Origin of the sequence: Escherichia sp. E2661 (assembly GCF_004745185.1) — a bacterium.
GTDB lineage: Bacteria > Pseudomonadota > Gammaproteobacteria > Enterobacterales > Enterobacteriaceae > Escherichia.
Window position 1 is genome coordinate 1 of the sequence record NZ_PDIG01000028.1, and the last position, 115,343, is coordinate 115,343.

The following is a 115,343-nucleotide window of genomic DNA, read 5'->3' on the forward strand; positions in this document are numbered from 1 at the left end:
CCTGCGTGTCTCCACTCAGANGCNTATTNACNTAACCCCGGCATTTGTCGGGGTTATGACTGTTGGCAAATGCAAAATTGCCTGATGCGCTACGCTTATCAGGCCTACATCGCCTCTGCAATATATTGCATTTTCACGATTTTGTAGGCCGGATAAGGCGTTCACGCCGCATCCGGCATAAAACAGCGAGCACATTGTCAGCAATTTGTTACCTCGGCAACCGTCGGAGTTTTTTTATTTAATCTGGGTAAATGCAGATAATCGTTTTCTGGCTTCGTGATTTGCCGCCTGCATCACCATCCACGGACTAAATGCCCACGGCGTAGCATCAATAGCGCGTAAAACATCTGATAAATCACACCATTGATAATCCATCACTTCATCACCGTTGGGCTGTAACGCGCTGGTAATTCGTGCGGCAAAGACTGGACACATTTCATTTTCGACAATGCCATTCGGGTCAGTGGCGCGATAGTGGAAGTCTGGATAAACCGATTCGGGTGACGTTATTTCCACGCCCAGTTCATAGCGGCAACGGCGGATTACCGCCTCTTCATTGCTTTCGCCCAGTTGCGGATGACCGCACACCGAGTTAGTCCACACGCCTGGCCACGCTTTTTTGCTTAGTGCGCGGCGGGTAACCAGCAGTTGTCCCTTAGCATTAAATAGCCAGCAGGAGAACGCGAGATGTAATGGGGTGTCTGCCGTGTGTGCGGCATATTTTTCCAGCGTACCCGAGGGGACTCCCTGTGCATTCAGTAAAATGACGTGTTCCGTTTGCATAATTTCTCACATGTAATTCTAATCACTCGTCATTATAGATAACTGAAGAGTCAAATGATTAACCAAGTGAGTGTTTATCGGCATCCGCCCGTTTTGAGCGGATGCTGACAGAGAAAGGTCATTTAAAAAAGCAGCATCATATATTTGAAGCGACTTTCAATAGCCATTGCCACGCAGTCAGAAATGACAGGAATGGAGATCATTAAGAGTAATAACAGACTGAATATAGTGCGTATTAATAGGTTCATATCATTCACCATGCTCATTTTTCTTTAGCTTGCGCATCAAAAGCCACATACGCACTGTTCTGACTTTTAAATCTTTATCAGAGACAGATTCCTTCACCAGATCGGCATGATGCTGATAACCATTGAAAAAGACATTCAGCACCACCGCGCTGATAGTCGCCAACATAATGCCGCTATGTAACAACGGTTGCAGTACCGCCGGTAACTTAGAAAAGAAATCATGAGAAAGCGTCGGGGTTATACCCACGCCAAGGCTAATAGCCACGATATACAGGTTGTAGCGGTTGGTGGTGTAGTTACAGCGCGACAGAATGCGGATCCCCGTCGCCAGCACCATGCCGAACATCACCAGCCCAGCGCCGCCCAGCACAAATTGCGGAATGGAGGCTACCAGCACCGCCATTTTTGGCACCATGCCAAACAGGATTAATATAATTCCCGAAGAAATACACACCCAGCGGCTATGAACGCGCGTCACGCTAACCAGGCCAACGTTTTGAGAAAATGACGTGTGGGGGAAGCTGTTAAACGTGCCACCAATCATTGTCCCTATGCCATCTACGCGTAGCCCGCGAATAATGTCTTGCGAAGAAAGTTTTCTACCGACAATTTCCCCCAATGCCAGGAACATCCCCATAGACTCAATAAATACGATGATTAACACTGCGGTCATGGTCAGAATGGAAACGGGATCGAAAATCGGCATACCAAACGACATCGGCGTAACAATCGCAAACCATGAAGCATCATGTAGCCCGGATAAATTGACTTCATTCATCATCCACGAAAGTAAAAAGCCAAATACAATCCCCAGTAATACGGCGACGTTGGACATAAATCCTTTCGCATAGCGAGTAATGAGCAAGATAAAAATTAAGACGGCAAAGGAGATACCTAAATAAACGGGATTACCATATTGCGGATTCCCTTTACCTCCGGCGGCCCAGTCAATACCCACCTGAATGATGCTAAGCCCGATAGAAGTAATAACCACACCGGTAACCAACGGTGGGAATAAAGGCATTAAGCGACCAATAAGTGGTGCTAATAGCGTGGTGATAAAACCGGCCGCAATGGTCGCGCCAAAAATCCCCAGCAGGCCGATATCCGGGTTCATCCCAATGGCAATCATTGGCGTTACAGCCGCAAAGGTCACCGACATAATCACCGGCAGGCGGATCCCCATAAAGCGGCCGATACCGATACATTGCAATAATGTGACGATACCGCAGCAAAAGAGATCGGAGCTAATCAGCATTGCGATAGCTTCTTTCGAGAGTCCGAGTCTGTCACCAATCATCAGTGGGACGGCGACTGCGCCTGCGTACATAACAAGGACGTGTTGCAGACCGAGTATGATCAGCTTTCCTGGTGATAATATGCGGTCCACCTCATCCGTTGGGCGGTCTTGCCCTGAGGATGAGGGAATTTGAGAATCTATGGCGCTCATCAGTCTTTCTCCTTTCGCTCGCCAGAGTAAAAAGCAACCGTTTACGTTCACTAAAACTCTTTAATGACATGCTCGTGGGATGCCAGTTTTCACAAGGAGGGGACGTTACAAGATGGAAATGCGGGGGCAATCACATAATCGGGATTAAACCGAGAAAATGAGAATAAAAATAGACAATGAAATTATCTTTAATTTTCTCATATTGATATTTCATTAATCATTCTGGCATGTCGCACTCTCGTATTTAATACTTTTTATCCGGATGGCATTTTTTTGAACGGCGATGTTTAAATCTTGAAAACGGCACAGATTGAGGGGCGATAATTTGATATCTCTCACAAAATTATAATTAAAACTGACTCGTTTCCCCATATATGCCCGTTTATTGCATTGCGACATTGTAGAAGACATAACTCATCAAATGAAAGGGATGCAAATGAACAAGTTTATCGCTGCTGATGCTGCGGAATGTATAGGCTGTCATGCCTGTGAAATTGCCTGTGCGGTGGCTCATAATCAAGAAAACTGGCCGCAGAGTCATGGTGATTTTCGACCCCGTATCCACGTTGTTGGGAAAGGTCTGGCTGCAAATCCAGTGGCTTGCCATCATTGCAACAATGCCCCCTGCGTTACGGCTTGCCCGGTAAATGCCCTGACTTTCCAGCCCGATAGCGTGCAACTGGATGAACAAAAATGCATTGGTTGTAAAAGATGCGCAATCGCTTGCCCCTTTGGGGTAATTGAGATGGTCGATGCTATTGCGCAGAAATGTGACCTTTGTAACCAGCGCAATTCCGGCGCGCAAGCCTGTATTGAAGTCTGCCCAACCCAGGCGTTGCGGCTGATGGATGAGAACGGCTTGCAGCAGATGAAAACGCTGCGACAGCGCGGGACGGCGGAGGGAAAAGCATCGGAAAAGCCACAATCATCGCGTCGCGAGGCATTGCTCCCTGTCACTCCACGCAAAGGGGCGGATAAAGTTACAGCAAGCGAGCGGAAGACCCACTTTGGCGAAATTTATTGCGGCCTTGATCAAAAACAAGCGGCGTATGAAAGCGACCGTTGTGTCTATTGCGCCGAAAAAGCCAACTGTAACTGGCATTGCCCGCTGCATAACGCTATCCCTGATTACGTCCGACTGGTGCAGGAAGGGAAGATTATTGAAGCGGCAGAACTCTGCCACCAGACCAGTTCATTACCGGAAATTTGCGGTAGGGTGTGTCCGCAGGACCGGCTTTGTGAAGGCGCATGTACTTTAAAAGATCACTCTGGCGCAGTCTCTATCGGTAATCTGGAACGCTATATTACTGATACTGCGCTGGCGATGGGCTGGCGTCCTGATGTCAGCCAGGTTGTTCCCCGCATAGAAAAAGTGGCGGTGATTGGCGCAGGACCCGCGGGACTGGGATGTGCCGACATTCTGGCGAGGGCGGGTGTTCATGTTGATGTCTTTGATCGCCATCCAGAAATTGGCGGTATGCTGACATTTGGCATTCCTCCGTTCAAGCTCGATAAAATGGTATTAAGCCAGCGGCGGGAGATATTCACCGCAATGGGAATCGACTTTCATCTCAACTGTGAAATTGGCCGCGATATTTCTTTCAACGAATTAACGGCGGAATATGATGCTGTTTTCCTCGGCGTGGGGACTTACGGCATGATGCGTGCAGATCTGCCGCATGAAGATGCGCCAGGCGTCATTCAGGCGCTACCGTTCCTGACTGCCCATACCCGCCAGCTTATGGGACTGCCGGAGTCTGAAGAGTATCCGCTGACGGATGTTGAAGGTAAACGCGTCGTGGTTTTGGGTGGCGGCGATACGACAATGGATTGTTTGCGCACTTCCATCCGCCTCAATGCTGCCAGCGTGACCTGCGCGTATCGCCGTGATGAAGTCAGTATGCCCGGTTCGCGTAAAGAGGTAGTCAACGCGCGCGAGGAAGGCGTTGAGTTTCAGTTCAATGTTCAGCCGCAATATATTGCTTGTGACGATGATGGGCGTTTAACTGCGGTGGGCCTGATTCGTACCGCAATGGGAGAGCCGGGACCAGATGGGCGCCGTCGTCCACGTCCGGTGGCGGGCTCTGAGTTTGAACTGCCCGCCGATGTTCTGATTATGGCGTTTGGTTTTCAGGCACATGCAATGCCGTGGTTACAGGGGAGTGGAATAAAACTCGATAAATGGGGACTGATTAAAACCGGTGACGCGGGATATTTCGCTACTCAGACGCATCTGAAAAAGGTCTTTGCCGGGGGGGATGCGGTTCATGGAGCGGATCTGGTCGTCACTGCAATGGCGGCAGGACGGCAGGCGGCGCGCGATATGTTAACTCTGTTTGATACGAAGGCATCGTGATGAAATCGTTAATTATCGTTAATCCGGCTGACTGTATTGGCTGCCGTACTTGTGAAGTAGCCTGTGTGGTCGCCCATCCGTCAGAGCAGACTTTAAATGCCAGCTTCTTTTTGCCTCGCTTAAAGGTGCAGCGTTTGGATCGAATTAGCGCTCCGGTGATGTGTCACCAGTGCGAAAATGCGCCTTGCGTTGGGGCCTGCCCCGTGCAGGCGCTGACGATGGGTGAGCAGGTGGTGCAGGCAAATTCTGCCCGTTGTATCGGCTGCCAGAGTTGCGTCAGCGCGTGTCCGTTTGGGATGATCACAATTCAAATGTGGCCGGGAAATGTTCGGCCAGAAATCGTGAAATGTGACCTTTGCGAACAGCGGGAAGAGGGGCCGGCTTGCGTTGCATCTTGCCCGACGCAGGCGTTGCAGTTGTTAACCGAAGGAGAACTCAGGCGAGTCCGCCAGCAGCGTATTGCTGCCAGCGGCAAGAATCCACTCTGACAAAACTCCGTGCTGTATGGCGCGGAGGTTCTTCTAGATAGCCCAACCACCCGCGTAAAACGCGACCAGGGCGACAGTGATGATGACAGTACCAATATTGAGTTTGTTCCATTCGCGAGCAAAAACACGACCCACTACGAGAGTTACAAAGCCCAGCATAATGCCGGTGACGATATTACAGGTCAGGACGATAAAGACAGCGCAAACCAGGCCCGCCATCGCATCAATAAAGTCATTGAAGTCCAGTTTTGAGACGTTACTTAACATCAGCAGACCCACGTACATCAGTGCGGGAGCTGTGGCATAACCGGGGATCAGAAACGATAACGGTGATAAAAACAGAATCAACAGGAACAGTAAGCCAACAATCGTCGCTGTCAGACCTGTTTTGCCACCCGCTGCGGTTCCTGCGGCAGATTCGATATAGACCGCCGCAGGTGCAGCACCCACCAGCCCAGAAAATATCGAGCTGACGGAATCGCTGGTCAGGGCTTTACCACCGTTGATTATCTGGTTGTCTTTATCCAGGAGATTCGCCTGACCGGCTACTGCGCGGATGGTGCCGGTGGCATCAAATACGGCGGTCATCACCAGTGCCAGTACACTCGGGAGAACGGTTGGCTGGAGTGCACCCATAATGTCGAGGCTGAAAATTAGCGACTTACCATCTTCTCCTGTCAGGCTCGGCATCGCCACCAGACCGTGGTATTCCACCGCGGGATCAAAGATTAAGCCGATTATCGAGATGGCGATAATTACCAGTAAGATCCCTCCTGGTACGCGGCACTTCTCCAGACCAAAAATTACCGCTAATCCCAGCAAGCTCATCATCACAGGGAAAGAGGTAAATGCCCCGAGCGCTACCGGTAAACCTTCAATCGGGTTTTTGATAACCATACCAACGCCGTTAGCTGCAATCAGCAGCAGGAACAGGCCGATACCAATGCCTGTTCCGTGGGCAATACCCATCGGTAAATTGCGTAAGATCCAGGTTCGTATACCGGTTACGGAGATGGCGGTGAAGATGAGGCCCATCAGGAAGACCGCGCCCAGCACGACGGGAACGCTAATTTGTTGCCCGAGTACCAGACTGAATGCGGTAAATGCCGTCAAGGAGATGGCGCAGCCGATCGCCATTGGCAAATTGGCCCACAATCCCATCAGCAAGGAACCGAAGCCCGCAACCAGACAGGTGGCGACAAACACCGCGGCGGGAGGAAAGCCTGCTTTACCCAGCATTCCCGGTACGACAATAACGGAGTAAACCATCGCCAGAAATGTGGTTAAGCCTGCCAGAACTTCCTGGCGAACGGTACTGCCACGAGCGGTAATCTTAAAATAGCTATCCAGCGCGCCCTGTGGCTTTGGTGCGTCCGGTGTTTGTAGGATGTCTCCAGACATAATGATGTCCTCACGAGGATGTTTAAGGTTTTATTATTAGTTGCGTTCGTACACCAGACGACCATCAACGTAGGTGCGGTAGATCGAACGGTCATCGCCCAACGTCATCATCACGAACAATTTGTCGACTAAAGAAACAGAGTTGTCATAGCGCAGCTGCTGTAGCGGCGTGGCGGTGGGTTCCATCACCACGAAATCAGCCTCTTTGCCAGGTAAAAAGTTGCCAATCAAATCGTCAAGGCCCAGAGATTTCGCTCCGCCGAGCGTGGCCAGGTAAAACGCTTCATATGCCGAGAGGCGATAGCCTTGTAATTGCAACACTTTGTAGGCTTCGTTCAGCGTTTGCAGCATGTTGAAAGTTGTTCCGGCACCGATATCCGTTCCCATGCCCACTTTGACTTTCTTCTGCCATGCTTTTTTCAAGTTGAATAAGCCGCTGCCGAGGTAAAGGTTGGAGGTTGGGCAGAAAGCGATGCTGGATTTGGTTTCACTAAGACGATCCCACTCTTTTTCTTCGAGATGGACGCAGTGAGCAAAGACGCAGTTTTTTCCTGTCAGGCCGTACTGGTGGTAAACATCCAGATAACCATCATGTTCAGGATAGAGTGATTTCACCCAGGCAATTTCATCTTTGTTTTCACAGAGATGGGTATGTACCCACGTATCTGGATACTCTTCTTTCAGGCGTTGCGCCATCGCCATCTGTTCAGGTGAAGATGTTGGGGCGAAGCGTGGCGTAATGGCATATAACAGACGACCATTTTTGTGCCAGCGTTCGATCAGTTCTTTGCTTTGGTGATAGCTGCTTTCGGCAGTATCGAGCAGATAATCCGGTGCGTTGCGGTCCATCATCACCTTACCGGCAATCATGCGCATATTGATATGACTGGCGGCTTCAAACAGCGCATCAACGGATTGCGGATGGACGGTACCAAACACCAGCGCCGTGGTGGTTCCGTTACGTAAAAGCTGCTTGATAAAGAACGCCGACATTTCGCGGGCGTACTCTAAATCCTCATAACGGCGCTCAGTAGGGAAGGTGTGTTTATTCAGCCATTCCAGTAACTGCTCGCCATAGGCACCGACCATTTCACTCTGCGGATAATGGATATGCGTATCGACAAAGCCCGGTACTATCAGTTTGCCGCGATAATCACGGACGCGAATGGTGTCCGGGATTTGATGCTTGCCCTGTTCCCATTCACCAAACCATTCCACTTTCCCCTGTTTAATGAGTAATAAACCATCCTCAATAAATCGCAGCGCAGAAGCTATCTCTTCTGGATTATCGACAGTACGGATGACATCAATAAAACTGCCTCGTACTGCTTTTAACGTGTGTTCCCCTGACATCATTGACTCCTTTACTGTTAATCCATCTCTTCCGCAGAGGTAATACCCGGCAGAACGTTTTCCTGTCGGTAGCCACCAGGGAGGATAATATTTAATAAAATCGCAGTTAGGCCTCCGGCACAAATAGGATTTTCAACTAATACATATATTGAGGCGGGCAATATTTTAAAAAATTTCGGGGTCATAAGAAACACCAAGTCCTAAACCTAAAGAAGTGGCGACAATAAGTGTTTCACGGCGCTTTAATCCGTTGGTAATAATGATGCGGATACCCGCAATGGCAATCATGGAAAACATCAACGTCATTGCACCACCCAGAACTGCCGAGGGAATAGTGGTGAAGAAGCCACCGATCACCGGAAATAATCCGAGGATAACCAGCATTACCGCGATGGTTCGCCCGACATAACGTGAGGCGACACCGGTCATCTGAATAACACCGTTATTTTGTGCAAACGTGGTTAATGGTAGTGAGCCGACGGCGGAGGCGATAACCGAAACCAGACCATCTGCCAGCACGCCGCCTTTCAGGCGTGACTGATATTCTTCTCCCTGGATAGGGCGGCGGGAAACCATTGCTGTGGCGGTGATATCCCCTACAGCTTCCAGTACACTAAGCAGATAAATGGTGCCGACCACCAGGAACTGATGGAGGTTGAAATTAAATCCGTATTTGAAAGGATGGGGAATAGTAATGAGGGGGAGATTGCGTAAACTACTGAAGTCCACCATGCCAAGGCATAATGAAACCGCATAACCCACGCACAAGCCAATGGCGATTCCGCCCATACGTAGTAGCGGACTGCGACAACAGTTAAAGCCAATAACCACAATCAGCACCAGTAAACCAACGCCAAGGTGCTCGTAGTTGCCGAACGTGCCACTGCTCTTGGCGGCAAAACCACCGCCAAAATCAATAATGCCAACTTTAATCAGGCTTAAGCCGATCATCAGTACAACAATACCACTGACAGTGGGAGTAATTACTCTGCGTAAATAAGGAAGAATAAAAGAGGCTCCGACCACCAGAAAGGCACCAACGAAGGAGACGCCGAGGAGCGACGACATGATTAACTCTTCATGAAAACCGTCGCTTTTCATGCTGCTACCCAGCGCAATCATGACTGTCACAAATGAAAAATTGACTGACTGAATAGAGAGTAAACCTGAACCTATAATTCCATAGCGATTTACTTGCAACCAGGTACCAATACCAGAAGCGATCATCGCCATAGAAACCAGGTAGGCAGTGGTTTCTGCGGAAAGTTGTAAGGCCGCCCCCACAATTAGCGCGGGTGTTACCATTGGGACGAAAATTGCCAATAGATGAGTAATGGCACCAACGATAGCCTGATGAAAAGGAGGGCGATCCTCCAGTTCAAATATAAGGTCAGAGCCTGCATGGTTTATATCAGACATCCCTTCACTCCTTTATAAAGTAAATTTGATCATCTGAATCAGTAAAATAAATTCCCACGAATTTGGGGCGCAGGACGCCTTGAGAACGGCTTATCTCATTTTCGCAGTTACTAATTAGTTATCTTTAATACAAGGGAAACTGGCCGCCGAAGCGGCCATTTATTATTTATATTTTTTTCAGTGCGGTGAGTATTTTCTCCGGTGTGAAATGCCATTCGCGTAACCAAATGCCGCAAGCATCGTGAATTGCGGTAGCAATTGCCGGTGCTGCACCGTTCACGCCGATCTCCGAGATTGATTTCGCCCCGAATGGGCCGACTTTATCGTCACTCGGCACCAGCACAGCGCGGAAATCACGCGGAATGTCGCCAATTTTCGGCGCGCCATAGCTGCGTAAATCACGCGTTAATGGGTGTCCTTTGGCGTCATAAATGATCTCTTCGCTCATGCTATGGCCGATAGCTCGGAGGGTAGCGCCGTAGATCTGCCCCAACGCTAACTCCGGGTTGACCGGAGTACCGCAATCCAGCAAGGCGTAGAATTTATCCAGGCGGATTTCACCGGTACGTGTATTGACGGCCACTTCAGCGAAGTTTGCCCCATACGGGAAGGCGAAATCAGGCGTGATGTAACTGGCTGTTCCCACCAGTGAACCAAAGCCAGTACCGGTTTCGCCTTTATGGGCAATATCCCCGAAACTGACTTCACCTTTCTTGCCGCGCACAACGCCCGGCGTTGCCAGTTGAACATCTTCCAATGGCTCACCCAACATTTGCGCGCCGTGGAAAAGGATTTTCTCGCGTAAATTTTCCGCTGCCATACGTGCGGCGTTGCCTGAGAAGCAAGTGCCGGACGAGGCATACGCGCCTTTATCAAACAACGCATGATCGGTATCACCGGAGATAACATGCACGTCCTGCGGTGGACAATGCAGCACTTCGGCCGCCAGTTTAGTGACTACAGTATCCAGACCCGTACCGATGTCGGCACCACCAGAATGGACGATAAATGTACCGTCTGATTCCAGTTTGATCATGCAGTTAGCCTGATCGATATCAGGGATACCTGATTTCTGCATAATAATGGCGACGCCACGACCCACGCACCAGTCACCTTCCTGCGCTTTAGGTGAAGACCATTGGATCATCTCACGCCCCTGACGCAGGATCTCTTCCAGTGCGCAACTGGCAGCAGAAGGAACGGAGGTTGGCGCTTTACCTTCGCCAATTGCGCCGAGAATCTTCAGCTCTTGCCCTTCGTGTACCCGGTTACGTTCGATAATTTCCAGCTGGTCGATCTGCAACTGTTCAGCCAGTTCTGCTAATGCCATAGTGATAGCGAAGTTACCTTTCGGTGCGCCATAACCCTGATAAGCACCATTTGGGCAGATGTTGCTGTAGTAGGTGGTGACCTGGAAATCAACGTTATCGCACGGATATAACGGCAGCGACAGCGCCGGTCCGTTACACGGTACGGTGAGTGAGTGGTTGCCGTAAGGGCCTGTGTTGGCGCGGAAATCCATCTTCACTGCCGTCAGGCGACCATCCTTTTTTGGCCCCCAGTTTGACGGTAACTTTCGCGACGTGACGAGAGGTGTTAGCAATAAACTCTTCTTCACGGGTGTAGCGGAACAGTACCGGACGTCCGGTCACGCAGGTTGCCCAGGCGCACACTTCTTCCAGCAGGATGTCCTGTTTAGACCCAAAACCGCCGCCTACGCGTTCTTTAATGACATGAACCTTATGCTGTTTCATGCCCACGAGACGCGCAACCTGGCGACGCAGGTGCCACGGTACTTGAGTGGACGCGTGGATAACCAGACGATCGCCGTCCATGCGGGTAAAGCAGATGTGTGTTTCAGTAGGGCACTGCTGCGCCTGAGTTGAATTATAGGTTCGTTCAATGATCACATCGGCGTCGGCAAAGCCTTTGTCCATATCACCAATATGACCATGAATACTGGCGGCGATATTTTTGCGAGGGCGAGAACCGATAGGGAAGTTGATGATCATATGCTCGCCGCGCTGGGCTGCATGGCTGTTATCGTCTTCCAGAGTATCTGGCGCACCAGCAACATACACCACCGGTTCATCGTGTACGACAGGCGCATCTTCCGCCATTGCCTCGTCAATCGACATTACTGGCTTAAGCACCTCATATTCAACGTCGATGAGCTTCAGTGCTTCGAGCGCAATTTCTTCACTTTCAGCGACGACCGCAGCCACGCGATCGCCGACGTGACGCATTTTCTTGCCGAACATACGGCGGTCAAGCGGTGATGGTTCCGGTGCGCTCTGACCACCAGGTGTGTAGTAGATATCCGGGCAATTCAGGTGAGTAATAACGTGAACAACGCCCGGTAAAGCCTCGGCTTTACTGACATCCAGATGAGTAATCAGTGCGTGAGCGTGTGGGCTACGTAACATTTTAATGACGCAGGCGTCAGCGGTTACGCGGTCTTCAACATAGCAGGGTTTCGCCTGCACCATTTTGGCAGCGTCGGTTTTTGGGTAATGTTTACCAATAACTTCAAGGTCATCGCGGAAAGTTGGGGCGATATCAATCGTAGCCTGTGGGTTATTTTTACGTGCAACCGCCAGTTCAATGACCTGGTAGTATTGCTGCCAGCCAGCATCGCGGCTGAACAGGCCAGAAAGCGCGTCGTCGATCTCTTCGCGGGTTGGTGTGGCGATGCGATCGAGAAGATCGGTGATAATCAGAGCCGCAGCCGGATCGTTATAACCGGACTGCACCACGCCGACATCAACCATTGCCTGTTGAACCAGACTTAATTCATTCCATTTGCCTAAGGATTCAGTGGTGAGAATGTCTGCGTTTTCTAACTGTGCTGCTATCAACAGGGAGGCGTTAAGGATATTACCGTTAAAAAGAATCGCGTCAGAACCGGCAAAACCGAAGCCATCATCACTGTTGCGCACAGAGTGCATACCCATGCCAAACAACAGCTTTTGCACGTTCTCACCAGGATTGGCTTTTAGCTCCTGGGGCGCGCCATTTAAAGTAAAGTGGATATTCATACGGCTTCCTCCCCAGCCTGTTGGCAGTCGGCATACAGGTCGGCTACCAGAACTCCCGTGATATAGCGTTTATAGGCTACGCTGCCCCGCAAATCTTCCTGCGGGAAAATGGCGTTGGCGACAGCCTGTTCAAGTGCATAGCCTTCCAGATTTTGTTTTTCGACATCGTGCAGACGCAGTGCTTTACTGGTGACGCCATCCAGCGCAATTCGCATACCGTCGTGGTCGGTTAACGCTACGGCTGCGGTCACTACCGTTAATCCAGCCTGGGAACGGCTAATTTTGCGAGTCGCACAGGTGCGGTACGGATCTTTAATGATGATTTCGGTTAGCAGGCGATCGCATGGGCAGGCCAGGTACTCTTCGATGGGCAGTGTTTCACCATTGCCAAAAACCAGTTCAGCATCCAGAGCCAGCAGAACGGGAAGCAACACCGATTCTTCCTGCTGGGCGGCGATTTCGCCACCAATAGTCGACTGATTACGAACATGGCGAGAGTAAACAAAACCGAGTGCTTCGCGCAGTGCCGCAGGAATAAAGCGCGCATCACGCAGTGGCTGTAAGCGAGACATTGCACCAATACGCAGTGCGCCGTTATCCCAGTCAACCCAGTCCAGTTCCAGATCCTGTAAGGAAATGGCAATCTTTTTATCGGTGCGGGTTGGCGTGGCGTTAAGTTTGCTGCCGCCGGCAAACCAGACGGCTTCATCCTGGTAGCGGCGCTTCAGTTCCAGCGCCTGTTCGACAGAGTCGGGCCTGAAAAATTGTTCAATCATCTTCTTTCCTTATTTAACCCTCTTCCCGGAAGGAAGAGGGTTTTTGTCATTTATGCCAATGCATCCATACGACGCCACATACTGGCAGCGGCTTTTCTGGCTTGCGCATAAATGGAATCGCAATCGAAGTTAAACTGACGATCTTCATAGACCATCACGCCGTTGACCATCACGCTGTGAACGCTGCCTGACCCCATACCAAAGGCGATATGTCCGGCGATATTTTCTGCCAGCAGCGGCGTCGGCGAGTTGTAATCGCAAATGGTTAAATCTGCTTTATAACCGACTTCCAGGAGGCCAAATTTTGCGCCAAAGTTGCGGCTTATCAGTTCGTTGCCGTTAGTCAGGGCTTTGGCAAAACTGTCAGGCCATAGCGGACCACCCGCATCGCGATGTTTAAAGAAGGCAAATTTCATCTCTTCAAACATGTCTGAACCAATGCCGTCGGTTCCCAATGCCAGATTGCGGATATCGCTAAGGTGATGGTTGTAGCCGACATGGTTGTTCATGTTGGAACGGGCGTTATGCACCAGGAACGCATCGCGCTGATTGAGCAGAGCAATATCTTCTTTCGACAAATAAAGTCCGTGAGCAACCAGCGTTTTGCTGTCGATGAGATCGTATTCTGCCAACCGTACCAGCAGGTCTTTGCCGTACCAGTGGTGACTGTGAGAAACGTCGTAAAGGTCTTCAGCGGCGTGAATGTGTAAACCTCGCCCGGTAGCTTTCACTGCTTCGCGCAGCATTTCCAGCCCAGCATCTGGCACGGTAAACGGAGCGTGAGCGCCGATATGCGCTTCCACCAGATACGGCTCGGTTTCCGCTTTCTTCGCATCATCAATCTGACGGGTGAAGCGGATATTTTCTTCTACCCCTTCCTGTAACTCTTTAATGCCGTTGTTACGGTCAGTGGTTTCAAAACAGGTCATCGCGCGCAGGCCAACTTTTAAAAATGCGTTGCGCAGCGTTGAGAGCGACCCGCCGATATACGCCGGAGAAGCATGGTGATCGATAACCGATGTACATCCACTCTTGATTGCTTCCAGTGAACAAATCAGTCCGCTGTAGTAGAGAGATTCTTCATCAAGGGCGCGATCGAGCCGCCACCACAGGTTTTTCAGCGTCGAGATGAAGTCCGGGCAGGGGGCGATGTTCGCCATAATTCCGCGGGAAAGCCCCGAGTAAAAATGGTTGTGCGAGCAGACAATCCCCGGCATTACAATCCGACCATGCATCTCTTTGTAGTTGGCTTCAGGGTAGCGGTGTGTCAGGGCGTTGCCGATAGCGATAATCACATCATTTTCGATAGCGATATCGACGCCTTCCTGCACTTTCGCCGGGTGTAGCTGTACTGCGGTGACATTCTTCAGAATCAACATGATTACACCTCCACGCGGCCCAGCAGATAATGATGATGCTGGTGGACATGGCTAATGATGCGGCACATATCGTTCAGCTCTGGCGGTACGTTGTTGAACTGACCTTCGCTGTCGATGTTTAACACCCAGCTTTGGTTATTCAGACGCACGCGTACTCGGCAATCTTCTACCAGGAAGCCTGGGTTGCTGCTGTTATCAAAGTCTTGCGACAGACTAAAGACGGTGATTTTGTCTTTGTACGGTTTACCGTTCCACGGACAGAACTGGGCGCAGTTGCCGCATTCGTTGCAGTAGGCGTCCAGGTGCAGTGTCTGGAAACGGTTCTGGAATCCAGGGACCGCAATTGACACGTTGGCGCGGTTCGGGCAGACATCCACACACTTGCTGCAAACGTAGTTACATTCAAGACAACGTGCGGCTTCCTGAGCGACAAACGCGTCACGATCATCGCTGTCGACCTGGGTGACAGAGATATCGCCTTTGCGTTGGTAGATTTCCGTCGGGTTGACGTTGTTCCAGTATTTATCGCTTTGGTGTGAACGGATATTTTCCCGGCTAAGAATGGCATCCGATGCCCGACGAGCTGTGCCGACAGCCGCGACAATGGAGGAAGGTCCGCGCTGTACGTCACCGATCATAAAGACATTAGTCAGGCGGGTTTCACCGTTATGGTCGACGTCTGGCCAGCCGTTGTTGTCCAGCGGCACGCCCATCGTATTCAGGGCTTCAGTATCCTGTTGTTCGCCAATGGCGGTAATCAAACTGTCTACGTGCAGTGTTACCGTTTCGTTGGTTTCTACCGGGCGGCGGCGACCTTTCTCATCAGGTTCGCCAAGTGACATGACGCGCAACGTTAAGGTGCCATCAGCATCGAAACGTTCAGGATTGTTCAGGAAACGGAACTCCACGCCATCGTGCAGTGCTTCTTCATACTCTTCGCGCCATGCTGGCATCTCTTGCAGTGAACGACGGTAAACGACGGTTGCTTTTTCAACGCCAGGCACGCGTAATGCCGCACGGGCGCAGTCCATTGCGGTGTTACCCGCCCCGACAACCACCACATGTTTGCCAAGCTTGAGCGCAGTACCCTTGTTGTACTCGCGCAGGAAGGGGAGAGATTTCCAGACATTCTGGTTGTCGCCCGCCAGTTTCACACCGCTATTTTTATCAGTACCTGTGGCAATCAGAACGTAGTGGAAGCCCTGATTTTTTAATTGTTCGACGGTCAGGTCCGGCGAGCAACCGTACTCAAATTTCACGCCGTGATCGGCAACAAAATCGATATCGTGCTGAATTAACTCAGCCGGGATACGGAACTGAGGAATAATATTTTTCACCACGCCGCCCGCGTTAGCTTCGCGTTCAAACAGCGTGACCGGATGGCCTGCTCTGGCAAGGAAGTAACCTGCAGCCAGACCCGCCGGACCGGCGCCAATTACAGCAACCGGATGACGAGAACCAGAACCGGCTGGTTTGTGCCAGCGTTGCTTATATTCATCCCAGCCTTTTTCCAGGGCGACTTTTTTCAGTTCGCGGATATTCAACGCACTGTCGTAATCCAGACGAGTACAGTTGTACTGGCACTGGTGATCGCAAATATGGCCGGTAATCGCGGGCAGGGCGTTGCGTTGGTAGATAAGTTCCAGCGCGTCGGCATAGCGATGTTCGCCCAGCAGGCGAATATATTCCGGAATATCCTGTTTGATGGCACAAGCAGTAACACAGGGGGCAACGTAGCAGTCGGTCAGTGGCAGGTCTTCTGCCACTTCAATACGCTCTTCTGGCTTCCAGTGTTTCTGGGTGTATTCCATAGTTAGCGCATCTGCTGCCAGCCTGTTCAGCCGTTCGACGTCAACACGGTTAAGCTCCCAGGCGTCTGACCCTTCCAGTTCGCGCATGCAAGCGCTTAAGCGCAGATAGCCACCAGGTTTCAGCAGGTCAGTTGCCATGGTTATCGGGCGAATACCCGTATCGAAAATATCACGGATAGTTAACTGGCTGGCGCCACCGGAATAAGAGATGGGCAGTTTGCCGTCAAAGGCGCGGGAAAGAACTGCTGCGACATTGATGGAGAGCGGGAACAGCGCACGCCCGGACATATACATCTCTTCGCCAGGCAGTGCGCCTTTATTGTTGATGGTGCCGAGGGTGTTAGTCAGTTTGACGCCAAAGCCGAGCGATTTTTCTTTCGCCAGCGCCATCAGGCGTTCCAGCATTTCCAGCGCCTGGGTTAGCTTGAGATCGTGATCAAATGACTCTTCTTTTAAGCCAATGTAATCGAAACCACAGCTATCGAGAATCTCGCGCACTCGCGCGTAACCCAATAAAGTCGGGTTGAGTTTCACGAAGGTATTGAGCTCTTTTTCTTCCAGCATGTAACGGCAAATGGCTTCGATTTCATGTGGAGGGCAGCCGTGCATCGTGGAGAGGGTAACGCCTTGTACCATGCGTGGTGGGGATACGTGCCGATAAGGCCTGCAAGCTTTCACGTTTTTCCTGCAAACCGTGGCGGGCTAAAAATGCGTCATCCTGGAGTAGTTTATGAAGCGTATCGCGGTATTGTGCAAACTTCGGATGTGTAGATGCGTCCATCATATTATCGATGAACTGCTGCATGGGTGGTTGTTTAATGCCTTCGAGGTTGTAACCGACGCTCATATTAAAGATGAATGATTTACCGGACTCGGACGGCTGGAACATCGCTTCGAGAAGATGCAGGGCGAACCAGGCTTTGAGGTATTCATCCCACGCTTTAAGCAGGGTAAATTCGGTGGACCATTCGGTGTTAAAACACTCGTCTTCGGCGTCGATACAGGGCTTTTCCAGCTCCAGACGATCGAGGATTTGTACTGTTTTAAGTTCGATGAAGCGTCCGCCAGTCAGCCAGGACGTGACGATGTTTTGTGCGAGTTGCGTGTGCGGACCTGCGGCGGGGCCGATTGGTGTCGCACAGGTTTCACCGAAAACACCGACAGATTTACCTTTTGCGGGTGAGTAAAACTGTTGCTCGGGAATACCAAAGATTGAGCGTTGTTGTTGGTATTCATCAAATATGCGCGTCAAAAGTTCCTCAAACGGAATGGGACGCATAATATCCCCCATAACCCTCTCCTTAGCTTACACAGATATCATTGAGTGACCGGTATTGAGAAATCCGGTGGTTTAGGGGGATAGAGCAACAATCACACCACTCTTGCCATGTTCGCCAGGAAATATAAAAAAATGTGAAGCGCCTCGAAACTTAAGGGACTTTTGTGAATGATCTCACAGGTGTCAAATGAGAATTAAAATCACTCCTGGGTATTATTGTTGTCAGGAGTTTTATCACTTTTTCTCATTTCTCAAAATCAGTGATTCTGTATCATTATGATAAAGACGTACTGAGTGGATTTAATATTTGAACGCAATCGTTTAACTGGCTTTTCTAAATTTTAGTATACTTTTTTTGCGCATTAATAAAGTCATTTGGAGTATCAATATCTAAAATTATTTCTTCATTTTCCATTTCGACGAAATAATGTTCGCCCATGAGTAATGCCTGGCGCATATGGGTAACATTAGGTTGTTTGACCGCCTGCATCAGGCAGGATTTTGACACTAAAATCGGATGGCCAGGCGTACCATGATGGAGCGGGAGTATGGCTCCGTTGTTTCGTAACTTCCAGATTTTTAGGAAGATATCTCTGTTGATGGTTGGCATATCACCATGAGTGAGAAAACAATGTTCTGTTTGTACCGCTGGCGCTGCGGCTTTTACCGAAGTCAGTAACCCCTGCGCATAATCTGGATTGTAGATAATAGTAATGTTGCTATGGCTAGCGTAGCGATTATGCAGTTCATTGCCGCGATAACCAGTGACTAAAATAATTCGGCTACAAAACTGCAACGCATTTTTGATACTCGCGTCAAGAATTGTTCCCTGTTGCCAGGGTAACATCATTTTCCATTGCCCCATTCTTGATGATAATCCGGCCGCGGTAATTATACAGTCGATGGCTGACATAGTGGTTCCATTATTATATGGGCTAATAACGCCTGGAAATGTGTTACTCCCTGATTAATGCGTACTTACCCCAGAGAGGTCCATGAAGACTCGTGAAAAGTATAATTGACCCATCGGCGTTATTCATTGATTTAGGCGCGCAGAAACACCCCACTGTGATTTCTGTTGTTGGCGCCGGGGGGAAAACCAGTCTGCTTTTTTGGCTGGCGCAGTTATTTCAGTCCATCGGTAGGCGCGTGTTGATCACTACGACCACACATATGTTTATGCCAGATTTACACTGGCCCGTGGTTTTCTGCCGTGATCCCGCCATGCTTCCTCATGCGTCTCTTACATCCCCCATTTCATTTTGTTTTCACCGCTGGAAAGCGAACCAGGGAAAAGTGCAGGGATTTACGCCAGAAGCGATTGATGCACTGGCGCAACGACCAGAATGTGACGTGATTCTCATTGAGGCAGATGGCTCACGTGGAATGCCATTAAAAGCGCCGGGTGAGCACGAACCTTGCATACCGAAAAGCAGTTGCTGCGTGATTGCTGTGATGGGCGGGCATGTTTTGGGCGCGAAAGTTGGTGCGGAAAATGTCCATCGCTGGTCGCAGTTTGCCGATATTACTGGGCTGACGTCAGGGACGACCTTGCAACTGAGCGATCTCATTGCGCTGGTTCGTCACCCGCAGGGCGCGTTTAAAAACGTACCGCAAGGATGTCGGCGAGTCTGGTTCATTAACCGTTTTTCTCAATGTGAGAATGCGATTGCGCAAAACGAGCTACTTCAACCGCTGCAACAACATGACATAGAGGCAATCTGGCTGGGCGATATACAAGAACATCCTGCAATCGCGCGCAGATTTGTGAATTAGCGGCCCGGATATTGCGGGTTACTGAAAGGATATCCATTGAGGTTGGTATGAATATTTTCACAGAGGCTGCAAAACTCGAAGAGCAAAATTGTCCGTTTGCGATGGCGCAAATTGTAGATAGCCGAGGCTCTACTCCCCGCCATTCTGCACAAATGTTAGTGCGCGCCGATGGTTCAATCGTCGGCACAATTGGTGGCGGAATGGTTGAGCGGAAGGTGATTGAAGAGTCACTACAGGCATTGCAGGAACGTAAGCCGCGATTATTCCATGGACGCATGGCGCGTAACGGCGCGGATGCCGTCGGGTCAGATTGCGGAGGCGCAATGTCAGTGTTTATCAGCGTACATGGTATGCGACCCCGGCTGGTGTTGATCGGCGCGGGGCATGTTAACCGGGCGATAGCCCAAAGCGCAGCACTGCTGGGGTTTGATATTGCTGTTGCCGATATTTATCGCGAAAGCCTGAATCCTGAACTTTTCCCGCCATCAACTGCGCTTGTTCATGCTGAGTCGTTTGGCGCGGCAGTGGAAGCACTTGAGATTCGCCCTGATAATTTTGTCCTGATTGCCACGAATAATCAGGATCGTGAAGCCCTCGATAAACTCATTGAACAACCCATTGCATGGCTGGGTTTACTGGCCAGTCGCCGCAAGGTTCAGCTTTTCTTGCGTCAATTGCGTGAGAAAGGCGTGGCTGAAGAACATATTGCCCGTTTACATGCGCCCGTTGGTTACAACATAGGTGCGGAAACGCCGCAGGAGATCGCTATCAGCGTTCTGGCAGAAATATTACAGGTGAAAAATAACGCGCCGGGTGGGCTGATGATGAAACCTTCTCATCCTTCCGGACACCAGCTGGTGGTGATTCGCGGTGCGGGGGATATCGCCAGTGGTGTGGCGCTGCGTCTGTATCATGCGGGTTTTAAAGTGATCATGCTGGAAGTGGAAAAACCGACGGTGATTCGTTGTACCGTGGCGTTTGCCCAGGCCGTGTTCGATGACGAAATGACGGTTGAAGGCGTCACCGCCCGACTGGCAACCAGCTCTGCAGAGGCGATGAAACTGACTGAACGCGGGTTTATTCCCGTGATGGTAGACCCCGACTGTTTACTGCTTGATGAGCTGAAACCACTTTGTGTGGTGGACGCTATTCTGGCGAAACAGAATTTAGGTACGCGTATGGATATGGCTCCGGTGACAATTGCGCTTGGGCCGGGTTTTACCGCAGGAAAAGATTGCCATGCGGTGATTGAAACAAATCGTGGGCATTGGTTGGGACAGGTTATTTACTCTGGTTGCGCACAGGAGAACACTGGCGTTCCTGGCAATATTATGGGGCATACCACCCGGCGAGTTATTCGCGCTCCGGCGGCAGGTATCATGCGTTCCAACGTGAAGTTAGGCGATCTGGTACAAGAGGGCGATGTTATTGCCTGGATTGGCGAGCATGAAATAAAAGCGCCGCTGACGGGAATGGTGCGTGGTTTACTTAATGACGGGCTGGCGGTGGTCGGTGGCTTTAAAATCGGTGATATCGATCCTCGTGGTGAAACGGCTGATTTCACCAGCGTTTCTGACAAAGCCCGAGCGATTGGTGGTGGCGTACTTGAGGCGTTAATGATGTTGATGCATCAGGGCGTTAAAGCGACGAAAGAAGTGCTGGAAGTAGCTTAAATGAAAATGGCCGGATGGTATTACCGCCCGGCCTTGAGACTGATGATAAACGCTAAATTGCCTGATGCGCTGCGCTTATCAGGCCTACAAGTGCTTTGCAATTAATTGAATATTAGATGTTTTATAGACTGAGTAAGGCGTTCACGCCGCATCCGGCATCAATAACGCGCACTTTGTTAACAATCTTTGGCCGAATGGCATCGCCACCCGGCCAATAAATTACTGAGAAATCACCGTTCCGGTTTTTCCTTCAATCCCTTCTTTCGCTTTGCTCAACACGGTAATCAGTGCTTCGCGACCTGCGCGAGAGCGGGCAAATGATGCGGCGGCTTCCACTTTCGGCAGCATAGAACCTTTTGCAAAATGCCCTTCTTCGATAAAGCGTTCTGCATCGGCCAATGACAGGCGATCGAGCCACTGCTCATTCTCTTTACCGAAGTTAATCGCCACTTTTTCTACAGCAGTCAGAATGATCAGCATATCGGCATCGATCATTTCTGCTAAACGGGCGCTGGCCCAGTCTTTATCGATAACCGCACTGGCGCCGCGCAGATGGTTACCTTCTCGAATCACAGGAATACCGCCACCGCCAACGGTGATCACAACCTGTCCTGCATCTACCAGCGCTTTAACTGTCTCTTTTTCAACAATATCTACCGGCTTAGGCGAAGCAACGACACGACGATAGCCGCGACCCGCATCTTCTTTCAGGGTATAGCCCTGTTTTGTCAGTTGCTCTGCTTCCTGCTCGGTAAAGAACGAACCGATCGGTTTGGTTGGGTTGAGGAAGGCCGGATCGTTAGCGTCGACTTCGACCTGGGTAACCAGCGTTGCAACGGGTTTATTAATGCCACGAGAAAGCAGTTCTTCTCTTAAGGCGTTTTGAAGATCGTAACCAATATATCCCTGACTCAACGCAACACAGACAGACATTGGCAGCATCGGTGAATGCGCTTCAGTTTTTGCAGCGGCTTCGAATGCCTGGTTAATCATGCCTACCTGCGGTCCATTACCATGAGTGACGATAACTTCATGTCCCTGGGCAATTAAATCAACAATTGCCTGAGACGTAATTTTTACCGCTTTCATTTGTCCGGCCAGATCGTCGCCCAGCGCATTCCCGCCGAGGGCGAGAACAATTTTCTTACTCATTTTTCCTCACTCATCATTCTTGATTGTGTATAGATCCCTGGCAGTGGTTAGAGCACGGGAGGGACAAACGGTTTGCGTCGCAGGAAACGTCCCCGTCCGGCTTTGCCTGTAAAGGTGCCGTCACAGAAAATCGTTTCACCACGGGATAAGGTTCTGACAATTGCGCCCTGACAGGTAAAGCCCTCCCAGGGAGAGTAGTCGGCGTTGTCGTGGAGATGGCGGTGCTGAATTTGTTGGCTCTGGCGTGGGTCGATAATCACCACGTCACCATCTGAGCCGGGTGCTAATAATCCTTTTTGTGGCCACAGGCCAAACAGCCTTGCGGGCATCGCACTGGTTAGTTCAACAAAACGCTCCGGTGTGATACGTCCCGTCATCACGCCACTGGAGAACAGCAACTGCATGCGATTTTCCACACCGGGCAAGCCATTTGGGCAGCGGCTGAAATCGCCTTTAGAAATTTGCTGGCGCTGGGCCATCGAGAAGGTGCAGTGATCGGTCGCCACCACGTCAATCGCACCATCGCTGATACCACACCACAGTTTGTCCTGCTCGCGAACGTTGCGCAGCGGTGGGCTAAGAATGAACTTCATGCCATCTTCTGTATCGTAACTGCGTTCGTCCAGCAGGAGATATTGCGGGCAGGTTTCAACCCAGACTGGCTGGTGATTCGCGCGAGCAAGGCGCAGATAATCCAGACCTAAGCCGTTAGACAGGTGCACAATATAGAGCGGGGCGTTACCGGCGATTTGTGCCAGGTTAATCATTCTGGCGATGGCTTCGGCTTCGCATTCCAGAGGTCGGCTCAAGGCGTGGTAGCGCGGCGCGGTTAACCCAGCGGCGATAAACTCTGCTCGCTTACTGGCGATTGCGGCGTCATTTTCTGGGTGTACAGTGGTCAGCGCGCCGGATTCATGCAGGCGGCGTAATGCCTGTAGGACTTCATCATCGTTGAGTTTGTATTGATAGGTTAAATAGAGTTTAAAACTGCTCAGCCCTTCTTCGACCATCATCGGAATTTCGTCGAGGATGGCGTGATTAATATGCTGGATAACACCGTGGAAGCTGTAGTCGATGACCGCTTTATGGGCGGCATAACCACGATAAACTTCCAGTTGATGGCGTAATCGGCAGCCATTCGGGCCAAATCCCATATGATCAATAATGGTTGTTGTACCGCCACACGCGGCTGCGCGGGTACCGGTAAAAAAATCATCACAACTGCGCGCGATGCCGACATCAATATTGAAATGTGTATGGACATCTACGCCGCCAGGGAAAACGTAACAGCCAGTGGCATCAATTTCTTCACAGGGGAGTTGCGGCGAAATATCTTTGCCTAACTGGCGGACAATACCGCTTTCAATCAGCAAGTCCTGTTTGGCTTGTCCATCTGCGTTAACGACAGTGCCGTTTTTGATCAATACGCGCATAGCAAACTCCAAAAAACCCTCCGGCGAACCGGAGGGAAATAGGTGAAGAGTAATTATTCTGTTGCCAGCCAGCTTAACGGGATTGCAGCGTACATAGCGGCACAGGTCACCAGGTGAGATTTCCAGGTTTTTTCGTTTGGCGCGTGTGCTTCAGGTTCTTTACCCGGTCCAAAGCCGATGACCGGAATGCCGTGACGGCCCATGATGGATACGCCGTTAGTTGAGAACGTCCACTTATCAACGACCGGTGCTTTGCCAAACAGACCTTCGTAGGCATTCACCAGCGTTTTAACGGTGAAATGATCTTCTTCCACTTTCCAGGTCGGGAAGTAGCATTCGGTTGGGTAAACCAGGCCAGTCCAGGACGGACGGTCGTAGTTGTACATAGAAACGACAGCATTGGCTTTCTGTACCGCAGGCAGGGCGCGGATTTCATCCAGCGCGCCTTCCCAGGTTTCGCCCCAGGTCAGGCGACGGTCGATGGAAACGGCACAGCTGTCTGCTACTGCGCAACGACTTGGTGAGGTGAAGAAAATTTCGGAAACAGTCAGAGTACCTTTGCCGAGGAATTCGTCATAGCCCAGACGTTGGGACAGTTCTTGTAACTCGCCAAGAATCGGACCCATTTTGAAAATGGCGTTATCACCGCGTTCTGGTGCTGAACCATGGCAGCTAACGCCCTGAACATCAATGCGAATTTCCATACGACCGCGCTGACCACGATATACCTGGCAGTCGGTTGGTTCGGTACTGACCACAAATTCCGGGCGAATGCCGGATTGTTCAATAATGTACTGCCAGCACAGACCGTCGCAGTCTTCTTCCTGTACCGTACCGGTAACGAGCAAGGTGTATTCATCTTCCAGACCGAGGTCTTTAATGATCTTACCGGCATAAACCATTGATGCCATGCCGCCTTCCTGGTCGGAAGTACCACGGCCACCGATCAGCTCGTCGGTTTCCATGCCTTCGTACGGGTCGAATTCCCAGTTTTTGATGTTACCAATTCCTACGGTGTCGATGTGAGCGTCCATCGCAACCAGACGCGGACCGTGGCCGATATAGCCGAGAACGTTACCCATCGGATCGATTTCAACTTTATCGAAGCCGACTTTTTCCATCTCTTCTTTAATACGATGTACTACACGTTTTTCGTCGCAGCTTTCACTGGGAATAGCAACCATATCGCGCAGGAAGCGAGTCATGTCTGCCTGGTAATCTTTTGCTTTTTCAAGAATCAGTTTGAATGGAATATTCTTAGCCATTATTTTTCTCCAGATTTTTTACTCCCCGTTTGGCGGGGAGTTGTTCCAATAGGGTGATTAAGGTGCTACAGAGTGTTTGCCTTCCCAGACAACTTCGCGGTAGTGCTTCACGTCGGTGTCGCCTTCGGTGCTGATAACCAGGACGACGGCATCTTTGTTCAGCGCCAGTTTTTCCATCAGGCTTTGACGTTGCGGGTGATAATGAACAGCCGCGAGAATGCCCAAACCGACAGCGCCGGATTCACCAGAAATGATGCGTGGATCGTTGCCGTACGGATTACCCAGCACGCGCATACCTAATGCGGCAACGCTGTCCTGACAGGAGATAAATTGGGTGGCACAGTTACGTAAGATTTCCCAGCCCAGAGGGTTAGGTTCGCCGCAAGCCAGGCCCGCCATAATAGTGGCCATATCGCCGCCAACGTTGACGATGTCACCTTTGACGCCGGAGCGATAAATACAGTCAGCTTTGTCAGGTTCAACAATGATGCTGTGCAGATTTTGCGGGGTGTAAACATCCACCAGATAACCTAGTACGCCGCCGGCCATAGCGCCGACACCGGCTTGCAGCAGAACGTGAGTTGGTGTTACGCCCAGTTCACGCATTTGCTCGACGGCTTCATCTGCCAGAGTGGCGTAGCCCTGCATGATCCAGGTTGGGATTTTGGTGTAACCTTCCCAGGCAGTATCTTGCACCACTTCCCAGCCGTGTTGCTGCGCGTGTTGCATGGTCAGGCGAACGGTATCGTCATAGTTCATATCAGTGACGATGCACTCGGCTCCGAGGTTCAGAATGGCGTCAACGCGTTCCTGAGCGGAACCTTTCGGCATGTAAATTACCGCGTTCTGACCGAGTTGCTGTGCTGCCCAGGCAACACCGCGCCCGTGGTTGCCGTCGGTCGTTGTAGCGAATGTCATTTTTTCGCCGATGGCATTTTTCAGATGCTCGAATGACAGCGTTTCGATATCAAGATGATATTTTTCGCACAATAATTGAGCGATGGCGTACGCACCGCCGAGCATTTTGAAGGCGTTCAGACCGAATCGTTTTGATTCGTCCTTAACGAGAATTTTCTTCACACCAAAAAGGTTTGCGAGATCGTCCAGCGCACAAAGCGGTGTTGGGCGATAGCCAGCAATTTTCTGGTGGAACTGGCGCGCCAGTTTTGCCTGGCTTTGCGAAAAGAGCGGTGATGTTTCGCCGTTGAAAAATTTGTTATCGGCGATATCAATCTTCAATGAGAAAACGGACATATCCTATCCTTTTGGCCTCTGGAAATAGAGAGCCGACCTGTCGATCGGCCCGAGGGGGTTATTTCACGCGTTCTTGCGCTTCTTTAAGCAGTTGTTCGAGCAGTGCGCCTGGTTTGGAATATTTACGGGACAGGATCATCGCGGCGATGATGTATGGCTTCCAGCTGGCTTCTTTGTAGGTCGCGATACGGTATTTTTCGAATACGCCTTCAGTGACTTCTCCTTCTTTGCAGGATACGCCGCTGATATCGGCTGGCAGGCAGTGCATATACAGGGCTTCGCCATCACGGGTCAGCTCCATCATCTCTTCAGTACAATGCCAGTCTTTGTGCTGTGCGTTCTGTGCCAGACACTGTTTTTCCAGCGCTTTCAGTCCTTCGTGATCGTTAGCGCGCAGCAGTTCAGTACGCTCTTCCATCACTTTGTAAGGTGCCCAGGACTTCGGATAAACGATGTCAGCGTCTTTGAATGCTTCTTCCATGCTTGTTACCTGACGGAAGCTGCCACCGGAGGCTTTAGCATTGTTTTTAGCGACTTCAACGACATCCGGGATCAGGTCGTAACCTTCGGGATGGGCAAGGGTGACATCCATACCGAAGCGGGTCATCAGACCGATGATGCCTTGTGGTACAGACAGCGGTTTGCCGTAGCTTGGGGAGTAGGCCCAGGTCATGGCGATTTTTTTACCTTTCAGGTTTTCCAGCGAACCAAAGTGTTCACGTAACCATGCCAGGTCAGCCATTGATTGAGTCGGATGGTCAATATCGCATTGCAGGTTAACTAAAGCCGGGCGCTGCGGCAGTACGCCTTGCTTGTAGCCGTCGTCGAGGGCCGCGCCAACTTCACGCATATAGGCGTTACCCGCGCCCAGATACATATCGTCACGAATACCGATAGCGTCAGCGCAGAAGGAGATCATATTAGCGGTTTCACGGACAGTTTCGCCGTGCGCAATCTGTGATTTACCTTCATCGAGATCCTGCTGTGCAAGGCCGAGCAGGTTAAGTGCGGAAGCATAAGAGAAACGGGTACGGGTGGAGTTATCGCGGAATACAGAAATACCTAATCCACTATTAAAGACTTTGGTAGAGATGTTTTCGGCACGCAGTGCTTTTAACGCTGCGGCAACGTCCAGTACTTGTTTCAGTTCATCTGGCGTCTGTTCCCACGTTAACAAAAAATCTTTCTCGTGCAGGTGAGAGGTCAGCGAATTGATATCCTTAATCAGCTCATTAACAGTTTTCATCATAAAGTCCCGGTAGTGGAATGACAGGCAAAGTGGTTTATTTCACTGTGACTTGCCAAAGTGATTGGTGTTTTCACAGCTATACCAGTGACTAACAATAAACATGCCAGAATTATCTACGCGGTCGCGAAATGCTAATCAGACAGGGGATATGTGGGATTGATCACAAATTATCGCCATACTACGGAAGTTAAGAAAATACGAAAACGTTTGGCTTTTTTAATGCTGTTATTTATTTGCTGCTAAGTATCAGAAATAAGATAAAGGGACAGGTGAAAGCTCGTCAGTTTGATAAACTCACATCCGTAATTCTCATATTGATATAGAAATGTGATATCACTTCCATAATTTCATTAGAAAGTGATAAAAATCTTATGTTTTTAGCAAAGCGATTTTTGCCTGAGTTAATATCGTTATGATCTGTGAACCATCAACGTCTTCAATGATCGACTTTTAAGTGATTCTGGAAGGTAAAGCTATGGAGCTTGCTAATACGCAGTCAGTTTTGATGCAAATTCAACCAACAATTCAGCGTTTTGCCAGAATGCTAGCCAGCGTTTTGCAGCTTGAGGTTGAGATCGTTGATGAAAACTTGTGTCGCGTCGCTGGAACCGGCGCATATGGGAAATTTCTTGGTCGCCAGTTGAGTGGCAACTCACGCTTGCTCCGCTATGTCCTCGAAACGAAAACCGAAAAGGTCGTGACACATTCTCGCTTCGATCCCCTTTGTGAAGGCTGCGACAGTAAAGAGAGTTGTCGTGAGAAGGCATTCCTGGGGACGCCCGTTATTCTGCAGGATCGTTGTGTCGGAGTGATAAGTTTGATTGCTGTTACTCATGAGCAACAAGAACATATCAGTGATAATTTACGCGAATTTTCAGATTACGTTCGCCATATATCGACTATTTTTGTCTCGAAACTCCTGGAAGATCAGGGGCCGGGAGATAACATCAGTAAAATATTTGCTACCATGATCGATAATATGGATCAAGGTGTATTAGTTATTGATGAGGAAAATCGTGTTCAGTTCGTTAATCAGACTGCATTAAAAACACTTGGCGTTGTGCAAAATAATATGGTTGGGAAACTTATTCGTTTCAGGCCATTAACATTTGAGAGTAATTTTACTCATGGACATATGCAACATATTGTCTCGTGGGATGATAAAAGTGAATTGATAATTGGTCAGTTGCATAACATTCAGGGACGACAGCTATTTTTAATGGCGTTTCACCAATCCCATACCAGTTTTTCCGTGGCAAATGCATCTGATGAACCGCATATTGAACAATTGGTTGGCGAGTGCCGTGTTATGCGGCAATTAAAACGGCTGATTAGCCGCATCGCACCTAGCCCCTCCAGCGTCATGGTCGTTGGTGAAAGTGGGACCGGAAAAGAAGTGGTAGCCCGTGCTATTCATAAGTTGAGTGGGCGACGGAACAAACCCTTTATCGCTATCAACTGCGCGGCGATTCCGGAGCAGCTTCTGGAGAGCGAGCTGTTCGGTTATGTTAAAGGCGCATTTACTGGCGCTTCTGCCAACGGTAAAACAGGGCTGATTCAGGCAGCAAACACGGGAACGCTGTTTCTTGATGAAATTGGCGATATGCCTTTAATGCTTCAGGCAAAACTGCTGCGGGCGATTGAAGCGCGCGAGATCCTGCCTATTGGCGCCAGTAGCCCAATACAGGTCGACATCCGCATCATTTCTGCAACAAACCAGAATCTGGCCCAGTTCATAGCCGAAGGTAAATTCCGCGAAGATCTTTTCTACCGACTTAACGTTATTCCTATCACTCTGCCACCGCTACGTGAGCGTCAGGAAGATATTGAACTGCTGGTGCATTACTTTTTACATCTCCATACCCGTCGCCTGGGATCGGTTTACCCGGGTATTGCTCCCGATGTTGTTGAGTTACTGCGTAAGCATCGTTGGCCAGGAAACCTGCGAGAGTTAAGTAATTTGATGGAGTATCTGGTCAACGTCGTTCCTTCGGGCGAAGTCATCGACAGTACGCTACTACCACCAAATCTGGTTAATAACGGTACGACGGAGCAAAGTGAGATGCCAGAAGCCAGCGAGGCACATTTGGCTCTTGATGATGCTGGCGGCACAGCGCTGGAGGAGATGGAAAAGCAGATGATTCGCGAAGCGCTCTCACGGCATAACAGTAAGAAGCAAGTCGCTGATGAGTTGGGAATTGGCATCGCCACGCTTTATCGTAAAATTAAGAAATATGAATTGTTAAGCGCATAGTCATCAATAAATCCGGCCTGAATTCAGGCCGGATTGCGTATTACTTCGTTTCTTCGCAGTCCAGGACAGTATTCACAATCATTTGATATCCGGTACAACGACACAGATTCCCAGCCAAACCACGGCGAATTTCCGTAATGGTTAACGGTTTCTCTCGAGGTTTTGCCAGCATTGCCGTCGTGGCCATAATAAGCCCCGGCGTACAAAAACCACACTGTACAGCGCCAGATTTCGCATAAGCCTGTTGTACATGAGAAAGTTTGCCGCCTTTCGCTTCGCCTTCCAGTGTGCGGATCTGTTTTCCTTCAGCCCAAGCGGCCAGGTATAAGCAGCTGTCTATCGCGGTTCCGTCAACCAGCACCGTACAGGCACCGCATTCACCAACGCAGCATCCTTGTTTGACACTAAGCAGCCCTTGTTCGCGGAGCAGTTCCGAAAGCGGCATGCCTGGCGCGGCGTGAAGCTGAAAAGGCATATCGTTAATGATGCATTCAATAGTAATACTTTCGCTGTGATTCATTGCAATTTTCCCCCCGCCGCAGCGACGGCTTCGCTAATCACTTTTTTGGTCATCGTCTGAATGAGATGCAGACGGAACTCTTTACTTGCTCGCCATGAAGAACGCGGTGCGACATCCTGTAGGACAGATTCGCAGATGGCCTCCAGTGTTTGCTGGTTTAATGGCGCATTTTGTGCAGCCTGTTCGGCATGTTGGCAGCGGATCGGCGTTGGTGCGGCAACACCAAATGCCAGACGCAACTCGCTGAAGTAGCCGTTGTTCAATCGACAGTGAGCGGCACACCCGATTGTTGAAATATCCATCGCATCGCGCATGGCATATTTATAATGTGCGCTACCTGCGTGTTCTTTTGGCTGCGGAGGAAAATGAAACGCGACCAGAATTTCATCATGCTCAAGGGAAACCTTACCTGGTCCGGTATGAAAACCATTAATCGAGACGAAACGGACCCCACGCGGTGAATGGATTTCCAGCTTCGCGTCATAAATCAGTGTTGGTGTTGCTGAATCTGCGCTGGTGGCGCCGTTGCAAATATTTCCGCCGTAGGTAGCGACGTTACGGATTTGCGGGCCGGCAATAGACGAAGCCGCAGCGCATAATGCCGGGAGATGATGTTGAGTTACAGGATCTTCAATGAGCTGGGTAAATGTCGTTGCAGAGCCGATGCGTAGTGCACCATCTTCCGCCAGCGTAATTCCCTGAAGCTCCGCCAGATTGTGGATATCAACAATATGGCGATAGCGATCATTGTGATGGTGGAGTTGAATCAGTACGTCAGTGCCACCGGCGAGCAGTTTGGCCTGCGGATTTTGAGCCAGCAGGTTGGTTGCATCGGCAACGGTCGTTGCGCGATGGTAAGAAGCAAAATCAAACATGATGTTATCCTCAAATCAATCCTGCCAGATGGAACTCTTCATATAACCGTTTTGGTGTCAGCGGCAGCGTATTGATTGCAACACCGGTAGCCATCTTCACCGCATTACGAATTGCAGCGGCAACAGGAATAATTGGCGGCTCACCCAGTGACTTATGTCCGTATGCAGATTGTGGTTCATTAATTTCGACAAAGGCACTTTCCAGTTGTGGCAGATCCGGCATGGTCGGCATTTTGTAATCCAGTAAATTTGGGTTACGCACCACGCCACTTTTCGCGTCGATGATCATCTCTTCAAAAAGCGCCCAGCCGATGCCCATCCCCATCCCGCCGTGAACCTGACCTTCAGCCAGCAGCGGATTAAGAATATGGCCCGAATCATGAACGTTGAGGATGCGGTTGATGGTGACCTTACACAGCGCGATATCGACTGTCAGATCAACAAAGGTACAGCCAAACGCCGGTGGGTTCGTGGTGGTTTTGATTGAGCTTTCTGCAGAAAGTTGCCCGCCACGTTCAGGATGATAAAACGCATCCATTGCCAGATCTTTTAACGACAGTAACGCCTCTTTCGGTCGTTCAACCAGTACGATATGGCCTTTTATCAGGGTTAGATTCATCGCCGACAGATGCAGCATTACTGCGGCGTGAGCGATGATTTTCTCTTTTAATAACAGTGCCGCACTGCGCAGCGCAGGCGCGGCAACATAGCTCTGACGTGAGGCAAATGCGCCGGGATCGAATGGCGTAATATCGGTATCTTGCGTCGAAATTACGTGTACATCACTGACCGGAACGCCCACGGTTTCAGCTACCATTTGCGAGAACACCGTGTCGGCACCCTGACCGATTTCCGTCGCGCCGCTTTGCACGTTGATGGTTCCATCCTGATTCATCAACAGGCGTGCGCCCGCGATTTCTACGCCGACAGGCCAGGTGTTAGAGGTGTAACTAAAACAGGCAACGCCAACGCCGCGGCGCAGATTGCCTTGTTGCTTCTGGCACTCCGCACTGCGCTTTTCCCATTCAAATATTTCCCGTCCTTTTTCCAGGCACTCTGGTAATCCGGCACTGTAAATGCGTTTGCCTGTGAGTGGATTTGCATCGCCTTCACGAGCGGCGTTGCGTAAACGAATTTCGATAGGGTCGATACCCAGCGCTTCGGCAGCGTCATCCAGCATGGATTCAACAGCAAAAACTACCTGCGGTGCGCCATAACCACGCATCGCACCCGCTGAGGGCAGATTGGTATAGCAAGTCTTTGAGCTATAAGAATAGGCACAGCGCGGGTAGAGATAAGCAACTTTATTGCCGCCTGCAGAAGCGATGGAATGACCGTGTGAAGCGTAAGCGCCGGTGTTAGACAGAACATCCAGGCTATAGCCTTTTAGCGTACCATCGCGGTTGACGCCCATTTGTCCGTCAATGGTAAAAGCGTGGCGAGTGCGGGTCGCCAGAAAACATTCTTCGCGGCTTAGGGAAACTTTCACCGGAATGCCGCCGAGTTTGCTGGTCAGAAATGCCGCCATCGGCTCTTCCAGTACATCTTGTTTATTACCAAAACCACCGCCGACAAAGGGCTTGATAACCCGCACGCACGACCAGGGAATATCCAGCGCCTGACCGACAACGCGGCGGACAATGTGCGGGATTTGGGTGCTGGAAACGATGGTAATTCGTGAATCGTCTTCCATCCACGCCAATGAGGTCACACTTTCCATATGACAATGTTGAATGACGGGGGTTTGATAATGGCCCTGCAACTGGTAATCGGCGGCATCGATTGTTTGCTGGACATCGCCCGTCGACATCGTGCTTTGTTTCAGTAAATTGCCGCCGCTATGGATTGGCGCAGCGTCTTCTGCCAGTGCCGCTTCTGGCGTGGTAATGACGGGTAATTCCTGCCATTCGATGTGAACAAGTTGCGCCGCTTTTTCCGCTGTGAGTTCATCACGGGCAACGACAATAGCAACCGCATCTCCATGATGGCGGACGTGGCGTGTTAACAGAGTGCGATCGGCAGTATCGCGTTTATTTTCATCCAGAGTCCAGGCATGGCCCGCCGTGGCAAAGGAAATATCAGGGACATCTTCCCAGGTAAATACGGCCAGTACACCTGGTAAACTTCTGGCTTGTTCATCGTTAATGCTCACCGCATAACCATGTGCTATTGGGCTACGTACATATTTCGCGTAACACATGCCCGCCATAACATAATCGTCAGTATATCGTGCCCGCCCGGTGACCTTCGCAATGGCATCGACGCGCATGCATGATTCACCTGTAGCGGTTGCTTCCCGCGCTTCCATAGAAATCCCCTTGATTTGAACATTTGGTTCTTATGGCAATGATTAAGTCTTTGCAGGCAAGAATTACGCCAGAAACGACTATAAACACGAGGGGAGGGGGGAAGTGTGATGTCGTTAAAAAAAACGCTACGGATGATGCATTTTTATCAGCAAAGAAAGTGAGTGCAGTTTATCAATATGAGTGTGATAAAAATCATTGTGATAAATGAGTATTTGAGGTCAATCAGGATGGTTCCGATGTTTGCCAACGATGCTAATTGATTCTTTAACAGTTATTGATTCGTACATGCCTGTTCCCACGCAATGGATTGGGGATCTGACGGGGGGCTGCTATGATATAGCGTCTTGTTTTTTAGCGAGGAAAGATTTTGAGCGCAGGACGCCTGAATAAAAAAACTCTGGGTATCGTGATGCTGTTATCGGTAGGGCTGCTTCTGGCTGGCTGCTCAGGTAGCAAATCATCAGATACAGGAACGTATTCCGGCTCCGTTTACACCGTGAAACGGGGGGATACGCTTTATCGTATTTCACGCACCACGGGAACCAGCGTAAAAGAGCTAGCCCGACTCAACGACATCTCCCCCCCCTATACCATTGAAATCGGCCAAAAGCTGAAACTGGGTGGGGCGAAAAAAAGTAGTAACGGCACGCGTAAATCCACCGGCAAATCGACGACAAAAACAGCGTCAGTGACACCGTCTTCGGCCGTTTCGAAATCTTCATGGCCGCCGGTTGGGCAACGTTGCTGGTTATGGCCAACGAGCGGAAAGGTTATTATGCCTTACTCAATGGCAGATGGCGGCAATAAAGGGATTGATATTGCGGCGGCACGCGGGACGCCAATATACGCTGCAGGTGCCGGGAAAGTGGTATATGTGGGTAATCAGCTGCGTGGTTACGGTAATCTTATAATGATTAAACACAGTGAAGATTACATTACTGCTTATGCCCATAACGACACGATGCTGGTGAACAATGGGCAAAGTGTTAAAGCCGGGCAAAAGATAGCGACTATGGGAAGTACTGATGCGGAATCCGTGCGGCTACATTTCCAGATTCGCTACCGTGCTACGGCAATAGATCCTTTGCGCTACTTGCCGCCACAGGGTAGCAAGCCAAAGTGCTGATGGCGAATTAATCAGCAGTCAGTAGCAAGGCACTTGCTTAGGAGAGCGTAAGGTTTATAATGCCTTACGCATCTCGAAGCGGGCGTAGTTCAATGGTAGAACGAGAGCTTCCCAAGCTCTATACGAGGGTTCGATTCCCTTCGCCCGCTCCAGTTTCTTACTTTTTCTCTTTCTCAGTTTTTTCCGTAGTCATCGAATTCTTCCGTTATTGTTGATACGTTCACGTCAGATGTAGATAAATCCAATATCCCCTATAAAAATAGAGTGTATAGCTCAAAATATAGAGCGCTATTCTGCTTATGATATTTATTGCAGATCAAGCGACCTCATATTGAGCATTAAAATCAATAATGCTGTTAACTTTTGTCAATTGCTTCAATTTTTGAATGTTATTGATAATAACTAAATGATATTCTTTCTCTGTTCCGTGATAAGAGAACGCATTTCTTTCATTGTGTGTTGTAGAAACATATACATCAATGCATTTTTTTATTATAGCGGCTTTATGTCTTTTTGGTTCAAGTAGCAGTGACTGGTCTATACAAGCGATAGCATCTTCAATTCTTTCGTTATATATATTTACCAGTGTCTTATAGTAATACAAGGAGGCTACATCTAATACTTGTGTCTGTGCATGGTCAAAAAAAATGCGTGATGCAGTCGTTTGTCCGGAAAGACCGGTTATCAGTCCCATAATTCCTAAAATATTCCCATCGAAAATATTTTTATCAGATACCTTATCTATAAAGGCTAATGCTTTTTGAGTTGCATGTTTAAGTTCGTATAGACCATGAAGTGCCATAGACATATGACATTCAGCCAACAGGCAATAGCATTCATTGGTTATTGACTGAGCATTAGATTTATTTTTAACACTTTCAAATATAGTTATTGCATTGGCAATGCTTTCAGGCGTGAATTCATTCAGTTTCATTTTTCCCGGCAGACATTTCGGCTGATAAAATATTTTCATCAGAAGGTACGTGTCGGGACATAAAACCTGGTTCTACTTTAGGTTTCTTCATTGCCAGATATAAGTTGCTAATTATAAAGTGTGAGATTTTTTGTATGTCATCTGCCTGAAGATGTGTGCTGGCAATAAGATAAAAACTTTTTGCATCGATTACTTCAATATATAAACTATTTGAAGCATCATATTTGCTGATTCTTCCTGTGACAAAATAATCGGGTTTGAACCTGGCCAGGAAGGCTGTCTGAGATTTATTATCTATGCAATACTGGGTTGCAGCCATTGGATATATATATAGATCATCGGTTTTTTTATTTGAGATTAGTTGTACAAGTTCCTGATTAAGCGCTAATGGATCCTGACTACTGTGAGATATTGTAAATGGAAATAAAGCAATAGTGCTGCCTGGAACATTATCTTGATTTTCTTTTATCTTGAATACTTGCCCACTGAATCGATAACCTTTTCTATATATGGTTTCAATGCAACGGTTGTAGCCAATTCTTTCAAAAATACATCTTAATGAATAGATGCATCGTGTAAGGGATTCGTCACTTACAATTACATTTTTCCATACAGATTCGATGATCGCATCTTTGGATACAACATTTCCCGCCGATTCAAGCAATACAAATAATACACCGAGTTCTTTCGGCGGGATGTAAAATTCCTCATTCCCTTTTGTAAGAATGCCATCTTCTGTAAGTATGATTCCATCAGGGAAATGATATGAGAACTTATTTTCTAAATCCATTAGCTCACCTCTATTAAGTTTGTGGTTTTTGGCATCCTGCATGAGTAACAGATATAACTGATATTCATATATTTCATTTAACGAAATTCATCATGATTGTTTAAGTTAATTTATATTAGCTTGATGTGATTGTAATCTGAAATATTCTTAATTAATGATTTGTTAATCATGTAAGTATATAACCTATTGAAAATCATTGATAAAGTTCTGCTTGTCACATTTCTTAATTTAATGTAATTGTTCATTTAAGATAAAATGATAGGCTGTGAGGAATAGTTATTCGTCGACTGACAATCTGGTGTGAAAGAATTATTGCAAGAGTAATTTTATTTATTAAAAACCATTATGTTCATTTGCCATATTAAACATCTCTGTGCGGACCAGCGTTTTATTTTTGCACCATTATTGTCATAGTGGAGTGCGGAAGGATTTTTTAATGGCGGATATAATTTGAATGGGGGGAGGGGATTACCGCATGAACTGTCAGAGATGAAGATGGATATAAGAATATATAAAGATTATATTCCAATGCCTGAAATGTTACATTTGTTGTTTGGGCTTTTAATTACAGAAGCAGCATCAAGTTGTTTTGTTACCTTGCGCAATACATAATTGCTCTATTGCCAATGCTTAAAAGAAAATCATGATTGTTCTGTTTTTGAACATTATAGCTTATCATTTTTCCCGGGAATATATAAAAATCAGGCAGGAGTTGTGCAAGATTATCATCTGAAATTTGATCAATAATATCAAATTTATTTATTTTGGTAGAGGTAAGATGCAAAGTGTCATAATTTTCGATCCACGTATATTCAATATCTCGGCGAAATGATTTATAAGTGTTCGTGTTTTGTTTCCAGGTACCGCTAAGTGCAACAGTTCCTGTCTTTTTATTTTTATTATACATAAAGTCAATAGTGAGATTAGCCCTTCCCTGGTCATTAAATATAATCCAATTGGCCGTGCATTTCTCATTGTATACTATTTGTTCTTTGGAATAATGATAGGCAATAAAAAAAATGAAGCCACTGAGAAAGCATAAAATAATAAACAGCGTTTTTTTATAACGAATCATGGTTAACTCCGCGATACGATAGAGTTAAACAGTCTGCAACTGTGTTATTACTATGGTTCTTTTTGCATGCCATAACAATCAATCCGGGAGATGACTTATCGAGAGGGAAATATAGCCAGGGGTACTTTTTGCAATCAATTCCAGATCCTAATATACGGTTCTTATATTGTTCGAGATCTTTCAGCCCATCAATGCTATCTTCTGTAACATTGAAATGACAACCATTTAATTGTGCAACAGTTTTGTAATCTTTAAAGAATGATTTGGGCTGACTATTGTTCCAGAGAAAAAATGCGGTAAGCAAACCTACGGAAAATGCACTTAGCATGGGTAAATAATTTTTAGATAGCCTGACTATATTTCTGAGATAATTATCTGGATGAGCACTTGTCTCTTTAAACTCATCTTTAACATTCAAGGATTGGGGAGATATGGTCTTTTGTGCATCTGCAGAAGGCATTATTACATGGTTTTCTATGCTTACATCATTACTGAGCTTAAAACCTTTTCTCGGTACGGTTGCAATAAGCGAATGGTTGGTTTCACCAACCGTGCGAAACCCGCGTCTGATAATCGATATATTTTGATATAACGTGTTGACCGGTACTCGCATGCCTTCTTCTTCCCAGACTCTGGAGAAAAAATCCTGTTGTGCAACCACATCAGGAAAGGCTTCAAGTAGCAGCGATAAGCACCTGCTTGCTGGCGTTGTCAGAACGGCGTTAAGCTCGGCGTCATGTACCGAAATTAATTTTCTGTGCTCTGGCCAGAACTCAATATTATCGTTAATAATCCAGTACATACGTCAATGAAACATAAAATTAAGTAAATTGAAATAATATAGTTTGATAAGTATATTAGTATTCATGGAATAAATATATATTAATTTTATATTTATCATGCAAACTATAATTATGGCATATCAATGCAACTTAAAATTCCATGTGAATTAACAAATTTAACACTCTTAACCGTTGTCTTTATGCCTTCTTCTCGCAATATCTTTTCATTTTTGCGGTGGCGCGTAAGGTGACATAATTAAATAAGCGCTCAAATAAACTGAATTAAAAGTTCATGTGATAAAATACGGGCATCTTTATAAGTGCCCGTATATACAATGCTTATTATTATTGACAGTTACGTTTCAGTGCTGAACGGAGTGTGAACGGATAAATAATTCGTTTATTTTACCACCCATCCTTTTTTCAATTCTTTGCTTGTAGGCGTAGATGCTACGGATATCCATATCAAGAACCTCTGCAATCTGATATGGATTATAACCAGAAACCATATGTCCCATAATGGTGAATTCCATTTGAGTTAACGTATTGCCTCTGGTAAATGACAAATAACGACCAATGAATAGTTGCCTGATCTTTTCGTTGGCAATATCCAGTCCATCATCATTATATATAATGGCTGATATCGCGGAGTTGTGTTTCCTCCAGTAATTAGCAAGAGATTGCATATTTCGATCGCTTACTAACACTATTCCCATCTCAGTACTCGTAAGATAGTCGATCCAGTCACTCTCTAAAAAAAGGCGTAAAAAGCTTACTGAAAAATCTACAAAAATATATCCGCTTAATCGCGCATTGTGGTTTTTACTTAATATACCTTCAACCACGCCACGATTAAAATACGAACTCTCTTCGGGCCACATACAAAAACATGCATTTGCACAATACTGCAAACGTGGTGATTTTTCTGGCATTATTTGGCAATGCATTGAGCAACTATTGCATGTAAGACTTTTATAGCGACTACAAAGCCTCATGTTAATAACCTCCCTATTCATAGATAATTGCATAATTTCATTGGTTATTGATGATGTCAATACACTCTGATTTGGTAAGCTTTTTATGAAAAATTGTGTTTAATCCGTATTTGATATTATTCTTAATGACATATTTAAGCGTGCATCATTAAGCTTTAAATGTGATTGGATTTCACTCAGTTAATCATATTGACCTTATTGCAAATCAGACAAGTGCCTAATGTATTAAGAATATCTATACTGCAAATTGTTTTCGAATGACCAGAAGATATCTTGTAAATCTAAGTGATGCATCTTAAATAGTCTTAATTAAGATGTTCAGATTTTTATTTAGGATAACAGCTTGATAATGTTCGTTTAAGTTATGGAGCGTTTGGGGAAGGTGAACAATGCAAGATGTGCACTGTAAGAATTGGAATGGTTCAAAATAGTGGTTATTTTGAACCATTCACATCAGTGGTTAGCTAAAGAACATTACCGATACGCACAGGATACCGACGATCAACGTAATTAGATTTCCGATGGAGCGCCAGGGCTTAAGTGCCGGGATAAGATATGTTGACAGCGTTGGCATGATAAAAAGAATCATGGCAATAAGTGGACCACTGATCGCATAAATCATCGAAATTGCATTAGGGTTGATGCAGCAAACGATGAAAGTAATCAGTGATACTAACATAATTGATAGCGCGCGGTTAAATGCACGGCTTTTTTTAACCCCTGCCTGCTGTAGCGTTGTTTTGACTAATTCCGTTGCACCTTCAATAACACCAAAGTAGGTACCTAAAAATGATTTAGACATTGCTACAACCGCGACAATTATTCCGGAAATCGACAACCATGCAGGGGCATTTGGCAGCATAGAAAGTGCCGATAAAATGGTAACGCCCTCCTCTTTAGCTGTTTCAATATAAGAAGGTGGTATTGATAACAGGCAGCTAAAGACGAAGAAAAGTACGCTCACGCAGATGATGAGATAAGCGACTTTCATAATTTTTTTGCATTTATCCATAGCGTGTTCGCCATATTTTTCACGTCTATCAATAGCAAACGTTGAAATAATGGGCGTATGGCTAAAGGCGAAAACCATCACGGGAATCGATATCCATATCTGGTGAAGGGTATTCTGATTGAACTCTACCTGGGTAGTTAATAGAGCTGGTTGCCAGCTACCGACGAGGTAGAAAGAAAGAAATAAGAAATAGGCAATTAGTGGAAACACCAAAAATCCCATTACCCGAATTGTGGCATGGCGCCCCATCAGAAAGATGAGATTCAGAATTAACACAACACCCAGACTCACCAGCATACGAATGCGCAGGTCGATGACCATATGCTTTGCCAGTTGTTCTGTCAGCGAATTGGTGATCGCCACTGCATATATCAACACGACGACAAAAAAAGCAATGAAGTAAAGAGTGGTAATCAGATTGCCGATCTTCTTGCCATAGTAATGAGTTACTGCGCCAGTAATCCCTTCGCCTGCGGATGTTTTTGAAGAAAGGATGAACTGGCACAGGGCCTTATGTGGCCAATATGTTAAAGGCCATGCGACCAGTGCTGTAATAAACAGGACTACCGCTCCCGCTGAACCTAGCTGAATAGGGAGAAAGAGCGTGCCTGCGCCAACGGCTGTGCCGTAAAGTGCGAAGCTCCAGAGAGTTTCTTCTTTTGACCAAATTTTTAGACATTATTTGAACGTATCATCTACAAATTAAGAAAAATGGAGGGCAATTTACCATAAACCAGGTCAAACATGGGAGATTAACGCTATATCAGCTCATGGAATCATGGGTTAGTAGATGCAAACCTTGCGTGCCAGTTGGGTATCCATCCCTCATTCCGGTGAATTTCCTTTGTGATAAAAATCACTATTTTTAAACATTTAAAATAATTTTTATTAACAATCATTTACTATTGCGCTGTTAATCTGTGCGAGGTTGTGATGAAAGACGTTGTGATTGTCGGTGCGTTACGAACACCTATCGGCTGCTTTCGTGGAGCGTTGGCTGGCCATTCTGCCGTAGAACTTGGTAGCCTGGTCGTGAAAGCGTTATTAGAACGCACTGGCGTTGCTGCACATGCGGTGGATGAAGTGATTCTGGGGCAGGTTCTGACCGCAGGGGCTGGGCAGAATCCAGCACGGCAATCGGCCATTAAAGGTGGTCTACCCAACAGTGTTTCGGCAATTACGATTAATGATGTTTGTGGTTCCGGGTTAAAAGCACTGCACCTTGCCACACAAGCGATCCAGTGTGGTGAGGCTGATATTGTCATCGCCGGTGGTCAGGAAAACATGAGTCGCGCACCACATGTCCTGACAGATAGCCGTACCGGAGCACAGCTTGGCGATAGCCAACTGGTTGATAGTCTGGTGCATGATGGCTTATGGGATGCATTCAATGATTACCATATTGGTGTCACTGCCGAAAATCTGGCGCGTGAATATGGTATCAGCCGTCAATTACAAGATGCCTATGCACTTAGTTCACAACAAAAAGCGCGGGCGGCCATTGACGCTGGACGATTCAACGATGAGATTGTCCCGGTAAGAACGCAAAACAATGGGCAACTATTGATTGTTGATACCGATGAGCAGCCGCGTACGGATGCCAGTGCAGAAGGGCTGGCTAGCTTAAATCCGTCATTTGATAGCCACGGTTCTGTTACTGCGGGTAATGCTTCATCTATCAATGATGGTGCTGCTGCGGTAATGATGATGAGCGAAGCCAAAGCGCGAGCGTTGAATTTGCCCGTGCTGGCACGTATTCGCGCCTTTGCCAGTGTTGGTGTTGATCCTGCGCTGATGGGTATTGCTCCGGTATATGCGACTCGCCGTTGCCTTGAGCGTGTGGGCTGGCAGCTTTCTGATGTCGATCTTATTGAGGCTAATGAAGCGTTTGCCGCGCAGGCGCTTTCCGTTGGCAAAATGCTCGAATGGGATGAACGTCGGGTCAATGTTAACGGTGGCGCAATTGCGTTGGGTCACCCGATTGGCGCATCTGGTTGCCGTATTCTGGTTTCTTTGGTCCATGAAATGGTAAAACGCAACGCGCGTAAAGGGCTGGCTACACTTTGTATTGGCGGTGGTCAGGGCGTGGCGTTAACTATTGAACGTGACGACCCGATCTAAATTCCTTTCTATTCGTTAAACATCTGCCGCCATCAAGCCATTTCATAATGATGGTTGGCACGTCTGCGCACATACCCCATAGACGCTGAGTTTTTCCTTCACCTGACTTATTCGTGATCGACGCGACACTTTTCTCAATCCTTTATCGAAAAATGAAACAATGTTTTATTTTTGATTGAAAAGCGCACTGTGCAGGCATATCATCCTTTAAAGAATAAAACGAAACGATGTTTCACAATCGTTGTAATTTTACAGTTCAATGATTATCGGAGGTTGATGTGGACGTAAGACAGAGCATCCACAGTGCGCATGCAAAAACGCTGGATACACAGGGGCTGCGCAATGAATTTTTGGTTGAAAAGGTATTCGTCGCGGATGAGTACACGATGGTTTACAGCCACATTGACCGCATTATTGTTGGCGGCATTATGCCGGTAGCAAAAACGGTTTCTGTTGGCGGGGAAGTTGGAAAACAACTGGGCGTGAGCTACTTTCTGGAGCGTCGCGAGCTGGGCGTTATTAATATTGGCGGCGCTGGTACGATTACCGTCGATGGTCAATGCTACGAAATCGGTCACCGCGACGCTCTCTATGTTGGCAAAGGTGCAAAAGAAGTGGTCTTTGCCAGCATTGATAGTGCCACTCCGGCGAAGTTTTATTACAACTGCGCACCTGCTCATACGACGTATCCCACTAAAAAAGTGACCCCGGCTGAAGTCGCTCCGGTTACGCTGGGCGATAACATCACCAGTAATCGTCGCACAATTAACAAATATTTTGTGCCAGATGTGCTGGAAACCTGCCAGTTGAGCATGGGGCTAACGGAGCTGGCTCCGGGAAACCTGTGGAATACCATGCCATGCCACACCCACGAGCGTCGGATGGAAGTTTACTTCTATTTCAACATGGATGATGACGCCTGCGTTTTCCACATGATGGGACAACCGCAAGAAACGCGTCACATTGTGATGCATAACGAGCAGGCAGTCATTTCCCCGAGTTGGTCTATCCACTCCGGCGTAGGGACCAAAGCTTATACCTTTATCTGGGGCATGGTCGGTGAAAACCAGGTCTTCGATGATATGGACCACGTTGCCGTTAAAGACCTGCGCTAGTTGCGGGCAAAATGAATAAGGTATTATCATGATTTTAAAAGAATTTTCTCTTGATGGTAAAGTCGCGGTAGTCACTGGCTGTGACACTGGACTGGGGCAGGGGATGGCGCTGGGACTGGCGCAAGCGGGCTGTGATATCGTCGGTATTAATATCGTTGAACCGACAGAAACCATTGAACAGGTCACGGCGCTGGGGCGTCGTTTTTTTAAGCCTGACCGCCGATCTGCGTCAGATTGATGGCATTCCTGCACTGCTGGATCGTGCGGTAGCAGAGTTCGGCCATATTGATATCCTGGTCAATAACGCCGGATTGATTCGCCGTGAAGATGCACTCGATTTCAGTGAAAAAGACTGGGACGATGTGATGAACCTGAACATCAAAAGTGTATTCTTCATGTCTCAGGCGGCGGCGAAACACTTCATCGCACAGGGCAACGGTGGCAAGATTATCAATATCGCGTCCATGCTCTCCTTCCAGGGCGGGATCCGCGTACCTTCGTATACTGCATCAAAAAGCGGCGTGATGGGCGTGACCCGTCTGATGGCGAACGAATGGGCAAAACATAACATCAACGTTAATGCGATTGCTCCGGGCTATATGGCGACCAACAATACCCAACAACTGCGGGCTGATGAACAGCGTAGTGCGGAAATTCTTGACCGCATCCCGGCAGGGCGTTGGGGATTGCCGAGCGATCTGATGGGGCCAGTGGTGTTCCTTGCCTCCAGTGCTTCAGACTATGTGAATGGTTATACCATCGCTGTAGATGGCGGCTGGCTGGCGCGTTAATTTATTCAATTCACTTTTATGACCCTGCCGTTCATTCAGTATGGCAGGGTTTTTTATACCTGCAGATCATCATAATCCATATCTCGGTTATGAAATAATCCATATCAATTATCAATTAATAAACTTTATGAGTTTTATCTGCTTTAAAATTAGGTAGTTAATAATAATGTTAATAATTTTACTTAATTTGAAAATTGGAATATCCATCACATAACCGCATGTCGTAGCAATTTAATCCATATTTATACTGATTCCGACCTGACACCAGAATGAGTTGTTCACGTATTTTTTCACTATGTCTTATTCTCTGCTGGCAGGAAAAAAATGGTGACTATCAATACGGAATCTGCTTTAACGCCGCGTCCTCTGCGAGATACGCGTCGTATGAATATGTTTGTTTCGGTAGCTGCTGCGGTCGCAGGATTGTTATTCGGTCTTGATATCGGGGTCATCGCCGGAGCGTTGCCGTTCATTACCGATCACTTTGTGCTAACCAGTCGATTGCAGGAATGGGTGGTCAGTAGCATGATGCTCGGCGCGGCAATTGGTGCGCTGTTCAATGGTTGGCTGTCGTTCCGCCTGGGACGTAAATACAGTTTGATGGCAGGGGCTATCCTGTTTGTGCTCGGTTCGATAGGGTCGGCTTTTGCGACCAGCGTAGAAATGTTAATCGCCGCTCGTGTGGTGCTTGGGATTGCCGTGGGGATTGCTTCTTATACAGCTCCATTGTACCTCTCTGAAATGGCGAGTGAAAACGTACGTGGCAAGATGATCAGTATGTACCAGTTGATGGTAACGCTGGGCATCGTGCTGGCGTTTTTTATCCGACACGGCATTCAGCTATAGCGGTAACTGGCGTGCAATGTTAGGTGTTCTTGCCTTACCGGCAGTCCTGCTGATTATTCTGGTTGTTTTCCTGCCAAATAGCCCGCGCTGGCTGGCGGAGAAAGGGCGTCATATCGAGGCGGAAGAAGTGCTGCGTATGCTGCGCGATACATCAGAAAAAGCGCGAGAAGAACTTAACGAAATTCGTGAAAGCCTGAAGTTAAAACAAGGCGGTTGGGCGCTGTTTAAAATCAACCGTAACGTACGTCGTGCGGTATTCCTCGGTATGTTGTTGCAGGCGATGCAACAATTTACCGGTATGAACATCATCATGTACTACGCGCCGCGCATCTTCAAAATGGCGGGCTTTACGACGACCGAACAGCAGATGATTGCGACTCTGGTCGTGGGGCTGACCTTTATGTTCGCCACCTTCATTGCGGTCTTTACGGTAGATAAAGCCGGGCGTAAACCGGCACTGAAAATTGGTTTCAGCGTGATGGCGTTAGGCACTCTGGTGCTGGGCTATTGCCTGATGCAGTTTGATAACGGTACGGCTTCCAGTGGCCTGTCCTGGCTCTCTGTTGGCATGACGATGATGTGTATTGCCGGTTATGCGATGAGTGCCGCGCCAGTGGTGTGGATCCTGTGCTCTGAAATTCAGCCGCTGAAATGCCGCGATTTTGGTATTACCTGTTCGACCACCACGAACTGGGTGTCGAACATGATTATCGGCGCGACCTTCCTGACGCTGCTCGACAGCATTGGTGCAGCCGGTACGTTCTGGCTCTACACCGCGCTGAATATTGCGTTTGTGGGTATTACCTTCTGGCTCATTCCGGAAACCAAGAATGTCACGCTGGAGCATATCGAACGCAAACTGATGGCAGGCGAGAAATTGAGAAATATCGGCATCTGATGTCTCTGGCCGGATGTGCTGTACATCCGGCCTTTTTTTCGCTAATAGAGATCAGGCGCCAGGCCGTTGAGTTCCTTATTCAGCCTTGCTGCATTAACTCACAAGTCAGGAGAAAGGAATGAAAACAATTGGTCTGCTAGGGGGTATGAGCTGGGAATCCACTATTCCTTACTATCGTCTGATAAATGAAGGCATTAAACAGCGACTTGGTGGGCTTCACTCTGCGCAAGTGCTGCTACATAGCGTTGATTTTCATGAAATAGAAGAGTGTCAACGTCGCGGGGAGTGGGACAAAGCAGGAGAAATTCTGGCTGAAGCGGCGCTTGGCTTACAGCGGGCGGGGGCTGAAGGCATTGTGTTATGTACCAATACGATGCACAAAGTAGCGGATGCTATCGAATCCCGTTGTACACTGCCTTTTTTACATATTGCGGATGCCACTGGACGTGCAATTACCCGTGCCGGAATGACTCGCGTGGCGCTGCTGGGTACACGCTACACCATGGAACAGGATTTTTATCGTGGGCGACTGGCGGCGCAATTTTCCATCGACTGTCTGATCCCTGAAGCGGATGAAAGGGCGAAAATTAATCAGATTATTTTTGAAGAACTGTGTCTGGGGCATTTTAGCGAAACATCACGCACTTATTATGCGCAAGTGATTGCTCGCCTCGCAGAACAGGGCGCGCAGGGCGTCATTTTTGGCTGCACGGAAATTGGTTTACTGGTGCCAGAAGAGCGCAGTGTTCTGCCTGTGTTTGATACTGCGGCTATTCATGCCGAGGATGCAGTCGCCTTTATGCTGTCGTAATTCGCTACAAAATAGCCTCAAGAGCGGCAACCAGTTTTGGTAAACCGGTTTGTAAATGCTTGCTGAATGCCTGCACCAGTGCTGATGACGGGCGGTGCAGGGGGCGAATCAGGCTGACGGTGAAGGGAACCGCAATACTGAACCGCCGAACCACTAATCCGCTTGCCGCATAATCCAGAGCGGTGAGCGGGTTAACTACCGAAACTCCCGCCCCCGCCCGTACCATCGCGCAAACTGACGCGGCGCTATGGGTTTCTACTATCATGCGTCGTTTAACCTGATTCTCACTAAACAACTGATCCAACAGCTGGCGATAGCTGTCAGTACGGGAAAGGCTGATGTAGTTCTCACCCTGAAAATCTTCCGGTGTTAATACCTTTTTTACCGCCAGCGGATGACCTGGCGGTAAAACACACACTTCATCTAAAGACAGTAATTCGGTGCGTTCCGTACCCGCAGGCGTATGCAGCGTTTCGGTGAGTCCGAGATCATGACGTTGTGCCGAAAGCCACTCTTCAAGTAGCGGTGATTCCTGCGGGATAATGTTTAAGCTGACTTCAGGATAACGGGCCAGAAACGGTTGTAGCAGCGGCGGCAAAAAAGACTGCGAAAAGACCGGCAGGCAGGCAATAGACAGTTCTCCCTGGCGAAACTCGCGCAGACTTTCGGCGGCGCTGACGATGCGATCCAGCCCGTACCAGGAGCGCTGTACCTCTTCAAACAGACGCAGCCCTTGAACGGTAGGGTGTAATCGACCGCGTACGCGTTCAAACAGTTTCAATCCGATTACCTTTTCAAAGCGCGCCAGTTCGCGGCTGACGGTTGGCTGTGAAGTATGCAGCAGTTGTGCCGCCTCAGTCAGGCTGCCGGCGGTCATAACCGCATGAAAAATTTCAATATGACGTAAGTTAACGGCGGCCATTGGCGTTCTCTCGCAATCCGGTAATCCATATCATTTTTGCATAGACTCGACATAAATCGATATTTTTTATTCTTTTTATGATGTGGCGTAATCATAAAAAAGCACTTATCTGGAGTTTGTTATGCCACATTCACTGTTCAGCCCCGATACCGATCTCACCGCCGAAAATCTACTGCGTTTGCCCTCAGAATTTGGCTGCCCGGTGTGGGTCTACGATGCGCAAATTATTCGTCGGCAGATTGCAGCGCTGAAACAGTTTGATGTGGTGCGCTTCGCACAGAAAGCCTGTTCCAATATCCATATTTTGCGCTTAATGCGCGAACAGGGCGTGAAAGTGGATTCCGTCTCATTGGGGGAAATCGAACGCGCGTTGGCGGCGGGATATAATCCGCAAACGCATCCCGATGACATTGTCTTTACTGCGGATGTTATCGATCAGGCGACTCTCGATCGCGTCAGTGAATTACAAATTCCAGTAAACGCCGGCTCCGTTGATATGCTCGAACAACTTGGCCAGGTTTCGCCAGGGCATCGGGTATGGCTGCGCGTTAACCCGGGCTTTGGTCACGGTCATAGCCAAAAAACCAATACCGGTGGCGAAAACAGCAAGCACGGCATCTGGTATACCGATCTTCCGGCCGCGCTGGAAGTCATACAACGTCATCATCTGCAATTGGTTGGCATTCACATGCATATCGGTTCTGGTGTTGATTATGCGCATCTGGAGCAGGTGTGTGGCGCGATGGTGCATCAGGTCATCGAATTCGGTCAGGATTTACAGGCTATTTCTGCGGGGGGCGGGCTTTCTGTTCCGTATCAGCAGGGAGAAGAGGCGGTTGATACTGAACATTATTATGGTCTGTGGAATGCCGCGCGTGAGCAAATCGCCCGCCATCTCGGTCACCCTGTGAAACTGGAAATCGAACCGGGTCGCTTCCTGGTAGCGCAGTCTGGTGTGTTAATTACCCAGGTGCGGAGCGTCAAACAAATGGGGAGTCGCCACTTTGTGCTGGTTGACGCTGGATTTAACGATCTGATGCGCCCGGCAATGTACGGCAGTTACCACCATATTAGCGCGCTGGCGGCTGATGGTCGCTCTCTTGAACATGCGCCAACGGTGGAAACCGTTGTCGCAGGGCCATTATGTGAATCGGGCGATGTCTTTACCCAGCAGGAAGGGGGGAATGTCGAAACCCGTGCCTTACCGGAAGTGAAGGCGGGCGATTATCTGGTGCTGCATGATACCGGCGCATATGGTGCGTCAATGTCATCTAACTACAATAGCCGCCCACTGTTGCCAGAAGTTCTGTTTGATAATGGTCAGGCGCGGTTGATTCGCCGCCGCCAGACCATTGAGGAATTACTGGCGCTCGAGTTGCTTTAATCGCGGCTAGTCGCTGGCTGCGTTATGACTTGCATCCAGCGACGGTGTTGAAACTGAATGGCGACGTACCAGCGTAGGACTAAAGACGTTGGTGATTTCTGGCAGTGGGCGATTATCCGCCAGCGCCAATGCCAGTTCTGCAGCCTGGGTCGCCATTGTCACTATTGGGTAACGGACCGTGGTCAGCCGTGGGCGTACATAACGTGACACCAGCACATCATCAAAACCAATCAGCGAAATTTCACCCGGTACATCAATCCCATTGTCATTGAGCACGCCCATCGCGCCTGCCGCCATCGAGTCGTTATAACAAGCCACGGCGGTGAAATTTCTGCCTCTTCCCAACAGTTCAGTCATCGCCTGTTCGCCACCGCTTTCGTCCGGTTCGCCGAAAGTCACCAGCCGATCATTAGCCGGAATACCGCTTTCGGCAAGGGCATCGTAATACCCTCGCAGACGATCTTCGGCATCAGAAATAGAGTGGTTAGAGCAGAGATAACCAATGCGCGTATGACCCTGCTGAATTAAATGGCGTGTTGCCAGCCAGGCACCGTAGCGATCGTCCAGAGCGATACAACGACTCTCAAAACCCGGAAGGATCCGGTTGATTAACACCATGCCGGGTATTTGCTTCATCAATGAGGACAAATCGGCATCCGGGATCATTTTGGCATGGACGACCAGCGCGGCGCAGCGATGGCGAATCAACTGCTCAATGGCCTGGCGCTCTTTTTGTTCGTTGTGGTAACCGTTGCCAATTAATAAGAAATTACCGGTATGGTAAGCCACCTGTTCGACCGCTTTCACCATTGCACCGAAAAACGGATCGGAAACATCACCAACGACCAGGCCAACCGTTTCAGTGGTCTGTTGAGCCAACGCGCGGGCGTTAGCGTTCGGGTGATAACTCAGAGATTCCATTGCGCTATGCACAGCCAGACGAGAAGCTTCGCTGGCTTTTGGAGAGTTATTAATGACGCGGGAAACGGTGGCGACTGAAACGCCTGCCAGTCGGGCTACATCCTTAATGGTCGCCATGAAAATACCTTTGTGGGTAAACGCTTACATTCTGCCAGTGTTACGGAAAACGCCCGTTGGTTCAAGGGGCGTTGTGATTTCAGCGTGGGAAGTGTGCGCGAAACGAGAATACGTAAGGAAAAAAAGAGATTGCAAACCTTTGGTTACACTTTGCGAAACGCTGTTGCGATTGACTGCTGGTGGCATTTGTCTACAGGTTGATAAAGTGGTGATCCCAGAGGTATTGATAGGTGAAGTCAACTTCGGGTTGAGCACATGAATTACACCAGCCTGCGCAGATGCGCAGGTTTTTTTTGCCTGTCGCAAATCTGTAACAGTAACCGACAATTTACACACCTCGTTGCATTTCCCTTCATTCCTTTGCTTTTTCTCGCTGGCGAAGCGTCGTCGTGCGGACCACAATCAAGATCCCAGAGGTATTGATTGGTGAGATTATTCGGTACGCTCTTCGTACCCTGTCTCTTGCACCAACCTGCGCGGATGCGCAGGTTTTTTTTCGCACCGACTTTACTGTCGCTCGAGCCCTTCATCTCGTGTAATCTCACCGCATTCGCATTTAATGAATAATGAGCAAAGGGAGTTGAAATGCTTTTTAGCTTTTTTCGAAATTTGTGCCTTGCTCTGTACCGCGTTCGCGTGACAGGTGACACCCAGGCGCTGAAGGGCGAGCGCGTTCTTATCACGCCCAATCACGTCTCTTTTATTGATGGCATTCTGCTGGCGCTATTTTTACCCGTTCGCCCGGTGTTTGCTGTTTACACCTCCATCAGCCAGCAGTGGTATATGCGTTGGTTGAAATCATTTATCGACTTCGTTCCTCTCGATCCGACACAGCCGATGGCAATCAAACATCTGGTTCGTTTGGTGGAACAAGGCCGTCCGGTAGTGATTTTCCCGGAGGGGCGCATCACGACCACCGGTTCGCTGATGAAAATTTACGATGGCGCCGGTTTTGTGGCGGCGAAGTCAGGCGCGACGGTTATTCCGGTGCGAATTGAAGGGGCAGAGCTTACGCACTTCAGTCGCCTGAAAGGTCTGGTTAAACGGCGCTTGTTCCCGCAAATTCATCTGCATATTTTGCCTCCCACGCAGGTGCCGATGCCAGATGCGCCGCGCGCCCGTGACCGCCGTAAAATCGCGGGGGAAATGCTGCACCAAATTATGATGGAAGCGCGTATGGCGGTACGCCCACGTGAAACGCTGTACGAATCACTACTGAGCGCAATGTACCGTTTTGGGGCCAGGAAAAAGTGTGTCGAAGACGTCAACTTTACCCCGGATACCTATCGCAAGTTGCTCACTAAAACACTGTTTGTTGGTCGCATCCTCGAAAAATATAGCGTTGAAGGGGAAAGAATCGGCTTAATGCTGCCCAATGCGGGCATTAGTGCGGCAGTGATTTTTGGGGCCATCGCCCGTCGCCGTATTCCGGCAATGATGAACTACACCGCTGGGGTAAAAGGGCTGACCAGCGCCATTACGGCGGCTGAAATCAAAACTATCTTCACTTCCCGCCAGTTCCTCGACAAAGGCAAACTCTGGCATCTGCCGGAGCAGCTAACTCAGGTACGCTGGGTGTATCTGGAAGATTTAAAAGCGGATGTCACCACTGCCGACAAAGTGTGGATCTTCGCCCATCTGTTGATGCCGCGTCTGGCACAGGTAAAACAGCAGCCAGAAGAAGAGGCGCTGATCCTCTTTACCTCCGGTTCTGAAGGCCATCCGAAAGGCGTCGTCCATAGCCATAAAAGCATTCTGGCGAACGTCGAGCAGATTAAAACGATTGCCGATTTCACCACCAACGATCGCTTTATGTCGGCGTTACCGCTGTTTCACTCCTTTGGTTTAACTGTTGGCTTGTTTACGCCCCTGCTGACGGGCGCAGAAGTCTTCCTTTACCCCAGTCCATTGCATTACCGCATTGTGCCTGAACTGGTGTACGACCGCAGTTGTACGGTGCTTTTCGGCACTTCGACCTTCCTTGGTCATTACGCGCGCTTCGCCAACCCGTATGACTTCTATCGTCTACGCTATGTGGTGGCTGGCGCGGAGAAACTACAAGAAAGCACCAAACGACTTTGGCAGGATAAATTTGGTCTGCGTATTCTTGAAGGCTACGGCGTGACTGAATGTGCGCCAGTGGTGTCCATCAACGTACCGATGGCAGCGAAACCTGGCACCGTCGGGCGTATTTTGCCGGGGATGGATGCACGTCTGCTGGCAGTGCCGGGTATTGAAGAAGGTGGTCGCCTGCAACTAAAAGGGCCGAACATAATGAACGGCTACCTGCGGGTGGAGAAACCAGGCGTGCTGGAAGTGCCAACGGCTGAGAACATCCACGGTGAGATGGAGCGCGGCTGGTATGACACTGGCGATATCGTGCGTTTTGATGAACAGGGATTTGTGCAGATTCAGGGGCGAGCAAAACGCTTCGCCAAAATTGCCGGAGAGATGGTTTCACTGGAAATGGTGGAACAACTGGCACTTGGTGTTTCTCCAGATAAAGTCCATGCCACCGCGATTAAGAGCGACGCCAGTAAAGGCGAGGCGCTGGTATTGTTCACTACAGACAGCGAACTGACGCGCGATAAACTACAGCAATACGCCCGCGAGCACGGCGTACCGGAACTTGCCGTACCGCGTGACATTCGCTATCTGAAACAGATGCCATTACTGGGCAGCGGCAAGCCTGACTTTGTCACGTTGAAAAGTTGGGTAGACGAAGCGGAAAAACACGATGAGTGAGTCAGTGCACACTAACACTTCGCTATGGTCGAAGGGGATGAAAGCAGTTATTGCCGCGCAGTTTCTCTCTGCGTTTGGCGATAACGCGCTGCTGTTTGCCACTCTGGCGCTACTGAAAGCGCAGTTCTACCCAGACTGGAGTCAGCCAATCCTGCAAATGGTGTTTGTGGGCGCTTACATTCTTTTTGCGCCGTTTGTCGGTCAGGTGGCGGATAGCTTTGCGAAAGGCCGGGTAATGATGTTTGCCAACGGCCTTAAGTTGCTGGGTGCTGCCAGTATTTGTTTTGGCATTAATCCGTTTCTCGGTTATACGCTGGTGGGCGTCGGTGCAGCGGCTTATTCTCCGGCGAAATACGGTATTCTTGGCGAGTTAACAACCGGTAATCAGTTAGTGAAAGCTAACGGCTTGATGGAAGCCTCCACCATTGCGGCGATTTTACTCGGTTCCGTAGCCGGTGGCGTGCTGGCGGACTGGCATGTTCTTGCCGCGCTGGCGGCCTGTGCGCTGGCTTATGCTGGCGCGGTAGCCGCAAATCTCTACATTCCGAAACTGGCGGCGGCGCGTCCGGGACAGTCGTGGAATCTCATCAACATGGCCCGCAGCTTTATCTCTGCTTGCGCCGTATTATGGCACAACGGTGAAACACGATTTTCGCTGGTGGGAACCAGTTTATTCTGGGGCGCGGGTGTCACGTTGCGTTTTCTGTTGGTGCTGTGGGTGCCGGTGGCGCTGGGCATTACCGATAACGCGACCCCGACCTACCTCAACGCGATGGTGGCGATTGGCATCGTGGTTGGTGCGGGGGCGGCAGCAAAACTGGTCACCCTGGAAACCGTATCACGCTGCATGCCAGCCGGCATTTTGATTGGCGTGGTGGTGCTGATTTTCTCCCTGCAACACGAACTGCTGCCAGCCTATGCCTTGCTGATGTTGATTGGCGTACTGGGGGGCTTTTTTTGTCGTACCGCTCAATGCATTATTACAGGAGCGAGGCAAAAAAGCGTCGGGGCGGGGAATGCGATTGCAGTACAGAATCTCGGCGAAAACAGCGCCATGCTGCTGATGTTGGGAATTTACTCGTTGGCAGTAATGGTAGGCATCCCAGTCGTGCCCATAGGCATTGGCTTTGGTGCGCTGTTTGCGCTGGCAATAACGGCGCTGTGGATTTGGCAACGCCGTCATTAATCTTTTGCCAGATGGCACATTCAGCCATCTGGCGAAGGTCACATTCCCGAAGGGTGCATACCTTTCGGATACTTCACGCTGTAAGAGAATGGCAGACTCACGTTCTCTTTGCCTGACAGTTTCAGCGTCCAGGTCAGTTCACCCGTTTTTGCATCAAACTGCGCCTGCCCGTACTGCATTTTTTCTACCGTAATATCACTATTAGCACTGACTGGGATCTGGTCGAGCAGAGTAATATCCACCGCTTCGCCGTAGCTGTTCTTCACATTAAGGGTGTAACTGAAGTTACGTATTGCGCTGTCGTTAAAGATAGATAACGCATTCTCTTTTTTGAGTGCGGCTTTACGCTGAATAATCAACTTAGGATCGCGGTTAAGCTGAATATCCAGCGACTTGCCATCTTCCGGCGGCTGCAAATAACCCACGCCGGTACGGTTGTTGCCAAAGAAGATCTGACTTTCGCCGGGGATTAAATTTAACTGTTCCCACTCTTTAATTTGCACCTGGAGCCAGGCGTCATTACTGATCTTTGGAATAGCAAAGAAGCGATATTTACCGTTGACCGACTCTTCCTTAATGACCACCGTGCGCGCGGTATTATCGCTGTCGATTTGCCACGGCAGCGAAAGTGCATAGCGAACATTTTGCGCGGTGAAACTTTCTGGTTGCGGTGAAACGGGCGCTGCCGATGCCGCATACATGCGCCCGGCTCGTTGTTCCCTTGTTTTTTGCATCTCTGCCCCCAGGGCTTTCTGCAATTCTGAGGCATCCTGGTCAGACGAATTTTCCGAACGCTGTTTCATCACAGGTGATGCTGAAAGCGAGCCGCCACCATACTCCGGTACATCCACATACTGTGTTTCCAGTTGCGGCAAGGTGAGATGAGTATCAGGTTCATTGGTCGAGAGCACGAGATTAACGTTTTTCCATGCAAGCCCGGTGTACTGGCGAATATTAGCCTTATAAACCAGACGAAGCGGTTGGTTGATGGCACTCGCGTGAACATCATAGAGCGGCGTCCATGCGGCATTTGGCGTCATATAGCGCACCACTGCCTTCGCCGTGACGGCTTGGGGGGCATAGACCTTAGCGATAATAACCTGCGGATCATCGGCAGCCTCTGAATCGCCGTTATTCATACTCTCGCGTTGTTCCAGCTTTTCAATTTCAAGCTGGTTATCAGCAAGTTTCTGCGTCAACTCATTGTCGGCTCGTAGTAACTCACCATTTTTCTCTTTCACCATTTGCAGATACTTGCCAACTTCGGCGGCACTTTTATTGGTTAATGTGCTATTTGCCTCTAATACCTTAATTTGAGCCGCAATATTGTTTTTCTCGGCGGTTAGTTTTGCCTGTTCCACCTTTGCTGCTTTTAACTGTTGCTGAATCTCTGACGGCAACGCATTCGGCTGTGTTTCCATTAGCGCGATACGTGAGGAAAGCACCGTCACTCCGTTATCGATAGAGATAGCGATGCTGTCGTCGGTTACTGAATTGGCAATATGGGTGAAGATGATTTCGCTTTCACCTGCCGGTAAGTTGAGTGTCTCTTCACCTTGCAGGCTGGCACCATGCAGATAAACAGTGACGTCTTTAAGTGTTAGCGGTTGGGTTAACTGCGTCCCCCAGGCGGAGGACATACACCCAGTAAGCAACATAGCGAGGGGAAGAGGTTTGAAAATCAACATGGTTATCCTTAACAATGGGCACAGACATTGAAACGCGCGCTGGCGTTGACCGAAAGAGTCTATTGCGCTTTGTCAGGAAAGATGCGGCGAAAAGTAGTGAATATATTCTGAAAAGTGGGAAAAAAGACGCCTGGCGCAAAACGCCAGGCGAGAGGATCACGGTGCCGGATAAGTATAAACCTGATGCACCGCTTCAATTTCTGCCAACACGTCTTCGCTTAACTCCAGATGCAAACTTTCGACGTTAGTTTTCAGCTGTTCCATCGTTGTTGCGCCCAGCAGAGTGCTGGCAACAAACGGTTGACGACGCACAAAGGCCAGAGCCATCTGAGCTGGATCCAGACCATGACGTTTGGCTATATCAACATACGCCGCGACGGCTTTTTGCGTTTGCTCACCGCTGTAGCGAGTGAAGCGGCTAAAGAGTGTATTGCGCGCGCAGCCGGTTTTGCGCCGTTGAGATATTTCCCGCTCAACGTGCCAAAACCAAGACACGAATAAGCCAGTAACTCGACGCCTTCATACTGGCTGACTTCAGCAAGGCCCACTTCAAAGCTGCGATTTAACAAGCTGTAGGGGTTTTGAATGGTGACGATACGCGGCAGGTCGTGTTTATCCGCGAGATGTAAATAGCGCATTACGCCAAATGCGGTTTCATTCGACACGCCGATATAACGAATTTTTCCCGCGCGTTGGTACTCTGCCAGTGCGTCCAGCGTATCCAGCAGCGAAACCGCAGGCGCAGAATCTGTCCAGCTATAACCGAGCTTGCCGAAACAGTTGGTGGGGCGCTGTGGCCAATGCACCTGATAGAGATCGAGATAATCAGTCTGCAGACGCTTGAGGCTGTCATGCAGAGCTTCGCGAATATTCTTCCTGTCCAGCGCCTGATCCGGGCGGATCCCCTTGTCATTATTACGCGACGGTCCGCTCACTTTGGAGGCGATAATTAATTTTTCGCGGTTGCCATGTTTTGCCAGCCAGTTACCGACATAGGTTTCGGTTAACCCCTGAGTTTCGGGGCGTGGCGGTACCGGGTACATCTCGGCAACGTCGATAAGGTTAATGCCCTGAGCAACGGCATAGTCGAGTTGTGCGTGGGCGTCGGCTTCGCTGTTCTGTTCACCAAACGTCATCGTGCCAAGCCCCAGCGTGCTGACTTCCAGCGAGCTGTGGGGTATACGGTGATATTGCATAGCCGTTTCCTTTTTATAATCACGACATAAGGAATATAAAAATGGCAGAGGGAAGGGAAAAGGGAAAGAGAAAAATCTTAAGGCCAGCCGGATGCTGACCTTATTTTTTAACGTTCAATAATTTGCGAAACATCATCACGGTTTATTTGCATCGCGTTACCTTGCTGATCGTGATAACTCACCAGCCCGGTGTCATCATCAATTTCCGGTTTTCCATCTGTCAAAATCATACGGCCATCTTTGGTCGCCATGACGTAATCACTGGAACAGCCGGAAACGGCAAATGCCAGTCCGACTGCAGAAATTAATACTGCCCATTTTTTCATCCGGTCATCCTCACCTATTTTGCCCATTAATGATAATAGACTGTTTATAATCTGACGTTATACATCATGAAAGCAGGAAAATCTTAAACTGTGAGGAGGAGAGCTGGCCGAACGCTCTCCCGCAGGAGAGCGAACGGAATATCAGAGCGGATTCTTTTTGTTGCGAATCAGGTTGAGGCTTTCAACCGCAATAGAGAAGAACATCGCGAAGTAGATGTAACCTTTCGGTACGTGGATATCGAAACTTTCCAGAATCAGGGTAAAGCCCACCAGAATCAGGAAAGAGAGCGCCAGCATTTTTACCGAAGGGTGGCGTTCGACAAAATCACCAATCGAGCGCGCGGCGAACATCATCACGCCTACGGCAATTACCACTGCTGCCATCATTATGAATAAGTGATCTGACAGGCCCACAGCGGTAATCACCGAGTCGAGGCTGAAAATAATATCCAGCAGCATAATCTGCACGATAGCGCCGAGGAATGATGAAACGCGAGTTTTCAATCCTTCTTCTTCACCTTCGATGGATTCGTGGATTTCCTTGCTGGCTTTCCAGATAAGGAACAGACCGCCGAGTAACAAAATTAAATCGCGAGCGGAAATTTCCTGACTGAAAATTGTAAAAAGCGGATTCGTCAGACGCGTGACCCAGGCAATAGACGCCAGCAGCGCCAGACGCATGACCATAGCCGCTGCCAAACCCAGACGCCGTGCGTGGCCACGTTGTGCTGTAGGTAGTTTTGCCACCACCAGCGAGAGGAAAATAATATTATCGATCCCAAGAACGATCTCCAGCAGCGTCAGCGTACCGAGCGCAAGCCAGGCGTTAGGATCGGTTACCCATGCAAATAACATCAAACAAAGCCCTGCCAAAAAAATGAAGCGGTAATTATATGCCCGGAATGCGGCAGGTCAAAGCGATGGGTGCTGGATCAAAAAATGACGAGCCAATAGCGCACTGGTGAAATTCTTCTTTAAATAAAAGCCGCGTGGCAGTGTCAGAATCGGTTCACCCTGGGAGCCAATGGCTTCGGTGAGCGCTTTCGCATTCGCCGCTTTAGGTCTTATCTGTAAATATTCCCCGTGACGAGCGGTAATTCTTTCAACCTGACCAAGAACAATCATATCCATTAATTCTTCCCAGTCTTCGCGTAACTGCCGTTCCTCTTCGTCATTTGGACTCCACAGTAATGGCGACCCTACGCGCCGCTGCGCCAGAGGAATACTGCGCTCGCCTTCTACAGGTATCCACAGCACGCGTTTTAACTTGTGACGTACATGGCTGGTTTCCCAGGTGACGCCGCTATTGCCGGTTAAAGGCGCTACGCAAACGAAAGTGGTTTCCAGAGGACGGCCAAGGCTATCCACAGGAATCGTTTTTAGCTCTACGCCCAGGGCCGCAAAATCTTGTTCAGGTTTACTGCCTGCGCTTGCGCCAAGCCAAATTTCCAGCAACACGCCTATCCAGCCTTTATCGCGCTTTAAATTCTCCGGTGCAACCAGCCCGGCAAGTGCCGCCAGCTCACCCAATGTGTAACCGGAAAGTTGCTGTGCTTGCGCAAATAACTGCGCTTCAGTTTCTGGTGGAGAGAGCAATGGGCGAGGCTGGAGCATGGTGTTATACCTTGATTAAAAATTGAGCAGCAATTTTATACCGGATATGCCAAGTGTAACTTTTTCCACGCGTGTTATTCAATTACATGATTTATATTGCTTTTTAGGCCTCAGATAACCGTGTTGCGCAACGTATGGGGAGGTTTTCCAAATCTGGTCACTGAAAATAAACAGGATCTTACACCATGTTATCCACAGAAAGCTGGGATAACTGTGAAAAACCCTCACTACTGTTTCCATTTACAGCCTTGACGTGCGACGAAACTCCAATTTTTAGTGATGTGGTGCTTAACTTATTGGCACATTCTGTGGATAAATACGACATTGGTTGATCTTTCACCACCTCGTATACAGTGAGTGTGATACAGGTCACGATTTTACCTGTTTGGTAGCGATTTAAGCACCTAGTTCATTGATTAGTAATTATTATTTTGTAATGCCTGAATCAGGGGTGTTCAGAATGCTCTGGGTTTTCCCGTAGTAATTCCGTAGTTCTTCACAACTCTATCCACAGAAAAGGTGAATAAAAACGGTGATGTTCCCCCTCTGCTGTTTATAACTCTGCACTTAACTGTGAGTTATTCAATTGTTATTAGTGTGTAATGCCTTGCAGAGAGTGGTTTACCGCCTTCCAGGAGTATGAAACAATCATTCGCATATAAAGTTTTATTTTGAGGTAGTCCGGTGATTGATGACGATGGCTACCGCCCAAACGTAGGTATCGTGATTTGTAATCGTCAGGGGCAAGTAATGTGGGCCCGTCGATTTGGTCAGCACTCCTGGCAATTTCCGCAAGGCGGAATTAACCCCGGAGAATCCGCAGAACAGGCGATGTACCGTGAATTGTTTGAAGAAGTAGGATTAAGCCGCAAAGACGTTCGAATCCTTGCTTCAACGCGTAACTGGTTGCGCTACAAATTACCAAAACGTTTGGTGCGTTGGGACACGAAGCCGGTGTGTATCGGCCAAAAACAAAAATGGTTTCTCTTGCAGCTGGTGAGCGGCGATGCGGAAATCAATATGCAAACCAGCAGTACACCAGAGTTTGACGGCTGGCGTTGGGTAAGTTACTGGTATCCGGTCAGACAGGTGGTGTCATTTAAACGTGATGTCTACCGCAGGGTAATGAAAGAGTTTGCGAGTGTTGTGATGGCGCTACAGGACAATACGCCTAAACCACAAAACGCATCTACTTATCGACGTAAAAGAGGTTAAGTCACGCCAATTATGCTCACTCGCCTGCGCGAAATAGTCGAAAAGGTAGCCAGTGCTCCCCGCCTTAACGAGGCGTTGAATATTCTGGTTACCGACATCTGTCTTGCGATGGATACCGAAGTCTGTTCGGTCTACCTGGCCGATCACGACCGACGTTGTTACTACCTGATGGCGACTCGGGGGCTGAAAAAACCGCGAGGTCGCACCGTAACGCTCGCGTTTGATGAAGGGATCGTCGGCCTGGTTGGCAGGCTGGCGGAACCGATAAACCTTGCGGATGCGCAAAAACACCCCAGCTTCAAATATGTCCCCTCCGTAAAAGAAGAGCGTTTCCGTGCTTTCTTAGGCGTTCCGATTATTCAGCGTCGCCAATTGCTTGGCGTGCTGGTGGTGCAGCAACGAGAGCTACGCCAGTACGATGAAAGCGAAGAATCCTTTCTGGTGACGCTCGCCACCCAGATGGCGGCCATTCTTTCCCAGTCGCAGTTGACTGCCTTATTCGGACAATATCGCCAGACGCGAATCCGCGCATTACCGGCTGCACCCGGCGTGGCGATTGCCGAAGGTTGGCAGGATGCCACTTTACCCTTAATGGAACAGGTGTATCAGGCATCAACGCTGGATCCAGCGCTGGAACGTGAGCGCCTGACCGGAGCGCTGGAAGAGGCAGCTAACGAATTTCGTCGTTACAGCAAACGCTTTGCTGCCGGGGCGCAGAAAGAAACGGCGGCCATTTTCGATCTTTACTCGCACCTGCTTTCCGACACCCGTTTGCGTCGCGAACTGTTTGCCGAGGTGGATAAAGGCTCGGTCGCAGAGTGGGCTGTGAAAACGGTCATTGAAAAATTTGCTGAACAGTTTGCCGCGCTAAGTGATAACTATCTCAAAGAGCGCGCTGGCGATTTACGCGCGCTGGGCCAGCGGTTGCTGTTTCACCTTGATGATGCAAATCAGGGGTCGAACGCCTGGCCGGAACGTTTCATTCTGGTGGCAGATGAATTGTCGGCGACGACCCTTGCGGAGTTGCCTCAGGATCGCTTAGTCGGCGTCGTCGTACGCGATGGTGCGGCCAACTCCCATGCGGCGATTATGGTGCGCGCGCTGGGTATTCCTACGGTGATGGGGGCGGACATTCAACCTTCAGTGTTGCATCATCGGACGCTGATTGTTGATGGTTATCGCGGGGAATTACTGGTCGACCCGGAACCGGTGCTGCTACAAGAATACCAACGGCTAATTAGCGAAGAAAATGAGCTAAGCCGACTGGCGGAAGATGACGTCAATTTACCTGCACAGTTAAAAAGCGGTGAGCGCATTAAAGTCATGCTCAATGCGGGTTTAAGCCCGGAACATGAAGAAAAACTGGGCAGCCGTATTGATGGCATCGGCCTTTATCGCACTGAAATTCCTTTCATGTTGCAAAGCGGTTTCCCGTCGGAAGAAGAGCAGGTGGCGCAATATCAGGGCATGTTGCAAATGTTCAATGATAAGCCTGTCACGCTGCGCACGCTGGATGTTGGTGCTGATAAGCAACTGCCTTACATGCCTATCAGCGAAGAGAATCCATGTCTGGGTTGGCGTGGGATCCGCATTACGCTCGATCAGCCGGAGATCTTTTTGATCCAGGTGCGGGCGATGCTGCGTGCCAATGCAGCAACGGGCAACCTGAACATCTTATTGCCGATGGTCACAAGCCTCGATGAAGTTGACGAAGCACGCCGCCTGATTGAACGTGCCGGACGTGAAGTCGAGGAGATGATCGGCTATGCGATCCCCAAACCGCGTATCGGTATCATGCTGGAAGTGCCATCGATGGTGTTTATGCTGCCGCATCTGGCAAACCGGGTCGATTTTATCTCTGTTGGCACCAACGATCTGACTCAATACATCCTGGCTGTTGATCGTAACAACACGCGAGTTGCGAACATTTATGACAGCTTGCATCCTGCGATGTTACGTGCGCTGGCAATGATCGCCCGGGAAGCGGAAACGCAAGGGATAGATCTCCGTTTGTGTGGCGAAATGGCGGGAGATCCTATGTGCGTAGCAATCCTCATTGGGCTTGGGTATCGCCATCTGTCTATGAACGGGCGTTCTGTCGCGCGCGTAAAATATTTGCTGCGGCGCATTGATTTTGCCGAAGCGGAAAACCTTGCGCGGCGCAGCCTGGAAGCACAACTGGCGACTGAAGTTCGTCATCAGGTTGCGGCATTTATGGAGCGTCGCGGCATGGGTGGGCTGATTCGCGGGGGGCTATAGCGCGGATCGTATACATATCTTTTAACGGTATCCGGCAACCAGCCTGGTCCCCTTGTGCTATTATTCGCACCTTTGGAGCGCCTGGAACCTGCGGCGCGCATTTCAATCGCTGTTCTCTTTCAGCGAAATAACAAGAACTTGTGGTGACAGATGACCAGTAGCTATCTGCATTTTCCGGAATTCGATCCGGTCATTTTCTCAATAGGACCCGTTGCGCTTCACTGGTACGGCCTGATGTATCTGGTAGGTTTCATTTTTGCGATGTGGCTGGCAACACGTCGGGCGAACCGTCCGGGGAGCGGCTGGACCAAAAATGAAGTTGAAAACTTACTCTATGCGGGTTTCCTTGGCGTTTTCCTTGGCGGACGTATTGGGTATGTTCTGTTCTACAACTTCCCGCAGTTTATGGCCGATCCGCTGTATCTGTTCCGTGTCTGGGACGGCGGCATGTCCTTCCACGGCGGCCTGATTGGCGTGATTGTGGTGATGATTATCTTCGCCCGCCGCACCAAACGTTCCTTCTTCCAGGTCTCTGATTTTATCGCACCGCTTATTCCGTTTGGTCTTGGCGCCGGGCGTCTGGGCAACTTTATTAACGGTGAATTGTGGGGCCGCGTTGACCCGAACTTCCCGTTTGCCATGCTGTTCCCGGGTTCCCGTACCGAAGATATTCTGTTGCTGCAAAACAATCCGCAGTGGCAGTCCATTTTTGATACTTACGGCGTGCTGCCTCGCCACCCGTCACAGTTGTACGAACTGCTGCTGGAAGGTGTGGTGCTGTTTATTATCCTCAACCTGTATATTCGTAAACCGCGCCCGATGGGGGCCGTGTCTGGTTTGTTCCTGATTGGCTACGGCGCGTTTCGCATCATTGTTGAGTTTTTCCGCCAGCCCGACGCGCAGTTTACCGGTGCCTGGGTGCAGTACATCAGCATGGGGCAAATTCTTTCCATCCCGATGATCGTCGCGGGTGTGATCATGATGGTCTGGGCATATCGTCGCAGCCCACAGCAACACGTTTCCTGAGGAACCATGAAACAGTATTTAGAACTGATGCAAAAAGTGCTCGACGAAGGCACACAGAAAAACGACCGTACCGGAACCGGAACGCTTTCCATTTTTGGTCATCAGATGCGTTTTAACCTGCAGGATGGATTCCCGCTGGTAACAACCAAACGTTGCCACCTGCGTTCCATCATCCACGAACTACTGTGGTTCCTGCAGGGCGACACCAACATTGCTTATCTGCACGAAAACAATGTCACCATCTGGGACGAATGGGCTGATGAAAACGGTGACCTCGGCCCGGTATATGGCAAACAGTGGCGCGCCTGGCCAACGCCGGATGGACGTCATATTGACCAGATAACCACAGTGCTGAACCAGCTGAAAAAACGACCCGGATTCCCGCCGCATTATTGTTTCGGCGTGGAACGTGGGGGAACTGGATAAAATGGCACTGGCTCCATGCCATGCCTTCTTCCAGTTCTATGTCGCAGACGGCAAACTCTCTTGCCAGCTTTATCAACGCTCCTGTGACGTCTTCCTGGGGCTGCCGTTTAACATCGCCAGCTATGCGTTACTGGTGCATATGATGGCGCAGCAGTGCGATCTTGAAGTGGGTGATTTTGTCTGGACCGGTGGCGACACGCACCTGTACAGCAACCATATGGATCAAACCCATCTGCAATTAAGCCGTGAACCGCGTCCGCTGCCGAAGCTAATTATTAAACGTAAACCCGAATCCATCTTCGACTACCGTTTCGAAGACTTTGAGATTGAAGGCTACGATCCGCATCCGGGCATTAAGGCACCGGTGGCTATCTAATTACGAAACATCCTGCCAGAGCCGACGCCAGTGTGCGTCGGTTTTTTTATCCTCTGTTAAATTCTTCGAGACGCCTTCCCGAAATTTTGCAACGCCCTGCAACAGGGTAAATAGTCCGGAAGACGTGCCGAAGAAATAGAAACTGGCACTCGTCTTTTTTTCTCCGCGCCGCATACTGCCGGCATGAAAAAACAACGTGGTTATACGCTGATTGAAACGCTGGTCGCGATGCTGATTTTGGTCATGCTAAGTGCAAGTGGACTCTATGGCTGGCAGTACTGGCAGCAGTCGCAACGGTTATGGCAAACCGCCAGCCAGGCGCGAGACTATTTGCTCTATTTACGTGAGGATGCCAACTGGCATAACCGCGACCACAGTATCGGTGTCATCAGGGAGGGAACGTCATGGTGTCTTGCGAGTGCCGCCGCTGGGGCGAATACCTGTCATGGCAGTTCACCGCTGGTCTTTGTGCCTCGCTGGCCCGAAGTCGAAATGAGCGACCTGACACCTTCGCTCACTTTCTTTGGCCTACGCAATACTGCATGGGCCGGACATATTCGCTTCAAAAATTCAGCGGGCGAGTGGTGGTTGGTGGTTTCTCCGTGGGGAAGGCTCCGGCTTTGTCAGCAAGGAGAAACAGAAGGATGCCTGTAAAAGAGCAAGGTTTTTCTCTGCTGGAAGTGCTGATTGCTATGGCAATCAGTAGCGTACTGCTGCTGGGAGCTGCGCGATTTCTGCCCGCATTACAGCGTGAAAGTTTGATTACTACTCGCAAGCTGGCGCTGGAAGATGAAATCTGGCTGCGGGTATTTACAGTCGCGAAGCATCTCCAGAGAGCAGGTTATTGTCATGGAACCTGCTCTGGTGAAGGGCTGAAAATTGTTGGGCAGGGTGACTGTATCATTGTGCAGTGGGATGCGAACAGTAACGGCATTTGGGAGCGTGAGCCGGGAAAAGAATCCGACCAGATTGGATTTCGTCTGAAAGAACATGTGCTGGAAACGCTACGCGGTGCGACATCTTGTGAAGGTAAGGGCTGGGATAAAGTCACTAATCCGGATGCCATCATTATCGATACTTTTCAGGTCATGCGTCAGGATGTCAGCGGTTTCTCGCCGACGTTGACGGTTAATATGCACGCTGCCAGCAAGGCTGATCCGCAAACCGTGGTGGATGCCAGCTATAGCGTGACAGGATTCAACCTATGAACCGTGAACGGGGAGTTTCATCGCTGGCACTGGTTCTGATGCTGCTGGTTTTGGGCAGCTTGCTGTTACAAGGAATGAGTCAGCAGGATCGTAGTTTTGCCTCTCGCGTGACAATGGAAAGCCAGTCATTGCGCCGACAGGCCATTGTGCAGTCGGCGCTTGAGTGGGGGAAAATGCATGCCTGGCAGGTACAGCAAGCTGTTCAGTGTTCGCAATACGCCGCAACGGGTGCTCAAGCTTGCCTGCGAAGACTTGCGGATAATAAAGCCTTGCTAATAGCCGGTTATGAAGACGTTTCATTATGGCGAATGGGGGAAGTCATCGATGGGAATATCGTATTTTCGCCACATGGCTGGAGTGATTTTTGTCCGCTGAAAGAGGAGGCGTTATGTCAGCTTCCCTGAAGAATCAGCAAGGTTTTAGCCTGCCGGAGGTGATGTTGGCGATGGTACTGATGGTGATGATTGTCACTGCGTTATCTGGTTACCAGCGAACATTAAGCACCAGTCTTGCCAGCAGAAACCAGTACCAGCAGCTCTGGCGGCACGCCTGGCAGCAAGCACAACTGCGCGCGATTTCGCCACCTGCAAACTGGCAGGTCAACCGAATGCAGACATCGCAGGCGGGATGTGTCAGCATCAGCGTTACGCTATTTTCACCCGGGGGCAGAGAAGGCGAGATGACCCGCCTGCATTGCCCGAATCGTCAGTAGTCAGGAGCCGCTATGTTAAGGGTCTACCATTCCAATCGTCTGGACGTACTGGAAGCGTTGATGGAGTTTATTGTCGAACGCGAACGGCTGGACGATCCTTTCGAGCCAGAAATGATTCTGGTGCAAAGTACCGGTATGGCGCAGTGGCTGCAAATGACTCTGTCGCAGAAATTCGGCATTGCGGCAAACATTGATTTTCCGCTGCCTGCAAGCTTTATCTGGGATATGTTTGTCCGTGTATTACCAGAGATCCCCAAAGAGAGCGCCTTTAACAAGCGGAGTATGAGCTGGAAACTGATGACTCTGCTGCCGCAACTGCTGGATCGCGAAGATTTTACACTATTGCGTCATTACCTGACTGACGATAGCGACAAGCGAAAACTGTTCCAGCTTTCCTCAAAAGCGGCGGACCTGTTTGACCAATATCTGGTCTATCGCCCGGACTGGCTGGCGCAGTGGGAAGCCGGGCATCTGGTTGAAGGGCTGGGAGAAGCGCAGGCCTGGCAAGCGCCGTTGTGGAAGGTGCTGGTGGAATATACCCATGAACTCGGGCAACCGCGCTGGCACCGTGCCAATCTCTATCAACGCTTTATCGAAACACTGGAGTCTGCGACGACCTGCCCACCCGGCTTACCTTCGCGCGTCTTTATATGCGGTATTTCCGCGTTACCGCCTGTTTATCTCCAGGCGCTACAGGCGCTGGGTAAACATATTGAAATCCATCTCCTGTTTACCAACCCTTGCCGTTATTACTGGGGCGATATTAAAGATCCTGCTTATCTGGCGAAACTGCTGACCCGCCAGCGTCGACACAGTTTTGAAGATCGCGAATTGCCGCTATTTCGCGATAGCGAAAATGCCGGACAGCTCTTTAACAGCGACGGTGAACAGGATGTCGGCAACCCGCTACTGGCCTCCTGGGGCAAGTTGGGGCGCGACTATATCTATCTCCTATCCGATCTGGAGAACAGTCAGGAGCTGGACGCCTTTGTCGATGTTACGCCAGATAACCTGCTGCATAACATTCAGTCCGACATTCTGGAACTGGAAAACCACGTCGTTGCGGGTGTGAACCTCGAAGAGTTTTCCCGTAGCGATAACAAACGCCCGCTTGACCCGCAGGATAGCAGTATCACCTTCCACGTTTGCCATAGCCCGCAGCGTGAAGTTGAAGTCTTGCACGATCGCTTACTGGCGATGCTGGAGGAAGATCCGACACTCACTCCGCGCGACATCATCGTGATGGTGGCTGATATCGACAGCTACAGTCCGTTTATTCAGGCTGTGTTTGGTAGCGCGCCTGCGGATCGTTACCTGCCTTACGCCATTTCCGACCGTCGGGCGCGGCAGTCGCATCCGGTACTGGACGCGTTTATCAGCCTGTTATCGTTGCCGGACAGCCGCTTTGTGTCTGAGGATGTGCTGGCATTACTGGATGTGCCGGTGCTGGCGGCGCGGTTTGACATTACCGAAGAAGGGCTGCGTTACTTGCGCCAGTGGGTCAACGAATCCGGCATTCGTTGGGGCATAGATGACGATAACGTTCGTGAGCTGGAACTCCCCGCCACCGGACAACACACCTGGCGATTTGGCCTGACGCGTATGTTGTTGGGCTACGCGATGGAGAGCGCGCAGGGCGAGTGGCAATCGGTTCTACCTTATGATGAATCGAGCGGCTTAATTGCAGAACTGGTGGGGCATCTGGCTTCACTGCTAATGCAGCTAAACATCTGGCGTCGCGGGCTGGCGCAGGAGCGCCCGCTTGAGGAGTGGCTGCCGGTTTGCCGCGATATGCTCAATGCCTTCTTCCTGCCGGATGCGGAAACCGAAGCGGCGATGACGCTGATCGAACAACAATGGCAGGCGATTATCGCTGAAGGTTTAGGTGCGCAGTATGGCGACGCGGTGCCGCTATCGCTGTTGCGTGATGAACTGGCACAACGCCTGGATCAAGAACGTATCAGCCAGCGTTTTCTCGCGGGGCCAGTTAACATTTGTACTCTGATGCCGATGCGTTCTATCCCATTCAAAGTGGTTTGCCTGCTGGGAATGAACGATGGTGTTTACCCGCGCCAGCTTGCGCCATTGGGCTTTGACCTGATGAGCCAGAAACCGAAGCGTGGTGACCGCAGCCGTCGCGATGACGACCGCTATCTGTTTCTGGAAGCGTTAATATCCGCGCAACAAAAACTCTATATCAGCTATATTGGCCGCTCTATCCAGGATAACAGCGAACGATTCCCGTCGGTTCTGGTGCAGGAACTGATCGACTATATCGGGCAAAGCCATTATCTACCGGGCGATGAAACGCTTAACTGTGATGAAAGCGAGGCAAGGGTAAAAGCGCATCTTACTTGTCTCCATACCCGGATGCCGTTTGACCCACAAAACTACCAGCCCGGTAACTTACAAAGCTATGCGCGCGAGTGGCTACCCGCGGCCAGTCAGGCAGGTAAGGCACATTCTGAATTTGTTCAGCCGCTGCCGTTTACCTTGCCGGAAACCGTGCCGCTGGAGACGCTACAACGATTCTGGGCGCATCCGGTGCGGGCGTTTTTCCAGATGCGTTTGCAGGTGAACTTCCGTACCGAAGACAGCGAAATCCCTGACACCGAGCCATTTATTCTGGAAGGGCTTAGTCGTTATCAAATCAACCAGCAGTTATTAAATGCACTGGTCGAGCAGGATGATGCCGAACGCTTGTTCCGCCGATTCCGGGCGGCAGGGGATTTGCCGTATGGCGCCTTTGGTGAAATTTTCTGGGAAACGCAGTGTCAGGAGATGCAGCAACTTGCCGACAGAGTTATTGCCTGTCGTCAGCCGGGCCAGAGCATGGAAATCGATCTCGCCTGCAACGGCGTGCAGATAACGGGCTGGCTGCCGCAGGTCCAGTCGGATGGCCTGTTGCGCTGGCGCCCATCTTTATTAAGTGTGGCGCAAGGGATGCAACTTTGGCTGGAACACCTTGTCTACTGTGCCAGCGGCGGTAATGGTGAGAGTCGCCTTTTTCTGCGTAAAGATGGCGAATGGCGCTTCCCGCCACTTGAAGCAGAGCAGGCTTTACATTACCTCTCACAACTGATTGAGGGGTATCGTGAAGGTATGTCCGCGCCGTTGCTGGTGTTACCTGAAAGCGGCGGCGCATGGCTAAAAACCTGTTATGACGCAGAAAACGATGCCATGCTGGACGACGAATCCACGTTGCAAAAAGCCCGTACGAAATTCCTTCAGGCTTACGAAGGCAACATGATGGTGCGTGGCGAAGGTGATGATATCTGGTATCAGAGGCTATGGCGGCAATTAACGCCAGAGACAATGGAAGCCATCGTTAAACAGTCGCAACGTTTCCTGTTACCGCTGTTTCGCTTTAATCAGTCATGAATGCTGTATAAAAATTGCGCAATTCATTCGCTTACTTTATGATGCGCACCAGTCACGGACTGATGGATATATAGACATAGGCTGACTCGTTCAGCACAAGATTAAATTCTGGCAGATGATTTGCGTTAACGTGTTGAATCTGGTTGGAAAATAAAGTTGATAATGAGGTCCGTGAATGCCCCGCAGCACCTGGTTCAAAGCATTATTGTTGTTTGTCGCCCTCTGGGCACCCTTAAGTCAGGCAGAAACGGGATGGCAGCCGATTCAGGAAACCATCCGTAAAAGTGATAAAGATAACCGCCAGTATCAGGCTGTGCGTCTGGATAACGGTATGGTGGTATTGCTGGTTTCAGATCCGCAGGCGGTTAAATCGCTTTCGGCGCTGGTGGTGCCCGTTGGGTCGCTGGAAGATCCCAAGGCTTATCAGGGGCTGGCGCATTACCTTGAACACATGAGTCTGATGGGGTCGAAAAAATACCCTCAGGCTGATAGCCTGGCCGAATATCTCAAAATGCACGGCGGCAGTCACAATGCCAGCACTGCGCCGTATCGCACGGCTTTCTATCTGGAAGTTGAGAACGACGCCTTGCCTGGTGCGGTAGACCGCCTGGCCGATGCTATCGCTGAACCCTTGCTCGACAAGAAATATGCCGAACGTGAGCGTAATGCGGTGAATGCCGAATTAACCATGGCGCGTACGCGTGACGGGATGCGCATGGCACAGGTCAGCGCAGAAACCATTAACCCGGCACACCCCGGTTCAAAGTTTTCTGGTGGTAACCTCGAAACTTTAAGCGATAAACCTGGTAATCCGGTGCAGCAGGCGCTGAAAGATTTCCACGAGAAGTACTATTCCGCCAATCTGATGAAGGCGGTTATTTACAGTAATAAACCGTTGCCGGAGTTGGCAAAAATGGCGGCGGACACTTTTGGTCGCGTGCCGAACAAAGAGAGCAAAAAACCGGAAATCACCGTGCCGGTAGTCACCGACGCGCAAAAGGGCATTATCATTCATTACGTCCCGGCGCTGCCGCGTAAAGTTCTGCGCGTTGAGTTTCGCATCGATAACAACTCAGAGAAGTTCCGTAGTAAAACGGATGAATTGATTACCTATCTGATTGGTAATCGCAGCCCAGGTACACTTTCCGACTGGCTGCAAAAACAGGGATTGGTTGAGGGCATTAGCGCCAACTCCGATCCTATCGTCAACGGCAACAGCGGCGTTTTAGCGATCTCAGCCTCTTTAACCGATAAAGGTCTGGCGAATCGCGATCAGGTTGTGGCGGCCATTTTTAGCTACCTCAATTTGTTACGTGAAAAAGGGATCGATAAACAATACTTCGATGAACTGGCGAATGTGCTGGATATCGACTTCCGTTATCCGTCGATCACCCGTGATATGGATTACGTCGAATGGCTGGCGGATACCATGATTCGCGTTCCTGTTGAGCATACGTTGGACGCGGTAAATATTGCCGATCGGTATGATGCTAAAGCGGTAAAAGAACGTCTGGCGATGATGACGCCACAGAATGCGCGTATCTGGTATATCAGCCCGAAAGAGCCGCACAATAAAACGGCTTATTTTGTCGATGCGCCGTATCAGGTGGATAAAATCAGCGAACAGACTTTCGCTGACTGGCAGCAAAAAGCCGCCAATATTGCGCTCTCCTTACCGGAGCTTAACCCCTATATTCCTGACGATTTCTCGCTGATTAAGTCAGAGAAGAAATATGACCACCCAGAGCTGATTGTTGATGAATCGAACCTGCGTGTGGTGTATGCGCCGAGCCGTTATTTTGCCAGCGAGCCAAAAGCCGATGTCAGCCTGATTTTGCGTAATCCGAAAGCCATGGACAGCGCCCGCAATCAGGTGATGTTTGCGCTCGATGATTATCTCGCAGGCTGGCGCTTGATCAGTTAAGCAACCAGGCGTCGGTTGGTGGCATTAGTTTTTCCACCAACGCTAACAACGGCCTTATGGTTAATGCTAATGGTTACACCCAGCGTCTGCCGCAGCTGTTCCAGGCATTGCTCGAGGGGTACTTTAGCTATACCGCCACGGAAGATCAGCTTGAGCAGGCAAAATCCTGGTATAACCAGATGATGGATTCCGCAGAAAAGGGCAAAGCGTTTGAGCAGGCGATTATGCCCGCGCAGATGCTCTCGCAAGTGCCGTACTTCTCGCGAGATGAACGGCGCAAAATTTTGCCTTCCATCACTTTGAAAGAGGTGCTGGCCTATCGCGACGCCTTAAAATCAGGGGCTCGACCAGAGTTTATGGTTATTGGCAACATGACCGAAGCCCAGGCAACAACGCTGGCGCGCAATGTGCAAAAACAGTTGGGCGCTGATGGCTCAGAGTGGTGTCGTAACAAAGATGTACTGGTCGATAAAAACAATCCGTCATCTTCGAAAAAGCCGGTAACAGCACCGACTCCGCATTGGCAGCGGTATTTGTACCGACTGGCTACGATGAATACACCAGTTCAGCGTATAGTTCTCTGCTGGGGCAGATAGTACAGCCGTGGTTCTACAACCAGTTGCGCACCGAAGAACAGTTGGGCTATGCCGTGTTTGCATTCCCAATGAGCGTGGGGCGTCAGTGGGGCATGGGCTTCCTTTTGCAAAGCAATGATAAACAGCCTTCATTCTTGTGGGAGCGTTACAAGGCGTTTTTTCCCAACCGCAGAGGCAAAATTGCGGGCGATGAAGCCAGAAGAGTTTGCGCAAATCCAGCAGGCGGTAATTACCCAGATGCTGCAGGCACCGCAAACGCTCGGCGAAGAAGCATCGAAGTTAAGTAAAGATTTCGATCGCGGCAATATGCGCTTCGATTCGCGTGATAAAATCGTAGCCCAGATTAAACTGCTGACGCCGCAAAAACTGGCCGATTTCTTCCATCAGGCGGTAGTCGAGCCGCAAGGCATGGCTATCCTGTCGCAGATTTCCGGCAGCCAGAATGGGAAAGCAGAATATGTACACCCTGAAGGCTGGAAAGTGTGGGAGAACGTCAGCGCGTTGCAGCAAACAATGCCCCTGATGAGTAGAAAAGAATGAGTGATGTCGCCGAGACACTAGATCCTTTGCGCTTGCCCTTACAGGGCGAGCGCCTGATTGAAGCCTCTGCCGGCACAGGCAAAACCTTTACGATTGCGGCGCTCTATTTGCGCCTGTTACTTGGACTAGGCGGTTCTGCCGCCTTTCCCCGCCCGCTGACCGTTGAAGAACTGCTGGTGGTGACCTTTACCGAGGCGGCCACCGCAGAATTGCGCGGTCGTATCCGTAGCAATATCCATGAGTTGCGCATCGCCTGTCTGCGTGAAACCACCGACAATCCTCTTTACGCACGCCTTCTGGAAGAGATCGACGATAAAGCACAGGCCGCGCAGTGGTTGCTGTTAGCCGAACGGCAGATGGATGAAGCGGCTGTCTTTACCATTCACGGTTTTTGCCAGCGTATGCTCAACCTGAATGCCTTTGAATCCGGCATGTTGTTTGAGCAGCAACTGATTGAAGATGAATCGCTACTGCGCTACCAGGCCTGCGCCCGATTTCTGGCGTCGCCATTGCTACCCGTTACCGCGTGAAATTGCTCAGGTCGTCTTTGAAACCTGGAAAGGGCCGCAGGCGTTGCTGCGCGATATTAATCGTTATTTGCAAGGCGAAGCGCCGGTTATCAAAGCACCGCCGCCCGATGATGAAACGCTGGCTTCCCGCCACGCGCAAATTGTGGCGCGTATTGATACGGTAAAACAGCAGTGGCGCGACTCAGTGGGTGAACTGGATGCGCTGATCGAATCTTCTGGCATTGATCGACGCAAGTTTAACCGTAGCAATCAGGCTAAATGGATAGACAAGATCAGTGCCTGGGCAGAAGAAGAGACAAACAGTTATCAGTTGCCAGAGTCGCTGGAAAAATTCTCTCAGCGTTTCTTAGAAGATCGCACGAAAGCCGGGGGAGAAACCCCGCGACATCCGCTGTTTGAGGCGATCGATCAACTGCTTGCAGAACCATTGTCGATCCGCGACCTGGTGATCACCCGCGCGTTGGCTGAGATCCGCGAAACGGTAGCGCGTGAAAAACGTCGCCGTGGCGAACTGGGTTTTGACGACATGTTAAGTCGGCTCGATTCCGCGCTGCGTAGCGAAAGCGGTGAGGCTCTGGCGACAGCGATCCGTACGCGATTCCCGGTGGCAATGATCGACGAATTTCAGGACACGGACCCGCAGCAGTACCGGATTTTTCGCCGTATCTGGCACCATCAGCCGGAAACCGCATTGCTGCTGATTGGTGATCCGAAACAGGCCATTTATGCGTTCCGTGGTGCGGATATCTTCACTTATATGAAGGCGCGTAGCGAAGTTCACGCGCACTACACCTTAGATACCAACTGGCGTTCCGCACCAGGAATGGTGAACAGCGTAAATAAGCTTTTCAGCCAGACTGATGACGCGTTCATGTTTCGCGAAATACCGTTTATTCCAGTGAAATCAGCCGGGAAAAATCAGGCACTGCGTTTTGTATTTAAAGGTGAAACGCAGCCAGCGATGAAAATGTGGTTGGTGGAAGGCGAAAGCTGCGGCGTTGGCGATTATCAAAGTACGATGGCGCAGGTATGTGCCGCGCAAATCCGCGACTGGCTACAAGCCGGACAGCGGGGCGAAGCGTTGCTGATGAACGGCGACGACGCGCGTCCGGTACGTGCCTCGGACATCAGTGTGCTGGTGCGCAGCCGCCAGGAGGCCGCTCAGGTGCGCGATGCCTTAACGTTGCTGGAAATCCCTTCCGTTTACCTTTCGAACCGCGACAGTGTTTTTGAAACTCTGGAAGCGCAGGAAATGCTTTGGTTGTTGCAGGCGGTGATGACGCCCGAACGTGAGAACACCCTGCGTAGTGCGCTGGCAACGTCAATGATGGGGCTGAACGCGCTGGATATCGAAACGCTGAACAATAACGAAAATGCGTGGGATGCGGTAGTCGAAGAGTTCGATGGTTATCGGCAAATCTGGCGCAAACGCGGCGTCATGCCAATGCTGCGGGCGCTGATGTCGGCGCGTAACATTGCAGAAAACTTGCTGGCAACGGCCGGTGGCGAGCGGCGTCTTACTGACATCTTGCATATCAGCGAACTGCTACAAGAAGCGGGAACGCAGCTGGAAAGTGAACATGCGCTGGTACGCTGGTTATCGCAACATATCCTCGAGCCAGACAGTAATGCTTCCAGTCAACAAATGCGTCTCGAAAGCGACAAACATCTGGTGCAGATCGTCACGATCCACAAATCGAAAGGGCTGGAGTATCCGCTGGTCTGGCTGCCGTTTATCACCAATTTCCGTGTACAGGATCAGGCGTTCTATCACGATCGAGGCTCGTTTGAAGCAGTTCTGGATCTTAACGCTGCGCCAGAAAGCGTAGATCTTGCTGAAGCCGAACGTCTGGCTGAAGATCTGCGTTTGCTTTACGTGGCGCTCACGCGTTCGGTCTGGCATTGCAGTCTCGGTGTGGCGCCGCTGGTGCGCCGTCGTGGCGATAAAAAAGGTGACACCGACGTTCATCAAAGTGCGCTCGGGCGCTTGCTGCAAAAAGGAGAAGCGCAAGATGCGGCAGGGCTTCGCGCCTGTATTGAAGCATTGTGCGATGATGATATAGCCTGGCAAACGGCACAAACTGGTGATAACCAGCCCTGGCAGGTTAATGATGTTTCTACAGCAGAGCTGAATGCGAAGACGTTACAACGATTGCCCGGCGATAACTGGCGCGTCACCAGCTACTCTGGTTTGCAACAGCGTGGTCACGGTATCGCCCAGGATTTGATGCCTCGGCTGGATGTCGATGCTGCAGGCGTTGCCAGCGTCGTTGAAGAACCGACGTTAACACCACATCAGTTTCCGCGCGGTGCGTCACCGGGGACGTTCTTGCACAGTTTGTTTGAAGACCTGGATTTTACCCAGCCGGTTGACCCGAACTGGGTGCGGGAAAAACTGGAACTCGGCGGCTTTGAATCGCAGTGGGAACCGGTATTGACCGAGTGGATCACGGCTGTCCTCCAGGCACCTCTCAATGAAACGGGTGTTAGCCTGAGTCAGCTTTCCGCCCGCGATAAACAGGTGGAAATGGAGTTTTACCTGCCGATTAGTGAACCGCTTATCGCCAGCCAGCTTGATGCACTAATTCGCCAGTTTGACCCGCTATCCGCTGGCTGCCCGCCGCTGGAGTTCATGCAGGTACGCGGCATGTTAAAAGGCTTTATCGACCTGGTGTTCCGCCACGAAGGGCGTTATTACCTGCTCGACTATAAATCCAACTGGTTGGGTGAAGACAGTTCGGCCTACACCCAACAGGCTATGGCAGCGGCGATGCAGGCACACCGCTATGATCTGCAATATCAGCTTTATACCCTGGCGCTGCATCGTTATCTGCGCCATCGCATTGCTGATTACGACTATGATCGTCACTTTGGCGGCGTTATCTATCTGTTCCTGCGTGGCGTTGATAAAGAACATCCGCAACAAGGGATCTACGCGACCCGACCCAACGCCGAGTTGATTGACCTGATGGATGAGATGTTTGCCGGTATGACCCTGGAGGAGGCGTAATGAAATTGCAAAAGCAATTACTGGAAGCTGTGGAGCACAAACAGCTACGCCCGCTGGATGTGCAATTTGCCCTGACCGTGGCGGGAGATGAACATCCTGCCGTCACCCTCGCGGCGGCACTGCTAAGTCATGATGCCGGAGAGGGACACGTCTGTTTGCCGCTTTCACGACTGGAAAATAACGAGGCGTCGCATCCGCTGTTGGCGACCTGTGTCAGTGAAATCGGTGAGCTACAAAATTGGGAAGAATGCTTGCTGGCTTCACAAGCGGTCAGCCGGGGAGATGAACCAACGCCGATGATCCTTTGTGGCGATCGCCTTTATCTGAATCGCATGTGGTGTAACGAGCGTACGGTGGCGCGCTTCTTCAATGAGGTGAATCATGCCATCGAGGTGGATGAAGCGTTGCTGGCGCAAACGCTGGATAAACTCTTTCCGCCTGGTGATGAAATTAACTGGCAAAAAGTGGCGGCAGCAGTGGCACTGACGCGGCGCATTTCGGTAATTTCCGGCGGCCCCGGCACAGGTAAAACGACGACTGTGGCGAAGTTGTTGGCTGCGTTAATTCAGATGGCCGACGGTGAACGCTGTCGTATCCGTCTGGCTGCACCAACGGGTAAAGCTGCCGCGCGCTTAACCGAATCTCTCGGCAAGGCTCTGCGCCAGTTACCGCTGACCGATGAACAAAAGAAACGCATACCAGAAGACGCCAGCACCTTGCACCGCCTACTGGGCGCGCAGCCAGGTAGCCAGCGTTTACGCCATCATGCGGGTAACCCGCTGCATCTTGATGTGCTGGTGGTGGATGAAGCGTCAATGATCGATCTGCCTATGATGTCTCGGCTGATCGATGCCTTGCCCGATCATGCGCGAGTGATCTTCCTCGGCGATCGCGATCAACTGGCCTCCGTTGAGGCTGGAGCTGTGCTGGGCGATATCTGCGCTTATGCCAATGCGGGCTTTACCGCAGAGCGTGCCGGGCAGTTGAGCCGCCTGACGGGAAGCCATGTTCCGGCGGGAAGCGGCACAGAAGCGGCATCACTGCGCGATAGTCTCTGCCTGCTGCAAAAGAGTTACCGTTTCGGCAGCAACTCTGGCATTGGTCAGCTTGCGGCGGCTATTAATCGCGGCGATAAAACGGCAGTGAAAACCGTTTTTCAGCAGGATTTTACTGATATCGAAAAACGGCTTTTACAGAGCGGCGAAGATTATATTGCGATGCTTGAGGAAGCTCTTGCGGGTTACGGACGCTATCTGGATCTGCTGCAAGCGCGTGCCGAGCCGGATTTAATCATTCAGGCGTTCAATGAGTACCAGCTTTTGTGCGCCCTGCGGGAAGGGCCGTTTGGCGTGGCAGGACTGAATGAGCGAATTGAACAGTTTATGCAACAGAAGCGCAAAATTCATCGTCATCCGCACTCGCGCTGGTACGAAGGCCGGCCGGTGATGATTGCCCGTAATGACAGTGCGCTTGGGTTGTTTAATGGTGATATCGGTGTTGCTCTGGATCGCGGGCAGGGGACGCGCGTCTGGTTTGCAATGCCGGATGGCAATATCAAGTCGGTGCAACCGAGTCGCTTGCCAGAGCACGAAACCACGTGGGCGATGACGGTACATAAATCGCAGGGATCGGAGTTCGACCATGCGGCGTTGATTTTACCGAGCCAACGCACGCCGGTAGTAACACGAGAGCTGGTTTACACCGCGGTGACCCGTGCGCGTCGGCGTTTGTCATTGTATGCCGATGAACGCATTTTAAGTGCGGCAATCGCCACGCGCATCGAGCGGCGTAGCGGGCTGGCAGCGTTGTTTAGTTCGCGGGGATAAATATGATTGCCTGATGCGACGCATGCGCGTCTTATCATGCCTGGGCATTGCGCATATCGCATCCGGCGATTTCCATCGCTTACCCTAAATCCGCCATCAACACCTTTGATTTTCCGGAGGTCGGATAAGGCGTTCACGCCGCATCCGACGATGAGTGCCGATGCCTGATGCGACGCATGCGCGTCTTATCATGCCTACGAGTGTTACGCATATCGCATCCGGCGATTTCCATCGCTTACCCTAAGTCCGCCATCAACACCTTTGATTTACGCTGGTAGTTGTACAACTGCTTTTTGCTCTCCGGCAGCAAATCAATATCCACCGGGGTAAATCCGCGTTCCTGGAACCAGTGAATACTGCGCGTAGTCAGTACAAACAATTTGCTTAAGCCGCTCTGCTTCGCCTGGGCTGCAATGCGTTCCAGCAAAACCTCGCCCCTTGATGAACTGCGGTAATCCGGGTGAACTGCCACACAGGCCATTTCACCTATCTTCTCTTCCGGGAATGGATAGAGCGCGGCGCAGGCAATAGTCGTGTTATCGCGCTGAATAATAGTGAATTTGTCGATTTCCATCTCCAGTTGCTCGCGAGAACGACGCACCAGAATACCTTGCTGCTCCAGTGGGCGAATCAACTCCAGAATACCGCCAATATCGTTGATTGTTGCGCGACGAATCTGCTCGGCGCTTTCCATCACAATCTGCGTACCGATACCGTCGCGTGAGAACAACTCTTGCAACAGCGCGCCATCTTCCTGATAACTGATTAAATGACAGCGACGCACGCCGCTGCGGCAGGCTTTCACTGCGCCACGCAAAAAGCGCACCGTACCGGAGTTGTAATCGCCTTTCTCTTCCTGGACTTCTACCCGCGCTTGCGCTTCGTTAGGGAAAAGTTCGGAGACAATATCACCGTCGTCATTAGTGACACCCTGTGAAGAGCAAAAACCAATCATCTTCTCAGCTTTCAGTTTGATGGCCAGTTGAGTGGCAATCTCTTCCGAAGTCAGGTTAAAGCTCTCGCCAGTGACCGAAACCGCCACCGGCCCCATCAGCACAATCGCACCGCTATCCAGTTGGCGATGAATTGCTTCTTCATCAATCCGCCGGATGCGCCCGCTATGGCAGTAATCCACACCATCATCCACGCCAAGCGGCTGGGCAATAATAAAATTGCCGCTGACGACGTTGATATGCGCGCCCTGCAACGGCGTGTTGTTGAGGCTCATTGACAAGCGAGCGGTTATATCCAGTTGTAACGTACCCGCAGCCTGCTTCACCAGCTCCAGCGTTTTGGCGTCGGTCACGCGCGTATTCTTGTGATATAGCGGCTCGTGGTGATGCGCTGCCAAATTCGCGTCGATCTGCGGACGTGCGCCATAAACCACCACCAGACGGATGCCGAGGCTGTGCAACAACCCAATATCATTGACAATACTGGAGAAATTTTCATGCTCAATGGCTTCTCCGCCGAGCATGATGACAAACGTTTTTCCCCGGTGGGTATTGATATAGGGAACCGAATGGCGGAATCCCTCGACCAGCTCGGTTTTACGTTCCTTTACCACGGCACACCTCTTTGCATGATTATTCGAAATTATTGTATTTTTATTCTGTTTTTTCGCCGTGCGCAAGTGCAAATTTTATGCGAGTGCGACTTTTTTATCAGTAATACCGTGAATATAAATAGAATGTTTACCGTTTTATAGATGACAGATTATGCGTCTTTCGCTAAAGTTTCCGGTCAAATTGGTCGTTTACTTGTTACACAGCTTAGATTTCTTTTGCTCGGGAGAGGCATGTCAGGATCCAACACTGCAATCAGCCGTCGTCGTTTACTGCAAGGCGCGGGCGCCATGTGGCTATTGAGCGTAAGTCAGGTGAGTCTGGCTGCGGTCAGCCAGGTCGTGGCGGTGCGCGTCTGGCCTGCGTCCAGCTACACCCGCGTGACGGTAGAATCAAATCGTCAGCTGAAATATAAGCAGTTCGCGTTGAGTAACCCTGAACGCGTGGTGGTGGATATCGAAGATGTCAACCTGAACTCGGTGCTCAAGGGGATGGCTGCGCAAATCCGCGCTGACGACCCGTTCATCAAGTCGGCACGCGTCGGCCAATTTGATCCGCAAACCGTGCGGATGGTTTTTGAGTTAAAGCAAAATGTAAAACCGCAGATGTTTGCTCTCGCGCCGGTCGCCGGGTTTAAAGAACGTCTGGTGATGGACCTTTATCCGGCCAATGCTCAGGACATGCAAGACCCATTGCTGGCGCTGCTGGAAGATTACAACAAAGGCGACCTCGAAAAGCAGGTGCCGCCAGCGCAGAGTGGCCCACAGCCAGGCAAGGCCGGGCGCGATCGTCCGATTGTCATTATGCTCGACCCTGGCCACGGCGGCGAAGACTCCGGCGCGGTGGGGAAATACAAAACGCGCGAAAAAGACGTGGTATTGCAAATAGCTCGCCGTCTGCGCTCTCTGATCGAGAAAGAGGGCAATATGAAGGTTTACATGACGCGTAATGAAGATATCTTCATTCCGTTGCAAGTGCGCGTAGCAAAAGCACAGAAACAGCGTGCTGACTTGTTTGTCTCTATTCATGCCGACGCCTTTACCAGTCGCCAGCCGAGCGGTTCCTCGGTGTTTGCGCTCTCTACCAAAGGCGCAACCAGTACTGCGGCAAAATATCTGGCGCAAACCCAGAACGCCTCGGACTTGATTGGTGGCGTGAGCAAAAGCGGCGACCGCTATGTCGACCACACCATGTTCGATATGGTGCAGTCGTTGACCATTGCCGACAGCCTGAAGTTTGGTAAGGCCGTGCTAAATAAGCTGGGGAAAATCAACAAACTGCATAAGAATCAGGTTGAGCAGGCCGGGTTTGCTGTGCTGAAAGCGCCAGATATTCCCTCCATTCTGGTCGAAACGGCGTTTATCAGTAACGTTGAGGAAGAGCGCAAATTGAAAACGGCGACTTTCCAGCAGGAAGTTGCGGAGTCTATTCTTGCGGGAATTAAAGCGTATTTTGCCGATGGGGCGACACTGGCGAGAAGGGGATGATAAAAAGGCGCTGAATGGCGCTTTTTTTATGGGAGAATAGAAACAAAAAAACACCCGTTAGGGTGTTCAATAATTGGTTGCGGGGGCCGGATTTGAACCGACGACCTTCGGGTTATGAGCCCGACGAGCTACCAGGCTGCTCCACCCCGCGTCACCGTACTGCTATTACTTCATCAAATTTTAATTGGTTGCGGGGGCCGGATTTGAACCGACGACCTTCGGGTTATGAGCCCGACGAGCTACCAGGCTGCTCCACCCCGCGTCCGTGGATGCGCACTATACTCCGCTCGCGTTTTCATGCAACCTTTTTTTTACTCTGATCACGGATTTGGCATGATTTTGAACAAAAACAAAGCATTGAAGTCTATTTTTTGTACAAAATTTGCATCGGGGAACACTACGGATTTCATTAAAGGCGGCGGTTTGTTATCTTCATTAACGCCTTATTTTTTAACCTGAAGAAGAGAACAATGAAAGGACGTTGGGTAAAGTACCTTCTTATGGGCGCGGTTGTGACGATACTGGCCGCCTGCTCCTCCAAACCAACCGATCGCGGACAGCAATATAAAGACGGGAAATTTACCCAGCCTTTCTCTCTGGTGAACCAACCAGATGCTGTTGGCGCGCCGATTAACGCCGGTGATTTTGCTGAACAAATTAACCATATCCGTAACGCGTCGCCGCGTCTGTATGGCAACCAGAGTAGCGTTTATAACGCCGTGCAGGAGTGGCTGCGTGCGGGCGGTGATACCCGCAATATGCGCCAGTTCGGCATTGACGCCTGGCAGATGGAAGGTGCGGATAATTACGGTAACGTGCAGTTTACGGGCTATTACACTCCGGTGATTCAGGCGCGCCATACTCGTCAGGGCGAGTTCCAGTATCCTATTTACCGTATGCCGCCAAAACGTGGGCGTTTGCCGTCTCGCGCGGAGATCTACGCCGGAGCATTGAGCGATAAATATATCCTCGCTTACAGCAACTCTCTGATGGATAACTTCATTATGGATGTGCAGGGTAGCGGGTATATTGATTTTGGTGATGGCAGCCCGCTTAACTTCTTCAGCTATGCCGGAAAGAACGGTCATGCCTACCGTAGTATTGGCAAGGTGCTAATCGATCGTGGTGAAGTGAAAAAAGAAGATATGTCGATGCAGGCGATTCGTCACTGGGGGGAAACACACAGTGAAGCCGAAGTTCGCGAACTGCTGGAGCAGAATCCGTCTTTCGTCTTCTTTAAACCTCAGTCTTTTGCACCGGTGAAAGGAGCAAGTGCGGTGCCGCTGGTTGGTCGTGCTTCGGTGGCCTCCGATCGCTCGCTCATTCCTCCAGGCACTACCTTGTTGGCAGAAGTTCCTCAGCTGGATAATAACGGCAAATTTAACGGTCAGTACGAACTGCGTTTGATGGTGGCGTTGGATGTCGGTGGTGCAATCAAAGGCCAACACTTCGATATCTACCAGGGGATTGGACCAGAAGCCGGGCACCGCGCAGGTTGGTATAACCATTATGGCCGTGTCTGGGTGCTGAAAACGGCCCCAGGGGCAGGTAACGTCTTTAGCGGCTGATGTGATATTCTGTATGCCGTTTTAACGGATATGACAGGGTGAGGGATAACCTCGTCCTTTGATTGTTAACTAAGTGCGCGTTGTTCATGCTGGATGCGGCGTGAACGCCTTATCCGGCCTACAAATCATGCAAATTCAATATATTGCAGGAGTTATGTAGGCCTGATAAGCGTAGCGCATCAGGCATTTATGCTTTTAGGGTGAGGGATAACCTCGCCCTTTTTAATTCTGAGGTGCTATGTCTGTTGTAATTAGTGATGCATGGCGTCAGCGTTTTGGTGGCACTGCGCGTCTATATGGTGAAAAAGCGTTGCAACTGTTTGCTGATGCGCATATTTGTGTGGTCGGTATCGGTGGCGTCGGCTCCTGGGCGGCGGAAGCGCTGGCACGAACGGGGATTGGCGCTATAACGCTTATTGATATGGATGATGTGTGCGTCACCAATACCAATCGACAAATTCACGCCCTGCGCGATAACGTCGGGCTGGCAAAAGCAGAAGTGATGGCGGAGCGCATTCGCCAGATTAACCCTGAGTGCCGTGTAACAGTAGTAGATGACTTCGTGACGCCGGATAACGTAGCGCAATACATGAGTGCAGGTTATTCGTATGTAATTGATGCCATTGATAGCGTGCGACCCAAAGCGGCGCTGATTGCTTATTGTCGGCGCAATAAAATTCCGCTAGTCACGACCGGTGGCGCTGGTGGGCAGATTGATCCGACGCAGATTCAGGTTACCGATCTGGCGAAAACGATTCAGGATCCGCTGGCGGCGAAGCTGCGCGAGCGCCTGAAAAGCGATTTCGGCGTGGTGAAAAACAGTAAAGGTAAGCTCGGCGTGGATTGCGTGTTCTCTACCGAAGCACTGGTGTACCCGCAGTCAGACGGCACGGTCTGTGCAATGAAAGCCACGGCGGAAGGGCCAAAGCGGATGGATTGTGCCTCAGGATTTGGCGCGGCGACGATGGTAACCGCCACCTTTGGGTTTGTTGCGGTTTCTCATGCGCTGAAGAAGATGATGGCGAAAGCGGCGCGCCAGGGGTAAACATTAGGTCGGATGCGACGTCTGGTGTGTCTTATCCGACCAGGATCTGTGTAACATCAAGCTTGCTTCGCCGCAGCGAGAATTGCCTCGCTTAACGCATTCAATCCCTGACTGCGAGAGGCGCTAAGTTGCGCACGCAATCCCAGCTCATCAAACAATGCCAGCGGCGACAGTGCTTGTAACTCGGCGGCGGTTTTGCCCTCAACGGCAGTCAGCAATACGGCCAGCAGACCGCGCACAATGCGCCCTTCGCTATCACCAAAGAAATGCATCCTGCCGTTTTCTGCGACGTTATATCCAAGCCAGACGCGGTTTTCACATCCGGCAATCTCTTTGGCCTGGGCTTTTAATTCGTCTGGCAACGCAGGCAGCTGTTTCCCCAACATAATCAGCTGGCGATATTTGTCTTCCCATTGCGTCAATGGCGCGAAAGTATCGCGTAACGTCTCTACGGTAACGGTTGTGCCGAACGGATGTCCGGCGAATTGCGGGTTTGTCATTAATCCACCAATAATTCCAGCGCGCGGTCAACGGCGTTCACCAGCGCATCCACATCACTCTTTGTATTATATGGCGCAAAAGAGGCGCGCAGAGTGCCGGTTACGCCTAATTCTGCCAACAGCGGTTGAGCACAGTGCTGCCCGGCGCGCAGGGCAATACCATATTCCGCCAGTAGCGTCACCATATCGCTGTGATGAACACCCGCGAAATCAAAGGCCAGCAGGCTGGAGTCCTGACAGCGGAATGAACGAAAGCCTGGACGTTTTGCCAGAGCGTCTTCTGCAAGCGTCGCCAGGCTACGGCTCCAGCTTTCTGCCTGGTCGATATCATAATCTGCCAGCCATTCCAGCGCTGCGCTTAATCCTATGACACCAGCGACATTTGGCGTTCCTGCTTCCAGTTTCCACGGCGCGGATTGAGTAGTGAAGCCGTTAAAACTCACTTCGTGAATCATTTTGCCGCCGCCCAGCCAGGGCGACATCGCTTCCAGCAGTTCTGGTTTGCCGTAAAGCACGCCGATACCCGTCGGGCCATACAGTTTGTGACCAGAGAAAGCATAGAAATCGATATCCAGTTGCTGAACATCGGCAGGGAAATGCACTGCGCCCTGAGCACCATCAACCATCACCACCATCCCGGCTGAATGAGCAAAGGTAATCGCTCGCGCCAGATCCGGGCAACCGCCAGTGACGTTCGACATCTGGCCCAACGCCAGAATTCGACTACGGGGAGTAATTAACTCCGGCAATAAATCGACATCCGGCAACCGCTGCGCATTAAGCGGCAGTTTCACTATTTTGGCTCCGGTTTGTTGGGCAACCATTAGCCAGGGAACGAGGTTAGCGTGATGCTCTGCCACGCTGACAATAATCTCATCGCCCGGTTGCAGACGCGGACGGGCATAGCATTGTGCCACCATGTTGATGGATTCGGTGGTGCCGCGCGTCCAGACGATAGTTTTATCATCCGGTGCATTTAGCAATTGCGCTACTTTTTCCCGTGCAGCTTCATAACGTGCGGTCAGGCGTTGGGCTTCGGCAAACTGGCTGCGATGGACGTTTCCGGCGCTCAGGCTATAGAACTGCCGGGTTGCTTCAACCACAGCTTCGGGTTTGAGTGCGGTCGCTGCACTATCGAGATAAACGCCCGCATCCTGTAGCGCGGGAAACTGGGCGCGAAATTGCGCGGGATTAAAAACGTTCATGAGACTCCTCGGCTTGATTCGCCGATCGTGACGCAAAATTCACTTTGATACAAGGTGAGTGCTAACCATCGGAATTGTCTGGATATCCAGGCGAAACCGCAGCAGTGACATATGCTGAATAGTGTCAGGTGCAAATTTTAGCCTGTTAATTGATTTTCATTGCGAGCTAATAATCGCTTTAAGGAGAAGAAGATGAAAAAGACCGCCGCAATTATCTCTGCCTGTATGCTGACTTTTGCCCTTAGCGCCTGCTCCGGTTCAAATTATGTCATGCACACCAACGATGGGCGCACCATTGTTGCTGACGGCAAACCGATGACGGATGATGAAACCGGTATGATTTCTTATAAAGACGCTAATGGCAACAAACAGCAGATCAACCGTACCGACGTGAAAGAGATGGTCGAACTGGATCAGTAATTCGCGATCGCAAGGTAAAAAAAAAGCACCGCAATTAGGCGGTGCTACATTAATCACTATGGACAGACAGGGTAAATGTACAGGAAGTGAAAAAAGGTAGCTTTGCTACCATGGTCTGAATCGCAGACCAATTGCAAACACAACAACACAACATCACAACCGTAAGCCAAAAGTTCACCAGAACACGCATTCCGATAAAACTTTTCGTTCCGGCTCAGGAAGTGCCGCCACTATAGGTATTTGCTGGTAGAAGCTCAACGGACAATTTATAATGGCTCAGATTAAAAAAACTAATAGGTTACACAGCGTGATCTAATTGTTAAATTCATTTAACATCAAAGTTTAAAAGCCATGTCTAAACGATTACCACCGCTAAATGCCTTACGAGTTTTTGATGCCGCAGCCCGCCATTTAAGCTTCACGCGTGCAGCAGAAGAGCTTTTTGTGACCCAGGCCGCAGTAAGTCATCAAATCAAGTCCCTTGAGGATTTTTTGGGGCTAAAACTGTTCCGCCGCCGTAATCGTTCACTTCTATTGACCGAGGAAGGGCAAAGCTATTTTCTCGATATCAAAGAGATATTTTCGCAATTAACCGAAGCGACGCGTAAACTCCAGGCCCGTAGCGCCAAAGGGGCATTGACGGTCAGCTTACTCCCCAGTTTTGCCATCCACTGGCTGGTACCGCGACTTTCCAGCTTTAATTCAGCTTATCCGGGAATCGACGTTCGAATCCAGGCGGTCGACCGACAGGAAGATAAACTGGCGGATGATGTCGACGTGGCGATATTTTATGGCCGAGGCAACTGGCCGGGGCTGCGGGTGGAAAAGCTTTACGCCGAATACCTGTTGCCAGTGTGTTCGCCTTTACTATTAACCGGTGAGAAATCCTTGAAGACGCCGGAAGATCTGGCTAAACATACGTTATTACACGATGCATCCCGGCGAGACTGGCAGACATATACCCGCCAGTTGGGGCTGACTCATATTAACGTTCAGCAAGGGCCTATCTTCAGCCATAGCGCCATGGTGCTACAAGCTGCCATTCACGGGCAGGGTGTGGCGCTGGCAAATAACGTGATGGCGCAATCTGAAATCGAGGCCGGACGCCTTGTTTGCCCGTTTAATGACGTATTGGTCAGTAAAAATGCGTTTTATCTGGTATGTCATGACAGCCAGGCAGAACTGGGTAAAATAGCCGCCTTTCGCCAATGGATCCTGGCGAAAGCCGCTGCTGAACAAGAAAAATTCCGCTTTCGTTATGAACAATAATTTATGTAGGGTACGACCATGACCAGCCGTTTTATGCTGATTTTCGCCGCCATTAGCGGCTTCATTTTTGTCGCTCTGGGTGCTTTTGGTGCGCATGTTTTAAGTAAAACCATGGGCGCCGTTGAAATGGGCTGGATCCAGACCGGCCTCGAATACCAGGCATTTCATACGCTGGCAATTTTAGGTCTGGCGGTGGCAATGCAACGTCGCATCAGTATCTGGTTTTACTGGAGTAGCGTCTTTCTGGCGCTAGGTACGGTGCTGTTCAGCGGCAGCCTTTATTGCCTGGCGCTGTCTCATCTGCGTTTGTGGGCGTTTGTCACTCCGGTCGGCGGTGTGAGTTTTCTCGCGGGCTGGGCGTTAATGTTAGTTGGTGCTATCCGTTTAAAGCGCAAGGGCGTAAGTCATGAATAAAGTTGTATTGTTGTGCCGTCCGGGCTTTGAAAAAGAGTGCGCCGCAGAAATTACCGATAAAGCCGGCCAGCGGGAAATTTTCGGTTTTGCCCGCGTGAAAGAGAATGCGGGTTATGTGATTTATGAATGTTATCAACCTGATGATGGCGATAAGTTAATCCGTGAGCTGCCGTTCAGTTCATTAATTTTTGCCCGCCAGTGGTTTGTAGTGGGAGAACTGCTCCAGCATTTACCGCAGGAAGACCGCATTACGCCCATAGTTGGCATGTTGCAGGGTGTGGTAGAGAAGGGCGGCGAACTGCGTGTTGAAGTCGCGGACACCAACGAAAGTAAAGAGTTACTGAAATTCTGCCGCAAATTTACTGTACCGTTACGGGCTGCCTTGCGTGATGCGGGCGTCCTGGCGAGCTATGAAACGCCGAAGCGTCCAGTGGTGCATGTGTTCTTTATCGCGCCAGGCTGCTGTTATACCGGCTACTCTTACAGCAATAATAACTCGCCGTTCTATATGGGCATTCCGCGCCTGAAGTTTCCGGCAGATGCACCAAGTCGTTCCACACTCAAACTGGAAGAGGCATTTCATGTGTTTATTCCTGCGGATGAATGGGATGAACGCCTGGCGAACGGGATGTGGGCGGTGGATTTGGGCGCTTGCCCGGGCGGCTGGACCTACCAACTGGTGAAGCGCAACATGTGGGTTTACTCCGTTGATAACGGCCCGATGGCGCAAAGTCTGATGGATACTGGACAAGTAACGTGGCTGCGGGAAGATGGTTTTAAATTCCGCCCGACACGTAGCAATATCTCGTGGATGGTGTGTGACATGGTGGAAAAACCGGCGAAGGTCGCGGCTTTGATGGCGCAGTGGCTGGTTAATGGCTGGTGTCGTGAAACTATCTTCAACCTTAAATTGCCGATGAAAAAACGCTACGAAGAAGTGTCACACAATCTGGCGTACATTCAGGCACAGCTTGATGAACATGGCATTAACGCCCAGATTCAGGCGCGTCAGTTGTATCACGATCGCGAAGAAGTGACGGTGCATGTCCGTCGCATCTGGGCTGCGGTAGGTGGTCGTCGCGACGAGCGCTAATCGCTGACTCCGTGTGCCGGAAGCTATAACTGTCTGCTTCCGGCATTGGTTTATCAGCGTTTAAGTCTTAGCTGCTGTAAATTGCCGTCGATATGCAAATCAGTCTGTAAGCGGGCGATATCACGGCACAGGAACGCCATCTCTTTATGGGCTTCTAATTTCTTGCGCCACTTTTCGGCAACCACTTCCAGATTCTCATAGATCCCTTCCAGACTCTGAAACTCGACCAGCAACTGCGTGGCGCTTTTGGGCCCAATTCCCGCAACGCCTGGCACCTTTGAACTGCTGATCCCCGCCAGCCCCCAGTAATCGGGCAATTGCTGCGGTTGAACGCCAAATTCTTTATCGATAAACGGTGCATCCAGCCAACGTTTCTGGAAGTAATCGCGAATACGTAATGTAGGTGAAAGTAGCTGACAGTAGCCTTTATCTGTCGAAACGATGGTTGCCTGATGCCCGGCCTGTGTCACTTTGACCGCCAGCGTGGCGGCTAAGTCATCGGCTTCGTTGCCGCGTGCTGACCAGCACGGGACACCGCGTTGCTCAAAGGCTGCGCGTAACGCGGGCATTTCGTTGTGCAACTCTTCCGGCATTGGCGGGCGACCCGCTTTGTAATCAGGCAGGCGCTGATGACGCCAGCCGCTACTGCGGTTTTCATCATCGAATACGGCAACCGCATGAGTTGGCTGGCTGTGCATAATAAGTTGATCAAGGGCGTGCTGGCAGGTTTCGACGCAGGGTGAACCCTGCACGGCATGAATGCGACGAATAAGATTCAGTGCATCGACGATAAGCAAATGAACAGCCACAATATTCCCCCTTAAAGATCAGGCGATAAGGGTAACATTGGTCACCGGAACAGGCTACGACTGGATGAGAAAACAGGAAGAGGGCTCGCAAAACGAGATCTGATATTGATGACAACGACAAATTGCCTGATGCGCTACGCTTATCATGCCTACAAAATAATTGCAATCTATTGAATTTGCACTATTTTGTAGGTCGGATGAGGCATTTACGCCGCATCCGACATAAACAACAGGCACATTCTCAACAATGTGAGGCCTCGCAAAACGAGGCCTCTGGAGAGCGATTAATCGCAGGCAACGATCTTCATTGCCAGACCGCCGCGAGATGTTTCGCGGTACTTGGCGTTCATGTCTTTACCTGTTTCGTACATGGTTTCGATAACTTTATCGAGGCAGACGCGCGGTTCGCTGGTACGGCGCAGTGCCATACGCGCGGCGTTCACCGCTTTCACTGCCGCAATGGCGTTACGCTCAATGCACGGTACCTGAACCTGTCCAGCAACCGGGTCACACGTCAGGCCGAGGTTATGCTCCATAGCGATTTCCGCCGCGATGCACACCTGCGCCGGGCTTGCGCCTAACAGTTCTGCCAGACCCGCCGCCGCCATTGAGCACGCTACGCCAACTTCACCCTGGCAACCCACTTCGGCACCAGAAATCGACGCGTTCATCTTATAAAGAGAACCAATGGCGCTGGCTACCAGCAGGTAACGAGCCAGTGAGTTAGCGTTCACTTCGCGGATAAACTTGTCGTAGTACGCCAGCACTGCCGGGATAATCCCGCACGCACCGTTAGTCGGCGCAGTCACCACACGACCGCCCGCAGCGTTCTCTTCGTTCACTGCCAGTGCGAACATGTTGATCCAGTCAACAACCGCCATCGGGTCAGTGGTGGTTTTATCCTGGCTGACCAGCATCCGGCGCAGTGCCGCGGCACGACGTGGAACGCGCAGTTTGCCCGGCAACACGCCTTCGGTGGAAATACCGCGTTCAATACCGCCACGCATCACTTCCCAGACGTTCGCCAGGTGCTGTTCCAGCTCTTCTTTGCTGTGCAGCGCCAGCTCGTTTTTCATCATCAGACCAGAGAGTGACAGCCCGGTTTCCTGGCAATGTTTTTGCAGATCGGCAGCAGAACTGTACGGATATGGAACTTCAACCGGTGCGCTATCCTGCTGGCCAAAATGCTCTTCATCAACGATAAAGCCACCGCCGATGGAGTAATACGTCTGGCTGTAAACAACTTTATCGCCCGCCAGCGCGGTAATGCGCATGCCGTTCTCATGCAGAGAAAGGTTATCGGCATGGAAGTTCATGCATTCATCAACCGGAAACTCGACTACGTGCTGACCGTTTGCCAGCATCAGGCGACCGTGAGTATTCACATCCTGAATAAAACCAGGGATGGAATCGATATCCACGGTATCCGGCAGATTCCCTGCCAGGCCCATAATAATGGCGATATCAGTGTGGTGCCCTTTGCCGGTCAGAGAGAGCGAGCCGTACACGTCAACCACCACGCGGGTCACGTCTTTAAGCAGGTTACGGGCAATCAGATCGTCGGTAAATTGTTTACCCGCTTTCATTGGTCCAACGGTATGAGAACTGGAAGGGCCAATGCCGATTTTGAAAATATCGAATACGCTAATCATAGGAAATACATCGCGTTAAAACGGAGGAAGCGCCGCCCGAAAGCGGCGCGAAAGGACTTAGCTGAACAGAGAGTAGAAGATTGCGGAGATTGCAATCAGACCCATCACGACAACGAATACGTTGCTGATGTGACCGCTGTATTTACGCATTGCCGGTACTTTCTGAATGGCGTACATCGGCATCAGGAACAGGATCATCGCGATGATTGGGCCGCCCAGGGTTTCAATCATACCCAGGATGCTCGGGTTCAGGGTGGCAACAATCCAGGTCGTTACCAGCATGAACAGCGCAGTGATACGGTTCAGCTTGTTGATTTCGATAGACTTACCTTTACCACGCAGTGATTTGATCACCATACCGTTGAAGCCTTCACGTGCGCCCAGGTAGTGGCCCAGGAAGGATTTGGTGATAGCGATAATCGCGATAATCGGAGCCATCCACGCGATGATTGGCGCGTTAAAGTGGTTAGCCAGGTAAGACAGAATCGAGATGTTCTGCTCTTTAGCCGCAGCCAGGTCTGCCGGAGTCAGGCTCAGTACGCAGCTGAATACGAAGAACATTACGGTCAGCACCATCATGATGTGAGCGAATGCCAGGATCTTCGAGCATTTCTGTTCTGCCATATCGCCGTACTCTTCACGCTTCGCAACGGCGAAAGAAGAGATGATCGGAGAGTGGTTGAACGAGAACACCATTACCGGAATTGCCAGCCACAGGGTCATCCACAGACCGTTTCCGGTTGCAGATGCAGTGTCCAGAGACAGAGTTTCCAGTGCTGCGCCGTTCCACTGCGGGATCAGGTACAGAGCCAGCAGCATCAGTACGCCAACAAACGGGAATACCAGAATACTCATCGCCTTAACGATCATCTGCTCACCGAAGCGAACGATGGTCATCATACCCACGATCAGGATCAGTGACAGAATCGCACGCGGCGGCGGCGTCATACCCAGCTGGTGAGACATGAAGCTTTCAACCGTGTTGGTGATTGCCACGCTGTAAACCAGCAGAATCGGGTAGATAGCGAAGAAGTAGAGCAGGGTAATCAGTTTACCTGCGCCAATACCAAAGTGTTCTTCTACTACCTCGGTGATGTCTTCGCCTGGGTTTTTACCAGACAGCACGAAGCGAGTCAGGCCACGATGCGCAAAGTACGTCATCGGGAACGCAAGGATAGCCATGATGATCAGCGGGATCATACCGCCAACACCGGCGTTGATTGGCAGGAACAGCACGCCCGCGCCGATTGCCGTGCCGTAAAGGCCCAGCATCCACATGGTATCTGTCTTGCGCCAGGCACTGCGAGAGTCTTTCGACGCAATCGTGCTGGTTTGAGTCGTTTCCATCTATTTCTCCTGGAGGAATGCAAATAATTCAGCTTTTAGCCAGTTCAGCCCGGGAAGGTGCCTGGCCGTAAAAATGAAATCTGTCTATCGGCGATGGCTTAATCATTTTCCGCCGTAATAATTTGAGGGCGGAAAGATACACACAAGTTATGTATCTATCAGTGATCTTGATCTCAAATACAATAATCTACTTGGAAGATAGATAATCCCAACGCTTTACTCTGTAAATCAAAAGTAAAAGAGAATTTAAGGGCAATATTTGGCAGATTAACGACATCTGACCTCTTCCGGGGCGCGCAATATATGTAGGTTGAACTGCAAAAATCAATACTTTTAGTTAATGATTGCAGTATTTTCTTTTTTGCGGAGATAAAATGCGGTCTTCAAATGAAGGGAAACGTTTGCGCTACAACATAAATTGTATGACATATTGCAGGTGGTGATATTAATGACATGATGACGCTCTGAAACATTCATATAACAAATGAAATAGATTGATTAGTGAGCGACCAAAAAAGAGAAAAACCCGGCAACAAACGTTACCGGGGAAGGGAGGATTAGGTGCAGATTTCGTAGCAAGGGATGTAGGCAGAGCCTGGTAACTTCATACGATGTTGGGCAACAAACCCCTGAAGCAGGTCGTCCATACGGCGCATGATCTCTTTATCACCGTTGATTTTGTATGGCCCAAACTCTTCAATGGCGCGAATGCCGACTTCTTTTACGTTCCCCGCCACAATGCCAGAAAATGCACGACGCAGGTCGGCAGCCAGCACTTCAACGGGCTGATCCGGGTAAAGCTTCAGATTAGCCATATTCTCGTGAGACGGCTCAAACGGCATTTGCAAATCTGGCGTAATCCGCATTGACCAGTTAAAGCTGTAGGCATCGCCCGTATCGCGACGGTTTTCTTTCACCTGCGCCATCGCTTTTTTCATCTGACGGGCTACTTCTGCAGCGTCATCAATGATGATGCGATAATGGCGGCGCGCGTTTTCTCCCAACGTATGCACGACAAACTCGTCCAGTACGCGGAAGTAATCAGCACTCTCTTTCGGGCCGGTGAGGATCAATGGCAAGACCTGATCTTTGTTGGCCGGATTCATTAAAATTCCCAGCAAATACAGTAGCTCTTCCGCTGTACCCACACCGCCTGGGAAGATAATGATGCCGTGGGCGATACGGACAAACGCTTCCAGACGTTTTTTCGATATCCGGCATGATGATCAGTTCGTTAACCAGCGGGTTAGGCGGTTCAGCAGCGATAATCGATGGTTCAGTCATACCAATAAAACGGCTGTCTTTGTAACGCTGTTGGGCGTGTCCGACCGCCGCGCCTTTCATCGGTGCTTCCATCGCGCCTGGACCACAGCCAGTGCAGATATTTAACTCACGCAGCCCCAACTGATTACCAACGCGACGGGCATACAAATACTCGTTTTCGTTGATGGAGTGACCACCCCAGCACACCACCATATTGGGCGCTTCGCCCACGTGCAGCGCGCGAGCATTGCGCAAGATAGAAAAAACCAGGTTGGTAATGTGAACAGAGTTGTCGAGATTCAGATTTGGAAAACGAACGGTGTTATGGATTTGCCCATAGACGAAGAGAATGTCGCGCAGGACAGCGAACAAGTTGGCCTGCAAGGCGCGAATGATACGCCCATCGACAAAAGCTTCTTCCGGGGGATTGATCAGTTCTAGCTTAACGCCGCGTTCACGGCGTAGCACGTTAATGTCGAAATTCTCAAAACGGGACAGCAATTCTTTGCTGTTATCGGTGAGGCTACCGGAGTTCAGAACAGCGAGTGAACAGTTGCGAAATAGTTGATAGAGGTCGCTGCTGGCGGTGCGTTTAAGCATGTCAACTTCCAACTGCGACAACATATCCATGGAGCCAAGCGGGCTAATATGTGTAATCAAGAAAAACTCCTTATGGGACGATTATCGTCATTCCCTTTGATTACAATAGCCCTGCCTGATGACCTTTCACAACCTTATGCGTGAATCCAGCACGCAAAATTGAGAAAAAATTTTATTGCCGTGCCAGACGGGTTGTCGATGGGACAAAATCACAGTTACTGCGCCACGGGTTAATGTCCAGACCGCCACGACGGGTATAACGTGCGTAAACACTTAATTTCTCTGGCTGGCAGAAGCGTAACAGGTCATTAAAAATGCGTTCTACGCACTGTTCATGGAACTCGTTATGATGACGGAAAGAAACCAGATAACGCAGCAGTTTTTCCCTGTCAATCTTGTGTCCACGATACTGAATCTGGATAGATCCCCAGTCTGGTTGATGAGTAATCAGGCAGTTTGATTTCAGCAGGTGGCTAACGAGAGTTTCTTCCACCACTTTCTCGCCGCTGGTGGCATTCTCAAGATAGTCAGTGGTGAATTCATAGTTATCGATAGCGATATCCTGGTCATCAATGCTGGTGCCGTTGAAATGCCCCACCGGCTGGCCTTCCAGTTCATCAAGACGATATAACGCCACGCTAACGTTACCCTGGGCGCAAGTGCTTAAGTCGCGCTCCAGCGTCTGGCGCACTTCCTCCCAATTGTTAAAGCGTGTCTGGTTAAAGCTGTTGAGATAGAGCTTAAAACTCTTCGACTCAATGAGATTTACGCTGGTGTAATCAAGTTCAACATGACCCACGGCAACCTGCGGCAAACCTTTCGCATTCAGCCAGGAGAGTTCATATAGCGTCCAGATATCCGTACCGTGAAAAGGCAGATTATCTGCTTTCAGGCCCAGCGGATCGCGATTCAAACTACGTGGAACGCCTTGTAGCAGGCTGGCGTCATAGGTATCCCGGTAATCGGTTGATTTTCCAAGAGTCAGGCCCGCAAGTGCCTGATGGTTTGCATAAGAAGACATGTTTCACCGTCATAAACCAGATAAACTAAACGACAAGTGTATCTGGTTTAAGTGAAGAGAGAAATTAGTGGACGAATTGACCGCACAAGCCTTGAGAGATTTTACCACGCGTTACTGCGATGCCTGGCACGAACAGCACAATAGTTGGCCGTTAAGCGAGGAGCTGTATGGCGTTCCTTCACCGTGCATTATTTCAACCACTAATGATGCTGTGTTCTGGCAACCGCAGCCGTTTAGCGGTGAGCAAAATGTAAACGCGGTTGAGCGTGCGTTTGATATTGTGATACAACCCGCAATTCATACCTTCTATACGACCCAGCTTGCCGGGGATATGCATGCGCAGTTTGGCGATATCAAACTGACATTACTGCAAACCTGGAGCGAAGACGACTTCCGCCGGGTGCAGGAAAACCTGATTGGACATCTGGTTACCCAGAAACGTCTGAAACTGCCCCCCACGTTATTTATCGCCACACTGGAAGAAGAGCTGGAAGTGATTTCGGTGTGTAATCTCTCTGGCGAAGTATGCAAAGAGACGCTGGGTACGCGGAATCGTACCCATTTAGCCTCAAATCTTGCGGAATTCCTTACGCAGCTTAAGCCTCTTCTGTAATCCAATTACCCCGTCTGGTTGTGAGAGATCTCTTACAGACCCTGTAGGAGATCGCCAGAAAGTAAGTGAATACTTAAAAAGATAAGAATCATATTTCTATTTTAAATCAATGAGTTGACTGAGCATCCTTAACTTTCGTATGAAATTTTCCTTAAGGCATTGTCTGTAAGCGCCTTGTAAGACTCAGTGAAAAAGACGATTCTATCTTCGTCGACAGGGAGTCAGACAACGAAGTGAACATCAGGATGATGACACTTCTAAAGGACACGCCAGGATGGTGTTTCAGGGAAAGGCTTCTGGATGAAGCGAAGAGGAAAACGCTGGATGCGTTAAAGGACACCTCCAGGACGGAGAATGAGAACCGGTCAGGATGATTCGGTGGGTCAGGAAGGCCAGGGACACTTCAGGATGAAGTATCACATCGGGGTGGTGTGAGCAGGAAGCATTAGTTCAGGATGAACGATTGGTCGCAAGGCCACAGGAAAAGTTGTCAAGGATGAGCAGGGAGCAACAAAAGTAGCTGGAATGCTGCGAAACGAACCGGGAGCACTGTTAATACAGTGCTCCCTTTTTTTATTCCTGCTATCCTTCGCGGCAGTTTTTTTCTTCTTGAGGTTGTTTTATGACCACTCATGACCGCGTTCGTCTTCAGTTGCAGGCACTTGAAACATTACTGCGTGAACATCAGCACTGGCGGAGCGATGAACCGCAGCCGCATCAATTTAACAGTACCCAACCTTTCTTTATGGATACGATGGAGCCACTGGAGTGGTTGCAATGGGTACTGATCCCACGAATGCACGATCTCTTAGATAATAATCAGCCATTGCCAGGGGCTTTCGCCGTGGCGCCGTATTATGAAATGGCGCTGGCGACGGACCACCCCCAGCGCGCGCTTATTCTGGCGGAGCTGGAAAAACTGGATGCGCTTTTTGCGGATGATACAAACTGATGCTGGAAATACTCTACCAGGATGAATGGCTGGTTGCGGTTAACAAACCGTCTGGCTGGCTGGTTCACCGCAGCTGGCTGGATCGCGACGAAAAAGTGGTGGTCATGCAAACCGTACGTGACCAGATTGGTCAGCACGTGTTTACCGCGCATCGGCTGGACCGACCGACTTCCGGCGTATTGCTGATGGGATTATCCAGCGAGGCCGGACGGCTGTTAGCGCAACAGTTTGAACAGCACCAAATCCAGAAACGTTACCATGCGATTGTGCGTGGCTGGCTGATGGAAGAAGCGGTGCTGGATTATCCGCTGGTGGAAGAACTGGATAAAATCGCCGATAAGTATGCCCGCGAAGATAAAGGCCCGCAGCCAGCAGTGACGCATTATCGCGGTCTGGCGACGGTTGAAATGCCAGTCGCGACCGGGCGTTACCCGACGACACGCTACGGTCTGGTGGAACTGGAGCCGAAAACCGGACGCAAACATCAGCTTCGTCGCCATCTCGCCCATTTGCGCCATCCGATTATTGGCGACAGCAAACATGGCGATTTGCGCCAGAATCGCAGCGCGGCTGAACATTTTGGCCTCCAGCGGTTAATGTTGCACGCCAGTAAGTTGTCATTGACGCATCCTTTTACTGGCGAGCCGCTGACTATCCACGCTGGTCTGGACGACACCTGGATGCAGGCATTATCACAATTTGGCTGGCGCGGTCTGCTTCCTGAAAATGAAAGGGTTGAGTTCAGCGCGCCATCGGGTCAGGATGATGAGATAAGTTCCTAATCCAGGGAGAAAACGGTATGGCGGAAATTGGTATTTTTGTAGGCACCATGTACGGGAATTCACTGCTAGTGGCCGAAGAAGCGGAAGCGATTCTGACCGCGCAGGGCCACAAAGCAACGGTGTTTGAAGACCCAGAATTAAGCGACTGGCTACCTTATCAGGACAAGTATGTTCTGGTAGTTACGTCCACGACCGGGCAGGGCGACCTTCCTGATAGCATTGTGCCACTCTTTCTGGGCATAAAGGATAACCTTGGTTTCCAGCCGAACCTGCGTTACGGCGTGATTGCGCTCGGCGACAGCAGTTATGTGAATTTCTGCAACGGCGGCAAACAGTTCGATGCCTTGTTACAGGAACAGAGCGCGCAGCGAATAGGGGAAATGCTGCTGATTGATGCCAGTGAAAACCCGGAACCGGAAACGGAATCAAATCCGTGGGTCGAACATTGGGGCACGCTGTTGTCCTGATATGTTGAGCGAGCGGTAAATGCCGTTTTAGCGGTGCTGAATCGAATCTTTTCAGGCAAATGCCAGTAAAAACTGCTTCATAGCGCGGATTTTTACTGGCGTTTGCCTGGAGTCAAGCGATCTATTTCATACTCTTCTTTATTTCTCCGATTTAACCCTTCCTTTCTTGTTCTTGTTTTCATTTCCGTGAAGTGGATTCCACCGTCCAGGGCTAATGCCAAAATCGAGCCTCATTGAACGCATTAATGTTGTGTTGTTGCACGGTGAGCCGCTATGGCGCGCTTTTTATACTGCTATTGCCAGATATAAACACGCGCCGCATTCGGCGAACGACCTATAAAAACGGCAAAAACACCCTACGTCACCTCTGATTTCCTGGCGATGTCGCAGTCCAGAGTGAGCGTGGCTAACGCGAATTTTCAGGAGTGCAACAATGAGTTCTTTAAGTCAGGCTGCGAGCAGTGTGGAAAAACGCACGAATGCTCGTTACTGGATAGTGGTGATGCTGTTTATCGTCACATCTTTCAACTACGGCGATCGCGCTACGCTCTCGATCGCCGGTTCGGAAATGGCCAAAGATATCGGCCTTGACCCAGTGGGTATGGGCTATGTGTTCTCTGCTTTCTCATGGGCTTATGTTATCGGGCAGATCCCTGGTGGCTGGTTGCTGGATCGTTTTGGTTCAAAACGCGTCTACTTCTGGTCAATCTTTATCTGGTCGATGTTTACCTTGCTGCAAGGCTTCGTCGATATCTTTAGTGGATTCGGCATTATCGTTGCCCTGTTTACGCTGCGCTTCCTGGTCGGGCTTGCTGAAGCGCCATCTTTCCCTGGCAACAGTCGCATTGTTGCGGCCTGGTTTCCGGCGCAGGAAAGGGGAACGGCGGTGTCGATTTTTAACTCCGCCCAATACTTCGCAACGGTGATCTTCGCGCCGATTATGGGCTGGCTGACTCATGAAGTGGGTTGGTCACACGTCTTCTTCTTTATGGGCGGTTTGGGCATTGTCATCAGTTTTTTCTGGCTGAAAGTCATCCACGAGCCAAACCAGCATCCGGGTGTAAATCAGAAAGAGCTGGAGTACATCGCCGCTGGCGGCGCGCTGATCAATATGGATCAGCAAAACACCAAAGTTAAAGTGCCGTTCAGCGTGAAGTGGGGGCAGATCAAACAGCTGCTCGGTTCGCGGATGATGATCGGTGTTTATATCGGTCAGTATTGTATCAATGCCCTGACTTACTTCTTTATTACCTGGTTCCCGGTTTATCTGGTGCAGGCGCGCGGGATGTCGATTCTGAAAGCGGGCTTTGTGGCTTCCGTTCCTGCTGTTTGCGGTTTTATCGGCGGCGTGCTGGGGGGGATTATTTCCGACTGGCTGATGCGCCGCACGGGCTCGCTGAACATTGCGCGTAAAACACCGATCGTGATGGGCATGTTGCTGTCGATGGTGATGGTGTTCTGTAACTACGTCGATGTTGAGTGGATGATCATCGGTTTCATGGCGTTGGCCTTCTTCGGTAAAGGCATCGGGGCGCTGGGTTGGGCGGTAATGGCAGATACTGCGCCGAAAGAGATTAGCGGTCTTTCCGGCGGCCTGTTCAATATGTTCGGTAACATTTCCGGTATCGTCACGCCAATCGCAATTGGTTATATCGTTGGCACGACTGGCTCCTTTAATGGAGCGCTGATTTATGTTGGTGTTCATGCCTTAATCGCGGTGCTGAGCTACCTGGTGCTGGTGGGCGATATTAAACGTATTGAGCTGAAACCTGTCGCGGGGCAATAAGATGACGACACAATCCAGTCCAGTCATTACTGATATGAAAGTCATTCCGGTCGCCGGACATGACAGCATGTTGCTCAATATTGGTGGTGCACATAACGCATATTTCACCCGCAACATTGTGGTACTCACCGATAATGCCGGAAATACCGGCATTGGTGAAGCGCCGGGCGGAGAGGTGATTTATCAAACGCTTGCCGATGCTATTCCGATGGTTCTGGGCCAGGAAGTCGCGCGACTGAATAAAGTGGTCCAGCAGGTGCATAAAGGTAATCAGGCCGCCGATTTTGATACCTTCGGCAAAGGTGCCTGGACCTTTGAATTACGCGTTAACGCCGTGGCGGCGCTGGAAGCCGCTTTGCTCGACCTGTTAGGTAAGGCGCTGAATGTTCCGGTCTGTGAACTGCTTGGCCCAGGCAAGCAACGCGATGCTATTACCGTCCTCGGTTATCTGTTTTATATCGGTGATCGGACTAAAACCGATCTTGCTTATCTGGACAGTACACCAGGCAACCATGAGTGGTATCAGTTGCGTCACCAGAAAGCGATGAACAGCGAAGCCGTTGTGCGTCTGGCGGAAGCCTCACAGGATCGCTATGGCTTTAAAGATTTCAAACTCAAAGGTGGCGTATTACCTGGCGAGCAAGAAATCGACACTGTTCGTGCATTGAAGAAACGCTTCCCGGATGCGCGGATTACCGTTGATCCCAACGGTGCCTGGCTGCTTGATGAAGCCATTTCTTTGTGCAAAGGGCTGAATGATGTTCTTACCTATGCCGAAGATCCATGCGGCGCAGAACAGGGTTTCTCCGGTCGCGAAGTGATGGCGGAGTTTCGGCGGGCGACCGGCTTGCCCGTCGCGACCAATATGATCGCCACCAACTGGCGCGAAATGGGTCATGCGGTGATGCTCAATGCGGTAGATATTCCACTTGCCGATCCGCACTTCTGGACGCTTTCTGGAGCAGTCCGCGTGGCGCAGCTTTGCGACGACTGGGGGCTGACCTGGGGCTGCCATTCTAATAACCACTTTGATATCTCTCTGGCGATGTTTACCCATGTGGGCGCGGCGGCACCGGGTAATCCTACCGCTATCGATACCCACTGGATTTGGCAGGAGGGCGATTGTCGCCTGACCAAAAATCCGCTGGAGATTAAAAACGGAAAAATTGCCGTTCCTGATGCGCCTGGTCTGGGCGTGGAACTGGACTGGGAACAGGTACAGAAAGCTCACGAAGCCTATAAACGTCTGCCTGGCAGCGCGCGTAACGACGCAGGCCCGATGCAGTACCTGATCCCCGGCTGGACCTTTGACCGTAAACGTCCCGTTTTCGGCCGTCATTGATTCTGAAAAAGGACATAAATATGAATTCTCAATTTACGACGCCTGTTGTTACTGAAATGCAGGTCATCCCGGTGGCGGGTCATGACAGTATGCTGATGAATCTGAGTGGCGCACACGCACCGTTCTTCACGCGTAATATTGTGATCATCAAAGATAATTCTGGTCACACTGGCGTAGGGGAAATTCCCGGCGGCGAGAAAATCCGTAAAACGCTGGAAGATGCGATTCCGCTGGTGGTAGGTAAAACGCTGGGTGAATACAAAAACGTTCTGACGCTGGTACGTAATACTTTTGCCGATCGTGATTCTGGCGGGCGTGGTTTACAGACTTTTGATCTGCGTACCACTATCCACGTGGTAACCGGGATAGAAGCGGCAATGCTGGATCTGCTTGGGCAACACCTTGGGGTTAACGTGGCATCCCTGCTGGGCGATGGTCAACAGCGTAGCGAAGTCGAAATGCTCGGTTATCTGTTCTTTGTCGGCAATCGCAAAGCCACACCGTTACCGTATCAAAGCCAGCCGGATGACAAATGCGACTGGTATCGTCTTCGTCACGAAGAAGCGATGACGCCGGATGCGGTGGTGCGTCTGGCGGAAGCGGCGTATGAAAAATATGGCTTCAACGATTTCAAACTGAAGGGCGGTGTACTGGCCGGGGAAGAAGAAGCCGAGTCTATTGTGGCACTGGCGCAACGCTTCCCGCAGGCGCGTATTACGCTCGATCCTAACGGTGCCTGGTCGCTGAACGAAGCGATTAAAATTGGTAAATACCTGAAAGGTTCGCTGGCTTATGCAGAAGATCCGTGTGGTGCGGAGCAAGGTTTCTCCGGGCGTGAAGTGATGGCAGAGTTCCGTCGCGCAACTGGCCTGCCGACTGCAACCAATATGATAGCCACCGACTGGCGGCAGATGGGCCATACGCTCTCGTTACAATCCGTTGATATCCCGCTGGCGGATCCGCATTTCTGGACGATGCAGGGTTCGGTACGTGTGGCGCAAATGTGCCATGAATTTGGCCTGACCTGGGGTTCACACTCTAACAACCACTTCGATATTTCCCTGGCGATGTTTACCCATGTTGCCGCTGCTGCACCGGGTAAAATTACTGCTATTGATACACACTGGATCTGGCAGGAAGGTAATCAGCGCCTGACCAAAGAACCGTTTGAGATCAAAGGCGGTCTGGTTCAGGTGCCAGAAAAACCGGGGCTGGGTGTAGAAATCGATATGGATCAAGTGATGAAAGCCCACGAGCTGTATCAGAAATACGGGCTTGGCGCGCGTGATGATGCGATGGGGATGCAGTACCTGATTCCTGGCTGGACGTTCGATAACAAGCGTCCATGCATGGTGCGTTAAGACAGAAAACAAAAACCGGCTCTGTCAGGAGCCGGTTTGAGACTGATGCCAAACGCAAAATTGCCTGTTGCGCTACGTATCAGGTCTACATAATTTTTTAATTCATTGAATTTAATTGGTTTTGTAGGCCGGATAAGGCGTTAACGCCGCATCCGGCATAAACACAGGCACTTTGTCACCAATCTGAAACCAGCTTCATAAAAAGCCGATTGCTACTCGACAAGACGTTTATTACCCAAGAATTTTACTGGCTTCGCGTGCCACATTATCCATCTCGTCCAACAATTCCAGTAGCTCCGGCTCCAAATCTTCTTCTTTAGTACCGCTTCGTAGCTGTTGTTCGATAAGTTGACAGAGATTCTTCATACGCGGTACACCGCTATAGCCGCAACTGCCATGCAGTTTATGAATCAAATCAACCAGGCCTTCTGGATTTTCCCCAACCAGTTGTTCCTCAACTTTGTTGCGAACTTCAGGCAGGAAATCGAGCAACATTTGCAGCATATCGCGCGCCAGATCGGTTTTGCCAGCGGCCTGGCGTAGCGCCAGTTGCCAGTCCAGAGTCGCATTCTGGTTCACCACAATTTCGTTCACTTCTGGCGTCACAACGCGGGAAGAAATGCCGCTGCCGGGTTTGTAGCGCAGCAGCAAATTATGCAATCGCTCTTCTTCTATCGGTTTCGCCAGATAATCGCTCATCCCCGCGCCAAGTAATTTCTCTTTTTGCCCAGCCATCGCATGTGCAGTCACCGCGATGACTGGCGTTTGTTGCTGGTGCGGAAGCTGGTGGATAAGTTCGCATGCACGAATGCCGTCCATGTCCGGCATTTGAATATCCATTAAGATTAAATCGAACGGCATCTGTTTTGCTCGTTCAACCGCCTGATGTCCGCTATCGCACAACTCCACATGCTGAACCATGTCTTCCAGCAATGCGCCGATAAGTTTCAGGTTTGCTGGGTTATCATCAACAGCCATAACCGTCATTACCAGCTTACTTTCGTCGGTGACAGGCAACAGCGTATTTTGTGTTTGATGACAAAACTCGGTCAGTACAGGCAACAGACGTGTAGGCGTCAGGGGTTTCAGCAGACACGCGCCGATACCATCTTGCTTGAGCTTTTCGGCATTGACCTGTGCATGGCACGGAAGGGCGAGCATCAGAAAATCGGTCATCGACACTGCTTTCGCTAACCGCTCATGTTGCATCGTTAGCGGTTCGCGGAAAGTCACCGCAATCCCTAACAACATCATGTCGTAATGCGCGGGAGGGAGGGCCGAGAAGCTTGGGCTGTAGACCACCTCAAGCGGTGTTTCGCTTAAAATATCCAGCGTGCACTGCGCGGCTGCCGAGTTCGGTTCGACATAAGCCAGGCGTTTGCCTGTGAGGCACTGGGTGGATGGTCCTTCAATAATAATATTCGGGTTCAGATCGAGATTAATATGGAACCAGAAGGTTGAGCCACGATTCGGCTGGCTATGGAACGAGATATCTCCGCCCATCTCATTAACCAGTTTTTGCGTAATTACCAGCCCCAGCCCGGTGCCGCCATGACGGCGTGAAATACTGGCATCTGCCTGCCTGAAGGCCTGGAACAGGCGCGATTGATCGCGTTCAGGAATGCCAATACCGGTATCGCGGATCTGCACTTCAATCTGAACTTTGGTATTACTCAGCGCTCGTTTTTCCACCAGAATATCGATGTTGCCATTCTCGGTGAATTTAATCGCATTCCCCACCAGGTTAGTGATGATTTGCTGTAAACGCAGCGGATCGCCTATCACGTTATCTGGCACGTCGCTCTTAATATTGAGCGTCAATTCCAGCCCTTTATCGTGAGAAGAATGCGCCAGAAGAGTAACCACTTCATCCAGCGTGCTGCGCAGCGGGAACGGAATACTTTCCAGGATCAGCTTGCCCGCTTCCAGTTTCGAGAAGTCGAGAACATCATTAATAATTGCCAGCAAATTATTTGCCGAGCGTTCAATCGTGTTCAGGTGATCGCGCTGCGTTGGTGTTAATTCTGTTTTCAGCGTCAGGCGGGTAAAGCCAATAACTCCATTCAGCGGTGTACGCAGCTCATGTGACATATTCGCCAGAAACTCGGACTTAATACGCGCCGCTTCCTGGGCGCGCTTTTTCGCCAGGTCCAACTCAACGTTCTGAATTTCCATCTGCTCCAGCGTTTCACGCAGATCAGACGTCGCCTGGTCGATATTGTGCTGCATCTCTTCGTGATAAGCCGCCAGAGACATTGCCATCGAGTTAATGCCGTTTTTCAGCATATCCAACTCGCCGAGCATAAATCCTTCCACCCGGCTGTCGAGTTGTCCTCGGCGGATGCGGTCGACAGTATTCACCATGTTGCGAATCGGGCCGGTTACATCGCGCATGAGTCGCCAGCCAAAAATAAGCGCAATACCAATACAAAACAGCATCATCACGCTGGAAATAAAAATCTCTTTATATTGCTGTAAGCGCACCGATTTAAGGTCCAGCTCAAGGGCAATATACCCCAGCATATTCTGACTATTTTTGGCATCGCTAATGGGCGATTCGTCGGGAGAATAACTCTCGGAGATAATCGGCGTACGCAAAATCATAATATCGCCATCACGTGTGACAGTGAGCTGGCGCGGAAATGGCACGTTACTACCGAGCTGCATTGCTGAAGGGTCGAGATGAAAATTGGAGGTGACAAAGAGTCGGTTATTTTCATCGTAAACTGAAATGGCGCGAACAATATCAGAATGGCGACGATGCAAAACGCTTATCAACTGACCGATAGATTCGCGATTTTGCAGGCTCATGCCATATTCAGTAGAAACTGCAAGCGGCTCAATAATGCTGGCACCGGCATCTTCCAGTTGACGCTGCAAGTCGTTATAGCGATGCACGACGAAAAAGATACTGAGCAATAAACCAATAAGGACGGTCGGCGCCAGGATCAGAATCATCATGCGTGCGCGCAGGCTGTAGTTGGTCATGGAGTTCCGTTATGGGACAATTAAGGTCACACTGTTAAATTGAGAAAGTCTCGCCAATGGCGCAATTCTACTCTGCAAAACGACGCGTGACGACGCGTCAGATCATAACCGTTTCAGTCAACGACCTCGACTCTTTTGGTCAGGGCGTGGCACGACATAACGGAAAAGCGTTATTTATCCCCGGGCTATTGCCGCAGGAAGACGCGGAAGTTACTGTTACTGAAGATAAAAAACAGTATTCCCGCGCTAAAGTCGTGCGCAGGCTAAGCGACAGCCCGGAACGCGAAACGCCACGCTGCCCTCATTTTGGCGTATGCGGCGGCTGTCAGCAACAACACGCCAGCATCGAACTACAGCAGCGAAGCAAAAGTGCGGCGCTCGCCCGGTTAATGAAGCACGACGTCTCTGAAGTGATCGCCGATGTTCCCTGGGGGTACCGTCGCCGCGCGCGCTTAAGCCTGAACTATCAGCCGAAAACACAACAATTACAGATGGGATTTCGCAAAGCGGGTTCCAGTGACATTGTCGATGTTAAGCAATGCCCCATTTTAGCGCCCCAACTTGAAGCATTGCTGCCCAAAGTCAGGGCATGCCTTGGCAGCTTACAAGCCATGCGCCATCTTGGTCACGTTGAACTGGTGCAGGCAACCAGCGGCACGCTGATGATTTTACGCCATACCGCACCGCTAAGTTCGGCTGATCGTGAAAAACTGGAACGCTTTTCGCATTCTGAAGGCCTGGATCTGTTTCTCGCCCCCGATAGTGAGATACTCGAAACCGTCTCTGGCGAGATGCCCTGGTATGACTCAAACGGGTTGCGTTTAACTTTTAGCCCGCGTGATTTTATTCAGGTCAACGCGGGTGTGAACCAGAAAATGGTGGCACGCGCGCTGGAGTGGTTGGATGTGCAGGCTGAAGACTGCGTGCTTGATCTGTTCTGCGGTATGGGCAATTTCACACTGCCATTAGCGACACGAGCGGCTAGCGTGGTAGGGGTAGAAGGTGTTGCGGCGCTGGTGGAGAAAGGTCAGGAAAATGCGCGACTTAATGGTTTACAAAATGTGACGTTTTATCATGAAAATCTTGAAGATGATGTCACAAAGCAGCCGTGGGCTAAAAACGGCTTTGACAAAGTGTTGCTGGACCCGGCGCGAGCAGGTGCTGCTGGCGTCATGCAGCAAATTATAAAACTGGAACCCATTCGTATAGTTTATGTATCCTGTAACCCTGCGACGCTGGCTCGGGATAGCGAGGCGTTATTAAAAGCAGGATATACCATTGCGCGACTGGCGATGCTGGATATGTTCCCACACACGGGGCATCTGGAATCGATGGTGCTTTTTTCGCGCGTTAAATAGTTACGATTTGCTGATTTCGGCAGGTCAGGTCCCTAAAGGAGAGGACAATGGTTGCGGTAAGAAGTGCACATATCAATAAGGCTGGTGAATTTGATCCGGACAAATGGATCGCAAGTCTGGGGATTGCCAGCCAGAAGTCGTGTGAGTGCTTAGCCGAAACCTGGGCGTATTGTCTGCAGCAGACGCAGGGGCATCCGGATGCCAGTTTGCTGTTGTGGCGTGGTGTCGAGATGGTGGAGATCCTCTCGACATTAAGTATGGACATTGACACGCTGCGGGCGGCGCTACTGTTCCCTCTGGCCGATGCCAACGTAGTCAGCGAAGACGTACTGCGCGAGAGCGTCGGTAAGTCGGTCGTTAATCTTATTCACGGTGTGCGCGATATGGCGGCAATCCGCCAGCTTAAAGCCACACACACCGATTCTGTTTCCTCCGAACAGGTCGATAACGTTCGCCGGATGTTGCTGGCGATGGTCGATGACTTCCGTTGCGTGGTCATCAAACTGGCGGAGCGAATTGCCCATCTGCGCGAAGTGAAAGACGCGCCAGAAGATGAACGCGTACTTGCAGCAAAAGAGTGCACCAATATTTACGCGCCGCTGGCGAACCGTCTCGGGATCGGGCAACTGAAATGGGAACTGGAAGATTACTGCTTCCGTTATCTCCATCCGACCGAATACAAGCGCATCGCAAAACTGCTGCATGAACGCCGTCTCGACCGCGAACACTATATCGAAGAGTTTGTCGGTCATCTGCGCGCTGAGATGAAAGCTGAAGGCGTTAAAGCTGAAGTGTATGGTCGTCCGAAACACATCTACAGCATCTGGCGCAAAATGCAGAAAAAGAACCTCGCCTTCGATGAGCTGTTTGATGTCCGTGCAGTACGTATTGTTGCCGAGCGTTTACAAGACTGCTACGCCGCGCTGGGGATAGTGCACACTCACTATCGCCACTTGCCGGATGAATTTGATGATTACGTCGCAAATCCGAAACCAAACGGCTATCAGTCTATTCATACTGTGGTACTGGGGCCGGGTGGCAAAACCGTTGAGATCCAAATCCGCACCAAACAGATGCATGAAGATGCAGAGTTGGGTGTTGCTGCGCACTGGAAATATAAAGAAGGTGCGGCAGCTGGCGGGGCGCGTTCAGGACATGAAGACCGGATTGCCTGGCTGCGTAAACTGATTGCGTGGCAGGAAGAGATGGCCGACTCCGGTGAAATGCTCGACGAAGTACGCAGTCAGGTGTTTGACGACCGGGTATACGTCTTTACGCCGAAAGGGGATGTTGTTGATTTACCTGCGGGATCAACGCCGCTGGACTTCGCTTATCACATCCACAGCGATGTCGGACACCGCTGCATCGGGGCAAAAATTGGCGGGCGGATTGTGCCATTCACCTACCAGTTACAGATGGGTGACCAGATTGAAATTATCACCCAGAAACAGCCCAATCCCAGCCGTGACTGGTTAAACCCAAACCTGGGCTATGTCACAACCAGCCGTGGGCGTTCGAAAATTCATGCCTGGTTCCGTAAACAGGATCGTGACAAAAACATTCTGGCTGGACGACAAATCCTTGATGACGAGCTGGAACATCTTGGGATCAGCCTGAAAGAAGCAGAAAAACACCTGCTGCCGCGTTACAACTTCAATGATGTCGACGAGTTGCTGGCGGCGATTGGTGGCGGGGATATCCGTCTCAATCAGATGGTGAACTTCCTGCAATCGCAATTTAATAAGCCGAGTGCCGAAGAGCAGGACGCCGCCGCGCTGAAACAGCTTCAGCNAAAAAGCTACACACCGCAAAACCGCAGTAAAGATAACGGTCGCGTGGTAGTCGAAGGTGTTGGCAACCTGATGCACCACATCGCGCGTTGCTGCCAGCCGATTCCTGGGGATGAGATTGTCGGCTTCATAACCCAGGGGCGCGGTATTTCAGTACACCGCGCCGATTGCGAACAACTGGCGGAACTGCGCTCCCATGCGCCAGAACGCATTGTTGATGCTGTATGGGGCGAGAGCTACTCCGCCGGATATTCGCTGGTGGTCCGCGTGCTGGCTAATGATCGTAGTGGGTTGTTACGTGATATCACGACCATTCTCGCCAATGAGAAAGTGAACGTGCTTGGCGTTGCCAGCCGTAGCGACACCAAACAGCAACTGGCAACCATCGACATGACCATTGAGATTTATAACCTGCAAGTGCTGGGCCGCGTGCTGGGTAAACTCAACCAGGTGCCGGATGTTATCGACGCGCGTCGACTGCACGGGAGTTAGTCTTACATAGCTGGATATGGCGTCAGCCGTATCCAGCGATATCTTTTACTCGAAGGTATTACACCTGACAGACCCGCAATTTTCAGGACATTCTAATGAATCAAATCGACCGTTTGCTCACCATCATGCAGCGCCTGCGCGACCCGGAAAACGGCTGCCCGTGGGATAAAGAGCAGACATTTGCCACCATTGCGCCTTACACCCTTGAAGAAACCTACGAAGTGCTGGACGCCATCGCCCGCGAAGACTTTGACGATCTGCGCGGTGAACTCGGCGATCTGTTGTTCCAGGTGGTGTTTTACGCGCAAATGGCCCAGGAAGAAGGGCGCTTTGACTTTAATGATATTTGTGCTGCGATCAGCGATAAATTAGAGCGTCGCCATCCGCATGTTTTTGCTGACAGTTCTGCCGAAAACAGTAGTGAAGTGCTCGCCCGTTGGGAGCAAATCAAAACTGAAGAGCGCGCGCAGAAAGCACAGCATTCGGCGCTGGATGATATTCCTCGTAGTTTACCGGCTTTAATGCGTGCGCAAAAAATCCAGAAACGTTGCGCCAACGTTGGTTTCGACTGGACGACGCTTGGCCCGGTAGTCGATAAAGTCTACGAAGAGATCGACGAGGTGATGTACGAGGCGCGGCAGGCTGTTGTCGACCAGGCTAAACTGGAGGAGGAAATGGGCGACCTGCTGTTTGCAACGGTTAATCTGGCTCGCCATTTAGGGACGAAAGCAGAAATCGCATTGCAAAAAGCGAATGAAAAATTCGAGCGTCGTTTTCGCGAAGTGGAGCGTATTGTTGCCGCGCGTGGACTGGAAATGACAGGTGTTGACCTCGAAACAATGGAAGAAGTCTGGCAACAGGTAAAACGGCAGGAAATTGATCTCTAAGGGAATTACGCGGTCAAGCGCCATTTGTGTCATTTTTTAAATGACAAGCGCTTGATTTGCGTCAAAAACATTTACCCCAAAGGGGCTATTTTCTCACTCCTGATTTCAATAGTGCGCTGGCGAAGAGGAGGGATAATGAAAGTTTGTGGCACAGGTCATGTTCGGGTATACTGCTTTCCCGTCCTGGTTATTCCATCGTCTTTTCAACCTAACTTCTCAGGTTCAGCATGACAACGAACTATATTTTTGTGACCGGCGGGGTCGTATCCTCTCTGGGTAAAGGCATTGCCGCAGCCTCCCTCGCAGCCATTCTTGAAGCCCGTGGCCTCAATGTGACCATCATGAAACTGGATCCGTACATTAACGTCGATCCAGGTACTATGAGCCCAATCCAACACGGGGAAGTGTTCGTTACTGAAGACGGCGCTGAAACCGACCTGGACCTGGGTCACTACGAGCGTTTCATTCGTACCAAAATGAGCCGCCGCAACAACTTCACCACGGGTCGTATCTACTCAGACGTTCTGCGTAAAGAACGCCGCGGTGACTACCTCGGCGCAACCGTACAGGTTATTCCACACATCACTAACGCTATCAAAGAACGCGTTCTTGCAGGTGGTGAAGGCCACGACGTGGTTCTGGTCGAAATCGGCGGTACCGTAGGTGACATCGAATCCCTGCCGTTCCTCGAAGCGATTCGCCAGTTGGCTGTTGAAATTGGCCGTGAGCACACTCTGTTTATGCACCTGACGCTGGTGCCGTACATGGCAGCGTCTGGTGAAGTCAAAACCAAACCGACCCAGCACTCTGTAAAAGAGCTGCTCTCCATCGGTATCCAGCCTGACATCCTGATTTGTCGTTCAGATCGCGCCGTTCCGGCTAACGAACGTGCGAAGATTGCATTGTTCTGTAATGTTCCGGAAAAAGCGGTTATTTCTCTGAAAGACGTCGATTCCATCTATAAAATTCCGGGCCTGTTGAAATCTCAGGGGCTGGACGATTATATTTGTAAACGATTCAGCTTAAACTGCCCGGAAGCGAATCTGTCCGAATGGGAACAGGTTATCTTCGAAGAAGCGAATCCGGTGAGTGAAGTCACTATCGGTATGGTCGGCAAGTACATTGAACTGCCGGACGCTTACAAATCCGTGATCGAAGCACTGAAACACGGTGGGCTGAAGAATCGTGTCAGCGTCAACATCAAACTGATCGATTCACAAGATGTTGAAACGCGCGGTGTTGAAATCCTTAAAGGTCTGGACGCGATCCTCGTACCTGGCGGTTTCGGCTATCGTGGCGTAGAAGGCATGATTACTACCGCGCGCTTTGCGCGTGAGAACAATATTCCTTATCTGGGCATTTGCCTGGGTATGCAGGTGGCGTTAATTGATTACGCTCGCCATGTTGCCAACATGGAGAACGCCAACTCTACGGAATTTGTGCCAGACTGTAAGTACCCGGTTGTGGCGCTGATTACCGAGTGGCGCGATGAAAACGGCAACGTTGAAGTTCGTAGCGAGAAGAGCGATCTCGGCGGCACCATGCGTCTCGGCGCACAACAGTGCCAGCTGGTTGACAATAGCCTGGTTCGCCAGCTGTACAATGCGCCGACAATTGTTGAGCGTCATCGTCACCGCTACGAAGTCAACAACATGCTGCTGAAACAGATTGAAGATGCAGGTCTGCGCGTTGCGGGCCGTTCCGGGGATGATCAGTTGGTCGAGATCATCGAAGTTCCGAATCACCCGTGGTTCGTGGCTTGTCAGTTCCATCCGGAGTTTACTTCTACTCCACGTGATGGACACCCGCTGTTTGCTGGCTTTGTAAAAGCCGCCAGCGAGTTCCAGAAACGTCAGGCGAAGTAAGTAAAAAAGTTAGAACGGCAACGCGTACCCTGGGTACGCGTTGTTTGTCTGGAGTTTCAGTTTAACTAGTGACTTGAGGAAAACCTAATGTCCAAAATCGTAAAAATCATCGGTCGTGAAATCATCGACTCCCGTGGTAACCCGACTGTTGAAGCCGAAGTACATCTGGAGGGTGGTTTCGTCGGTATGGCAGCTGCTCCGTCAGGTGCTTCTACTGGTTCCCGTGAAGCTCTGGAACTGCGCGATGGCGACAAATCCCGTTTCCTGGGCAAAGGCGTAACCAAAGCTGTTGCTGCGGTTAACGGCCCGATCGCTCAGGCGCTGATTGGCAAAGATGCCAAAGATCAGGCTGGCATTGACAAGATCATGATCGACCTGGACGGCACCGAAAACAAATCTAACTTCGGCGCGAACGCAATCCTGGCTGTATCTCTGGCTAACGCCAAAGCTGCTGCTGCTGCTAAAGGTATGCCGCTGTACGAGCACATCGCTGAACTGAACGGCACTCCGGGCAAATACTCTATGCCGGTTCCGATGATGAACATCATCAACGGTGGTGAGCACGCTGACAACAACGTTGATATCCAGGAATTCATGATTCAGCCGGTTGGCGCAAAAACTGTGAAAGAAGCCATCCGCATGGGTTCTGAAGTTTTCCATCACCTGGCAAAAGTTCTGAAAGCGAAAGGCATGAACACTGCAGTTGGTGACGAAGGTGGCTATGCGCCGAACCTGGGTTCCAACGCTGAAGCTCTGGCTGTTATCGCTGAAGCTGTTAAAGCTGCTGGTTATGAACTGGGCAAAGACATCACTCTGGCGATGGACTGCGCAGCTTCTGAATTCTACAAAGACGGTAAATACGTTCTGGCTGGCGAAGGCAACAAAGCGTTCACCTCTGAAGAATTCACTCACTTCCTGGAAGAACTGACCAAACAGTACCCGATCGTTTCCATCGAAGACGGTCTGGACGAATCTGACTGGGACGGTTTCGCATACCAGACCAAAGTTCTGGGCGACAAAATCCAGCTGGTTGGTGACGACCTGTTCGTAACCAACACCAAGATCCTGAAAGAAGGTATCGAAAAAGGCATCGCTAACTCCATCCTGATCAAATTCAACCAGATCGGTTCTCTGACCGAAACTCTGGCTGCAATCAAGATGGCGAAAGACGCTGGCTACACTGCAGTGATCTCTCACCGTTCTGGCGAAACTGAAGACGCTACCATCGCTGACCTGGCTGTTGGTACTGCTGCAGGCCAGATCAAAACTGGTTCTATGAGCCGTTCTGACCGTGTTGCTAAATACAACCAGCTGATTCGTATTGAAGAAGCTCTGGGCGAAAAAGCACCGTACAACGGTCGTAAAGAGATCAAAGGCCAGGCATAAGTCTGACTTTATCTGATTTAAAAATGCCAGCCTTCGGGCTGGCATTTTTTATGGTCGAGTTACCAGCGGCCGGACGCGCCGCCACCGCCAGAAGAACCGCCACCTCCGCTAAATCCGCCGCCGCCGCTAAACCCACCACCACTTGAGCCGCCACCGGAAGAGGATGACGAAGAACCTTTTCTTGAAGTTCTTTCTTTACCGAGTTTCTTATATCTGGCGCGTAGTTTTTTACTAACGATAAGCCAAAAGATAAGCAGCACTACGATCGCAAAAGGCGTTAACATGCCGCAGGCAACGATTAAATTCGTCCATGGTCCTGGCTCTGCAACATAGAGGAATACCATCCCGTAAATTGCGCCAGTGAGTGCTATCCAGGGGAGATTTGACGGATCGGTAAAAACAATAAAATATGAAAGCACCGCCAGTAATATAATTACAGCAAGCGATAATGGAATAGGGGGATTGATACTGTAGTAATTCCCCCTGTTTTCCGGTAATTCACCATTCAGCAGAAGTGCGCCAATATTTTCGCTTGCCAGTGTTAACCCACCCATAAGGTCATCACTTTTGAAAGCAGGGATTAATATATCACGGATAATCTTCGCCGCTTGCAGGTCGGTAACCACCCCTTCCAGCCCGTAGCCCACTTCAATGCGAACTTTACGATCTTCCCAGGCGACCAGGATCAGAATACCATCGTCACGCCGCTCATCCCCCAGTTTCCAGCTATCAAAAAACGCGAGTTGCATATTGTTCAATGGTATCGTCCCCGGTGGATGGCACAATTAATACGGCGACCTGGGCTCGTGTTTTTTGTGTAATATCCTGCAGCTGCTGTGTCAGTGATTGTTGTTCAGACGAGCTTAACGTACCAGTAATATCGGTCACCTGGTGGCGCAGCTCCGGCACAGCAATTTGCTGGGCAAGCACCGGAAGGCACCACAAAGCGAGTAAAATAAAGATTAAGCGCATTACGATCACCAGCGCCCGGAAGCGCCACCGCCACCAGATGAACCGCCGCCACCGCTGAAATTGTCATTGTCGAAAGACGATGAAGAGGAAGATGACGACGATGATGAAGAATGCCAGGAGGCCGAGTTGCTTCTTTCGTAACGTGACGGTCGGTTGGCATTACGCATTGAATCACGCACCTTTCTGCCGTAAGGTGTGAAAGCGATAGCTACGACCAGGAACGGTGTGGCGAAACATAATAATGTGGCAAGAACTCCCCAGCTCCCGCTATATCCAGCGATGGGAAGTACAAAGGCCAGTATTATGGCAGCAAAGCAAATCACTCCCAGCGTTTTGATATATCCTCTGGCAGAAATAAACGTCAGTACTATCGCCCAGACTAACAAAGCCCACCAACCGCTAAAGGGCAAAGGGTGATCGGGCGATGTGTTATTAACTAAATCATTTCCTGATAGTCGGGTTTCAATATCACTGATACCCTGTTGCAAGCCGCCAGTAAGGTCGCCTTTTTTAAACGCGGGAATAATACTGTTGCGAATAATTTGCCCGGACTGTGCATCCGTCAGAATACCCTCAAGCCCGTAACCGATTTCAATATGAACGGTATGATCTTGCCAGGCAACTACCAGTAAAATACCGTCATCACGACCTTTATGGCCGGGCTGCCAACTCTCGAACACACGTGTTGCATATTGCTCGATGGTTTCTTCGCCTGTGGTTTCAACCACCAATACCACAAGCTGCGTCTGTTCTTTTTGCGTCAGGGCTTTAATCTGGCTGGTCAGAGTACTTACTTCCCCTCTGGTTAATGTCCCTGTTAAATCATTCATATATTTAGGTGATTCAGGTACTGGAACTTGTACTGCAAACGCAGATGAACAGACCAGAACAAGAAGTAAGATAAAATTTTTCATATAATTAACTCGCCTAATGAGCACTCGCATTCTGGCTAAAATCTATTGTTGGGGCTTTGCTTACTGCGGCGACATCATCCGGCAAATAATTTTTCTTTGGTGTGTAATCCATGACCTTTGCGGTTAACACTGCGGGAAATTTGCGGATAGTGACATTATATTGTT

General features: G+C 50.3%; 77 protein-coding genes, 3 tRNA genes and 14 pseudogenes (1 of these 94 running past the window's edge). 48 read left to right on the top strand and 46 right to left on the bottom strand.

Features of this window, described 5'->3' with window-relative positions; all coding sequences use genetic code 11:
* Positions 1-78: 78 nt before the first annotated feature.
* Together CRI63_RS24725 and idi are read right to left on the bottom strand one after the other, a co-directional pair.
* Positions 79-177 (bottom strand): annotated as a pseudogene (locus tag CRI63_RS24725) (hypothetical protein); the annotation flags it as partial.
* 57 nt (positions 178-234) lie between these two features.
* Complete coding sequence (idi, locus tag CRI63_RS14245) at positions 235-783, bottom strand: isopentenyl-diphosphate Delta-isomerase (RefSeq protein WP_135519886.1); 549 nt, start codon at positions 781-783, stop codon at positions 235-237.
* Positions 784-837: 54 nt separating this feature from the next.
* Between idi and CRI63_RS14250 the strand changes: the two genes are divergently transcribed.
* Positions 838-891 (top strand): hypothetical protein, encoded by a 54-nt coding sequence (locus CRI63_RS14250; RefSeq protein WP_123057966.1) that lies wholly within the window; start codon positions 838-840, stop codon positions 889-891.
* 14 nt (positions 892-905) lie between these two features.
* On the opposite strand, the gene CRI63_RS14255 is transcribed toward CRI63_RS14250, so the two are convergent.
* Both CRI63_RS14255 and uacT read right to left on the bottom strand, forming a co-directional pair.
* The gene (locus CRI63_RS14255; protein ID WP_130217940.1) at positions 906-1,031 is read right to left on the bottom strand and encodes a hypothetical protein; all 126 of its coding nucleotides are present in this window, start codon (positions 1,029-1,031) and stop codon (positions 906-908) included.
* A gap of 1 nt (position 1,032) precedes the next feature.
* The gene (uacT, locus tag CRI63_RS14260; RefSeq protein WP_135519888.1) at positions 1,033-2,481 is read right to left on the bottom strand and encodes a urate/proton symporter UacT; all 1,449 of its coding nucleotides are present in this window, start codon (positions 2,479-2,481) and stop codon (positions 1,033-1,035) included.
* A gap of 436 nt (positions 2,482-2,917) precedes the next feature.
* Here uacT and ygfT point away from each other — a divergent pair, with 436 nt between their 5' ends.
* Positions 2,918-4,837: a formate-dependent uric acid utilization protein YgfT gene (ygfT, locus tag CRI63_RS14265; protein ID WP_135519890.1), complete on the top strand. Its 1,920-nt coding sequence runs from the start codon at positions 2,918-2,920 to the stop codon at positions 4,835-4,837.
* Positions 4,837-5,325, top strand: a complete 489-nt coding sequence (locus CRI63_RS14270; protein WP_130221466.1) for a 4Fe-4S dicluster domain-containing protein — start codon at positions 4,837-4,839, stop codon at positions 5,323-5,325. The genes ygfT and CRI63_RS14270 overlap by 1 nt, the downstream gene beginning before the upstream one ends.
* A gap of 33 nt (positions 5,326-5,358) precedes the next feature.
* Here CRI63_RS14270 and ghxQ read toward each other — a convergent pair whose 3' ends face one another.
* The 8 genes and pseudogenes from ghxQ to mocA all read right to left on the bottom strand — a co-directional run bounded on the left by ghxQ (position 5,359) and on the right by mocA (position 18,694).
* Complete coding sequence (gene ghxQ, locus CRI63_RS14275) at positions 5,359-6,726, bottom strand: guanine/hypoxanthine transporter GhxQ (RefSeq protein ID WP_135519892.1); 1,368 nt, start codon at positions 6,724-6,726, stop codon at positions 5,359-5,361.
* A 36-nt stretch (positions 6,727-6,762) separates the two neighbouring features.
* Entirely contained in the window at positions 6,763-8,079 is a 1,317-nt protein-coding gene (gene guaD, locus CRI63_RS14280; RefSeq protein WP_135488891.1) for a guanine deaminase, read from the bottom strand.
* 17 nt (positions 8,080-8,096) lie between these two features.
* Positions 8,097-9,498, bottom strand: a pseudogene (xanQ, locus tag CRI63_RS14285) (xanthine/proton symporter XanQ).
* A 166-nt stretch (positions 9,499-9,664) separates the two neighbouring features.
* Positions 9,665-12,536, bottom strand: a pseudogene (locus CRI63_RS14290) (molybdopterin-dependent oxidoreductase Mo/Fe-S-binding subunit).
* Complete coding sequence (gene ygfM / locus CRI63_RS14295) at positions 12,533-13,312, bottom strand: molybdopterin-dependent oxidoreductase FAD-binding subunit (RefSeq protein ID WP_135519894.1); 780 nt, start codon at positions 13,310-13,312, stop codon at positions 12,533-12,535. Before ygfM ends, CRI63_RS14290 begins: the two are co-directional and overlap by 4 nt.
* Positions 13,313-13,362: 50 nt before the next feature.
* Entirely contained in the window at positions 13,363-14,691 is a 1,329-nt protein-coding gene (ssnA, locus tag CRI63_RS14300) for a putative aminohydrolase SsnA (RefSeq protein ID WP_135519896.1), read from the bottom strand.
* A gap of 2 nt (positions 14,692-14,693) precedes the next feature.
* A pseudogene (gene ygfK, locus CRI63_RS14305) lies at positions 14,694-17,793 on the bottom strand (putative selenate reductase subunit YgfK).
* A gap of 322 nt (positions 17,794-18,115) precedes the next feature.
* On the bottom strand, positions 18,116-18,694 hold the full coding sequence (gene mocA / locus CRI63_RS14310) for a molybdenum cofactor cytidylyltransferase (protein ID WP_130221472.1): 579 nt from the start codon (positions 18,692-18,694) through the stop codon (positions 18,116-18,118).
* 92 nt (positions 18,695-18,786) lie between these two features.
* Between mocA and yqeC the strand changes: the two genes are divergently transcribed.
* On the top strand, positions 18,787-19,557 hold the full coding sequence (yqeC, locus tag CRI63_RS14315) for a selenium cofactor biosynthesis protein YqeC (protein ID WP_135519897.1): 771 nt from the start codon (positions 18,787-18,789) through the stop codon (positions 19,555-19,557).
* 47 nt (positions 19,558-19,604) lie between these two features.
* On the top strand, positions 19,605-21,230 hold the full coding sequence (gene yqeB, locus CRI63_RS14320; protein ID WP_135519899.1) for a selenium-dependent molybdenum cofactor biosynthesis protein YqeB: 1,626 nt from the start codon (positions 19,605-19,607) through the stop codon (positions 21,228-21,230).
* Between the two features lie 219 nt (positions 21,231-21,449).
* Here yqeB and arcC read toward each other — a convergent pair whose 3' ends face one another.
* The 5 genes from arcC to ygeW are packed head-to-tail and all read right to left on the bottom strand — an operon-like array spanning position 21,450 to position 27,580.
* Positions 21,450-22,382 (bottom strand): carbamate kinase, encoded by a 933-nt coding sequence (gene arcC / locus CRI63_RS14325; RefSeq protein ID WP_130207792.1) that lies wholly within the window; start codon positions 22,380-22,382, stop codon positions 21,450-21,452.
* A gap of 47 nt (positions 22,383-22,429) precedes the next feature.
* Positions 22,430-23,815, bottom strand: a complete 1,386-nt coding sequence (gene hyuA / locus CRI63_RS14330) for a D-phenylhydantoinase (RefSeq protein WP_130258070.1) — start codon at positions 23,813-23,815, stop codon at positions 22,430-22,432.
* A 53-nt stretch (positions 23,816-23,868) separates the two neighbouring features.
* The gene (locus CRI63_RS14335; RefSeq protein ID WP_064529812.1) at positions 23,869-25,080 is read right to left on the bottom strand and encodes a YgeY family selenium metabolism-linked hydrolase; all 1,212 of its coding nucleotides are present in this window, start codon (positions 25,078-25,080) and stop codon (positions 23,869-23,871) included.
* 57 nt (positions 25,081-25,137) lie between these two features.
* The gene (gene dpaL, locus CRI63_RS14340; RefSeq protein ID WP_135519901.1) at positions 25,138-26,334 is read right to left on the bottom strand and encodes a diaminopropionate ammonia-lyase; all 1,197 of its coding nucleotides are present in this window, start codon (positions 26,332-26,334) and stop codon (positions 25,138-25,140) included.
* Positions 26,335-26,392: 58 nt separating this feature from the next.
* Positions 26,393-27,580 carry a knotted carbamoyltransferase YgeW gene (gene ygeW, locus CRI63_RS14345; protein WP_001360948.1) on the bottom strand — a complete coding sequence of 396 codons (1,188 nt, stop codon included), beginning with the start codon at positions 27,578-27,580 and terminating at the stop codon, positions 26,393-26,395.
* Between the two features lie 478 nt (positions 27,581-28,058).
* Here ygeW and CRI63_RS14350 point away from each other — a divergent pair, with 478 nt between their 5' ends.
* Positions 28,059-29,837, top strand: a complete 1,779-nt coding sequence (locus tag CRI63_RS14350) for a sigma-54-dependent Fis family transcriptional regulator (protein WP_135385564.1) — start codon at positions 28,059-28,061, stop codon at positions 29,835-29,837.
* A gap of 40 nt (positions 29,838-29,877) precedes the next feature.
* Here CRI63_RS14350 and xdhC read toward each other — a convergent pair whose 3' ends face one another.
* Genes xdhC through xdhA form a run of 3 tightly spaced genes read right to left on the bottom strand, consistent with a single transcriptional unit; the run spans position 29,878 to position 33,540 of the window.
* The gene (gene xdhC, locus CRI63_RS14355; RefSeq protein WP_130207784.1) at positions 29,878-30,357 is read right to left on the bottom strand and encodes a xanthine dehydrogenase iron sulfur-binding subunit XdhC; all 480 of its coding nucleotides are present in this window, start codon (positions 30,355-30,357) and stop codon (positions 29,878-29,880) included.
* Complete coding sequence (gene xdhB / locus CRI63_RS14360; RefSeq protein ID WP_135519903.1) at positions 30,354-31,232, bottom strand: xanthine dehydrogenase FAD-binding subunit XdhB; 879 nt, start codon at positions 31,230-31,232, stop codon at positions 30,354-30,356. Before xdhB ends, xdhC begins: the two co-directional genes overlap by 4 nt.
* A 10-nt stretch (positions 31,233-31,242) precedes the next feature.
* A complete protein-coding gene (xdhA, locus tag CRI63_RS14365; protein ID WP_135519905.1) occupies positions 31,243-33,540 on the bottom strand; it encodes a xanthine dehydrogenase molybdenum-binding subunit XdhA in 2,298 nt (765 codons plus the stop codon).
* Between the two features lie 368 nt (positions 33,541-33,908).
* Here xdhA and actS point away from each other — a divergent pair, with 368 nt between their 5' ends.
* A complete protein-coding gene (gene actS, locus CRI63_RS14370) occupies positions 33,909-34,667 on the top strand; it encodes an amidase activator ActS (protein WP_130217906.1) in 759 nt (252 codons plus the stop codon).
* A 78-nt stretch (positions 34,668-34,745) separates the two neighbouring features.
* Positions 34,746-34,819, top strand: a tRNA-Gly gene (locus CRI63_RS14375).
* Between the two features lie 164 nt (positions 34,820-34,983).
* Here CRI63_RS14375 and CRI63_RS14380 read toward each other — a convergent pair.
* The 5 genes and pseudogenes from CRI63_RS14380 to CRI63_RS14400 all read right to left on the bottom strand — a co-directional run bounded on the left by CRI63_RS14380 (position 34,984) and on the right by CRI63_RS14400 (position 40,924).
* Positions 34,984-36,391 (bottom strand): annotated as a pseudogene (locus tag CRI63_RS14380) (winged helix-turn-helix domain-containing protein).
* A 592-nt stretch (positions 36,392-36,983) separates the two neighbouring features.
* The gene (locus tag CRI63_RS14385) at positions 36,984-37,466 is read right to left on the bottom strand and encodes a hypothetical protein (RefSeq protein WP_130217902.1); all 483 of its coding nucleotides are present in this window, start codon (positions 37,464-37,466) and stop codon (positions 36,984-36,986) included.
* Positions 37,453-38,268, bottom strand: coding sequence for a transcriptional regulator (locus CRI63_RS14390; protein WP_135519906.1), 816 nt, complete (start codon positions 38,266-38,268; stop codon positions 37,453-37,455). The genes CRI63_RS14385 and CRI63_RS14390 overlap by 14 nt, the downstream gene beginning before the upstream one ends.
* A 342-nt stretch (positions 38,269-38,610) precedes the next feature.
* The gene (locus tag CRI63_RS14395; RefSeq protein ID WP_130207770.1) at positions 38,611-39,243 is read right to left on the bottom strand and encodes a helix-turn-helix transcriptional regulator; all 633 of its coding nucleotides are present in this window, start codon (positions 39,241-39,243) and stop codon (positions 38,611-38,613) included.
* Positions 39,244-39,703: 460 nt separating this feature from the next.
* A complete protein-coding gene (locus CRI63_RS14400; RefSeq protein ID WP_135519908.1) occupies positions 39,704-40,924 on the bottom strand; it encodes an amino acid permease in 1,221 nt (406 codons plus the stop codon).
* Between the two features lie 264 nt (positions 40,925-41,188).
* Here CRI63_RS14400 and CRI63_RS14405 point away from each other — a divergent pair, with 264 nt between their 5' ends.
* The 5 genes and pseudogenes from CRI63_RS14405 (at position 41,189) to ygeA (ending at position 46,837) form a co-directional block, all read left to right on the top strand.
* Positions 41,189-42,376 carry an acetyl-CoA C-acetyltransferase gene (locus CRI63_RS14405; RefSeq protein WP_130207766.1) on the top strand — a complete coding sequence of 396 codons (1,188 nt, stop codon included), beginning with the start codon at positions 41,189-41,191 and terminating at the stop codon, positions 42,374-42,376.
* 278 nt (positions 42,377-42,654) lie between these two features.
* Positions 42,655-43,491, top strand: coding sequence for a 5-dehydro-4-deoxy-D-glucuronate isomerase (gene kduI / locus CRI63_RS14415; RefSeq protein ID WP_130207764.1), 837 nt, complete (start codon positions 42,655-42,657; stop codon positions 43,489-43,491).
* Positions 43,492-43,519: 28 nt separating this feature from the next.
* A pseudogene (gene kduD, locus CRI63_RS14420) lies at positions 43,520-44,282 on the top strand (2-dehydro-3-deoxy-D-gluconate 5-dehydrogenase KduD).
* 324 nt (positions 44,283-44,606) lie between these two features.
* Positions 44,607-46,026 (top strand): annotated as a pseudogene (gene araE / locus CRI63_RS14425) (arabinose-proton symporter AraE).
* A 118-nt stretch (positions 46,027-46,144) separates the two neighbouring features.
* Entirely contained in the window at positions 46,145-46,837 is a 693-nt protein-coding gene (ygeA, locus tag CRI63_RS14430; protein WP_135519910.1) for an amino acid racemase, read from the top strand.
* Positions 46,838-46,841: 4 nt separating this feature from the next.
* On the opposite strand, the gene lysR is transcribed toward ygeA, so the two are convergent.
* Entirely contained in the window at positions 46,842-47,759 is a 918-nt protein-coding gene (lysR, locus tag CRI63_RS14435; RefSeq protein ID WP_130221484.1) for a DNA-binding transcriptional regulator LysR, read from the bottom strand.
* 121 nt (positions 47,760-47,880) lie between these two features.
* On the opposite strand from lysR, the gene lysA reads away from it, so the two are divergent.
* Complete coding sequence (lysA, locus tag CRI63_RS14440; RefSeq protein ID WP_135405597.1) at positions 47,881-49,143, top strand: diaminopimelate decarboxylase; 1,263 nt, start codon at positions 47,881-47,883, stop codon at positions 49,141-49,143.
* A gap of 6 nt (positions 49,144-49,149) precedes the next feature.
* On the opposite strand, the gene galR is transcribed toward lysA, so the two are convergent.
* The gene (gene galR / locus CRI63_RS14445) at positions 49,150-50,181 is read right to left on the bottom strand and encodes an HTH-type transcriptional regulator GalR (RefSeq protein ID WP_130207752.1); all 1,032 of its coding nucleotides are present in this window, start codon (positions 50,179-50,181) and stop codon (positions 49,150-49,152) included.
* Between the two features lie 585 nt (positions 50,182-50,766).
* Here galR and aas point away from each other — a divergent pair.
* Positions 50,767-52,926: a bifunctional acyl-ACP--phospholipid O-acyltransferase/long-chain-fatty-acid--ACP ligase gene (gene aas, locus CRI63_RS14455; RefSeq protein WP_130207748.1), complete on the top strand. Its 2,160-nt coding sequence runs from the start codon at positions 50,767-50,769 to the stop codon at positions 52,924-52,926.
* Positions 52,919-54,112 (top strand): lysophospholipid transporter LplT, encoded by a 1,194-nt coding sequence (lplT, locus tag CRI63_RS14460; RefSeq protein ID WP_135519915.1) that lies wholly within the window; start codon positions 52,919-52,921, stop codon positions 54,110-54,112. The genes aas and lplT overlap by 8 nt, the downstream gene beginning before the upstream one ends.
* Positions 54,113-54,150: 38 nt before the next feature.
* Here the strand turns inward: lplT and CRI63_RS14465 are convergent, their stop codons facing one another.
* The 5 genes and pseudogenes from CRI63_RS14465 to mutH form a co-directional block, all read right to left on the bottom strand.
* Positions 54,151-55,800: a DUF4139 domain-containing protein gene (locus tag CRI63_RS14465; RefSeq protein ID WP_135519917.1), complete on the bottom strand. Its 1,650-nt coding sequence runs from the start codon at positions 55,798-55,800 to the stop codon at positions 54,151-54,153.
* A gap of 156 nt (positions 55,801-55,956) precedes the next feature.
* Positions 55,957-56,996, bottom strand: a pseudogene (locus tag CRI63_RS14470) (NADP(H)-dependent aldo-keto reductase).
* Between the two features lie 107 nt (positions 56,997-57,103).
* The gene (gene ygdR / locus CRI63_RS14475) at positions 57,104-57,322 is read right to left on the bottom strand and encodes a lipoprotein YgdR (protein ID WP_000758660.1); all 219 of its coding nucleotides are present in this window, start codon (positions 57,320-57,322) and stop codon (positions 57,104-57,106) included.
* A gap of 141 nt (positions 57,323-57,463) precedes the next feature.
* On the bottom strand, positions 57,464-58,177 hold the full coding sequence (locus CRI63_RS14480) for a TerC family protein (RefSeq protein WP_064529833.1): 714 nt from the start codon (positions 58,175-58,177) through the stop codon (positions 57,464-57,466).
* 57 nt (positions 58,178-58,234) lie between these two features.
* On the bottom strand, positions 58,235-58,936 hold the full coding sequence (gene mutH / locus CRI63_RS14485; protein ID WP_130221488.1) for a DNA mismatch repair endonuclease MutH: 702 nt from the start codon (positions 58,934-58,936) through the stop codon (positions 58,235-58,237).
* 185 nt (positions 58,937-59,121) lie between these two features.
* Here mutH and CRI63_RS24730 point away from each other — a divergent pair, with 185 nt between their 5' ends.
* The 13 genes and pseudogenes from CRI63_RS24730 to recD all read left to right on the top strand — a co-directional run bounded on the left by CRI63_RS24730 (position 59,122) and on the right by recD (position 77,965).
* The gene (locus CRI63_RS24730) at positions 59,122-59,268 is read left to right on the top strand and encodes a hypothetical protein (protein ID WP_276606370.1); all 147 of its coding nucleotides are present in this window, start codon (positions 59,122-59,124) and stop codon (positions 59,266-59,268) included.
* A 352-nt stretch (positions 59,269-59,620) separates the two neighbouring features.
* The gene (gene rppH / locus CRI63_RS14495; protein ID WP_130207736.1) at positions 59,621-60,151 is read left to right on the top strand and encodes an RNA pyrophosphohydrolase; all 531 of its coding nucleotides are present in this window, start codon (positions 59,621-59,623) and stop codon (positions 60,149-60,151) included.
* 12 nt (positions 60,152-60,163) lie between these two features.
* Positions 60,164-62,410, top strand: a complete 2,247-nt coding sequence (gene ptsP, locus CRI63_RS14500) for a phosphoenolpyruvate--protein phosphotransferase (protein WP_135519919.1) — start codon at positions 60,164-60,166, stop codon at positions 62,408-62,410.
* A gap of 150 nt (positions 62,411-62,560) precedes the next feature.
* Positions 62,561-63,436, top strand: a complete 876-nt coding sequence (gene lgt / locus CRI63_RS14505; protein WP_032239304.1) for a prolipoprotein diacylglyceryl transferase — start codon at positions 62,561-62,563, stop codon at positions 63,434-63,436.
* A 6-nt stretch (positions 63,437-63,442) separates the two neighbouring features.
* Positions 63,443-64,238: pseudogene (gene thyA, locus CRI63_RS14510) on the top strand (thymidylate synthase).
* Positions 64,239-64,421: 183 nt separating this feature from the next.
* A complete protein-coding gene (locus CRI63_RS14515) occupies positions 64,422-64,892 on the top strand; it encodes a prepilin peptidase-dependent protein (protein WP_135405603.1) in 471 nt (156 codons plus the stop codon).
* Positions 64,883-65,446, top strand: coding sequence for a prepilin peptidase-dependent protein (locus tag CRI63_RS14520; protein ID WP_135519921.1), 564 nt, complete (start codon positions 64,883-64,885; stop codon positions 65,444-65,446). The genes CRI63_RS14515 and CRI63_RS14520 overlap by 10 nt, the downstream gene beginning before the upstream one ends.
* A complete protein-coding gene (locus CRI63_RS14525) occupies positions 65,443-65,850 on the top strand; it encodes a DUF2509 family protein (RefSeq protein ID WP_135488838.1) in 408 nt (135 codons plus the stop codon). The genes CRI63_RS14520 and CRI63_RS14525 overlap by 4 nt, the downstream gene beginning before the upstream one ends.
* Entirely contained in the window at positions 65,835-66,158 is a 324-nt protein-coding gene (locus CRI63_RS14530) for a prepilin-type N-terminal cleavage/methylation domain-containing protein (protein ID WP_130207726.1), read from the top strand. Before CRI63_RS14525 ends, CRI63_RS14530 begins: the two co-directional genes overlap by 16 nt.
* Before the next feature lie 12 nt (positions 66,159-66,170).
* On the top strand, positions 66,171-69,539 hold the full coding sequence (recC, locus tag CRI63_RS14535) for an exodeoxyribonuclease V subunit gamma (RefSeq protein WP_135519923.1): 3,369 nt from the start codon (positions 66,171-66,173) through the stop codon (positions 69,537-69,539).
* 175 nt (positions 69,540-69,714) lie between these two features.
* Positions 69,715-72,599 (top strand): annotated as a pseudogene (ptrA, locus tag CRI63_RS24840) (pitrilysin).
* A pseudogene (gene recB, locus CRI63_RS14545) lies at positions 72,596-76,139 on the top strand (exodeoxyribonuclease V subunit beta). Before ptrA ends, recB begins: the two co-directional pseudogenes overlap by 4 nt.
* Positions 76,139-77,965: an exodeoxyribonuclease V subunit alpha gene (gene recD / locus CRI63_RS14550; RefSeq protein WP_135519925.1), complete on the top strand. Its 1,827-nt coding sequence runs from the start codon at positions 76,139-76,141 to the stop codon at positions 77,963-77,965. The pseudogene recB and the gene recD overlap by 1 nt, the downstream one beginning before the upstream one ends.
* 235 nt (positions 77,966-78,200) lie before the next feature.
* Here recD and argA read toward each other — a convergent pair whose 3' ends face one another.
* Entirely contained in the window at positions 78,201-79,532 is a 1,332-nt protein-coding gene (gene argA, locus CRI63_RS14555) for an amino-acid N-acetyltransferase (protein ID WP_130207716.1), read from the bottom strand.
* Between the two features lie 231 nt (positions 79,533-79,763).
* Here argA and amiC point away from each other — a divergent pair, with 231 nt between their 5' ends.
* Positions 79,764-81,017, top strand: a complete 1,254-nt coding sequence (gene amiC / locus CRI63_RS14560) for an N-acetylmuramoyl-L-alanine amidase AmiC (RefSeq protein WP_044189882.1) — start codon at positions 79,764-79,766, stop codon at positions 81,015-81,017.
* 74 nt (positions 81,018-81,091) lie between these two features.
* Here amiC and CRI63_RS14565 read toward each other — a convergent pair.
* Together CRI63_RS14565 and CRI63_RS14570 are read right to left on the bottom strand one after the other, a co-directional pair.
* Positions 81,092-81,168: transfer RNA gene (locus CRI63_RS14565), tRNA-Met, on the bottom strand.
* 34 nt (positions 81,169-81,202) lie between these two features.
* A tRNA-Met gene (locus CRI63_RS14570) sits at positions 81,203-81,279 on the bottom strand.
* Positions 81,280-81,487: 208 nt separating this feature from the next.
* Between CRI63_RS14570 and mltA the strand changes: the two genes are divergently transcribed.
* Positions 81,488-82,585, top strand: coding sequence for a murein transglycosylase A (gene mltA, locus CRI63_RS14575; RefSeq protein ID WP_135519927.1), 1,098 nt, complete (start codon positions 81,488-81,490; stop codon positions 82,583-82,585).
* 238 nt (positions 82,586-82,823) lie between these two features.
* The gene (gene tcdA / locus CRI63_RS14580) at positions 82,824-83,630 is read left to right on the top strand and encodes a tRNA cyclic N6-threonylcarbamoyladenosine(37) synthase TcdA (RefSeq protein WP_000117724.1); all 807 of its coding nucleotides are present in this window, start codon (positions 82,824-82,826) and stop codon (positions 83,628-83,630) included.
* A 56-nt stretch (positions 83,631-83,686) separates the two neighbouring features.
* Here the strand turns inward: tcdA and csdE are convergent, their stop codons facing one another.
* A complete protein-coding gene (csdE, locus tag CRI63_RS14585; RefSeq protein ID WP_131162401.1) occupies positions 83,687-84,130 on the bottom strand; it encodes a cysteine desulfurase sulfur acceptor subunit CsdE in 444 nt (147 codons plus the stop codon).
* Positions 84,130-85,335, bottom strand: coding sequence for a cysteine desulfurase CsdA (gene csdA / locus CRI63_RS14590; protein WP_135519929.1), 1,206 nt, complete (start codon positions 85,333-85,335; stop codon positions 84,130-84,132). Before csdA ends, csdE begins: the two co-directional genes overlap by 1 nt.
* Positions 85,336-85,527: 192 nt before the next feature.
* Between csdA and CRI63_RS14595 the strand changes: the two genes are divergently transcribed.
* The 4 genes from CRI63_RS14595 to rlmM all read left to right on the top strand — a co-directional run bounded on the left by CRI63_RS14595 (position 85,528) and on the right by rlmM (position 88,531).
* Positions 85,528-85,755 carry a YgdI/YgdR family lipoprotein gene (locus CRI63_RS14595; RefSeq protein WP_000750396.1) on the top strand — a complete coding sequence of 76 codons (228 nt, stop codon included), beginning with the start codon at positions 85,528-85,530 and terminating at the stop codon, positions 85,753-85,755.
* 351 nt (positions 85,756-86,106) lie between these two features.
* Positions 86,107-87,024: a glycine cleavage system transcriptional regulator GcvA gene (gene gcvA, locus CRI63_RS14600; RefSeq protein ID WP_130207706.1), complete on the top strand. Its 918-nt coding sequence runs from the start codon at positions 86,107-86,109 to the stop codon at positions 87,022-87,024.
* Between the two features lie 18 nt (positions 87,025-87,042).
* The gene (locus CRI63_RS14605; RefSeq protein WP_000203905.1) at positions 87,043-87,438 is read left to right on the top strand and encodes a DUF423 domain-containing protein; all 396 of its coding nucleotides are present in this window, start codon (positions 87,043-87,045) and stop codon (positions 87,436-87,438) included.
* Positions 87,431-88,531 (top strand): 23S rRNA (cytidine(2498)-2'-O)-methyltransferase RlmM, encoded by a 1,101-nt coding sequence (gene rlmM, locus CRI63_RS14610; protein WP_135519931.1) that lies wholly within the window; start codon positions 87,431-87,433, stop codon positions 88,529-88,531. The genes CRI63_RS14605 and rlmM overlap by 8 nt, the downstream gene beginning before the upstream one ends.
* Before the next feature lie 53 nt (positions 88,532-88,584).
* On the opposite strand, the gene xni is transcribed toward rlmM, so the two are convergent.
* From xni to queF, 5 genes and pseudogenes are all read right to left on the bottom strand, one after another.
* Positions 88,585-89,340, bottom strand: a complete 756-nt coding sequence (gene xni, locus CRI63_RS14615) for a flap endonuclease Xni (RefSeq protein ID WP_135519933.1) — start codon at positions 89,338-89,340, stop codon at positions 88,585-88,587.
* A 284-nt stretch (positions 89,341-89,624) separates the two neighbouring features.
* A complete protein-coding gene (gene sdaB, locus CRI63_RS14620; protein WP_135519935.1) occupies positions 89,625-90,992 on the bottom strand; it encodes an L-serine ammonia-lyase II in 1,368 nt (455 codons plus the stop codon).
* A 57-nt stretch (positions 90,993-91,049) separates the two neighbouring features.
* Positions 91,050-92,339 carry an HAAAP family serine/threonine permease SdaC gene (gene sdaC / locus CRI63_RS14625; RefSeq protein WP_064528228.1) on the bottom strand — a complete coding sequence of 430 codons (1,290 nt, stop codon included), beginning with the start codon at positions 92,337-92,339 and terminating at the stop codon, positions 91,050-91,052.
* 557 nt (positions 92,340-92,896) lie between these two features.
* Positions 92,897-94,262: pseudogene (ppnN, locus tag CRI63_RS14630) on the bottom strand (nucleotide 5'-monophosphate nucleosidase PpnN).
* A 112-nt stretch (positions 94,263-94,374) separates the two neighbouring features.
* A complete protein-coding gene (queF, locus tag CRI63_RS14635) occupies positions 94,375-95,223 on the bottom strand; it encodes an NADPH-dependent 7-cyano-7-deazaguanine reductase QueF (RefSeq protein ID WP_135519937.1) in 849 nt (282 codons plus the stop codon).
* A 67-nt stretch (positions 95,224-95,290) separates the two neighbouring features.
* Here queF and syd point away from each other — a divergent pair, with 67 nt between their 5' ends.
* The 7 genes from syd (at position 95,291) to gudD (ending at position 102,526) form a co-directional block, all read left to right on the top strand.
* Complete coding sequence (gene syd, locus CRI63_RS14640) at positions 95,291-95,836, top strand: SecY-interacting protein (RefSeq protein WP_130214549.1); 546 nt, start codon at positions 95,291-95,293, stop codon at positions 95,834-95,836.
* 622 nt (positions 95,837-96,458) lie between these two features.
* On the top strand, positions 96,459-96,788 hold the full coding sequence (locus tag CRI63_RS14645) for a YqcC family protein (protein WP_130207692.1): 330 nt from the start codon (positions 96,459-96,461) through the stop codon (positions 96,786-96,788).
* A complete protein-coding gene (truC, locus tag CRI63_RS14650) occupies positions 96,788-97,570 on the top strand; it encodes a tRNA pseudouridine(65) synthase TruC (protein ID WP_130214547.1) in 783 nt (260 codons plus the stop codon). Before CRI63_RS14645 ends, truC begins: the two co-directional genes overlap by 1 nt.
* Positions 97,571-97,587: 17 nt before the next feature.
* Positions 97,588-98,037 (top strand): flavodoxin, encoded by a 450-nt coding sequence (locus CRI63_RS14655; protein ID WP_135519939.1) that lies wholly within the window; start codon positions 97,588-97,590, stop codon positions 98,035-98,037.
* A 433-nt stretch (positions 98,038-98,470) separates the two neighbouring features.
* Complete coding sequence (gudP, locus tag CRI63_RS14660; protein WP_135407692.1) at positions 98,471-99,823, top strand: galactarate/glucarate/glycerate transporter GudP; 1,353 nt, start codon at positions 98,471-98,473, stop codon at positions 99,821-99,823.
* A 1-nt stretch (position 99,824) separates the two neighbouring features.
* Positions 99,825-101,165: an enolase C-terminal domain-like protein gene (locus CRI63_RS14665; RefSeq protein WP_135519941.1), complete on the top strand. Its 1,341-nt coding sequence runs from the start codon at positions 99,825-99,827 to the stop codon at positions 101,163-101,165.
* Positions 101,166-101,185: 20 nt separating this feature from the next.
* The gene (gene gudD / locus CRI63_RS14670; protein ID WP_130214541.1) at positions 101,186-102,526 is read left to right on the top strand and encodes a glucarate dehydratase; all 1,341 of its coding nucleotides are present in this window, start codon (positions 101,186-101,188) and stop codon (positions 102,524-102,526) included.
* Between the two features lie 231 nt (positions 102,527-102,757).
* Here the strand turns inward: gudD and barA are convergent, their stop codons facing one another.
* On the bottom strand, positions 102,758-105,514 hold the full coding sequence (gene barA / locus CRI63_RS14675; RefSeq protein WP_130207684.1) for a two-component sensor histidine kinase BarA: 2,757 nt from the start codon (positions 105,512-105,514) through the stop codon (positions 102,758-102,760).
* Positions 105,515-105,570: 56 nt separating this feature from the next.
* Between barA and rlmD the strand changes: the two genes are divergently transcribed.
* The 5 genes from rlmD (at position 105,571) to eno (ending at position 113,292) form a co-directional block, all read left to right on the top strand.
* Positions 105,571-106,872 (top strand): 23S rRNA (uracil(1939)-C(5))-methyltransferase RlmD, encoded by a 1,302-nt coding sequence (gene rlmD, locus CRI63_RS14680; RefSeq protein ID WP_135519943.1) that lies wholly within the window; start codon positions 105,571-105,573, stop codon positions 106,870-106,872.
* A 47-nt stretch (positions 106,873-106,919) separates the two neighbouring features.
* Entirely contained in the window at positions 106,920-109,154 is a 2,235-nt protein-coding gene (gene relA, locus CRI63_RS14685; RefSeq protein ID WP_135519945.1) for a GTP diphosphokinase, read from the top strand.
* A 95-nt stretch (positions 109,155-109,249) separates the two neighbouring features.
* Positions 109,250-110,041: a nucleoside triphosphate pyrophosphohydrolase gene (mazG, locus tag CRI63_RS14690; protein ID WP_001071648.1), complete on the top strand. Its 792-nt coding sequence runs from the start codon at positions 109,250-109,252 to the stop codon at positions 110,039-110,041.
* Between the two features lie 227 nt (positions 110,042-110,268).
* Positions 110,269-111,906 carry a CTP synthase (glutamine hydrolyzing) gene (gene pyrG / locus CRI63_RS14695; RefSeq protein WP_130207680.1) on the top strand — a complete coding sequence of 546 codons (1,638 nt, stop codon included), beginning with the start codon at positions 110,269-110,271 and terminating at the stop codon, positions 111,904-111,906.
* An 87-nt stretch (positions 111,907-111,993) separates the two neighbouring features.
* The gene (gene eno, locus CRI63_RS14700) at positions 111,994-113,292 is read left to right on the top strand and encodes a phosphopyruvate hydratase (protein ID WP_064528183.1); all 1,299 of its coding nucleotides are present in this window, start codon (positions 111,994-111,996) and stop codon (positions 113,290-113,292) included.
* Positions 113,293-113,351: 59 nt separating this feature from the next.
* Here the strand turns inward: eno and CRI63_RS14705 are convergent.
* The 3 genes and pseudogenes from CRI63_RS14705 to CRI63_RS14715 form a co-directional block, all read right to left on the bottom strand.
* Positions 113,352-114,273: pseudogene (locus CRI63_RS14705) on the bottom strand (YgcG family protein).
* A gap of 233 nt (positions 114,274-114,506) precedes the next feature.
* Positions 114,507-115,178: pseudogene (locus CRI63_RS14710) on the bottom strand (YgcG family protein); the annotation flags it as partial.
* A 13-nt stretch (positions 115,179-115,191) separates the two neighbouring features.
* A protein-coding gene (locus CRI63_RS14715; protein WP_135519949.1) for a LemA family protein crosses the window boundary here: on the bottom strand, positions 115,192-115,343 show its 3' portion. It continues 451 nt past the right edge of the window; the window shows 152 of its 603 coding nt (coding positions 452-603); its start codon lies off the right edge, out of view; it ends in the stop codon at positions 115,192-115,194.

Coding starts and splice junctions, on each gene's coding strand:
- ssnA (WP_135519896.1), bottom strand. CDS start 14,691: ATGTTGATTCTGAAGAATGTCACCGCAGTACAGCTACACCCGGCGAAA.
- lgt (WP_032239304.1), top strand. CDS start 62,561: ATGACCAGTAGCTATCTGCATTTTCCGGAATTCGATCCGGTCATTTTC.
- queF (WP_135519937.1), bottom strand. CDS start 95,223: ATGTCTTCTTATGCAAACCATCAGGCACTTGCGGGCCTGACTCTTGGA.
- recD (WP_135519925.1), top strand. CDS start 76,139: ATGAAATTGCAAAAGCAATTACTGGAAGCTGTGGAGCACAAACAGCTA.
- lysA (WP_135405597.1), top strand. CDS start 47,881: ATGCCACATTCACTGTTCAGCCCCGATACCGATCTCACCGCCGAAAAT.
- CRI63_RS24730 (WP_276606370.1), top strand. CDS start 59,122: ATGTTATCCACAGAAAGCTGGGATAACTGTGAAAAACCCTCACTACTG.
- CRI63_RS14605 (WP_000203905.1), top strand. CDS start 87,043: ATGACCAGCCGTTTTATGCTGATTTTCGCCGCCATTAGCGGCTTCATT.
- xdhC (WP_130207784.1), bottom strand. CDS start 30,357: ATGAATCACAGCGAAAGTATTACTATTGAATGCATCATTAACGATATG.
- barA (WP_130207684.1), bottom strand. CDS start 105,514: ATGACCAACTACAGCCTGCGCGCACGCATGATGATTCTGATCCTGGCG.
- gudD (WP_130214541.1), top strand. CDS start 101,186: ATGAATTCTCAATTTACGACGCCTGTTGTTACTGAAATGCAGGTCATC.
- ygfT (WP_135519890.1), top strand. CDS start 2,918: ATGAACAAGTTTATCGCTGCTGATGCTGCGGAATGTATAGGCTGTCAT.
- lysR (WP_130221484.1), bottom strand. CDS start 47,759: ATGGCCGCCGTTAACTTACGTCATATTGAAATTTTTCATGCGGTTATG.
- gcvA (WP_130207706.1), top strand. CDS start 86,107: ATGTCTAAACGATTACCACCGCTAAATGCCTTACGAGTTTTTGATGCC.
- aas (WP_130207748.1), top strand. CDS start 50,767: ATGCTTTTTAGCTTTTTTCGAAATTTGTGCCTTGCTCTGTACCGCGTT.
- ptsP (WP_135519919.1), top strand. CDS start 60,164: ATGCTCACTCGCCTGCGCGAAATAGTCGAAAAGGTAGCCAGTGCTCCC.
- CRI63_RS14655 (WP_135519939.1), top strand. CDS start 97,588: ATGGCGGAAATTGGTATTTTTGTAGGCACCATGTACGGGAATTCACTG.
- rlmD (WP_135519943.1), top strand. CDS start 105,571: ATGGCGCAATTCTACTCTGCAAAACGACGCGTGACGACGCGTCAGATC.
- CRI63_RS14525 (WP_135488838.1), top strand. CDS start 65,443: ATGAACCGTGAACGGGGAGTTTCATCGCTGGCACTGGTTCTGATGCTG.
- CRI63_RS14350 (WP_135385564.1), top strand. CDS start 28,059: ATGGAGCTTGCTAATACGCAGTCAGTTTTGATGCAAATTCAACCAACA.
- ygfM (WP_135519894.1), bottom strand. CDS start 13,312: ATGATTGAACAATTTTTCAGGCCCGACTCTGTCGAACAGGCGCTGGAA.
- rlmM (WP_135519931.1), top strand. CDS start 87,431: ATGAATAAAGTTGTATTGTTGTGCCGTCCGGGCTTTGAAAAAGAGTGC.
- mltA (WP_135519927.1), top strand. CDS start 81,488: ATGAAAGGACGTTGGGTAAAGTACCTTCTTATGGGCGCGGTTGTGACG.
- CRI63_RS14595 (WP_000750396.1), top strand. CDS start 85,528: ATGAAAAAGACCGCCGCAATTATCTCTGCCTGTATGCTGACTTTTGCC.
- csdA (WP_135519929.1), bottom strand. CDS start 85,335: ATGAACGTTTTTAATCCCGCGCAATTTCGCGCCCAGTTTCCCGCGCTA.
- ygeW (WP_001360948.1), bottom strand. CDS start 27,580: ATGAAAACTGTTAATGAGCTGATTAAGGATATCAATTCGCTGACCTCT.
- xdhB (WP_135519903.1), bottom strand. CDS start 31,232: ATGTTTGATTTTGCTTCTTACCATCGCGCAACGACCGTTGCCGATGCA.
- CRI63_RS14385 (WP_130217902.1), bottom strand. CDS start 37,466: ATGATTCGTTATAAAAAAACGCTGTTTATTATTTTATGCTTTCTCAGT.
- tcdA (WP_000117724.1), top strand. CDS start 82,824: ATGTCTGTTGTAATTAGTGATGCATGGCGTCAGCGTTTTGGTGGCACT.
- CRI63_RS14390 (WP_135519906.1), bottom strand. CDS start 38,268: ATGTACTGGATTATTAACGATAATATTGAGTTCTGGCCAGAGCACAGA.
- CRI63_RS14395 (WP_130207770.1), bottom strand. CDS start 39,243: ATGAGGCTTTGTAGTCGCTATAAAAGTCTTACATGCAATAGTTGCTCA.
- recC (WP_135519923.1), top strand. CDS start 66,171: ATGTTAAGGGTCTACCATTCCAATCGTCTGGACGTACTGGAAGCGTTG.
- hyuA (WP_130258070.1), bottom strand. CDS start 23,815: ATGCGCGTATTGATCAAAAACGGCACTGTCGTTAACGCAGATGGACAA.
- CRI63_RS14665 (WP_135519941.1), top strand. CDS start 99,825: ATGACGACACAATCCAGTCCAGTCATTACTGATATGAAAGTCATTCCG.
- mazG (WP_001071648.1), top strand. CDS start 109,250: ATGAATCAAATCGACCGTTTGCTCACCATCATGCAGCGCCTGCGCGAC.
- CRI63_RS14515 (WP_135405603.1), top strand. CDS start 64,422: ATGAAAAAACAACGTGGTTATACGCTGATTGAAACGCTGGTCGCGATG.
- CRI63_RS14530 (WP_130207726.1), top strand. CDS start 65,835: ATGTCAGCTTCCCTGAAGAATCAGCAAGGTTTTAGCCTGCCGGAGGTG.
- mocA (WP_130221472.1), bottom strand. CDS start 18,694: ATGTCAGCCATCGACTGTATAATTACCGCGGCCGGATTATCATCAAGA.
- CRI63_RS14335 (WP_064529812.1), bottom strand. CDS start 25,080: ATGGCTAAGAATATTCCATTCAAACTGATTCTTGAAAAAGCAAAAGAT.
- ghxQ (WP_135519892.1), bottom strand. CDS start 6,726: ATGTCTGGAGACATCCTACAAACACCGGACGCACCAAAGCCACAGGGC.
- CRI63_RS14465 (WP_135519917.1), bottom strand. CDS start 55,800: ATGTTGATTTTCAAACCTCTTCCCCTCGCTATGTTGCTTACTGGGTGT.
- ygdR (WP_000758660.1), bottom strand. CDS start 57,322: ATGAAAAAATGGGCAGTATTAATTTCTGCAGTCGGACTGGCATTTGCC.
- galR (WP_130207752.1), bottom strand. CDS start 50,181: ATGGCGACCATTAAGGATGTAGCCCGACTGGCAGGCGTTTCAGTCGCC.
- amiC (WP_044189882.1), top strand. CDS start 79,764: ATGTCAGGATCCAACACTGCAATCAGCCGTCGTCGTTTACTGCAAGGC.
- mutH (WP_130221488.1), bottom strand. CDS start 58,936: ATGCTCCAGCCTCGCCCATTGCTCTCTCCACCAGAAACTGAAGCGCAG.
- guaD (WP_135488891.1), bottom strand. CDS start 8,079: ATGTCAGGGGAACACACGTTAAAAGCAGTACGAGGCAGTTTTATTGAT.
- lplT (WP_135519915.1), top strand. CDS start 52,919: ATGAGTGAGTCAGTGCACACTAACACTTCGCTATGGTCGAAGGGGATG.
- CRI63_RS14270 (WP_130221466.1), top strand. CDS start 4,837: ATGAAATCGTTAATTATCGTTAATCCGGCTGACTGTATTGGCTGCCGT.
- dpaL (WP_135519901.1), bottom strand. CDS start 26,334: ATGTCCGTTTTCTCATTGAAGATTGATATCGCCGATAACAAATTTTTC.
- pyrG (WP_130207680.1), top strand. CDS start 110,269: ATGACAACGAACTATATTTTTGTGACCGGCGGGGTCGTATCCTCTCTG.
- uacT (WP_135519888.1), bottom strand. CDS start 2,481: ATGAGCGCCATAGATTCTCAAATTCCCTCATCCTCAGGGCAAGACCGC.
- idi (WP_135519886.1), bottom strand. CDS start 783: ATGCAAACGGAACACGTCATTTTACTGAATGCACAGGGAGTCCCCTCG.
- ygeA (WP_135519910.1), top strand. CDS start 46,145: ATGAAAACAATTGGTCTGCTAGGGGGTATGAGCTGGGAATCCACTATT.
- gudP (WP_135407692.1), top strand. CDS start 98,471: ATGAGTTCTTTAAGTCAGGCTGCGAGCAGTGTGGAAAAACGCACGAAT.
- CRI63_RS14645 (WP_130207692.1), top strand. CDS start 96,459: ATGACCACTCATGACCGCGTTCGTCTTCAGTTGCAGGCACTTGAAACA.
- arcC (WP_130207792.1), bottom strand. CDS start 22,382: ATGAGTAAGAAAATTGTTCTCGCCCTCGGCGGGAATGCGCTGGGCGAC.
- sdaC (WP_064528228.1), bottom strand. CDS start 92,339: ATGGAAACGACTCAAACCAGCACGATTGCGTCGAAAGACTCTCGCAGT.
- CRI63_RS14480 (WP_064529833.1), bottom strand. CDS start 58,177: ATGTTATTTGCATGGGTAACCGATCCTAACGCCTGGCTTGCGCTCGGT.
- sdaB (WP_135519935.1), bottom strand. CDS start 90,992: ATGATTAGCGTATTCGATATTTTCAAAATCGGCATTGGCCCTTCCAGT.
- CRI63_RS14520 (WP_135519921.1), top strand. CDS start 64,883: ATGCCTGTAAAAGAGCAAGGTTTTTCTCTGCTGGAAGTGCTGATTGCT.
- xdhA (WP_135519905.1), bottom strand. CDS start 33,540: ATGGAAGCGCGGGAAGCAACCGCTACAGGTGAATCATGCATGCGCGTC.
- CRI63_RS14405 (WP_130207766.1), top strand. CDS start 41,189: ATGAAAGACGTTGTGATTGTCGGTGCGTTACGAACACCTATCGGCTGC.
- csdE (WP_131162401.1), bottom strand. CDS start 84,130: ATGACAAACCCGCAATTCGCCGGACATCCGTTCGGCACAACCGTTACC.
- CRI63_RS14255 (WP_130217940.1), bottom strand. CDS start 1,031: ATGAACCTATTAATACGCACTATATTCAGTCTGTTATTACTCTTAATG.
- yqeB (WP_135519899.1), top strand. CDS start 19,605: ATGAATATTTTCACAGAGGCTGCAAAACTCGAAGAGCAAAATTGTCCG.
- truC (WP_130214547.1), top strand. CDS start 96,788: ATGCTGGAAATACTCTACCAGGATGAATGGCTGGTTGCGGTTAACAAA.
- eno (WP_064528183.1), top strand. CDS start 111,994: ATGTCCAAAATCGTAAAAATCATCGGTCGTGAAATCATCGACTCCCGT.